General features: G+C 59.2%; 111 protein-coding genes and 6 pseudogenes (2 of these 117 running past the window's edge). 64 read left to right on the forward strand and 53 right to left on the reverse strand.

Annotated elements, in window-relative coordinates; all coding sequences use genetic code 11:
* Positions 1–1,620 carry the 5' portion of a diguanylate cyclase domain-containing protein gene (locus QTL95_RS17670; RefSeq protein ID WP_289721225.1) on the reverse strand. 249 nt of this gene lie to the left of the window's left edge, so 1,620 of the gene's 1,869 nt are visible here — the first part of the coding sequence; its start codon is at positions 1,618–1,620; the stop codon falls past the left edge of the window.
* 340 nt (positions 1,621–1,960) lie between these two features.
* Here QTL95_RS17670 and QTL95_RS17675 point away from each other — a divergent pair, with 340 nt between their 5' ends.
* The 13 genes from QTL95_RS17675 (at position 1,961) to QTL95_RS17740 (ending at position 14,212) form a co-directional block, all read left to right on the forward strand.
* Entirely contained in the window at positions 1,961–2,866 is a 906-nt protein-coding gene (locus QTL95_RS17675) for a PhnA-like protein (protein ID WP_289721226.1), read from the forward strand.
* Between the two features lie 21 nt (positions 2,867–2,887).
* Entirely contained in the window at positions 2,888–3,406 is a 519-nt protein-coding gene (locus QTL95_RS17680) for a DUF3597 domain-containing protein (RefSeq protein ID WP_289721227.1), read from the forward strand.
* A 38-nt stretch (positions 3,407–3,444) separates the two neighbouring features.
* Positions 3,445–3,948: a YciE/YciF ferroxidase family protein gene (locus QTL95_RS17685; protein WP_289721228.1), complete on the forward strand. Its 504-nt coding sequence runs from the start codon at positions 3,445–3,447 to the stop codon at positions 3,946–3,948.
* A gap of 69 nt (positions 3,949–4,017) precedes the next feature.
* A complete protein-coding gene (gene catE / locus QTL95_RS17690; RefSeq protein ID WP_289721229.1) occupies positions 4,018–6,168 on the forward strand; it encodes a catalase C in 2,151 nt (716 codons plus the stop codon).
* Positions 6,169–6,280: 112 nt separating this feature from the next.
* On the forward strand, positions 6,281–7,204 hold the full coding sequence (ypfJ, locus tag QTL95_RS17695) for a KPN_02809 family neutral zinc metallopeptidase (RefSeq protein WP_289721230.1): 924 nt from the start codon (positions 6,281–6,283) through the stop codon (positions 7,202–7,204).
* Positions 7,204–7,719 (forward strand): hypothetical protein, encoded by a 516-nt coding sequence (locus QTL95_RS17700; protein WP_289721231.1) that lies wholly within the window; start codon positions 7,204–7,206, stop codon positions 7,717–7,719. The genes ypfJ and QTL95_RS17700 overlap by 1 nt, the downstream gene beginning before the upstream one ends.
* 8 nt (positions 7,720–7,727) lie before the next feature.
* Complete coding sequence (locus QTL95_RS17705) at positions 7,728–8,174, forward strand: DUF421 domain-containing protein (protein WP_289721232.1); 447 nt, start codon at positions 7,728–7,730, stop codon at positions 8,172–8,174.
* Positions 8,175–8,360: 186 nt separating this feature from the next.
* A complete protein-coding gene (locus QTL95_RS17710; RefSeq protein WP_289721233.1) occupies positions 8,361–8,690 on the forward strand; it encodes a hypothetical protein in 330 nt (109 codons plus the stop codon).
* A gap of 111 nt (positions 8,691–8,801) precedes the next feature.
* Positions 8,802–9,047 (forward strand): DUF6894 family protein, encoded by a 246-nt coding sequence (locus tag QTL95_RS17715; protein WP_289721234.1) that lies wholly within the window; start codon positions 8,802–8,804, stop codon positions 9,045–9,047.
* A 410-nt stretch (positions 9,048–9,457) separates the two neighbouring features.
* Positions 9,458–10,957: a sensor histidine kinase gene (locus QTL95_RS17720; protein WP_289721235.1), complete on the forward strand. Its 1,500-nt coding sequence runs from the start codon at positions 9,458–9,460 to the stop codon at positions 10,955–10,957.
* Positions 10,958–11,574: 617 nt separating this feature from the next.
* Entirely contained in the window at positions 11,575–12,828 is a 1,254-nt protein-coding gene (locus QTL95_RS17730; protein WP_289721236.1) for a cation:proton antiporter, read from the forward strand.
* Between the two features lie 10 nt (positions 12,829–12,838).
* Positions 12,839–13,111 carry a SemiSWEET family sugar transporter gene (locus tag QTL95_RS17735; RefSeq protein WP_289721237.1) on the forward strand — a complete coding sequence of 91 codons (273 nt, stop codon included), beginning with the start codon at positions 12,839–12,841 and terminating at the stop codon, positions 13,109–13,111.
* A complete protein-coding gene (locus QTL95_RS17740; protein WP_289721238.1) occupies positions 13,112–14,212 on the forward strand; it encodes a sialidase family protein in 1,101 nt (366 codons plus the stop codon).
* A 174-nt stretch (positions 14,213–14,386) separates the two neighbouring features.
* Here QTL95_RS17740 and QTL95_RS17745 read toward each other — a convergent pair whose 3' ends face one another.
* Positions 14,387–14,806 (reverse strand): DoxX family protein, encoded by a 420-nt coding sequence (locus tag QTL95_RS17745; protein WP_289721239.1) that lies wholly within the window; start codon positions 14,804–14,806, stop codon positions 14,387–14,389.
* Between the two features lie 149 nt (positions 14,807–14,955).
* Between QTL95_RS17745 and QTL95_RS17750 the strand changes: the two genes are divergently transcribed.
* On the forward strand, positions 14,956–15,090 hold the full coding sequence (locus tag QTL95_RS17750; protein WP_289721240.1) for a hypothetical protein: 135 nt from the start codon (positions 14,956–14,958) through the stop codon (positions 15,088–15,090).
* A 45-nt stretch (positions 15,091–15,135) separates the two neighbouring features.
* Here the strand turns inward: QTL95_RS17750 and QTL95_RS17755 are convergent, their stop codons facing one another.
* The gene (locus tag QTL95_RS17755) at positions 15,136–16,002 is read right to left on the reverse strand and encodes a hypothetical protein (protein WP_289721241.1); all 867 of its coding nucleotides are present in this window, start codon (positions 16,000–16,002) and stop codon (positions 15,136–15,138) included.
* A 76-nt stretch (positions 16,003–16,078) separates the two neighbouring features.
* Positions 16,079–16,675 carry an alpha/beta hydrolase gene (locus QTL95_RS17760; RefSeq protein ID WP_289721242.1) on the reverse strand — a complete coding sequence of 199 codons (597 nt, stop codon included), beginning with the start codon at positions 16,673–16,675 and terminating at the stop codon, positions 16,079–16,081.
* Between the two features lie 274 nt (positions 16,676–16,949).
* Here QTL95_RS17760 and QTL95_RS17765 point away from each other — a divergent pair, with 274 nt between their 5' ends.
* Complete coding sequence (locus tag QTL95_RS17765) at positions 16,950–17,117, forward strand: hypothetical protein (protein WP_289721243.1); 168 nt, start codon at positions 16,950–16,952, stop codon at positions 17,115–17,117.
* Positions 17,118–17,398: 281 nt separating this feature from the next.
* Positions 17,399–17,626, forward strand: coding sequence for a DUF6894 family protein (locus QTL95_RS17770; RefSeq protein WP_289721244.1), 228 nt, complete (start codon positions 17,399–17,401; stop codon positions 17,624–17,626).
* A gap of 29 nt (positions 17,627–17,655) precedes the next feature.
* Here the strand turns inward: QTL95_RS17770 and QTL95_RS17775 are convergent, their stop codons facing one another.
* Positions 17,656–18,336, reverse strand: a complete 681-nt coding sequence (locus tag QTL95_RS17775; protein ID WP_289721245.1) for a transposase — start codon at positions 18,334–18,336, stop codon at positions 17,656–17,658.
* A gap of 587 nt (positions 18,337–18,923) precedes the next feature.
* Between QTL95_RS17775 and QTL95_RS17780 the strand changes: the two genes are divergently transcribed.
* Positions 18,924–19,055, forward strand: coding sequence for a hypothetical protein (locus QTL95_RS17780; protein WP_289721246.1), 132 nt, complete (start codon positions 18,924–18,926; stop codon positions 19,053–19,055).
* Positions 19,056–19,459: 404 nt separating this feature from the next.
* Entirely contained in the window at positions 19,460–19,855 is a 396-nt protein-coding gene (gene rnk, locus QTL95_RS17785) for a nucleoside diphosphate kinase regulator (protein ID WP_289721247.1), read from the forward strand.
* A 401-nt stretch (positions 19,856–20,256) separates the two neighbouring features.
* Here rnk and QTL95_RS17790 read toward each other — a convergent pair whose 3' ends face one another.
* Positions 20,257–21,345, reverse strand: a complete 1,089-nt coding sequence (locus QTL95_RS17790) for a sensor histidine kinase (RefSeq protein ID WP_289721248.1) — start codon at positions 21,343–21,345, stop codon at positions 20,257–20,259.
* 71 nt (positions 21,346–21,416) lie between these two features.
* Entirely contained in the window at positions 21,417–21,776 is a 360-nt protein-coding gene (locus tag QTL95_RS17795; protein ID WP_289721249.1) for a response regulator, read from the reverse strand.
* A gap of 311 nt (positions 21,777–22,087) precedes the next feature.
* Between QTL95_RS17795 and QTL95_RS17800 the strand changes: the two genes are divergently transcribed.
* Genes QTL95_RS17800 through QTL95_RS17820 form a run of 5 tightly spaced genes read left to right on the forward strand, consistent with a single transcriptional unit; the run spans position 22,088 to position 27,498 of the window.
* Positions 22,088–22,612, forward strand: coding sequence for a (2Fe-2S)-binding protein (locus QTL95_RS17800; protein ID WP_289721250.1), 525 nt, complete (start codon positions 22,088–22,090; stop codon positions 22,610–22,612).
* Entirely contained in the window at positions 22,609–23,625 is a 1,017-nt protein-coding gene (locus QTL95_RS17805; RefSeq protein WP_289721251.1) for an FAD binding domain-containing protein, read from the forward strand. The genes QTL95_RS17800 and QTL95_RS17805 overlap by 4 nt, the downstream gene beginning before the upstream one ends.
* A gap of 16 nt (positions 23,626–23,641) precedes the next feature.
* Positions 23,642–25,897 carry a xanthine dehydrogenase family protein molybdopterin-binding subunit gene (locus QTL95_RS17810; RefSeq protein ID WP_289721252.1) on the forward strand — a complete coding sequence of 752 codons (2,256 nt, stop codon included), beginning with the start codon at positions 23,642–23,644 and terminating at the stop codon, positions 25,895–25,897.
* Positions 25,894–27,006: a catalase family protein gene (locus QTL95_RS17815; RefSeq protein ID WP_289721253.1), complete on the forward strand. Its 1,113-nt coding sequence runs from the start codon at positions 25,894–25,896 to the stop codon at positions 27,004–27,006. Before QTL95_RS17810 ends, QTL95_RS17815 begins: the two co-directional genes overlap by 4 nt.
* Before the next feature lie 48 nt (positions 27,007–27,054).
* A complete protein-coding gene (locus QTL95_RS17820; RefSeq protein WP_289721254.1) occupies positions 27,055–27,498 on the forward strand; it encodes a PPC domain-containing DNA-binding protein in 444 nt (147 codons plus the stop codon).
* Positions 27,499–27,773: 275 nt separating this feature from the next.
* Here QTL95_RS17820 and QTL95_RS17825 read toward each other — a convergent pair whose 3' ends face one another.
* The gene (locus QTL95_RS17825; RefSeq protein WP_289721255.1) at positions 27,774–27,983 is read right to left on the reverse strand and encodes a hypothetical protein; all 210 of its coding nucleotides are present in this window, start codon (positions 27,981–27,983) and stop codon (positions 27,774–27,776) included.
* Between the two features lie 1,102 nt (positions 27,984–29,085).
* Between QTL95_RS17825 and QTL95_RS17830 the strand changes: the two genes are divergently transcribed.
* The 3 genes from QTL95_RS17830 to QTL95_RS17840 all read left to right on the forward strand — a co-directional run bounded on the left by QTL95_RS17830 (position 29,086) and on the right by QTL95_RS17840 (position 34,294).
* Positions 29,086–30,741, forward strand: a complete 1,656-nt coding sequence (locus QTL95_RS17830) for a glycoside hydrolase family 13 protein (protein WP_289721256.1) — start codon at positions 29,086–29,088, stop codon at positions 30,739–30,741.
* Positions 30,742–30,826: 85 nt separating this feature from the next.
* Entirely contained in the window at positions 30,827–32,806 is a 1,980-nt protein-coding gene (gene treZ, locus QTL95_RS17835; RefSeq protein WP_289721257.1) for a malto-oligosyltrehalose trehalohydrolase, read from the forward strand.
* A gap of 492 nt (positions 32,807–33,298) precedes the next feature.
* Positions 33,299–34,294, forward strand: a complete 996-nt coding sequence (locus QTL95_RS17840) for a helix-turn-helix domain-containing protein (protein ID WP_289721258.1) — start codon at positions 33,299–33,301, stop codon at positions 34,292–34,294.
* A gap of 311 nt (positions 34,295–34,605) precedes the next feature.
* Here the strand turns inward: QTL95_RS17840 and QTL95_RS17845 are convergent, their stop codons facing one another.
* The gene (locus tag QTL95_RS17845) at positions 34,606–35,172 is read right to left on the reverse strand and encodes an NUDIX hydrolase (RefSeq protein WP_289721259.1); all 567 of its coding nucleotides are present in this window, start codon (positions 35,170–35,172) and stop codon (positions 34,606–34,608) included.
* Positions 35,173–35,345: 173 nt separating this feature from the next.
* Between QTL95_RS17845 and QTL95_RS17850 the strand changes: the two are divergent.
* From QTL95_RS17850 to QTL95_RS17865, 4 genes and pseudogenes are all read left to right on the forward strand, one after another.
* Positions 35,346–35,875 (forward strand): annotated as a pseudogene (locus tag QTL95_RS17850) (DUF4142 domain-containing protein).
* Between the two features lie 59 nt (positions 35,876–35,934).
* Positions 35,935–36,231, forward strand: coding sequence for a PRC-barrel domain-containing protein (locus QTL95_RS17855; RefSeq protein WP_289721260.1), 297 nt, complete (start codon positions 35,935–35,937; stop codon positions 36,229–36,231).
* Between the two features lie 353 nt (positions 36,232–36,584).
* The gene (locus QTL95_RS17860; RefSeq protein ID WP_289721261.1) at positions 36,585–36,926 is read left to right on the forward strand and encodes an alpha/beta fold hydrolase; all 342 of its coding nucleotides are present in this window, start codon (positions 36,585–36,587) and stop codon (positions 36,924–36,926) included.
* A gap of 41 nt (positions 36,927–36,967) precedes the next feature.
* A pseudogene (locus tag QTL95_RS17865) lies at positions 36,968–38,067 on the forward strand (flavodoxin family protein).
* 76 nt (positions 38,068–38,143) lie between these two features.
* Here QTL95_RS17865 and QTL95_RS17870 read toward each other — a convergent pair.
* The 3 genes and pseudogenes from QTL95_RS17870 to QTL95_RS17880 all read right to left on the reverse strand — a co-directional run.
* Positions 38,144–39,040 (reverse strand): alpha/beta fold hydrolase, encoded by an 897-nt coding sequence (locus QTL95_RS17870; RefSeq protein ID WP_289721262.1) that lies wholly within the window; start codon positions 39,038–39,040, stop codon positions 38,144–38,146.
* The gene (locus tag QTL95_RS17875; protein ID WP_289721263.1) at positions 39,040–39,225 is read right to left on the reverse strand and encodes a DUF3008 family protein; all 186 of its coding nucleotides are present in this window, start codon (positions 39,223–39,225) and stop codon (positions 39,040–39,042) included. The genes QTL95_RS17870 and QTL95_RS17875 overlap by 1 nt, the downstream gene beginning before the upstream one ends.
* A gap of 67 nt (positions 39,226–39,292) precedes the next feature.
* Positions 39,293–39,659 (reverse strand): annotated as a pseudogene (locus tag QTL95_RS17880) (NADPH-dependent oxidoreductase); the annotation flags it as partial.
* Positions 39,660–39,814: 155 nt separating this feature from the next.
* On the opposite strand from QTL95_RS17880, the gene QTL95_RS17885 reads away from it, so the two are divergent.
* Both QTL95_RS17885 and QTL95_RS17890 read left to right on the forward strand, forming a co-directional pair.
* Positions 39,815–40,075 (forward strand): hypothetical protein, encoded by a 261-nt coding sequence (locus QTL95_RS17885; protein WP_289721264.1) that lies wholly within the window; start codon positions 39,815–39,817, stop codon positions 40,073–40,075.
* Complete coding sequence (locus QTL95_RS17890; RefSeq protein ID WP_289721265.1) at positions 40,072–40,446, forward strand: GFA family protein; 375 nt, start codon at positions 40,072–40,074, stop codon at positions 40,444–40,446. The genes QTL95_RS17885 and QTL95_RS17890 overlap by 4 nt, the downstream gene beginning before the upstream one ends.
* A 91-nt stretch (positions 40,447–40,537) precedes the next feature.
* Here the strand turns inward: QTL95_RS17890 and QTL95_RS17895 are convergent, their stop codons facing one another.
* Positions 40,538–40,840, reverse strand: a complete 303-nt coding sequence (locus QTL95_RS17895; RefSeq protein WP_289721266.1) for a hypothetical protein — start codon at positions 40,838–40,840, stop codon at positions 40,538–40,540.
* 140 nt (positions 40,841–40,980) lie between these two features.
* Between QTL95_RS17895 and QTL95_RS17900 the strand changes: the two genes are divergently transcribed.
* From QTL95_RS17900 to QTL95_RS17915, 4 genes are read left to right on the forward strand one after another with little or no spacing between them, the layout of a single operon-like run.
* On the forward strand, positions 40,981–41,211 hold the full coding sequence (locus QTL95_RS17900; protein WP_289721267.1) for a hypothetical protein: 231 nt from the start codon (positions 40,981–40,983) through the stop codon (positions 41,209–41,211).
* 5 nt (positions 41,212–41,216) lie between these two features.
* Positions 41,217–41,387: a hypothetical protein gene (locus QTL95_RS17905; RefSeq protein WP_289721268.1), complete on the forward strand. Its 171-nt coding sequence runs from the start codon at positions 41,217–41,219 to the stop codon at positions 41,385–41,387.
* Between the two features lie 58 nt (positions 41,388–41,445).
* Positions 41,446–41,685, forward strand: a complete 240-nt coding sequence (locus QTL95_RS17910; RefSeq protein ID WP_289721269.1) for a hypothetical protein — start codon at positions 41,446–41,448, stop codon at positions 41,683–41,685.
* Positions 41,686–41,696: 11 nt separating this feature from the next.
* The gene (locus tag QTL95_RS17915) at positions 41,697–42,257 is read left to right on the forward strand and encodes a transcriptional regulator (protein WP_289721270.1); all 561 of its coding nucleotides are present in this window, start codon (positions 41,697–41,699) and stop codon (positions 42,255–42,257) included.
* Positions 42,258–42,308: 51 nt separating this feature from the next.
* Here the strand turns inward: QTL95_RS17915 and QTL95_RS17920 are convergent, their stop codons facing one another.
* The 6 genes from QTL95_RS17920 to QTL95_RS17950 form a co-directional block, all read right to left on the reverse strand.
* The gene (locus tag QTL95_RS17920; RefSeq protein ID WP_289721271.1) at positions 42,309–42,593 is read right to left on the reverse strand and encodes a hypothetical protein; all 285 of its coding nucleotides are present in this window, start codon (positions 42,591–42,593) and stop codon (positions 42,309–42,311) included.
* Positions 42,594–43,455: 862 nt separating this feature from the next.
* Positions 43,456–44,091 (reverse strand): glutathione S-transferase family protein, encoded by a 636-nt coding sequence (locus tag QTL95_RS17930; protein WP_289721272.1) that lies wholly within the window; start codon positions 44,089–44,091, stop codon positions 43,456–43,458.
* 89 nt (positions 44,092–44,180) lie between these two features.
* A complete protein-coding gene (locus tag QTL95_RS17935) occupies positions 44,181–45,344 on the reverse strand; it encodes a zinc-dependent alcohol dehydrogenase (protein ID WP_289721273.1) in 1,164 nt (387 codons plus the stop codon).
* 45 nt (positions 45,345–45,389) lie between these two features.
* On the reverse strand, positions 45,390–46,265 hold the full coding sequence (locus tag QTL95_RS17940; RefSeq protein ID WP_289721274.1) for an SDR family oxidoreductase: 876 nt from the start codon (positions 46,263–46,265) through the stop codon (positions 45,390–45,392).
* Between the two features lie 168 nt (positions 46,266–46,433).
* The gene (locus QTL95_RS17945; protein ID WP_289721275.1) at positions 46,434–46,961 is read right to left on the reverse strand and encodes a DUF4142 domain-containing protein; all 528 of its coding nucleotides are present in this window, start codon (positions 46,959–46,961) and stop codon (positions 46,434–46,436) included.
* Positions 46,962–46,971: 10 nt separating this feature from the next.
* Positions 46,972–48,021, reverse strand: coding sequence for an alpha/beta hydrolase (locus tag QTL95_RS17950; RefSeq protein ID WP_289721276.1), 1,050 nt, complete (start codon positions 48,019–48,021; stop codon positions 46,972–46,974).
* 199 nt (positions 48,022–48,220) lie between these two features.
* Here QTL95_RS17950 and QTL95_RS17955 point away from each other — a divergent pair, with 199 nt between their 5' ends.
* The 3 genes from QTL95_RS17955 (at position 48,221) to QTL95_RS17965 (ending at position 52,040) form a co-directional block, all read left to right on the forward strand.
* Positions 48,221–49,294, forward strand: coding sequence for a catalase family protein (locus QTL95_RS17955; RefSeq protein ID WP_289721277.1), 1,074 nt, complete (start codon positions 48,221–48,223; stop codon positions 49,292–49,294).
* Between the two features lie 76 nt (positions 49,295–49,370).
* On the forward strand, positions 49,371–51,671 hold the full coding sequence (locus QTL95_RS17960) for an FdhF/YdeP family oxidoreductase (RefSeq protein ID WP_289721278.1): 2,301 nt from the start codon (positions 49,371–49,373) through the stop codon (positions 51,669–51,671).
* Between the two features lie 135 nt (positions 51,672–51,806).
* Complete coding sequence (locus tag QTL95_RS17965) at positions 51,807–52,040, forward strand: hypothetical protein (protein WP_289721279.1); 234 nt, start codon at positions 51,807–51,809, stop codon at positions 52,038–52,040.
* 627 nt (positions 52,041–52,667) lie between these two features.
* On the opposite strand, the gene QTL95_RS17970 is transcribed toward QTL95_RS17965, so the two are convergent.
* The 5 genes from QTL95_RS17970 to QTL95_RS17990 all read right to left on the reverse strand — a co-directional run bounded on the left by QTL95_RS17970 (position 52,668) and on the right by QTL95_RS17990 (position 55,550).
* Positions 52,668–53,030: a hypothetical protein gene (locus QTL95_RS17970; protein WP_289721280.1), complete on the reverse strand. Its 363-nt coding sequence runs from the start codon at positions 53,028–53,030 to the stop codon at positions 52,668–52,670.
* Positions 53,031–53,115: 85 nt separating this feature from the next.
* Positions 53,116–54,072, reverse strand: coding sequence for an SDR family oxidoreductase (locus QTL95_RS17975; RefSeq protein WP_289721281.1), 957 nt, complete (start codon positions 54,070–54,072; stop codon positions 53,116–53,118).
* Between the two features lie 116 nt (positions 54,073–54,188).
* Positions 54,189–54,803, reverse strand: coding sequence for a general stress protein (locus QTL95_RS17980; protein ID WP_289721282.1), 615 nt, complete (start codon positions 54,801–54,803; stop codon positions 54,189–54,191).
* Positions 54,804–54,825: 22 nt separating this feature from the next.
* Positions 54,826–55,137: a PepSY domain-containing protein gene (locus QTL95_RS17985; RefSeq protein ID WP_289721283.1), complete on the reverse strand. Its 312-nt coding sequence runs from the start codon at positions 55,135–55,137 to the stop codon at positions 54,826–54,828.
* Between the two features lie 200 nt (positions 55,138–55,337).
* Positions 55,338–55,550, reverse strand: a complete 213-nt coding sequence (locus QTL95_RS17990; RefSeq protein WP_289721516.1) for a hypothetical protein — start codon at positions 55,548–55,550, stop codon at positions 55,338–55,340.
* Positions 55,551–55,876: 326 nt separating this feature from the next.
* Between QTL95_RS17990 and QTL95_RS17995 the strand changes: the two genes are divergently transcribed.
* Positions 55,877–57,316, forward strand: coding sequence for a DNA cytosine methyltransferase (locus tag QTL95_RS17995; protein WP_289721284.1), 1,440 nt, complete (start codon positions 55,877–55,879; stop codon positions 57,314–57,316).
* Positions 57,317–57,727: 411 nt separating this feature from the next.
* Here QTL95_RS17995 and QTL95_RS18000 read toward each other — a convergent pair whose 3' ends face one another.
* The 5 genes from QTL95_RS18000 to QTL95_RS18015 form a co-directional block, all read right to left on the reverse strand.
* On the reverse strand, positions 57,728–59,587 hold the full coding sequence (locus tag QTL95_RS18000; RefSeq protein ID WP_289721285.1) for an AAA family ATPase: 1,860 nt from the start codon (positions 59,585–59,587) through the stop codon (positions 57,728–57,730).
* Between the two features lie 9 nt (positions 59,588–59,596).
* The gene (locus QTL95_RS18005) at positions 59,597–60,202 is read right to left on the reverse strand and encodes a hypothetical protein (protein WP_289721286.1); all 606 of its coding nucleotides are present in this window, start codon (positions 60,200–60,202) and stop codon (positions 59,597–59,599) included.
* A gap of 462 nt (positions 60,203–60,664) precedes the next feature.
* On the reverse strand, positions 60,665–61,147 hold the full coding sequence (locus QTL95_RS28935; protein WP_442981311.1) for an IclR family transcriptional regulator domain-containing protein: 483 nt from the start codon (positions 61,145–61,147) through the stop codon (positions 60,665–60,667).
* Between the two features lie 282 nt (positions 61,148–61,429).
* Complete coding sequence (locus tag QTL95_RS18010; RefSeq protein ID WP_289721287.1) at positions 61,430–63,064, reverse strand: Na+/H+ antiporter; 1,635 nt, start codon at positions 63,062–63,064, stop codon at positions 61,430–61,432.
* A 140-nt stretch (positions 63,065–63,204) separates the two neighbouring features.
* Positions 63,205–63,909 (reverse strand): CBS domain-containing protein, encoded by a 705-nt coding sequence (locus QTL95_RS18015; protein WP_289721288.1) that lies wholly within the window; start codon positions 63,907–63,909, stop codon positions 63,205–63,207.
* A 556-nt stretch (positions 63,910–64,465) separates the two neighbouring features.
* On the opposite strand from QTL95_RS18015, the gene QTL95_RS18020 reads away from it, so the two are divergent.
* From QTL95_RS18020 to QTL95_RS18095, 16 genes are all read left to right on the forward strand, one after another.
* On the forward strand, positions 64,466–64,615 hold the full coding sequence (locus QTL95_RS18020; RefSeq protein ID WP_289721289.1) for a hypothetical protein: 150 nt from the start codon (positions 64,466–64,468) through the stop codon (positions 64,613–64,615).
* Entirely contained in the window at positions 64,615–66,015 is a 1,401-nt protein-coding gene (locus QTL95_RS18025) for an adenylate/guanylate cyclase domain-containing protein (RefSeq protein WP_289721290.1), read from the forward strand. The genes QTL95_RS18020 and QTL95_RS18025 overlap by 1 nt, the downstream gene beginning before the upstream one ends.
* An 88-nt stretch (positions 66,016–66,103) precedes the next feature.
* On the forward strand, positions 66,104–67,084 hold the full coding sequence (locus tag QTL95_RS18030; RefSeq protein WP_336622290.1) for an HlyD family secretion protein: 981 nt from the start codon (positions 66,104–66,106) through the stop codon (positions 67,082–67,084).
* 1 nt (position 67,085) lies between these two features.
* Positions 67,086–68,303, forward strand: coding sequence for an ABC transporter permease (locus tag QTL95_RS18035; protein ID WP_289721292.1), 1,218 nt, complete (start codon positions 67,086–67,088; stop codon positions 68,301–68,303).
* Positions 68,300–69,457: an ABC transporter permease gene (locus QTL95_RS18040; RefSeq protein ID WP_289721293.1), complete on the forward strand. Its 1,158-nt coding sequence runs from the start codon at positions 68,300–68,302 to the stop codon at positions 69,455–69,457. Before QTL95_RS18035 ends, QTL95_RS18040 begins: the two co-directional genes overlap by 4 nt.
* Before the next feature lie 123 nt (positions 69,458–69,580).
* Positions 69,581–69,883: a putative quinol monooxygenase gene (locus QTL95_RS18045; protein WP_289721294.1), complete on the forward strand. Its 303-nt coding sequence runs from the start codon at positions 69,581–69,583 to the stop codon at positions 69,881–69,883.
* 119 nt (positions 69,884–70,002) lie between these two features.
* A complete protein-coding gene (locus QTL95_RS18050) occupies positions 70,003–70,335 on the forward strand; it encodes a BufA1 family periplasmic bufferin-type metallophore (RefSeq protein ID WP_289721295.1) in 333 nt (110 codons plus the stop codon).
* A gap of 60 nt (positions 70,336–70,395) precedes the next feature.
* Positions 70,396–71,283 (forward strand): MNIO family bufferin maturase, encoded by an 888-nt coding sequence (bufB, locus tag QTL95_RS18055; RefSeq protein ID WP_289721296.1) that lies wholly within the window; start codon positions 70,396–70,398, stop codon positions 71,281–71,283.
* 32 nt (positions 71,284–71,315) lie between these two features.
* Entirely contained in the window at positions 71,316–72,293 is a 978-nt protein-coding gene (locus QTL95_RS18060) for a hypothetical protein (RefSeq protein WP_289721297.1), read from the forward strand.
* Positions 72,293–73,102 carry an HvfC/BufC N-terminal domain-containing protein gene (locus QTL95_RS18065; RefSeq protein ID WP_289721298.1) on the forward strand — a complete coding sequence of 270 codons (810 nt, stop codon included), beginning with the start codon at positions 72,293–72,295 and terminating at the stop codon, positions 73,100–73,102. The genes QTL95_RS18060 and QTL95_RS18065 overlap by 1 nt, the downstream gene beginning before the upstream one ends.
* An 8-nt stretch (positions 73,103–73,110) precedes the next feature.
* Positions 73,111–73,608 carry a DoxX family protein gene (locus tag QTL95_RS18070; protein ID WP_442981317.1) on the forward strand — a complete coding sequence of 166 codons (498 nt, stop codon included), beginning with the start codon at positions 73,111–73,113 and terminating at the stop codon, positions 73,606–73,608.
* Complete coding sequence (locus QTL95_RS18075; RefSeq protein ID WP_289721300.1) at positions 73,605–74,222, forward strand: RNA polymerase sigma factor; 618 nt, start codon at positions 73,605–73,607, stop codon at positions 74,220–74,222. The genes QTL95_RS18070 and QTL95_RS18075 overlap by 4 nt, the downstream gene beginning before the upstream one ends.
* On the forward strand, positions 74,222–74,875 hold the full coding sequence (locus QTL95_RS18080; RefSeq protein WP_289721301.1) for an NrsF family protein: 654 nt from the start codon (positions 74,222–74,224) through the stop codon (positions 74,873–74,875). The genes QTL95_RS18075 and QTL95_RS18080 overlap by 1 nt, the downstream gene beginning before the upstream one ends.
* 54 nt (positions 74,876–74,929) lie before the next feature.
* Positions 74,930–76,561: a Na+/H+ antiporter gene (locus tag QTL95_RS18085; protein WP_289721302.1), complete on the forward strand. Its 1,632-nt coding sequence runs from the start codon at positions 74,930–74,932 to the stop codon at positions 76,559–76,561.
* A 47-nt stretch (positions 76,562–76,608) separates the two neighbouring features.
* Entirely contained in the window at positions 76,609–78,939 is a 2,331-nt protein-coding gene (locus tag QTL95_RS18090; protein WP_289721517.1) for an FdhF/YdeP family oxidoreductase, read from the forward strand.
* A 157-nt stretch (positions 78,940–79,096) separates the two neighbouring features.
* Entirely contained in the window at positions 79,097–80,089 is a 993-nt protein-coding gene (locus tag QTL95_RS18095) for an AraC family transcriptional regulator (protein ID WP_289721303.1), read from the forward strand.
* A gap of 120 nt (positions 80,090–80,209) precedes the next feature.
* Here the strand turns inward: QTL95_RS18095 and cyoD are convergent, their stop codons facing one another.
* The 18 genes and pseudogenes from cyoD to QTL95_RS18185 all read right to left on the reverse strand — a co-directional run bounded on the left by cyoD (position 80,210) and on the right by QTL95_RS18185 (position 100,635).
* A complete protein-coding gene (cyoD, locus tag QTL95_RS18100) occupies positions 80,210–80,590 on the reverse strand; it encodes a cytochrome o ubiquinol oxidase subunit IV (protein WP_289721304.1) in 381 nt (126 codons plus the stop codon).
* Positions 80,587–81,273, reverse strand: coding sequence for a cytochrome o ubiquinol oxidase subunit III (gene cyoC / locus QTL95_RS18105; protein WP_289721518.1), 687 nt, complete (start codon positions 81,271–81,273; stop codon positions 80,587–80,589). The genes cyoD and cyoC overlap by 4 nt, the downstream gene beginning before the upstream one ends.
* Before the next feature lie 9 nt (positions 81,274–81,282).
* Positions 81,283–83,262, reverse strand: a pseudogene (cyoB, locus tag QTL95_RS18110) (cytochrome o ubiquinol oxidase subunit I); the annotation flags it as partial.
* A 5-nt stretch (positions 83,263–83,267) separates the two neighbouring features.
* On the reverse strand, positions 83,268–84,272 hold the full coding sequence (cyoA, locus tag QTL95_RS18115; RefSeq protein ID WP_289721305.1) for a ubiquinol oxidase subunit II: 1,005 nt from the start codon (positions 84,270–84,272) through the stop codon (positions 83,268–83,270).
* Between the two features lie 402 nt (positions 84,273–84,674).
* Positions 84,675–86,327, reverse strand: a complete 1,653-nt coding sequence (locus QTL95_RS18120; RefSeq protein ID WP_289721306.1) for a fatty acid--CoA ligase — start codon at positions 86,325–86,327, stop codon at positions 84,675–84,677.
* A 124-nt stretch (positions 86,328–86,451) separates the two neighbouring features.
* Positions 86,452–87,402, reverse strand: coding sequence for a 3-hydroxyacyl-CoA dehydrogenase NAD-binding domain-containing protein (locus QTL95_RS18125; RefSeq protein WP_289721307.1), 951 nt, complete (start codon positions 87,400–87,402; stop codon positions 86,452–86,454).
* Positions 87,403–87,404: 2 nt separating this feature from the next.
* Positions 87,405–88,337 carry a 3-hydroxyacyl-CoA dehydrogenase gene (locus QTL95_RS18130; protein WP_289721308.1) on the reverse strand — a complete coding sequence of 311 codons (933 nt, stop codon included), beginning with the start codon at positions 88,335–88,337 and terminating at the stop codon, positions 87,405–87,407.
* A 78-nt stretch (positions 88,338–88,415) separates the two neighbouring features.
* Positions 88,416–89,219: an enoyl-CoA hydratase gene (locus QTL95_RS18135; protein ID WP_336622285.1), complete on the reverse strand. Its 804-nt coding sequence runs from the start codon at positions 89,217–89,219 to the stop codon at positions 88,416–88,418.
* Between the two features lie 26 nt (positions 89,220–89,245).
* Complete coding sequence (locus QTL95_RS18140) at positions 89,246–90,472, reverse strand: CaiB/BaiF CoA transferase family protein (protein ID WP_289721309.1); 1,227 nt, start codon at positions 90,470–90,472, stop codon at positions 89,246–89,248.
* Between the two features lie 36 nt (positions 90,473–90,508).
* The gene (locus QTL95_RS18145; protein ID WP_289721310.1) at positions 90,509–91,312 is read right to left on the reverse strand and encodes an enoyl-CoA hydratase-related protein; all 804 of its coding nucleotides are present in this window, start codon (positions 91,310–91,312) and stop codon (positions 90,509–90,511) included.
* A 63-nt stretch (positions 91,313–91,375) separates the two neighbouring features.
* Positions 91,376–92,590: an acyl-CoA dehydrogenase family protein gene (locus QTL95_RS18150; protein ID WP_289721311.1), complete on the reverse strand. Its 1,215-nt coding sequence runs from the start codon at positions 92,588–92,590 to the stop codon at positions 91,376–91,378.
* Between the two features lie 417 nt (positions 92,591–93,007).
* Positions 93,008–93,451, reverse strand: coding sequence for a DoxX family protein (locus QTL95_RS18155; RefSeq protein WP_289721312.1), 444 nt, complete (start codon positions 93,449–93,451; stop codon positions 93,008–93,010).
* Positions 93,452–93,465: 14 nt separating this feature from the next.
* Positions 93,466–94,938 (reverse strand): mechanosensitive ion channel family protein, encoded by a 1,473-nt coding sequence (locus QTL95_RS18160; protein WP_289721313.1) that lies wholly within the window; start codon positions 94,936–94,938, stop codon positions 93,466–93,468.
* Positions 94,939–95,163: 225 nt separating this feature from the next.
* A pseudogene (locus QTL95_RS18165) lies at positions 95,164–96,399 on the reverse strand (NAD(P)/FAD-dependent oxidoreductase); the annotation flags it as partial.
* Positions 96,386–97,546, reverse strand: a complete 1,161-nt coding sequence (locus QTL95_RS18170; protein ID WP_289721315.1) for an ABC transporter permease — start codon at positions 97,544–97,546, stop codon at positions 96,386–96,388. The pseudogene QTL95_RS18165 and the gene QTL95_RS18170, both read right to left, overlap by 14 nt.
* The gene (locus QTL95_RS18175) at positions 97,543–98,757 is read right to left on the reverse strand and encodes an ABC transporter permease (RefSeq protein WP_289721316.1); all 1,215 of its coding nucleotides are present in this window, start codon (positions 98,755–98,757) and stop codon (positions 97,543–97,545) included. The genes QTL95_RS18170 and QTL95_RS18175 overlap by 4 nt, the downstream gene beginning before the upstream one ends.
* A gap of 1 nt (position 98,758) precedes the next feature.
* Entirely contained in the window at positions 98,759–99,739 is a 981-nt protein-coding gene (locus QTL95_RS18180; protein WP_289721317.1) for an HlyD family secretion protein, read from the reverse strand.
* Positions 99,740–99,753: 14 nt separating this feature from the next.
* Positions 99,754–100,635, reverse strand: a complete 882-nt coding sequence (locus QTL95_RS18185) for an SDR family NAD(P)-dependent oxidoreductase (RefSeq protein ID WP_289721318.1) — start codon at positions 100,633–100,635, stop codon at positions 99,754–99,756.
* Positions 100,636–100,833: 198 nt separating this feature from the next.
* On the opposite strand from QTL95_RS18185, the gene QTL95_RS18190 reads away from it, so the two are divergent.
* The 7 genes from QTL95_RS18190 to QTL95_RS18220 all read left to right on the forward strand — a co-directional run bounded on the left by QTL95_RS18190 (position 100,834) and on the right by QTL95_RS18220 (position 106,847).
* Entirely contained in the window at positions 100,834–102,585 is a 1,752-nt protein-coding gene (locus QTL95_RS18190) for a hypothetical protein (protein WP_289721319.1), read from the forward strand.
* 104 nt (positions 102,586–102,689) lie between these two features.
* On the forward strand, positions 102,690–103,649 hold the full coding sequence (locus QTL95_RS18195; RefSeq protein ID WP_289721320.1) for a catalase: 960 nt from the start codon (positions 102,690–102,692) through the stop codon (positions 103,647–103,649).
* 4 nt (positions 103,650–103,653) lie between these two features.
* On the forward strand, positions 103,654–104,070 hold the full coding sequence (locus tag QTL95_RS18200) for an ester cyclase (RefSeq protein WP_289721321.1): 417 nt from the start codon (positions 103,654–103,656) through the stop codon (positions 104,068–104,070).
* On the forward strand, positions 104,070–104,588 hold the full coding sequence (locus QTL95_RS18205; protein WP_289721322.1) for a hypothetical protein: 519 nt from the start codon (positions 104,070–104,072) through the stop codon (positions 104,586–104,588). The genes QTL95_RS18200 and QTL95_RS18205 overlap by 1 nt, the downstream gene beginning before the upstream one ends.
* On the forward strand, positions 104,585–105,916 hold the full coding sequence (locus QTL95_RS18210; RefSeq protein ID WP_289721323.1) for a Dyp-type peroxidase: 1,332 nt from the start codon (positions 104,585–104,587) through the stop codon (positions 105,914–105,916). The genes QTL95_RS18205 and QTL95_RS18210 overlap by 4 nt, the downstream gene beginning before the upstream one ends.
* Positions 105,917–105,935: 19 nt before the next feature.
* On the forward strand, positions 105,936–106,400 hold the full coding sequence (locus QTL95_RS18215; protein ID WP_289721324.1) for a DUF4126 family protein: 465 nt from the start codon (positions 105,936–105,938) through the stop codon (positions 106,398–106,400).
* 108 nt (positions 106,401–106,508) lie between these two features.
* Complete coding sequence (locus QTL95_RS18220; RefSeq protein WP_289721325.1) at positions 106,509–106,847, forward strand: hypothetical protein; 339 nt, start codon at positions 106,509–106,511, stop codon at positions 106,845–106,847.
* A 414-nt stretch (positions 106,848–107,261) separates the two neighbouring features.
* Here the strand turns inward: QTL95_RS18220 and QTL95_RS18225 are convergent, their stop codons facing one another.
* Both QTL95_RS18225 and QTL95_RS18230 read right to left on the reverse strand, forming a co-directional pair.
* Positions 107,262–109,685: a membrane-bound PQQ-dependent dehydrogenase, glucose/quinate/shikimate family gene (locus QTL95_RS18225; RefSeq protein WP_289721326.1), complete on the reverse strand. Its 2,424-nt coding sequence runs from the start codon at positions 109,683–109,685 to the stop codon at positions 107,262–107,264.
* Between the two features lie 252 nt (positions 109,686–109,937).
* A pseudogene (locus tag QTL95_RS18230) lies at positions 109,938–110,237 on the reverse strand (MgtC/SapB family protein); the annotation flags it as partial.
* A gap of 236 nt (positions 110,238–110,473) precedes the next feature.
* Here QTL95_RS18230 and QTL95_RS18235 point away from each other — a divergent pair.
* Complete coding sequence (locus tag QTL95_RS18235; protein ID WP_289721327.1) at positions 110,474–111,229, forward strand: exodeoxyribonuclease III; 756 nt, start codon at positions 110,474–110,476, stop codon at positions 111,227–111,229.
* A gap of 50 nt (positions 111,230–111,279) precedes the next feature.
* Here QTL95_RS18235 and QTL95_RS18240 read toward each other — a convergent pair whose 3' ends face one another.
* The 4 genes from QTL95_RS18240 to QTL95_RS18255 form a co-directional block, all read right to left on the reverse strand.
* Complete coding sequence (locus tag QTL95_RS18240; protein ID WP_289721328.1) at positions 111,280–111,534, reverse strand: CopG family ribbon-helix-helix protein; 255 nt, start codon at positions 111,532–111,534, stop codon at positions 111,280–111,282.
* 118 nt (positions 111,535–111,652) lie between these two features.
* On the reverse strand, positions 111,653–112,129 hold the full coding sequence (locus tag QTL95_RS18245) for a hypothetical protein (RefSeq protein WP_289721329.1): 477 nt from the start codon (positions 112,127–112,129) through the stop codon (positions 111,653–111,655).
* 72 nt (positions 112,130–112,201) lie between these two features.
* Positions 112,202–112,486: a hypothetical protein gene (locus QTL95_RS18250; RefSeq protein ID WP_289721330.1), complete on the reverse strand. Its 285-nt coding sequence runs from the start codon at positions 112,484–112,486 to the stop codon at positions 112,202–112,204.
* Positions 112,483–112,997: the final stretch of an AAA family ATPase gene (locus QTL95_RS18255; RefSeq protein WP_289721331.1), read on the reverse strand. It continues 1,369 nt past the right edge of the window; 515 of the gene's 1,884 nt are visible here — the last part of the coding sequence; the start codon falls outside the window, past its right edge — the gene reads right to left on this strand; its stop codon occupies positions 112,483–112,485. The genes QTL95_RS18250 and QTL95_RS18255 overlap by 4 nt, the downstream gene beginning before the upstream one ends.

Below are 112,997 nucleotides of genomic sequence, written 5' to 3' on the forward strand. Positions count from 1 at the left end.
GAGCAATACCGTGAATTCTTCGCCGCCATATCGGGCCACTACCGATCCCCGGACCGGGGCGAAAGTGTTGGCCAATCGTTCGGCCACCCTTCGGAGGCATTCGTCACCCTCGAGATGACCGTAGCCGTCGTTATAGGCCTTAAAACGATCGACGTCGATCATGAGGAGCGAAAGCCCGCGACCGGCAATGACAGCTTGGCGCAGCGCCTCATCAAACGCGCGTCTATTAGTCAGGCCGGTGAGACTGTCGGTTGCGGCCAGCGCCGACAACTTTTCGTTCAGTTCGCGAAGGCGTTCTTCACTCTCTCGATGTATGGTAACGTCGCTAAATGCGATCATTGAGCCGCCATCGCTTGTATTCGTCGTTCTCGCTTGGATCGTCCGGCCGTCCAACAGACGGAGCGAGCGCTCACCTGCCTTCAAAAGAACGTCCGCCGTGCGTTCGACAACGTCATCGAAATCGGTCTCCGGTGGCGCTTGCTCGCCTCGCTCGAGGGATGCGCGGACGATGGTCCGCATGCAGTTGCCTGGAATACGAACATCGGCAGTGGCAGGAAATAGCTCTTGAAATCGTCTGTTGTGGAAAGCTAGCAGACCTTCGTCATCGAACATGGCAAGACCGTCTCCCATGCTTTCTATCGCATCGTCCAGCCGCTTTCTGCTAGCCTGGAGATCCTGCTCCAGCTTTTTTCTCTCCGTGATTTCACGGTTGTGTGTCACCACGCCCACCAAGATGCCGTCGTCCCCATACAGGGGCGCCTTCAACGTGGACAGCCACGTTTCCTTTCCGTCATTGCGAAGGAAGCGCTGCTCGACGGTCACCGCCTCGCCCGTCGACAGCACAACCAGCTCCGGCTTACGGAAAAGTTCGGCGGCTTCTCGTCCGTAGAAATGGGCGTCCGTCTTGCCGATCAGGTTCGCGACGTCGCCTCCCATGAGGGCGGCGGTCGCAGGATTCGCGACGATGAACCGCCCCTCCCGATCCTTGGCGTTGAGGCAGTCGGGAAGGGCTTCGATTACCGCGCGGTAGATTCTGTTTTCTTGCGTGGCGGCGTGTCGCTTGATCTCCTGGACGATAGCCAGGCCGCACAGAAGCGTCGCGCCAAAGAGCATCACCGCCATCGGAATAATTGTTGTGACCGTGAGCTGATACCAGTTGGTCGCTGGAAGACGGATATAGAAACCCGCGGTTCCGCAGATCGTAACAACACACGCCAGCGCGACGACCGGCGCGAAGGCATCTGTCCTCTTCGCGAAAGTCTTGCGAACTAGCAATCCACCTACGACCGCCGCGAAGATCTGCGGCACTCCAGTCCAGAGTCCCTCGCCTCCGATGTACGCCCTGCGCGCGACGGCCGCCATGAGAGGGAGGATCACCCCTAGCGGGCCACCGAAGTAGGCTGCGATTCCGAGGAGGCTGTACCGGACATCCAACAAGACGCCAGGGCTGAATTCAAACGGTATCGCCATGGTTCCTAGAACACCGAGCGTCATGGCGAGGCCGAAGATTAGATTACCTAATTGTTCGCCGGCTCGGATAGCGTAGCGACGGTTGAGCGTCCACATAGAGGTCGCGATTGCGACAATGGCGAGATTGGGCAGCAGTTCCCGTATCAGCATCCGAGCAAGCCTTCTCCATTATCCCTCTGAATTCACTTTATGAGCTATTGATGAAGAAGCTGAAAACGGGTCGAGCGAGAGAACGGCACAATAAAAGTGATGCCCGTGTGACGAGTGCCGTGCGGCTAACTTATGTCCAGAACGGCGACCACCGCACAGAGAGCCTGGCGCCGCATGATTGCCACCGCACGAGATTTTGATGGTTGATGAAAGCGCCAAAGTTGCTGGCAGTAGCCCTGCCCTACTCTTCTTTTTGTCGGTAGGTTTAGGGGGCTGGAACAAAACAACGACGCAAAGGTTATCCGCTCATTCACGAACCCGTGATCAAGGAGGGATAACAATGACCGAGCCAGTTTCCACAGTCGCCCATGTCCACACGCGTGACGACAACCCGTACCTTAACACGGCCTTGAACAAGGTGTCGTGGGGCGCAATCTTCGCGGGTGTCGCGGTCGCGCTCGTCGTGCAGCTTCTTCTGAATCTGCTTGGCGCCGGCATTGGCGCAGCAGTCATCGATCCGGCTTCGAGTGACAATCCTTCGGCCACGACGCTGTCGGTCAGCACGGCCGTCTGGTTCGTCGTGAGTGGCCTTGTTGCCTCGTTTGTTGGCGGCTACATCGCAAGCCGGCTGTCTGGCCGCCCGGTCCGATCGACTGGCGCGCTCCACGGCGTGGCTTCCTGGGCTGTCACAACGCTTGTCGTCATCTACCTGTTGACGACATCGGTTGGCGCGCTTGTCGGTGGCGTGTTCTCTGGTCTGGGGGGCATCGTGTCCAGTGCGGGCTCTACGGTTGCAACTGCGGCTACGACTGCAGCCCCTGCCCTGGCTACCGCCACAGATCCGATGGCGAGCATCGAGCGCAATGTTCGTGATGCCAGCGGCGGAAACGATCCGGCGGCCCTGCGCGATGCAGCGGTAGCGTCGGTGCGCGCTGCTCTTACAGGCGACGAAGCCAAGGCCGAAGAAGCCCGCAACCGCGCCGCTGATGCTATCGCCAAGGCACAGAACATTCCTGTGGACCAGGCCAAGCAGCAGGTGGCTCAATATGAACAGCAGTACAAGGACGCCATCGCACAGGCGAAGCAGCAGGCGACGGAAGCCGCCCAGGTGGCAGCGACGGCATTCTCAGCGGGCGCGATCCTCGCCTTTATCGCGCTAGCCGTTGGAGGCATTGCAGCCTGGATCGGCGGCGCCGTCGGAACCACGCACGTCGTTCGCGATCAGGACATCTACGTCACCCGCTAAACATCTGAAGGAGAGTTTTTGATGAGCATTTTCGACCGCATCAAGCACGCAATCTTTGGCGAGGCACATGCTGCCAGCGTCCAGCAGTCATCGGCCGGTGGTCAGGCCCAATCGACCGGTGGCGCTACATCGCCCGCGCAGTCGGCACCTTCCTCGCCTGCAGCAAGCCCCGCACCGACTTCCGCGCCATCTGGGAGCACTGCACCCTCGGCCGGACAAATGGGCTCGCCCACTCCGTCGGAGGACGCCACAACCGCAGCGCTTGAACCCGCATCGCAGTCGAGCGTCGACATCGAGCCGATCCTCAACGATGCGGTTAAGAAATCGGGGCAGAAGCTCGACTGGCGGCATTCGATCGTCGACCTCATGAAGGCGCTCGGCATGGACGCAAGTCTTGAGGAGCGTAAGGAACTTGCCCAGGAGCTCGGGTATGCGGGCGACGCCCACGACAGCGCCAAGATGAACATCTTCCTGCACAAGGCCTTGATGAAGAAGCTTTCGGAAAACGGGGGCAAGGTGCCCGCCGATCTGATCGATTGATCGACATTCATAAGCGTAAATCCAAAGGAGACCTAGCAATGGCTAGCATCAAAACTCTCAACGACCTCTTCCTCGATACCCTCAAAGACATCTACTTCGCGGAGAAGCAGATCCTCAAGGCTCTTCCTAAAATGGCGCGGGCGGCCCAGTCGGAGGAAGGCAAGGCAGGGTTCCTGCAACACCGCGACGAGACCCAGGTCCAGATCGAACGTCTGGAGCAGGTCTTCGAAATCCTCGGCAAGTCAGCCCGCGGCAAGACCTGCGAAGCCATCCAGGGCATCATTGCTGAAGGCGAGGAGATCATGGAAGAATTCAAGGGTTCCCAGGCTCTCGACGCAGGTCTCATTTCGTCGGCGCAAGCAGTCGAGCACTACGAGATTGCTCGATATGGCACGTTGATCGCATGGGCTGAACAGCTTGGCCTGAAGGACGCTGTTCCTCTGCTCCAGGCGACCCTTGCAGAGGAGGAAGCGACCGACAAGAAGCTGACCCAGCTCGCGAAAGCCCAAGCCAACGCCAAGGGCGCAGGCAAAGCGGCCTGACTTTAATCAACTCGACCGAAGGCCGTCCTTGGAGGCGGCCTTCTTTCATTTAAGCGAAGGGGAAGGTCAATGGCCAAGCGTAGCACGAAAAGTTCATCCGCCAGCTCGGATGCGAGCAGCGTAACTATCCACGATCAACAGCTTCACCGCGGCGCCGGCGGCGAACTCCATCAGTTCGCGGAGGACGGGCACGAAGTGCTGACCACAGCGCAAGGCGGCCCCGTCAGCGACGACCAAAACATGCTGCGCGTTGGAGCGCACGGCCCGGCGTTGATCGATGACTTCCATTTCCGCGAAAAGATCTTCCACTTCGATCACGAGCGAATTCCCGAGCGCGTCGTCCACGCTCGCGGTTACGGCGCGCACGGCTTCTTCGAGACCTACGAATCCTTGTCCGACATCACCCGCGCGGACGTCTTCCAGCGCGCTGGCGAAAAAACTCCGGTCTTTGTGCGCTTCTCGACGGTCGCCGGCAGCAAGGGATCCTTCGATCTTGCCCGCGACGTCCGCGGTTTCGCCGTTAAGATGTACACCAAGGAAGGCAACTGGGACTTGGTGGGGAACAACATCCCCGTGTTCTTCATCCAGGACGCCATCCGCTTTCCGGACATGGTCCACGCCGTCAAGCCGGAGCCTGACCGCGGCTTCCCCCAAGCTCAATCTGCACACGACAATTTTTGGGACTTCATTACCCTGACTCCCGAAAGCATGCACATGATCATGTGGATCATGTCCGACCGGGCGATCCCGCGTTCGTTCCGCTTTATGGAAGGTTTCGGCGTTCATACCTTCCGGTTTGTCAATGCCGAAGACCGATCGACATTCGTCAAGTTTCACTGGAAGCCGAAGCTCGGGCTGCAGTCCGTAGCGTGGAACGAGGCCGTGAAGATCAATGGCGCGGATCCAGATTACCACCGCCGCGACCTGTGGCAGTCGATCCAGGCGGGCGACTTTCCGGAATGGGAGCTTGCAGTCCAGCTCTTCGACCAAGACTTCGCAGATAGCTTTGATTTTGACGTTCTCGATCCGACAAAGATCATTCCCGAGGAGATCCTTCCCGTGCGTCCTATCGGACGGTTGGTCCTTGACCGGATGCCGGACAACTTCTTCGCGGAGACAGAGCAGGTCGCGTTCATGACTCAGAACGTGCCTCCCGGCATCGACTTCAGCAACGATCCGCTGCTGCAGGGCCGTAACTTCTCGTACCTTGACACTCAGCTCAAGCGACTGGGCGGACCGAACTTCACCCACCTGCCAATCAACGCACCGAAGTGTCCCTTCCACCATTTCCAGCAGGACGGACACATGGCGATGCGCAATCCTGTTGGGCGTGTCAACTATCAGCCCAACTCCTTCGGGGTCGGGCCGAGAGAGTCGCCGTCTGCCGGCTATCGCCACTTCCCGGCTGAGGAGCAGGGTACGAAGGTTCGGCTACGTCCGGAGAGCTTCGCAGATCACTATAGCCAGGCGCGGCAATTTTACATCAGCCAAACGGGTGCGGAGCAACGGCACATTGCCATGGCCCTGACGTTCGAGCTCAGCAAAGTCGAAACTTCGGCGATCCGCGAACGGATGATCTCGCACCTTTTGAACATCGATGAAACGCTCGCGACGACAGTCGCGCAGAAACTCGGTTTCCAATCGATGCCAAAGCCCGCCGATGCGGCCATGCCGACGCGCCAAGACCTCGAAGCATCGCCGGCCCTGAGCATCGTCGAGCGCGGTCCTAAGCGCTTCGAAGGGCGCAAGCTCGGAATTCTCGTCACCGACGGGGTCGACGCCAAGCTGTTGAAGGCCGTGGGCGCGGCAATCACAAAAGCGAAGGCGTCGTTCGAGATCGTCGCTCCCAAAGTTGGCGGCGTCACCGCTGATGATGGAAGCTGGATCGAAGCTCACCACATGATCGACGGAGGGCCATCGGTCCTGTTTGACGCGGTTGTGCTAATGACGTCTCAACAGTCCGTCGAAGATCTGGTGAAGGAGGCGACGGCTCGCGACTTCGTGGCAGACGCCTTTCAGCACTGCAAGTTCATCGGATATGATCAGTCGGCGCTCCCCCTCCTTGACAAGGCAGGAATATCTGCCGCCCTGGACGAGGGCACGATCCCCCTCTCTAGCGCGAAGGATATCAACGCGTTTGTCGAGGAAATTGGGAAGCTCAGGGTCTGGGGACGCGAGCCGTCTGTGAAGCTCGGCAAAGCGTCGTCGCCCATCCAATAAAGAGTTAGGGCGCCGAGTGATCCGCGCTCAACCATATGCAGGGACCGCGACCCTCGCTGGAATAAGCGATGTCGTGTTTCGCCCTGCCTGAAAAGATGCAATGGAGCGCAGTATGGAATGGCAAGGAAGAAGGCAGTCGCAAAACGTCGAGGATCGCCAAAATGAACGCGGCGGGTTAGGCGGTGGTACATTCGGTCGGAGCGGCGGGTTCGGTCTTCCGAAAGGTCGTCGAGGCGGCGGGATGAGCATCGGCACGATCGTCTTGCTGGTAGTGCTCTATCTGGTGTTCAAGGCGATGGGCATCGACCTGATGCAGGTCCTGGACAGCGGAACAAGCGACGGCTCCGGCTACGAACAGAGTGAACAGCATACCTTGCCCAGGAGCCAAAGCGGATCTAGCAACGAGATGACGGCCTTCGTGAAGACCGTGCTCGCGGAGACCGAGGATACTTGGCAGGGCATCTTCCAATCGCAAGGCCGCGCATACAATGATCCGACGCTTGTACTGTTCCGTGGGCAGACGAGATCCGCGTGCGGTGCAGCCTCGGCAGCGTCAGGACCGTTCTACTGCCCAGAAGACCAGAAAGTCTACCTCGATACCGCGTTCTTTGACGAGCTAAGCAATCGGTTCGGCGCAAGCGGTGATTTCGCCGAGGCTTACGTCGTCGCGCACGAGGTCGGACACCATGTCCAGAACCAGCTTGGCATCCTCCCGAAATTCAACGAGGCCAGGCAGCATATGGGTCAGGCGGAGGCGAACAGAATGTCTATCCGCGTCGAACTTCAGGCAGATTGCTTCGCCGGCATCTGGGGAAAGTTCACACAGCAGAAGGGCATCCTCGACGCAGGTGATCTGGAGGAAGCATTGAACGCCGCCCAGCAGATCGGCGACGACACGCTGCAAAAGCGAACTCAGGGATATGTCGTTCCGGACAGCTTCAACCATGGGACGTCAGCGCAGCGAGTGAAATGGTTCAAGCAAGGATTCGATAGTGGTCAACTCTCGGCCTGCGACACATTTTCCGGGCCTGTCTGATGCCATCCGACAAGCGGCGGAGAACGGGCACGCAGCCGGCACTACCAGAGGGAGTCGAGGACCACGGGTCGTTTCAACGGCGGTTCTGGATTGCACAACGTGTCGCTTGGATCGCATTCGCGTTGATACTCGGCGCCTGCCTGCTCGGTCTGCTCGGTCGAGGGGGCGTGTTTTCGAGCAAGACCGTCGGATTTTCGGGCGGGTCTATCGAGCTGCCGGCCATCTCGCGCTGGAACGCTCCGGATGAGATGCGCGTAAGTCTTTCGGCCAGCGACGAAGATCGGGCGGTATTTGTCGACGCGCGGTTTTTTGAGGTGTTTTCTATCGATGGAGTTGACCCGCCCCAGAAGGCAACGACCCGGAAGGGCGGTCGCATCGGATACATCTTCGGAGCAGATCCAACCGCTTCTGTGACGGTCGTCTTCCGGCTGCAGACCCAGCAGCCGGGACGTCAACGTTTTTTCATCGGGATCGACGATGACGTTATCGAGCAATCGACCCTAATTTTGCCTTAGGAGAAACGATGGACGCCGTCATTCGCGGGCTAGCAATCTACTTCACCCTCCTCGTCATAATACGGCTTTCCGGTCGTCGGACGCTCGCACAGATGACACCTTTCGATCTGGTGATTGTGCTTGTGATCTCGGAGACGACGCAGCAAGCGATGCTAGGCGACGACTTCTCGATTACAAACGCGGTACTGCTCATCCTGACTTTGTTCACTACCGATATCGCGCTTTCCTACCTGAAACGATGGTGGCCTCGAGCGGCTCATGTGATCGACGGCGTCCCGACCATTCTCGTCATTGATGGCGTCTACGACATCAGCGCGCTTCGAGGCTGCAGGCTTGACCGGGAGGACGTGATGGAAGCGGCGCGAAGCCAGGAAGGGATCGAGTCCGTGAAGGACATCAAGTTCGCCATCCTGGAAGTGAGCGGAGCGATCAGCATCGTCAAGAAAATTGGATGATCTGCCCTGCGTCGGTCTTTTCATACCTGGGCGACGCCCCTGACCGAGAAGCACGCGATGCCTGCCCGCTCGTTTGCTATGTGTCGACGGACGTCCATTTCGCGAAAGGGCGGCGAAAGGACTGGAACAAGGTAGCTACTTCCAAGTTGGTCCAGGCGACGAAAAGGTACATCGAGGAGATATAAAATGCGCATGAAAATGATCGCTGCATCCGTGCTCGCCATCGCGATGGCAAGTTCCGCCTACGCCCAATCTAACCCGGCTCCCGCTGGGTCGACAATGGATAAAAATCAAACCGATACCGGTGGAGGTGCCAACGCCGATGCCACGAAGCCCATGGCGAAGGACATGAAAAAGCCCATGGCGAAAAACACGTCCACCAAGGCCAAAGGTGCCATGGATAAAGAGAAGTGCAAGGATCCGGCAAGCAGCGCCGGAACCGGCAAGCTTCAGACCCAGGGCGGCAAGAGCAATGCTACGCCCGAAGACGAAGCCTGTGCGGCACACAATAACTGATCGCTCAGCGATAGAGGCTCTGATAGCTCGTTGCTATCAGGGCCTCTTCTCTAATGTCTGCTGCACACGCAACCTGGTACTCTCGACTGCCGTCTTTTTGGGGAGGACTCAGTGCTCGGCCCGACGCTCAGGCGGTTCTACTTAAATGTCCGACAGGGCGACGAAGTTATCGCCGATCGAGAGGGGATGCTGTTGGAAGACGTCGGAGACGCCATCACCGAAGCGTTGGTTTGCGCGCAGATGGACCGGGCGGCACGCAATGGCAGCGAGGCAAACGGGAGGATCTTCGAAATTCGAGATAACGAGGGCAAATCTGGGCGACCGTTCCGATTCAGATTAAAAAAAACGGCTATTTAGGTGGCAACCGGCCTGACCGCCTAGGATCGCCCCGATCATATTTTGGTCAGAATCAATATTTTCCACTTCGGAACGAGCAGATGATGAGATGTGCGTCACCTGTCTGCCCTTGGCGTTCTTGAAGCCGCTTATGTCGGGCCTGACAGAGAAAAGCTTTGCGCCGGCTGCTGGTGTTTCCCTCAACAAAGCATCATCGCTAGAGAAAAGGGCCGCGTAGAGATTGGACCGTTGGCCGGAGGATGGCTGTTCAGGCTAATGCGGGAGGGCGGCCCATATCCTCGCGATCCCTTGCTGAGCGTTCCTCTGACAAAACATTGCAGATCCATCGAGCGAAGCACCTTTGCCGTATTAAGAGGCGCTCTCAGGCCGTTGCTCAAAAGCCAAGTTGAGTGATATGGTCCGAAGCTATTTTGAACGGCCCTCGGGTCAATGGGCCACGCTTTATGAATGATAACGTAAATGCACGAGAGCTTCGCCGTCTGCAGGCTCTCGAGGATTATGCGGTTCTCGACACCCCGCGCGAAAAGGATTTCGACGAAATCGCGCAGCTTGCGTCAGACATCTGCGGCACGCCTATCGCTGTCGTGAACCTGATTGGAGATCGTCGACAGTTCTTCAAGGCCGAAGTCGGTCTAGGCGTCCGCGAAACACCGTTCGACAGTTCTTTTTGCGCAAAAGCGATCCTGGAGAACGATTTCCTGATGGTCCCTGACGCGACGAAGGACAAGCGTTTCGACTGCAACCCTCTCGTAACGGGAGAGCCGCATCTAAGGTTTTACGCAGGCGCCATTCTTAAGACCTCGTCAGGACTCCCGCTCGGGACGGTCTGCGTGCTGGATTACGAATCGCGGGAACTGAACGAGCTCCAGCAAAGGACCCTCCGCGTTCTTGCTTCGCAGGTAATGACACAGCTCGAACTGCGGCGCGTCGCGGCCTCCGAAGCTGCCGCGCGGAGGTCGGAAGCAGACGAAAAGGCCCGCTATAAGGCGGTTTTCGACAGCGCGACCGACTACGCGATCATCGTCATGGACCGCGCCGGCCTGATCACCGATTGGAACGAGGGCGCGACGCGCGTTCTCGGTTGGGAGCGATCCGAAGCTGAGGGAAAGGAAGTTTCTTTCTTCTTTACTCCCGAGGATCGAGAAGCAAGGATACCGGAGTTGGAAATTCGGTCGGTGCTCTCCAATGGCCGCGGCATGGACGAGCGATGGCATCTGCGAAAGAACGGCGAGCGGTTCTGGGCAAACGGAGAGCTAATGCCACTAACGGCCGAAGACGGGTCGTTGCAGGGCTATGTAAAGATTCTTCGTGATCAGACAGGTAAGCGACTTCAGGAGGAGCAGAAGCAACTTCTTCTTGAAGAGATGGCGCACCGGGTCAAGAACAGCTTCGCGGTGGTACAAGCGATCGCGTCCCAGTCTCTCCGCGGAGTCGATCGCGAGGTTGCATCCACTTTTCAGGAGCGCATCATCGCGTTAGGACGAGCGCACGACGTCTTGCTTCAGGCGAGCTGGCAGTCGACGCACCTTCACGCTTTACTAGAGGCCGTCCTCCTCACCCAAACTTTTCCCGGTCGCTTCGACATCGAAGGGCCCGACGTCGTCGTCGGATCTAAGACTTCGATGTCGCTGTCTCTTCTCATTCATGAGATGGCCACCAACGCTTTGAAGTACGGCGCTCTCTCCGTGCCGAACGGGGCGGTTGTGATGCGATGGACCCTTGAAGAGGAAGTCTTCGAATTCACTTGGCGGGAGACCGGCGGCCCGGCGGCTACATCGCCCTTGCGCAAAGGGTTCGGCTCGAAACTCATTGCGATGGGAATCAACGGTGCTCGCGACGTGACCCTCGACTTCGGTAGCGGCGGGCTGGAGGCAAGCTTCCGAGCGCCGGCAACGACGCTGTCGACTTAACCCGGTTGCGGTCTCCGCTCATCCTGTGCGACCGACAGCGCCTCGCACGTCAATGAACACTTCCGGATGCCGGCGCGTTGATACGCGTCGCCAATCCTCCGACGTAAACGCCGATGAGCAACGTCGAGATGTCGACCGAAGACCGATAGCCGTCGTTGAAAAAACCGATTGCGGCGGCGCAGAGAGTTTCGGAAACCTTCTCGTCGGGCCAGACCTGGTAGTAGCGCTACCAAGTCTGGACCGCCTCCGAAATCGTGCGGATGTCCCCCTGTTCGTACAGATCAGCCTCTATGACAGTTCCTCCACAACACCGGAGGTAGGGTCGGTCGCCGGCTCGCCAATCGAGGCAGCACCCCGCGAACCCGCCCGCCGTGGCGTTCGTAAATCATCCGACAAACACGGGGATGCGATCTTTCTGTTTCAGGTGGGCGGATCGACGATTCGACGGGGCGATCCGTGCAGCTTGGAGCGCTGCGGCCGGCCTCCCATCGTCGCGCCAATAGACTTGCCGGTCATAAGTCGGCGGCGCAAGTTATCATCGGTATACTAAAAGGAACTCAAAACCTGGCAGAACGTTGAAACGCTGCATGCAGTTCGCTTCTGCCAAGGAGGGATGGTTGAACACCTATGTCGTCACTCTCTTCATTTTTGGCGCTATCGTTCTGCTGACGACGTGGCTGCCCCTTGCCCTAAGGCGCATGCCACTCTCACTTCCGATTTGCTGCATCGTGATAGGCATGCTTTTGGCCTCGTCGCCGTTTACACCTCTGCCACGCTTCAATCCTTTGGAAAACACGGTTTGGGCTGAACATTTGACCGAACTTGTGGTCATCGTCGCTCTAATGGGTGCAGGGCTGAAGATTGACCGGCCACTCGGTTGGAAACGCTGGATGATTACCTGGCGGCTGCTCGGCATCGCCATGCCGCTGTCGATAACCGGCATTGGACTCTTGGGGTGGGCGATCCTCGGCCTGCAGCCTGCCCCCGCCCTGCTCCTTGGCGCAGCACTCGCGCCCACTGACCCAGTCCTCGCCGCAGATGTGCAGGTCGGACCGCCTCAGACCGGAGAGGAGGACGATATCCGCTTCGCCTTGACATCCGAGGCAGGTCTCAACGACGGCCTGAGCTTTCCTTTCGTTCTTGCGTCGCTCGCCATTGCGACGAGCACCGATTGGAATTGGATCGGCCATTGGTTCGCCTTCGACGTCGTATGGAAACTCGCGGCAGGTGTCGGCGTCGGTTGGCTCGTCGGGCGGCTTCTTGGCTATCTAACTTTCAAGCTGCCAGAAACCGGCCGGATAGCGAAGACGGGTGATGGTCTTGCCGCTCTGGGGTTCACGTGCCTGTCTTATGGAGCGACAGAGCTTGTCCATGGCTACGGCTTCGTGGCGGTTTTCGTCACGGCGCTCACAATTCGTCAGGCCGAGCGTCGTAGCAACTTCCACAAAGAGCTTCACGACTTCGGTGAACAGATCGAGCGGGTGCTGATGATGGTACTCCTCGTCTGCTTCGGATCGATCGTAGCGGAAGGAACGCTTCTCGAACTGGTGGACTGGCGCGTTGCAACTGTCGCGACGGCGACGCTCGTCTTCATTCGCCCGCTCGCCGGCTGGCTCAGCCTGACGGGATGCGCTCATCCAACGGTCGAGAAGGTAATCGTCTCGATCTTTGGTATTCGCGGGCTGGGATCGATCTACTATCTTGCCTACGCATCCGGCAAAGCAGAGTTCCCAGGGATCGAGACCGTTTGGGCGACCGTCCTGATCATCATTTTGGCTTCGATCTTCCTGCACGGAATAGCGGTCACCCCGGTCATGCGGTGGATCGACCGAAAGCGAGGAGTGGATGCAATGAAGCCCATCAAGACGTAGGAGCAACAAAATGGACATAGCTGTGCTCGTGGGCTACGGCGCTTCGATCTGCTCGGTGGCTAGCTTTGTTCCGCAGGCGGCGAAGGTCATTCGAAGCCGCCAGACCAAAGCAATATCTGCCAAAATGTACATCCTCACCGTGACGGGCTTCGCCCTCTGGACGGCCTTCGGCGTCCTCAAGTCGGAGCTTCCCATCATATTGACGAATGCGATCTGCTTCTGCCTGTCAGCGCTAATCCTGGCGATCAAGGTTATGGCTCGCAGGAAGGCTCAGGAGCGTTGAATGGCTGCGGAGAAAGTACTCGTTGAATATGCCGAGGTATATCGGGCAAAAAAGCACTTCGCTGCGTGGCCGGCAAACTACGGGCTCTGGACTTGGGGGGGCGAGGCTCTCGTTGTCTTCGCCGATGGAAGACTCGGTTCTCAAGGCGACCTTCACGCCCGAGACCGCAGCCGCAACTTTCCGCCAAGACAGGCCCGCAGCAAGGATGGCGGGCGATCGTGGAGCGTGGAAGATTTCCAGGGGTGTATCCCTGGCGGGGAAAATCTTTCCGCGGATGAGCACGTTGTGAAGCATCTCCAATCTGGGCCTAGACTTCGTGGGCGCCGTTTCAAACAACTTATGTCGCCGATCGAGTTTCTTGACCCAGAGAGCATTTTTCTGGAGGCGAGGACCGGGCTTGGGAAGGATGCGCGGAGCTGGTTTTATGTCAGCCGGAGCCGTGGCGCGTCTTGGGATGGGCCATTTGACTTTAACGGCCTCGAACTCGATGGCCTCGCGACCCGGACGGATATCGTTCCTGTTTCCTCAGACCACGCGCTGTTCATGATGACCTGCTCAAAGCCCGATGGTGAAGAAGGGAGAATAGTATGCGTGGAGACCGTCGATGGCGGACGATCCTTTCATGCAAAATGCTGGCTTCCCTATGAGTCCGACAGCTACTCGATAATGCCATCGAGTATTCAACTGAAAGATGGTTCGATTTTTACAGTCGTCCGCCGAGGTCGGGGCACTAACGAAAACGGATGGCTGGAAGCATTCAAGTCGGACGACCTCGGGGCGTCATGGCACCCGATGGGGCGGCCGGTTCACAACACCGGCAGAGGCGGGAATCCACCAAGTCTTTCGCTCCTCCCGGACGGGCGCGTTGTGCTCGTCTACGGCGCCCGCATCGAACCTTACGGGATTCGGATGAAGCTTAGCCATGATGCCGGAGAGAGCTGGTCCGAGGAGGTAATCGTCGGAATTGAAGCTCCGCTTCCAGACCTGGGCTACCCTCGATCGGCTTTGCTGAGGGATGGTTCGCTCCTGATAGTTTACTATACGAACCAAGGCGCGGAGCGTTTCATCGCCTCCGCGGTCGTCAGGTGGCCCTCGGGCTGATCCGTAAGGGGTGATTCGCTTCGCCGCGGGAGGACATCGCCCAAGTTCGAGTTGCTCCCTCCCGGCTAACGGCCGCGCCCATTCCGAGGCCGCCAGCGGTCTCGAACTGCACGCTTCCGGGAAAAAACTCACCCGGTGGCGCGTAGCAAGCGCCTTACGTCATGCCATGCCCCGTCATCTTTCGAACGTCCGTCGCAAGAATGGCCAAGAAATCACCTCGCCTGCGAAGAGCGCAAGCCAGACGACCATCGGCTGAAGAGGAAGGCGGGTCAAATGATAGGCCCACTGCAACGCCGAAGGCGATGGCCCTCCCAAACTGTCGATCGCATGTTTGATGTTTACCGGAAACACGCACGCGGCGTAGAGCGCGATCCCGATCCCGGCGTAATGTCGTGTCGATGGCCACAGCAGACCGACCGCTCCCGCAAGTTCGCAAATGCCCGTAAGAAGTATGACCATGGAAGCATCGGGAACCCAGCCGGGCGTTATCTTCAGGAATTGATTAGGGAGTACCAAATGGGCCACACCTGCAACAAGGTAGAGGACTGCGAGGCCGGCGCGGACGCGACGACGATGGATTTCGATCAATTTCATGGAAGCCCATACGTCGAACGAGCTCTTTTGGTTTCACGAGCGTTATATACTTGAACCGCTCCATTTGAGACGTCACTCGCCTACCCGATGGAGCCAGCGGAACTTCTCGACCGATCGGCCATTACCTTGAGGCACACCGGAGAAATCGCATGTTTGCCCTCTTGACCATCCTGACCGTCCTCATCGCCGCCATGTTTGTCGGACTGTTCGCCTCGACCTTGCGAGAATTGCGGCACGAGGCCGTCGACATCGATCCGACCGTGGTAGGAAGAAACAGTCGCTGACTCCTTCGAGCTTTGACGCCCGTGGAGGCCGGAAACGCCCCTGTATCATGGGGAAGTCTTTCGGGGCTGCTCTCGGCTGACGGCTTCACGTTTGCGACTTCGCCGCTCCCGCGACTTGGCGGCCGTCCTCGCGGCGCGTAGTTCGTCAAGCGTCGGCTGCCACCATCCACGGAGCCGCTCGTACTCGCCTGGTCGTGCTCGCGCGGGCCACGTATGAACAAGTTCTTCCAGCGTCGCCAGCCGCCATCCCGCCCATACGTATTCATCGTCGGTATCTGAGTGATGCTCGGCGGATTCCTCCGGGTCGACGCTTTCACCGGTGATTTCGGAGACAACGACAATCCCGAAAGCGGTCGTTGCCACAGGCCGACCCAACGGCGGGAGATCGCCTCTCGGCACCGGCAGCCGCCTCTTCCTACGCTCGGATGTTCTGCGCTTCGCCTTCGCCTCCTCTTCGGTGCCCTTGCGGGCCTCGGCGCGTTTCCGCCGCTCTTCGGGTTCGGCCGACATGGCGGCTTTCTCGATTGCCTCCCACCGGTGCTGCAGATCGTCATAGGAGGCGTACGGAACCTCCCAAGCCGTGTCGTCGCCGTTCCATCGGGCGAAAGGGATCTGACGGAGTTCGTCGACGACCGTTCTGGAATACGGCGTCTTGATGCGAAAACCGCGGTCGATGACCTGAAGATATGGGCTGAGGATCGGCTCGAATTGGTAAGCGTCTCGGCCGCGTTCCTCTTCGTAGGGAGTCCTGCGGTCGGCTTCAGAAGCGAGCCACCGGTCAATGCGCCTTCGCGCCATCTTGCCAGGCACCGTCCAGGCCTGAAGTGCCTCCGACCATCTGGCCATCGGGAATGTCTCGCGGAACCTGGCGACCGTCATCCGGTCGAATGCGAAGGAGACCTTCTCCTGCATCGGTTAGACTACGTCGCTTTCTTCGTGGATCTCGTCTGCCATGAAAGGAAAACGGCCGGAAGTCCGTGGGGTTGCGCTACAGGAAGGATTTCTTCAGGAAGGATAGCGCTTTTTGACCACCGGCGCTGGATACCGTGTGTCCGACGGCCGGCTCGACATCCAACTCCACATTGAAACCTGCCGTTCTAAGCTGTGCAGCGGCGAGTGTCGATGCGGCTGCTGGGATTGTGGTATCGGCCTGCCCGTGGACAAGAAGGATTGGCGTGCCCACGCTGGCTGCCGAAATCGGCTGCGGCGCGAGAAGTCCAGCAAATGAAACGAGCGCTCCGATCTTCCATCGACCGGAAGCAACCGCGTCGAGGGCTACAATGGCACCCTGCGAGACTCCAACAAAGGCAATCCTGTCGAGGGCATCGGCGAACCCTTCGCGGCGGACGACGTCATTCATCAGTCCATCGAATGCCCGACGTGCGCGGAGAATCTTTGCCGGGTCGAGCGGGTTTCCCTCTATTGAAAACCACTGGTGGCCGTAACGGTGATGCATCGGAGCATCTGGGGCGACGAAACGCGTGTTTGGCAAGCCGGAGCGCCAAGATGATGCCAGCGGCATGAGCTGGGCGCCGGAGGCTCCGACGCCATGCAAAAATATGATCAGGTGATCGTAAAATGGCATGACGATCCTAGCAGGTTCACAATTGGCCCGACGGCGCTCGACCTCGAGAGAGGGAGCGGCCGTCTCACCCCGTGCGCAAACCTCTCGCAGACGCCGGCGGATGCCGCTGCGAAGGCTTACCTAATAGTGGGGTGGCTCACCTTAGATGGGGTGACGAAAGTGGCTCCGCAAGGAGGCCAGGTCGGCGGTACGCTAGGGGACAGGAGTCCTTCAACCTGTTGAACCGGCTTTGCAAACTTCCCATACATGAGAAAACTCTCAAGGATGGATTGTGATGGTAAGCAGGCTCAGGAGGACCCTGACCGTGCAACAGCGCGCGTCGGCCTTCGAACACACTAACAAGGTTGCGATCGACGTTTCGGAGGAAGAGCGTCGGCTCCTTGAAGAAAAGAGCGAGCGCCTCCGCAAGCTGCGGCTGGCGGCGTCGAGCCCAGGAGAATGAACCAACCGCGAATTAGGTTCGTATCAGGCGCGTTCATCGCGTCGCAGTTTGGAGAACACATGGATCACATCGATATTGGAAACTCGTCGGCGCGCCGACTTAATCAGCGTGGCGCACGGCTACGCGACGCACGCATCGCGAAAGGTTCCAGCCTAGAAGACCTTGCGATCGCAACCGGCCTTACCGAGACTGATCGCTGCGGTCGAGGAGGGTTTCAGCGCTGCCGATAACCACGTCGAGCGCATCGGGCATGTTCTAGGCTAGTCAGAGGAGGCCCGCGAATGCGCTTTTACTTCGATATCAAGTCCGAGGACGGAACGGATCGGGACCTTGATGGAATCGAGCTCCCGTCGTTGGAGGCCGCGAGACACGAGGCGAGGAAGGCAGCACGCGAAATGATCGCGGAAATGGTGCTCGAGAACCAGCGGATCGATGGGATGCGGTTCGAGATATTGAATGAGTGCGGTCAGGTCCTCGCGACGATCGAGTTTAGAGAACTGATCCATTAGTGCTCCGTCTGTCCGATCCTATTGCTTGGCTATGCCGCAAATAAGGTTGAAGACAGCTCTTCGTTCTCATTTGCAACTTCGCCTCTTGGAGGTTGGTAGACCTCTTGAAGCGATAACCTCGCCTCGATCGTCTGCCCCGCAAAATACGGATTCGACTTTCTTGGGTCGGACGGGGCGCCACGCTCCCGTGAATATCGCTCGACATGCTGGCTCACCAGCGTGTCGAGGATCCGTTGGCGAAAGCCAGGCGTCGGAGAACCAAAGAACCGGAAACGTTCCGATCCGACATTCCTCGACGCATTGACGTCCGCGTGCATTCTGTTGCCGCAAAAGCGGCATTGGAATTTCTGGGCCGACCTGTTGCGCTTGTCGGTGTAGCCGCAGCACGAACAGGTCTGACTGGTGTAGGCAGAAGCAACCTTGGTCGCCTCGATGCCGAATTCTTGGCTGATGGCCGCGAGCTTCGTCCTCAGGACGGAGCGACCGCAGTTCTGGATCAGCCTGTTCATCCGCGCCGACATGCCGGGCGCCTGGAAGTTCAGCTTCTCCAGATAGAGCTTCGAAGGGCGGCGGACCTCGATGAGCCGGTTGATGACGCGATTGATCTCGGTGGTGATAAACCCACGGACCTTCGCGACCCACACACAGTAACGCTTCGACGAACGAGACTTCTGCCCCGACCGCTGCACGTGTCTGGCGATTGCCGTCAACGTTCGGTCCATCGCCTGGAGTGCTCGCTGGCCGCGCGCCGTTGGGCTGCTGTCATTCCAATCCTGCCCTTCTTTTCCACTTCAGTCATCGAAGCATACTCCCAGAACAAAAAACGCGGGAACGAGCGGATCGATCGGTACGTCAGCGTACAGAGCCCGTAACTCACTTTGACGGCCGCGCGATAAGTCCCCGCTTGAAGCTAACCTCCTGGCCTCCTACCGGGGCTTCCTGTACTCGCTCATAGAAAATCGCCAGCTCTTTAGGAGTGGTTGCTAGAAGGAGCTGCTGCTTGTCCGCTTGAACATGTGACATCAAGACTTTCCTTCGCAAATATCGTCAACCCACAGTGAAAAAAATCGATCGTCCGCTCTTGTAGAGTCACCGGCCAGCAGCGAGGATGACACTTTCGTGCAGGGCTACAGTGGAAATCTAAGGCGGTGGCCTAGCAAACTGCAGGTGCAAAGCAGTGAATCGGACCACGATCTGTCGCCAGCAGGAGTACACATCTCGATTACCTGAGTGATCAACCAGATAACCAGGCACTCAAGTCTCGTCAAAATCGCGGTAAAAAGCCGAAGGGTAAAAGATGAACGACAAAAATACGGCATGGGCCGATGAGAGTGTCGAATTTTTGGCTGTCAGTTTTGGTTTGGTAGTTGCTGTTCTCACAATGCTCGCTGCGATCCTCTGGACAGCATTGACTTGGCTCTTGTTTTAATTGCCGTTTCCGCCCTCGGATGCCGCTTCAGTCACGCGACCCAGGGGTTGGTCGCTTGCCAGGAATAGCTCCTGGACCACAAGTCGTCATCATGGTCTAAGTTACGTTTGAGCCATTCGTGAAGAATACCCTTTGCAAGAAGGCAAACTTCTTCTGCCGAGCAGATTACAACCGGACCGCCTTCTACGTTCTTGACTGGAGCTCTGGGTGGAGGCAATCTGGCGTCATGCTGGCCTCCTACCATTTTGCGTTGGGAAAGCGTAATCCTATAGCGGGAACCTAGCCCCGGCCCGGTCACGTCGCGCCCGCCGAGGGCGACGTTCGACGATCAGCATCCGAGCCATCCGTAGCGACATCTATTGCCGGCTGGCCGAAATTGGGCCGCTCACGGCAGGAGGAGCGACATGGCGTCTAAGAAATCACGCAAGCCCGCGATCGCGACCGCGCGTTCAGATCACGATCGCCTGACAAAGCTCGCCGAGTCACTCTCGAGCCAAATCCCGGAGTTGTCCGATGAGCTACTGGCAGAACTCGAGCGGGCGCGCGTAGTCGACGATGCAAAGCTCCCGCAAACCGTCGTCCGGATGGGATCGTCACTTCGATACACCAGCGACCTCGGCGAAGATCGTTCGGTGACGCTCGTCTATCCGGGTGAAGCCGATATTGCCAAAGGCAGGATTTCGATCCTGACACCGATCGGCGCTGCGCTCATAGGTTTGTCGGCTGGCCAGTCCATCGATTGGAAGGCCCGCGACGGGCGCGCTCATCGGCTAACCGTTCGGGAGGTTTGGCGCGGATAGCTGTTTTTCGGCTATCCGGATATTGATGTGGAAACGCGCTTTGTCGACACATCCCCACGTTGAACTGCCAAAATCCGAACTGCTTAGTCCGGCCTCGCCGGCGCCGAGCGGAACACAATTCCCGGCCTGCGGCGTCGAGGAAGGCGGACGACCGAATGCCCATAAGACGCAAGCGCCCCGTGGACATCGGAATCGCGACTGCCTTGCGGCACGTCGGGATGCGGGCGGCGTCAGCCAAAGCTTGTCCATGCTGAGCTTGACCAGCGCGTGCTCCAGCAGGCTCGAGTCCTTCAGCGACGAAGGATTCGACGCGTTCTCGACAGCGGCAAGTCCGATCAAATTGGGATTCAAGTCGATGCCGAGCGCTCGGCCCTTCAAAGCACGGACCGGCGCTCGGCCCTTCAAAGCACGGACCGGCGTTCGTCGCTGGTCGCATTTTCTCGCTTAAAGATAATTGTGACGGCAACGCCCTCCCCCGGCGCTGTTTGAACGTCTATCTCGGCCTTTGCATTCTGCCGCACAGACTGGACGATCATCGCGCTGAGCTTGCCCCGTCGCGGCCAGTCATCTTTATTCGAGAGGCCGACACCATTGTCGGAGACCAAAACCCTGCAACCTTCGTCATCAACTGTGCAGCGGACTTTTATGTCACCGCCCTCTCGGCCGACGAAAGCGTATTTCAGGGCGTTGGTAAGCAGTTCATTTATGACAAGCCCGACCGGCATCGCAACATTAACTGAGACGGGCCAAGTGTCGACCTTCATATCGAGCCGGATACCTTCTTCTGCGTGCGCGGCCATGACAGAGGAGGCGATCTGGCTGACATAGGTCCCGAGGTCGACGGTCTCCGTTTCGCTGCCATAGAGTGAACGGTAGAGAATTGAAAGAGCTTCGATACGGCCGGCAAGCCTGTTGAACCGCTCGCGCTCTTCAACGTGCTGGGCGTTGCGGGCTTCCATCCGGATCAATGCCGTGATCATTTGCAGATTGTTTTTTACCCGATGCTGCAGTTCCTTCAGCAACGTGTCCTTTTCCGTCAACGCGTCAGACAGGGAAGCTCCATCACCGACCCCGCTGCGGACGGACATGGCCAGTAGGCGAAAGAGCGGTTGACCGCTGTCATCGACGATGGTGTTCGACCAGGCGTCGACGACGTGGCTTCCGTTGTCAGAAACGACCGTGAACACTCCGAGATATTCTTCACTCTCCAGCAAAGCGTCGGCAAGTTGCAACCCGTCCGAAATGGGCGTCGCGGTGGGTAATACGGACCACGGTTTTCCCTGCAGTTGCTCGCCCAAGATCCCCGTCAGGCGCTCAAATTCTATGTTGCCGTAGACGAGATGCTCGTCCTCCCCGAGTTCAGCCACTGCGACCGCGAAAGGAACGTGGTCGAGAAACTGCCGAAACCGGTCGTCGTCCAGCGCCTGCGCCAGATGAGGAAGGTCGGATACGGTCGCTGGCGTGGGATTCGGTTCTTCTGGATTGGACATCTGCTTCAACCTTCATGGCGATAAGGGTCCTTACCATGGCAGTCAAAGCATCCGCCAGAAGTTTCGCGCGGCTACGAGGTCAGGCGCGTCAGGGCCTCGATAAGCGGTTGGTGCGCGTAAGGTTTGGGAAAAAACACGGCGCGCTCGGGCATTTCCCCGACATCCACGCGTCGCTGGCCCGAGGTGATCACGATTTCGACCGGCGGCCATCGATCCCTCACGATCCACGCCAGCTTCAACCCATCAAGAGAACCGGGCATGTCTATATCGGTGAAAATCGCCCGGACCGTGGAATCGGTCTCGAGCAATCGGAGTGCTTCCTCGGCGTTGCCGGCTTCAATAACACGCAAGTCGCTGTCGCGCAGGTCGTCCGAAACCGTCATTCTGATCAACGGTTCATCTTCGATAACGAGAACAGTCGTCTGTGGCATTCCGGCACCGATCTTTTACGCTCGGCCGAAAAACTCCGAATTTATCAAGTCGTTCCGCCTCGCAAAAGCAAAACACTTCCAGTCATCATTCGACCTGGTCTACCGCCGAAAGACCTAGCCTCACTATCACCGCGACTTGATTGATCCGCGGCCCGGCGGCGCGATTGGCTCGGGGAAGAGCGCAGTGGTGACGACCACTCGCCACTTGCACAGGTTATCCGCGCGGACAGATAGGTCCTACGTCGCTCGTCTAAGGAACCTATCCCGTCAACGTTCGTTCAACGCCTATCTCCTTTGAAAGGCGCAAAACGATGGACGACGGCTCCCCACACACTGGCCAGGCTCACCGCGACGTCTCATTGACGATCAATGGGAAAAGACAAGTCGTCCCGATCCCGCCCTGGACCACCCTTCTTGATCTTTTGAGAGGTCCTCTCAAGCTGACCGGCACGAAGAAGGGGTGCGATCACGGCCAGTGCGGAGCTTGTACTGTTCTCATCGACGGCGAGCGCATCAACAGTTGCCTGAAGTTTGCCGTCACGCTCAAGGGCAGCGAGATCACGACAATCGAAGGCATCGGAAGCCAGGACCATCTTCATCCCATGCAGGCGGCCTTCGTCGAGCACGACGCCTTTCAATGCGGCTATTGCACGCCAGGCCAAATCTGTTCCGCCATCGGCCTTTTGACCGAAGGGCATGCGCATAGCCGCGAGGATATCCGCGAACTTATGAGCGGCAACCTCTGTCGATGCGGCGCCTACACGAATATCGCCGATGCCATCGAGGAGGCACAGCAGGGCTCGGCGTCAGTCTCGTACAAGGAGGCTGCCGAATGAGAGGATTCGATTACGTTCGGGCAGAGACCGTCGGCGACGCGGTAAGGGCGCTTGCGGCCAACCCCACCGCCCAACTTCTGGCCGGGGGCACCAACCTTGTCGATCTGATGAAGTACGATGTCGCGCGACCGTCGGCCCTCATCGACATCAACCGGCTGCCGCTCAGGTCAATAGAAGAAGCGGACGGCGGCGGCCTGAGGATCGGCGCCCTCGTAAGCAATTCGGCCATGGCCTATGACGACAGAATTCGGGATCGGTTTCCACTGCTCTCCAGCGCGATTTTAGCGGGAGCTTCGCCGCAGTTGCGCAACGCGGCGACTGCGGGCGGAAATCTGGGGCAACGTACGAGATGCTACTATTTCTATGATCCTTCAACGCCTTGCAACAAGCGCGAGCCGGGCAGCGGCTGTGCTGCGATCGGCGGCGTAAACCGGATACACGCGATTCTCGGAGCGAGCTCGTCCTGCATCGCCGTCCATCCCTCCGACATGTGCGTCGCGCTGAGTGCCCTTGGCGCGGTTGTCGAAGTCGAGGGTCCGGATGGCGCACGCGACGTCGCGTTTACCGACTTCCATCGCCTGCCGGGCGATAGTCCGGAAAGGGATAACACGCTTCTTCCCGGAGAGATCGTCACGGCAATCCGCCTTTCCAGCAATCACTTTTCGGATACCAGCAGCTACCTCAAGCTCCGCGACAGGATGTCGTACGCCTTTGCGCTAGTCTCGGTCGCGGCCGCGGTCGAGGTCAGCGATGGCGTGATCGTAGACGTCCGAGTCGCGCTCGGCGGCGTCGCTCACAAGCCTTGGCGCGACGAACTCGCAGAGAACGAATTCGCCGGCGAGCCCGCCTCGAAGGACGGATTCGGAAGGCTTGCGGATCGCCTGCTAGTCGGCGCGACCGGACAAGGCGACAACGACTTCAAGATCCCGTTGGCCCGCCGTGCGATCGTTCGCGCGCTGATGCAGGCGGCGGCAGGAAAGCCACAGGTGCAGTCGATCAAGGCTATCCAATAAACAAGGGGGCGATAAGATGAACACCCTTTCCAGAAGCGTCGGCAGCCCTGTCTCGCGCGTAGACGGGCCGCTCAAGGTCAGCGGTCAGGCGAAGTACGCCGCGGAGCATTTCGAACCAGGCATGCTTCATGGATACGTTGTGCTTTCGACGGTCGCGAAAGGCAAGATCGCGACCATCGATGTCACCGCCGCAGAAGGCTGTCCCGGTGTCGTGCGCGTCTACACCCATCTGAACCGACCGAAAGCAGCTTCACGCGACGGCAAATGGCAGGACTCGGTCGCCCCGCCAGGCAGCCCGTTCCGACCGCTTGAGAGCGACGAGATCCAATTCGACGGCCAGCCGATCGCGCTCGTCGTAGCCGACACCTTCGAAAATGCGCGCGACGCAGCCGCCCTCGTCGTCGCAACTTACGAAAGCCTCGAAGCACGCACCGATCTCGCTCAAGAATACCGAAACAGTTACGTCCCGCCCAAGAAACGTTCCGGCATCCCTGCCGCTCCGAAACCTCGTGGAGACGCCGAAAAGGCATATTCGGAGGCCGCCTACAAAGTTTCGGCCGATTTCCGGATGGATGGCGAACACCACAACGCGATGGAGCTGTTCGCTTCAACTGTTTTCTGGGAAGCCAATGGTCAACTGACCATTCATGACAAGACGCAGGGGCCACAAGCCTCGCGGGACTACATTTGCAACGTCTTCGGCCTCGATGCTGACGACGTCACCGTGAAGAACGCCTTCGTCGGCGGCGCCTTCGGCTCCGCGTTGCGCCCGAAATACCAGCTTTTCCTGGCCGTGATGGCGAGCATCGACCTGAAGCGATCGATCAAGGTCGAAATGACGCGACGGGAGATGTTCTACCTGACCTGGAGGCCGTCGACCATCCAGACAGTTTCGCTTGCCGCCGACGAGCATGGCATTCTCCAGGCGGTCATGCACCATGCCGTTCAGGCGACGTCGACATACGAAGATTATCAGGAAGTCGTCGTGAACTGGTCTGGCCTCGCCTACAAGTGCGACAATGCCAAACTGACCTACGAGCTCGCCAAACTCGATCTGTCTACACCGGGCGACATGCGCGCGCCGGGGGCTGCGACCGGAGTTGCCGCACTTGAAGTGGCTATGGACGAGCTTGCCTACGAGGTCGGTATCGATCCTCTGGAACTGCGGATCCGAAACTTCGTGCACCGCGATCAAGACAACGACAAGCAGCTCACCTCTAAAGCGTTGCACTCCTGCTACCGGGAAGGCGCCGACGCCTTCGGATGGTCGAAGCGCGACCCGGCACCGCGCTCGATGCGCGAGGGCAACGACCTGGTGGGCTGGGGAATGGCTACCGGATTCTGGGATGCGATGCTCATGGCGGCCGAAGCGGAGGTTCGTTATTCGGCGGATGGAAAGGTCACGGTTTCGGCGGCCGCTTCAGATATCGGAACTGGCACCTACACTATCCTCGCACAGGTCGCGGCCGACGAGTTCGACGTGCCAGTTGACGATGTAACCGTCCTCATCGGGGATTCCACGCTTCCGACGACCGGCGTCGCGGGTGGATCGTGGACTGCCGCGTCCTCGGGATCCGCGGTAGACGCCGCGTGCAAGGCCGTTCGCAAGACCCTTCTTTCACAGGCCCAGGAAATCGAGAGCTCGCCACTCGCCAAGGCTTCGGTAGAAGAGGTCCGAATCCGTGACGGCCGGCTGGTGCTTGATACGAACAGCCAAATTGGCGTGTCTCTCGCCGATATTCTGGCATCGAAGCAAATGTCTTCCATCAGCGAGGCCGGCAAGGTTGGACCCGATCTAGTGCAGATGATGTCCTTCAAGAGCTATACCCACTCTGCCGTCTTCGTTGAGGTGAAAATTGACGAGGAACTGGGCGTCCTCCGCGTGACACGCGTCGTGAGCGCAATCGCTGCCGGGAAGATCCTCAATCCGAAGACCGCCCGCAGCCAGATTTTAGGCGGCGTGGTGATGGCCTTGGGAATGGCCCTTCATGAAGAGGGAATGATCGACCATCGCACTGGCCGGATCATCAATCACAACCTGGCAGAATACCACATTCCCGCTCATGCCGACATTGAGCGGATCGACGTGATTTTCGTCGACGAGCACGACGACAAGGTCAGCCCCATCGGCGTGAAAGGGCTGGGAGAAATCGGTGTGGTAGGTGTCGCTGCTGCCGTTTCCAATGCCGTCTTCCACGCGACCGGCAAGCGCATTCGCGACTTCCCTATCACCATCGACAAGATCATCATCGATAAGGACGCACTGCAATGAGATCGGAAATTCCTGCGACTCCGCAGCGCTATCATCCCGACGTCGAAACGATCGAAAAGGATGAACCGGAAACCGCCCGCAAGCTCGCGGAGACGATGCTTTCCATTAGCCAGAAAACTTACGACGACAGCGGTCACGCAACACGTGCGGTGCATGCCAAAAGCCACGGGATGCTGGGAGCGCGCGTCGAAGTACTAGACGGTCTCCCGCCGGTCCTGGCTCAGGGGCTTTTCGCCAAGCCCGCGGCCTACGATGCCGTAATTCGGTTCTCCACTACGCCCGGAGACTTTCTGCATGACAGCGTTTCGACGCCGCGCGGCATGGCGCTGAAGATCATCGGTGTCGAAGGTGAAAGGCTTCCAGGCTCGGAGGGTTCGCGCTCGCAGGATTTCGTCATGGTGAATGGAAAAGAGTTCAATTCGCCGAGCGCCAAGGCGTTTCTCGTAAACCTCAAAGGGCTGGCGCTGACGACCGACCGCATGGAGGGCGTCAAGGAAGTAGTGGCGAAGGCCGCGCGCGGCGCCGAAGCCGCGCTTGAGGCTGTCGGCACAGAAAGCGCCTTGCTCAAGTCACTCGGTGGAAACCCAAAGACCCACATTCTTGGTGACAGCTTTTTCGGACAGCTTCCGCTCCGGTACGGCGACTATATAGCCAAGGTCGCGATCGTACCTGTGTCCGATAACTTGAGGGCGCTGGCAGATAAGACATTAGATACGTCAGATGATGAGGATGTGATCCGTCATGCGGTTCAGTCCCATTTCGGATATCAGGGTGGCGTGTGGCATCTCAAGGTGCAACTCTGTTCCGACATCGCTGACATGCCGGTCGAAGGCGTGTCGCCCTGGGACGAGGGAAAAAGCTCCTTCGTGACCGTGGCAGTGATCACGGCGGACCCGCAGCCCACGTGGGATGAAAACCGCTCGCGCATGGTTGACGACGGAATGTCTTTCCGTCCTTGGAACGGTCTTCTGGCGCATCAGCCGCTCGGCAGCATCATGCGCATGCGTAAACTCGCCTACGAGCGGTCCGCGATGTTCAGGTCCGAACGAAATCAGACTCCCGTCAGGGATCCGATCGGCTGCCCCTTTGGCCGGCAAGCGGCCGAGTAGTTTTGCCGGTCGTCGACGTACCGGAATAGGCGATGAAAGGAAATGGGGATGAAAAGCAAGGAACTAGGAGAGACCGATCCGTGGCGAGAACGCAACTTTGTCGTTGTGCTAGAGGATGGCGATGAAGCCTTCGGAGCCATTACCAGGTTCGCGGAGAAGCAAAAGCTCGTCGGCGCATCGCTGACAGCGATCGGTGCGTTCCGCAGCGCTACGCTGGGATTTTTCGACTTCAAGACCAAGAGTTACAAAGAAATTCCCGTCGACTACCAGACCGAAGTGCTGAGCGCCATCGGGGACGTCGCAGTTGGCGACGATGGGAAGGTCAGTCTCCATATGCATGTCGTCCTTGGAATGGAGGATGGTTCGACTAAGGGCGGCCATTTCATCAAGGGCACCGTGCACCCGACGCTCGAGATCATGGTACGCGAGAGCAGTGTGGGCTTTCGACGCAGGAAGCGTGAGGAGCTCGGGATCGCGCTCATAGACGTCTGAGCGCCCCAATAGGCTGAGAAATAGCAAAGCTTAACGCCTTCCCCGGTTTGGAGAGCGCGGGGCCTCCATCGTGGGGCATGGCTCTGAACGTCTCCCGGTGCGGATTAAATGTGAGGAGTGCACGTTCGGTGCAGGCAGGACCCGTGATGGCCGCCGCACAATCAGGGGCGGAGATCCCTACTTGTCCCTAAGAGCGAACGCGACCACCTGATCGCCATTGCGCGACTGCAAGCCGCCGTGCCCCCTGCCGCGATTACAACAAATTGCCGCCCGTCCTATCCGAGATAGGTAAGCGGGGTCGCATTGCGGCCGGCGCTCAGATGGAATTCCCACAACTTCTTTCCGGTCTCGCCATCGAGTGCACGGATATACGTGTCGGTGGTCGCTCCTACAAACACAAGTCCACTCCCGGTCGCGATGCCCTTTCCCATGCTGAAAATCCCCGTGGGTAGGCCGACAGGCATGTGCAGACCGGATGGTCCCATGTCGCGAGACGTGCCTATCCGAATGACCTGTTAGCGACCTGTTTAGCCTGTCACAGGCAGACGGCATACGAAGTCCGAAACGCTGTTTCAGAACTGAACTGCCCCAAGCTTCAACCACACGGTCTCTTAATCCTGACGATCGCCGAAACTTGCCCGACAGCTCGGCTGTTCTACTGTTAATTCAATTGGCTTTTGGAGGAAATTTTACCGTGGACAAAGCGAAGATCTATCATTCAAAACCCTATCGGTCGGAATGGCGACTAGTGTCGTCTTCGAAGGTTATCTCCTATCATCCGACCAAGGCGAGCGCTTATCTCGCTGCGCTGCGCGCAGGTCGAGCAGTTGAACGGGATGGCGGAATTGCCGCTGCTGTTTTGCATGGGGCAAATGGCGACGTCGAACGGAAGAGGAATTTTGGGCTGCGCGGAAGCTCGCTCCTCCGTTGATTGCTTACGTGCCCTTCCAGAGGATGCGTTTTCGAAGTTTGCAGACCATTCCGTGATGGTGGCCCTGGAGGCTCGCAACAAGGCTCCAAGAAGCAGGGGCATTCAGCTTCTGGTTTTCCATTTTGTAGGGGCATTGAATTGGTCGCTACCGGCGGGTCGTGATGAACAGCAGACGTGCACTGCCTCGTGCAAAATCCAATGTCTCGGCTTGTAAATCCGAAAGCGGAGATCCGAATGTACGCAGAACCGTTCTGCCATCCATGGCTCCACGCCGCATTGTGCACCGCACTCTGTCCGCCTCCCCTTGTCAGTGGATCCTGGAGGAAGGCACTTAATCGGCGAAGGCGGTCGTATCAATCGCGAAGCCGCACTCGGATCTTCGCGACGCGATCGCGCGGAAAACGCGGGTCTGAAATCCGTTGACCCCAGCGATTGACTTTTGGTTCCGCCCCTCCTGGTTGCTTATCGAGAAATTGCTCGCCGTTTGGCCTCCGCGCACGCGCAACTCTGCCTGACCTTGATCGCAGACGACAGTTTTTCGAGCGCTGGCCGCACAGGGATCAGGGTCAAATAGCCGGTAGTGATTGTGGAACAATGACACCCGCAGTGGGCTTTTGAAGAAAAACCACCTCTTCGAAGAATTTTTGGAGGTCTTAATGACGGAAGCGACACTGCACCCACAATGGTGGCACCGGTCAACGATCTACCAGATCTATCCGCGCAGCTTTGCCGATAGCAACGGCGACGGAATCGGTGACATTCCAGGAATTATCTCCAAGCTCGAGTACCTAAGGACACTCGGAATCGAGGTCATCTGGTTATCGCCGATCTATGCCTCACCGATGGACGACAACGGTTATGACATCTCCAACTATCAGGACATTGCCCCAGAGTTCGGCACGCTTGCAGATTTCGACCGCCTCGTGGCCGAAGCAAATAGTCGTGGCATAGGGATTGTCCTCGACCTGGTCGTCAACCACACATCGGACGAGCATCCCTGGTTCATTGAGGCCCATAAGTCTGTCGACAATCCCTACCGCGACTTTTACATCTGGCGGAAACCGGCCGAGGATGGAGGACCCCCGAACGGCTTGGCGTCGTCTTTTGGGGGGCCGGCATGGTCGCTGGATCCCGAAAGTGGCGAATATTACCTGCACCTTTTCTCCCGCCGCCAGCCGGACTTGAACTGGGAGAACCCGAAGGTCCGGGCAGAAATCTATAAGATGATGAATTGGTGGCTGAAACGCGGCATTTCCGGTTTCCGGATGGACGTCATCGACTACATTGGCAAGCAGATCGACCAATCTGTCATCACGGACGGTGCCCACCTACACGACTATCTGCAGGAGATGAATCGCGAGACCTTCGGCAGCCGCAATGTTCTGACTGTGGGCGAGACTTGGAGCGCGACACCCGGCTCCGCCCTGCTCTACTCGGGTCGAGACCGAGGCGAACTTTCAATGGTCTTCCAGTTCGAACATGTGACGCAGCAATGGGATGAAGTCTACGGCAAATGGCGATCGAGGCCATTTGATCTCGTCAAGCTAAAGTCTGTCCTCAGCAAGTGGCAGTACGCTCTCTCCGACGACGGTTGGAATTCGCTCTTTTGGGGCAACCACGACCTGCCCAGAGCCGTCTCCAAGTACGGTGACGTCAAGGGTTTTCCGGTTGAATCCGCCAAGATGCTTGCCACCATTCTCCACCTGTTAAAGGGGACGCCTTTCATCTATCAAGGAGAGGAGATCGGCATGACGAATGCACCGTTCAGCAAGATCGAGCAGTACAGAGATATCGAAACGCTGAACATGCACCGCCTCCACTTGGAGGCGGGTCTTGCGCCCGAAGAGTTCATCAAGGGCGCCAACGAGAACGGCCGCGACAATGCCCGGACCCCGATGCAATGGACGTCGGAGGCGAATGCCGGCTTTACCGCTGGCATCCCGTGGATTGAGGTCAATGACAATTATACCACCATCAATGCCGAGCGAGCCATCACCGACGAGCATTCCATCTGGAACCACTATCGTCGGCTGATCGCACTCAGGAAGGAGCATTCGGTCATCGTATACGGCCGCTATCAGTCCTACTTGGATCAACACCCGGACGTCTTCGCCTACACGCGTACGCTTGATGACAAGCGCCTCGTTGTCCTCGCGAACTTTTCAGCAAGGTCGATCTCTGTCGATCTGCCGAACGAACTGCAGGTAACGGGGCGTTGTCTGATCAACCACTACGGACCCGTCGATCAACTGCAGGGATGCATCGAACTGAGGCCATACGAGGCATTTGCTGTTTTAGCTGACGCCGATTGAAGCAGCGGAACTAATCCTCTGGACGAAAGTTTGGCAAGAATCCGTGCGTCGTTATGCTCGTGGCCCTCTGACCGCAGGACAACCCATGAGCATGATCGGTTACACGCCGCCTCTCCAAATCAATTCATCGAAGGCCGTTCGGCGCTACCCGGTAGGGGCGGAGCTCATCGGGAATACCGTGTCGTTCCGCGTGTGGGCACCTTCGCAAACTAGTGTTTCGCTTCTGCTCGAAAGTGGACCCGCATACCCGATGAACCGGGAAAATCACGGCTATTTCCGCCTCGACATGGACGGAATTGAAGCTGGCGCCCGTTACCGGTTTCGGCTGGAAGACATTTCCGATTCCTTGGCGGACCCCGCGTCACGCTTCCAGCCGCAAGGACCATCGGGATTTTCAATGGTGATCGACCCAACTCGGTTCGAATGGAGCGATGGGGATTGGCCGGGCATCACACGCGATGGCCAGGTACTTTACGAGATCCACATCGGGACATTCACACCCGAGGGAACCTACCGGTTAGCGGCGGAAAAGCTGCCCTTGCTCAAGGAGATCGGAATTAACTGCCTTGAGGTGATGCCTGTAAACGAGTTCTGCGGCAGCTTCGGCTGGGGATACGACGGCGTCCTGCCCTATGCGCCGACACGGTTATACGGCGAGCCAGATGATCTGCGGTACTTCATTGACACAGCCCATCAACTTGGGATCGGCGTCATCCTCGACGTGGTCTACAACCATTTCGGCGTAGGCGATCGGTTCCGCGACTTTGCGCCGGACTACTTTACTGATCGCTATTGGAACGAATGGGGTAGTTCGATCAATTTCGATGGCGACAATAGCGCCGCTGTGCGCGAATTCTTCGCGAAAAATGCCGCCTACTGGATCGACGAATACCATTTCGACGGACTGCGACTTGACGCCACTCAGGCGCTTTTCGACAAAAGTGACGAACACATTATCGCTGAAATCGCGAGAGAGGCGCGCACCGCGGCGGGCGAAAGGTCGATTTTGCTTGTCGCAGAGAACGAGCCTCAGGAAACACGTCTCGTACGCGGCTTCGACCAATCCGGTTTTGGCCTCGATGCACTTTGGAACGACGATTTCCACCACTCGGCAATGGTCGCTCTGACCGGCAGGAACGAGGCATACTATCATGACCATCTGGGTCCGGCGCAGGAGTTTGTGTCGTCGGCAAAATACGGATATCTGTTTCAGGGCCAGCGTTACGACTGGCAGGACGCTCCGCGTGGCCAGCCGGGCTTCGACCTTACGCCATGCAATTTCGTCCACTTTCTCCAGAACCACGATCAAATCGCCAATTCAGGAACGGGTGTCCGCATGGACAAGCTCGCGTCGCCCGCTCGTGTGCGGGCGCTGACGGCACTGCTCTTGCTAGGGCCGCAAACACCGATGTTATTCCAAGGCCAGGAGTTCGGCGCGTCCAGTCCATTCTATTACTTCGCGGATCAGTCGGGCGACTTGGTTGAGATCGTCCGCAATGGTCGGATCGACTTCTTGAAGCAGTTTCCCAGCCTGAAGAACAAGGACTTCGCCGCATGGATGCCTACCCCTGCTGAGCGCACGACCTTCGAGCGCTCAAAGATCGACTGGTCGGAGCGGGACCTAAATTCTCATGTCGTGGCATTGCATAAAGATCTGCTGGCCCTGCGTTCAGGCATCAAACCGGTCGCCTCCGACGGCAGATCAGTGCATCGCGGGCTGGACGGCAGCGTGTTCAACGGTTCGGCCTTCCTCCTCCGCTTTTTTGCAGATCAACCACACGGTGAGAGGCTGTTGTTAGTCAACCTTGGCGCAGATCTTCCAGTAACCAGCCTTGCAGAGCCTTTGCTATCACCGCCTGCCGGCTGTCAATGGTCGGCTTTGTGGTCGAGCGAAGACATTGTTTATGGCGGCAGTGGCAGACGGCCGACAGATCTTCAAAAACGCTGGACGCTCAGCGCTGATACCAGCCTGCTTCTGGCTCCGCTCCCAGCCGATCGTCACGTAATTCCCGAGTGGGACAGCCTGCATGCGTGGCAGAACGCAATTTCACACAACGACGCGTGATCGATAGCTAGCTTTGGCTAACGTCGCATTGCTCAAATGCTTGGCGAAACATAGGTTGACGAAATGGGTTTTTTTAAATGCGCGGCCGACTGACCTCGGCTCCAACTACTGTAAAACCTCATTGCGAGCCTAAAGCGGAACAATCAACGATGACAATTGTTAAATAGCATCGTGGCGGATGCAGTCCGAGTTCTTCCGTAACGCTAGGCGGAGGGCCATGCTCTCCAAGCTTCCCGCCTTCCGCCGCCCGCCAATATAGCGACCGATGTCTCGAGCGGTCGCAGGAAGATTCGCATCTTCCGGTGCCACCTTCAGTACGAACGTCCTGCTTTTCTGCCGCTTCTACCTGCCAGGAAAGGGCCGCTGTCCGCGGCAAACGCGTTTGTCGTGAATGTCCATCTTGATTGCTATCGAACATTCAATAATGTTTTCAAACGCCACACGCGTAGCCTGTCTAACAATCATCGGCGCTCCAAAAGAAGCAGGTAGACCATGCGTAACAACAAGAGCGATCACGACGAATGCATAGCGCCGCTCAAATGCGTTATAGACATCGACACCTTGTCCGCGCCGCCCGCGGACCAATTTGATCTTTATCGCTCATGGAATGCCAATCTCGGGGATGTCACGCTGCTCCGGGAAAAGTTTAGTTCCTTCCGCGCGCGCCAGCAGATCTGGCGGCTCGGAAGCCTTGCGTTGATGGCCCTGGACTACCGTGGCACCGGTTATCGTCGTCGATGGTCCAACAAGAAAAATCCCCTTTTCGACCACTGGATCCTCAGCGTCCCGCTTACGAAGCCAGCCAATGGCGGTCCGAGTATCTGCGGAAAATTACACTGGCATTGTCTTGCCGCGGCTTACGAGGCAGAATTCGAAGACGATGGCGCCCTTGCACTTCTTCTCCCCCGCGATTTCGCTCTCTCGCAACCTGCCGACCTTGCCATTCGCCCTGAAATGTCGGCCCTGATCGTGGACTACCTCCAGCTTCTGCATCGATCGCTTCCTAATAGAATGGAGCGAGATGCACAACATATTGCTGTGGCGACGACCACATTGCTAGCCGCCTGCCTTGCTCCGTCGCGAGATCACCTCGTTGAGGCCGAAGCACCGATCAACGGTGTGATCATGGCGCGCGCGAAGAAGCTCATCGCGGTGCAGCTCGCCAAGCGCGATCTAACGCCAGAAACGCTATGTCGCGACCTGAACATCTCGCGAACCAGGCTTTATCGGATTTTTGAGTCGAGCGGCGGCATTGCCACATATATCCGCCGGCAGCGCCTGTTGCGCACCAAGGAAATACTCAGCGACAACAGGGACAGGCGCTGCATCTCGCTAATTGCCGAAGAATGGGGCTTTATGGACCCATCGACGTACAGTCGAACCTTCCGTCGCGAATTCGGGATGACGCCGAAGGAAGCTCGCGAGGCCGGGTGGCTTCGGATCAACAGGGGTCGACGCTTCCCGCAAGGAATGTTGCCGAGGGCCTAGCGTGGAACGCTCTGTTGGAGGGATGTATATCACAAAGGGAGATGCGTCGTCTTTAGCGGTACGGCCTACGTGAAAGCGAAGGGACGGACACGGTGTTTCGAGGAAGCAACAGGATCTGCGCGACTTGGTGAAGGGCCGGTTCACCGGTGGGGTCGTGGATGCCTGAACCCTTCACTGCGCGACGCTATGCACGTCGATCCTTTAAAGGTCAAAGATTGGCAGCCTTGCTCAGGCGCCGCGATCGAGAAGAACAACTCGAGAGAGGCGCTAGACTCGAGAAGTCGTCAACGCCGGCGAAGCTATTGAGCACGTTACGGCGAGGCTCTCCGGGACATGTTTTGAAGCTGTCGAAGGATTCGCTGTAATTCGAATTCCGCGATCAGGCGAGCGGCCTCGGCAGGAGGAAGCCATAAGAGCGTCCTCTCATTCCATTCGGGAAACCGTCGTCTACAGCGCCCGACGTCGAGAACGTGAACCTCGACTAGTGCAGGCGTCAGCGCGCCGCCAGCAAGCCGTTTCGTGTAGGTGAAACTGCCAAACGCACGTTTCTTCGCACGGCCGATCACGCCGGCCTCTTCCCAAGCTTCTTGCTCCGCGACTTTGTGAGGCTCCAATCCTTTGATCGGCCAGCCCTTCGGGATCGTCCATCTCTTCGTTTGGCGCGTGGTGATCAGAAGGACTTCGAGTGTGCCGACCGACGTAGCGCGGACGCAGAGAGCACCATATTGCTTGATCTTGTCGCCGTGTTGTACGCCTCGGTGGACTAAGGCACGCATCGATGATTTCTGACTCATCGCAATGAAGTAAGGCGGTATGCGATGGTCGGCAATGAACTTTCCGCATGAAAATTGCGTCTGCACAGTAAGGGGTCGGCGCATGATCTGAAACCTAGCGCCTGCTGCCGATAAGGTTAGGGCGTCGAGCAATTCGACGAGATCAACGCAGATTAACGGAACGGCGCTTTCGATTTCCGACTAAGGAGGGAATCGGCCGGAACAAATCCATCCGACCGAGGTTTAGAGGGTCCCCACGCGCCCATAGGAGCACTTCAATGAAATCGTTCATCGCCCTCGCCGGCCTCGTCGTCTTTCTAGCCTCGCCGGTCCTAGCTCAATCAGCAGCGGAGAAGACCGGTGTCAACTCGGTCATGGGCGTCGCGCCGAAGACCGAGGACTTCGTCACCGAAGTTGCCAGTTCGGATATGTTCGAGATCGCATCCAGCAAGCTTGCCCTCGAAAAATCCGACGACGCGACCAAGACCTTTGCCCAGCAGATGATCACCGATCACACGAAGACTCCGACGAACTCAAGGCGATGGTTTCCTCCGGCAAGGTGAAGGCCATCATCCCCGCCGCGATGAGTTCTTCCCAACAGAGCATGCTCGACAATTTGAACAAACTGCAGGGGGACGATTTCACCAAACAGTACCATTCCGACCAGTAGGACGTACATGAAGATGCCGTCGATCTCTTCAAGCGCTACGGCGACGGCGGTGACAATACCGATCTGAAAGCATGGGCCGCGACGACCAGACCAGCGCTCGAGCATCACCTAATGATGGCCAAGGACTTGAACAAGTAGCACACCCGCCATCTGCCCGCATTCAGACTATCGCTTCATCGAAAGAGGAGAATAGAACCATGGATCACACGAACCACGTTCGCCTTACCGCATCCGAACTGACCCCGGCCGTGCTTGAGGGCGCGACTATTTACGGCGCCGACGACCACAAAGTCGGCACGATCGACCACATTCATGGCGCAGGCGCCGGCGGCTCGGCCGTCATCGACGTCGGTGGCTTCCTGGGTATCGGTGCAAAGCCGGTCGCGGTACCGATTACCGATCTCGAGTTCATGCGCGACGAGGATGGCGACGTCCATGCCGTAACGAGCTGGACGAAGGACGAACTGAAAAAGATGCCGGAGCATCACGACTGAGAAAAGTCAGGCGGCCAACAGGCCGCCTCATCGCTTCCGATGGTCATTCCATTAGAAGCGAGTCACGCACTCCCCCGAATGTCGTGCCTCACCGACTCGGACCTTACGTAAAGTTCCAGCATCCCTCTCAAAGTCCTCGTCGGTCATCTCCGGAAGCCGGAAGAGCATGTCCGACCTCGATCCCGGCGCAATTGGCGATCATGGACAGCGGCAAGTACGTATCGGGCTTGCTTTCGAGCTTGACCCAGTGTCCAGAACGCCGAACCCGTTCGGCTCGCTGAACCACACGGTAGCTTCCCCGGTGGGCGCCTCAGCCGCCGATCCCAGTGTCCGTCTTGTGCAGCGAGTTCGACATGCGCCGTGTCGAAATTTTCAACACTCTGAACTGGGAGGCGGTTACGCTGCACAGCTCGAAGGTGCGCTGGGGCGAAGCAGAACCCGATCCCAAAAGTGTCTGGCTGGAAGATCGTATCGAGGAAACGCACTACCTCTCGCTCCCCACGGTCTACTTCCAAGGCCTCGAAGACGGCGTCAATCCGCGCGATCTGTCGGAAGATCTGCATCGGAAGTTTTCAGGCCCCTTCGAAAGGATCGCTCTTCAGAACGTCGGACATTTTCAGCAGCGGGAAGATGCGGATACGGTGACGCGGGAACTTGCTCCGTTCCTCGAGGCGGCGCCGAAACGGAACAGGTGATCGCTACCGTCGTTCTCGCTGCTCCGTCCAGCGGAGCCGTCTTGCCCAATCCCACCCCATCCGACGACGATCTCGAACCGCGCAAGGGAAGTCCCAGCCCTCGTCTGCCCGAAGAGGAGTTAAAGCGCCGCTTCATGAACCAGTTCAAAGACTCGGCCTACGAGCCCTTGTCGGCCGAGCGGGTAAAAGTCACGGCAGCCGCGTGGGACGCCTACGGGCACTCTCGTAAGAGCCCGAAGACCCCCGAAAGGCCGGGCGGAGTTCGAGGAACCGGACTACGACCTCTCGGTCGACTGGCTAGCCGCACGCGGCGCAAACCAAGCCACTCAACACCGACACGACGATCCGGATGGTCCTATCCGGTTCCTGCTTATCAATGGATCGTCACGGAGCAAGCATACCTGTCCTGTTGAGATCGCCAAAAGCTATCGCATGGTCGAGATGGCGAAGGCCGTAATTGAGGAGGACCCACAGGCCAAGCTGGAAATCCTCGATCTCAGCCGGATCTCCTCGGAATTGGGTCGCCAGATCCATCCGTGCAAAGCTTGCTTTTCGACGCCGGCCGCGCTCTGTCACTGGCCGTGTTCCTGCTACCCGAACTATTCGTGGGGCAGATCCACGACTGGATGAACGGCATTTATCCGTGGTGGGTCGAGGCGCACGCAATCATGATTGCGACGCCGGTAAACTGGTACCAGACATCGTCACCGCTGAAGCTGATGATCGATCGCCTCGTCTGCGCCGACGGTGGCAATTCAGATCCCACGGCCACGCATGGAAAGCGCGCCAAAGAAGCCAAGGAGATCGAGATGAAGGGGTGGGACTACCTGCGTCACCTTAAGGTCGTCTGTTTTCGGTGATCGTCCATGGCGACACAGAAGGCGCGGAAAACAATCGGCGCTCGGTATCGGACTGGCTGAAGTCGATGGATCTCGTCCCGGCCGGGGCGCTGGCGAAAGTCGACCGCTACATCGGGTACTGGGAGCCCTACGCCACGAACCATGTTGCATACGAGAAGGATGAGGGGTTTCAGGGCGAAGTGAAGGTCGCCGCCCCTACCCTCTATAAAGCCGCGGTCGCAACGCGAAACGGCAGGCAGGTCGCGGCAGGTTTCTACCTCAAACCCGCAAGGGAGAAGTGACCGCATTGAAGCCGGCTTAAACGCGCCGGGAAAACGGCGGCGGACCAAGCCGGATCGATCGTGCACGTTCACTGAACTATGAGCGTGAAAGGAAGTCGAGTATAGCCTTGCCGAGAGCTTCCGGATTCTCCTCGGCGATGTGGTGACCGCTTTCAATGCCAAAGCCGCGAACGCTCGTTGCCCAGTTGCGCCAGATCGCGATAGGATCGCCGTAGATTTTTTCCAAATCGTCCCGCGTAGACCACAGGCAGAGCATCGGGCATTCGACCCGCCTCCCACTTTCCCGGTCAGCCAGGTCGTGTAGATGATCGATGCGGATGCCAGCACGGTAGTCCTCCATCATGCCGTGGATCGCGTCGGGACTATGGATGACATCAAGCATGTCGTCGTAAGCCGCTGCGCCCATGAGACGGGGAGACAATGCTGAATACCACCCGCACGGATCTGCAAGGATCGCCCGTTCCGGTTTTTCCGGCTGAGCGAAAAAGAACCAATGGTACCAGTCCCTCGCGAATTTCCAGTCGGCGCGCTCGAGATGTTCAAGGACCGGAATGCCGTCAACGGTGATCAGCCGCGTTATCTTGTCGGGGCAGTCCATCGCCATCCGGAAGGCTGTGAGACTTCCACGGTCGTGCCCCACGACTGCGAATTCTCGGTGCCCGAGGTATTCCATCAACTCGATAAGAACCGCCGCTTTTGCGCGTTTTGAGGAATGCCTGCTGTCTGGCGCGTCGACGGGGATATATGAGCGTCCGAAGCCCGGAAGGTCGGGACAGACGACGGTGAAGGACGTCGAAAGGAGATCGGCGACGCGTCCCCAGGTCATATGGGTTCGTGGATGGCCGTGAAGAAGTAGAATCGGTAGCCCGCGGCCACCGTGACGAACTCGAAGCTGCCCGGCCGCAACCTCGATTAGGTCAACAGTGAAAGCGGAAAAGCCATGCCCATTTGTCGGGCTGACAATGACGTCCATCAGTGTGAAACGTGCTTCGGCTTGCCCTTGCTTTTCGTCGAAGCCATCTCGTCAAGTTCTTTTTCGGTCATGGAATCGACCATCTGCTTCGACGCACCCCTTAGCTTGCTCTTGGGTGTGTCGCCGCGCTTCGCCGACAGCGCCGCGCCGGCTGCCTTCTGTTGTGCTTTGGATTTCGCTGGCATGGGAGTTCTCCTTCCGACAAAAGAACCCTCAATCTCGATCTAAGTTCCGCTCCGAACGATAGGCGGGCTATTTCTGACCCGGAAACGGCCTACTCTTAATGAGCTTGGCGAGATGCACCGTGCTCCGCGCAAGCATATCTACTGTCTTCAAAACGGCCTCCGGCACCTCGGGAATATCCACGAAGTTGGTGCTCCCATCGCCTCACCCACCCAGTATGCGACGCGTTCGGGGCAAGCGTGAAGCCGACGTCGTTCAGCCCCTGATAGAGCTCGGCGGACACATGATGTGCACCGTCCTCATTTCCGACGACCGCTAACGCTGCAACCGTCCCGTAGGAGACTATCCGACCCTCCTCGTCCGTTTCCTCGAGGAAGGCGTCCATCCGTTCCAAGCCATTGTTCAGGCTTGGCGGGAATCCGAGCTTCATATGGGTAGGTTGGCGCGGAACTTACTATCGACTTATGCACGGCGGATCTCCATCCGTTTTCCCTTTCGACAAAGCATACTCAACCGGAGTTTCTTCATTGCAGCGAACTGGAAGGTGCATGCCCTCGCCCTAGCTACTTCGGTTCAAGGGAGGAAACGGTGATGACGAAACTTACTTATCATGTCGGCGCGCACGAAGGCGGTTACGGCTACAGGCTGGGAGACGTGTGGTCGGAGACATTCACGGATCACGATGCTGCCCTATCGGCGGCGAAGTCCGCGGCCCAGCGACAACACCTAGAGGGCAGCAACGCCGAGATATCGTATCAGCTCCCGGACGGTCGCTGGCAGAGCGAGCTTGTCGACGGCGGCGATCGACCGGATACCGAAGTCGTGGACGACGGTACGGGGGCTCCGAAATGACGACGCTGACCGGTGCTTGCAAGTGCGGAAGCGTGAGGATTGCCGTTCGCGGCTCCCCGGTCAGGATTGGTATCTGTCACTGTACCGATTGCCGACAAGAGAGTGGATCCGCATTCACGTTTTTTGCAGTCTGGCCCGCAGCCGGATTCGAGTTCAAGGGGGAGACCGGCGAGTTCGAGGGGCGGAGGTTTTGTCCGAACTGCGGTTCCAGGATGTTCTCGGCGAACGCTGACGAGGCGGAGATCAAGCTAGGTATTCTCACCGAGGCGCCTACGTCTCTCGCTCCGACTTACGAACTTTGGGTTAAGCGCCGGGAGAAATGGCTGGCGCCCATCGAGGGCGCCCAACAGTTCGACGAAGACCGGACCTGACGCCGCTCGCCCAAACCAGCGCCTCGAAATGACGGTCATCGGAAAATGCAACACGAGGGATGACTAGGGTTTCCCCTCGTCAAGGCCTCCCTTACTGGCCAAGCCACTGGTACTCGGCAATCGACGCCTGGCCGGACTTCTTGTCGTACAGGCAGATCAGGTTCACGAGCTTTTTCGACTTCGCACTCTTTTCGCGCAGAAGGATAGCGATCTTGCCCGTTGCATCGTCGAAGACGACAGGCGCGGTCGCTTCCGGTGACACCATTCGCGATTGACCGATGCAAGTGCCGTTGGCCTTCGCAGACAGCGCGCTCCACGCGCTGTCGCTGGACGCGCTGGCAAACTGGCTGAGCGAGAGCAAGGCAACAGTGCTGGCAAACGTAGTCTTCAACACTTCGAAACTCCTTATGTCATTGAGAACCACGCCAAGGCGTGATGCCTTGTTGATCGCGAGAAACGATGGCAGCATCACAACGAACGATTGCGGGAACCGCGCCGTCATCTGCGAGTTCTTCCCTAATAAGGAGGATCACTATGACGACGAATTCTATTCCAAGCTCAGCAAAGCTTCCGCCCAAGTCCCTGAATAAAGACACGCAAGACGACGAGCTTCCCGAAACCAATCTTGACGACCGCCGCGCGCCGCCCGTCAACATGGGCAATAGCAGGGAAGCCGGCGAAGGCGTGACCGATGCCGATCCCAAGACAGGCAGGGCCGACGCCAGAGACCATAATCCGGCTCCTCAGACAGCGAACAGGAAGTGACCTCGATGGATGATCGCAAGGGATACACAAACACCGACGAACTGCAGGCCGACGATCAGATATCGCCAACACCCTCGCCCGACGACAAAGAAGCCCGCTCTCCACGCTCAAGCGACGCCAAATCGGATGGAGCGGACGATGACGAGCGCATTCCGATACCGGCGACGTCCGAATGATGGATAGCACGTGCAGTAGCTTCCATGACCTCACCACGCCGCAACACTGTAGAAACTGATGCCCGGCACGTTCACCTCCATCAGCATTTTCGCCTACGACCTCTACGAGCGCGGCGATGCAGTCCAAGCATGGGAAACAGTCGCCGGGACTGAAGCGGATGCCATCGAAGAGGCGAAGGGTGCGGCCGCCCGCCACGCGGGGGTCTTGGTCGTGCGCCGGGAAGGAAAGCCTTCTGTCGGAGAGGAAGGCGACCCGATTGTCGTGTTCCGTGTTGGGAAAACGGGCGACTTCGATTAGAATCCGCAGCCATGAACGCTTTCCTCGACTTCGAAGCCTCCTCGCTCGGCAGGCACGGTTACCCTATCGAGATAGCCTGGGTCTTCGAGGACGATCGCTCTCGATCCCTTTTGATAAAGCCGGAACCGACGTGGACGGACTGGTCCGAAGACGCGCAAGCGATTCATGGGATTTCTCGTCAACAGCTAGATCAGGAAGGCACGCCAGTCATATTAGTCGTCACGGAAATGATGGCGGAGCTGGCTGGGCACGATCTGTATGCCAGTTCACCCTCATGGGACGGAAAGTGGCTCAGCGTACTTCTCAGAGGCGGTGGCGTTCCAAGACACATGCTCCGTGTTCGCAAGTCGGACGATCTCTTCCAGGACATCGCGTCACAAATCATTGGCGCGTCGCCAAACTTCAGCCGAGGCGGCGTCGGAGCTGTGCACGTCGACATTTCCGCGCTCGTTGCCGAGGTGATCGCTCGATCGGAGCCCGATTCACTCGCCCATCGCGCTCTGCCGGATGCGCAGCTCGAACTCGAACGCCTACGGCTCGTGCGGGAAGCTGCCCAGAGGCGGCTCGTGTAAATCGGACGGAAGCGGCCAACTGCGCAAGCGCCCGTGGACCAAACCGAATGCCTAAAGCTGACTTTCCAGAAGGCTTTTCAGCTTGCTTAGATCTCTCTCTACCATCCCGGCATCCCGGTCGAAATCTTCGTCGCTCATTTCCGGAAGACGAAACAACACGAGTTCGATCTCAGTTTGCTTTCCGTTGGCGATCATGCGCAAGGCTGCCTTTCCTTCCAGCTTCACACAGTGGTCGAGGACGCCGAAGTCATTCGCATCGCTGAACCGGACGATTGCTTCGCCCGCCGGGGTTGCGGCCACCCAGACACTGGCCGTCTGGTGTGGCGAGCTTGACATCCCTGCCGCCCACTTCGGGAAATTTTGGCGCCGATGTGCGAAGGCATAGGCGTGGGCGACTGGGACGCTCGCTGTTATGTGCAGAATGCGGGTTCCGTCACACTGCTCGTATCAGGGCCTAGTTCGCTACCGTGTCGAATTCGGTGAAGCACTGCGGCGGTGGGATGTTCGCCTTCCCCGCCCTTCTGTCAGCGACGTACTGTATCGCTTCTACGAGCTCAAGGTCGAGAACTGGCTTCTGGATCACTCCCAAGGAACCATCGACCCCACCTCGTATGGCACCGGGGTCGCTCGTCATAACAGGACCGAACGTTTGCCTCCGCCAAGCTGCGACCGATGATCGGACCCGTTGGCCCGTCCTCGAGGTTGACGTCGACGAAGGCTATGTCAGCGTCCCTCGAGAGCAAGAGCGCCTGATACATATTGCTAGCGATGCCGATGGTATTGTGACCGAGTTCCTCCACAGTGTCCTGGAGGTTAAGAGCGACCAAAGGCTGGTCTTCGACAATCAAGACGTTTGTCTTCTCCGTGGTTGTCCTTCGTTAGACTAAACCCCTGTAGGCAGTAGCGGTTCCCGTAGAATAGCCATCGTGAAGACGACGCGTGATAACGCTTGAAACTTTCTCACCGGGCGTGCCGGGTCCTTTGTCGCGATCGAAAGATCGTGGCCGTTGCCACCCGATCCGCTCTCCTGACGGAACGCAGCGGCCAGCCTATGACAAGGACGCCGCTTTTCAGGGCGAGGTGCGAAACGCCGCGCTGACGCACAGGGAAACGGTCCTGGCAAGGCGCGCCGGCAAGCACGTGGCTGCGGGATCCGACCTGGAGCTGCCGCGCGAAAAGCAATAGCTAGCTAGCGCGATTACTTAGCAAATGAGTAGTGGCCACCCTTTTCCAAGGCCTTTCTGTATGCGAGGCGGGCGTGGATCCGATCGAGCCACGCTATTGTCGCAGGACGGTTCTCTCCGAGACCGGATTGCGCCTTTGCCGCCTCGAGCGGGAAGCTCATCATGACGTCGGCGGCGCTTATTTCGTCTCCCGCAAACCATGGCCGTGACGCAAGCTCGGACTCAATAAAGTCGAGATGCACGTCGATCATAGATCTGACTTTTCGTGCCGCGAACGCGCCGAGTAACGGCACTTTCGACACGACCAGGGCCGCGAACAGCACGGGCATCACCGATCCCTCCGCGTAGTGAACGAATTGCCGGTAGAGTGGTCGGCCCGTCGAACCCGTCGGACCCATTCTCCCGCCTGCCTTGTCGACTAGATACTCGCAAATTGCGCCCGTCTCGACGAGGACAATGCGACCGCCGGTTTCATCCTGATCTTCCAGAATCGGCGACTTCCCGAGAGGATGGATCCGCCGCATCTCCGCGGGCGCGGACATGTCCGCATTGCGCTTGTAGAAACGGATATCATATTCGAAACCCAGTTCTTCCAGCATCCAAAGTATGCGTTGCGAGCGACTGTTGTTCAGGTGATGCACGATGATCACGGACGGTTGGTTCCTTGCTTGAAATTAAGACGTCTGGAGGCCGCCAACGAGCGGCAGCCTCCCATGGTTGTTCAGGGGAGTTGGGCAATCTAGCCATTCGGATGGATGACTACCTTGATGCAACCGTCTTCCTTGTCACGAAAGGTCTTGTAAGCGTCCGGGCCGTCTTCCAGCCCAATACGATGGGTGATCAGGAAGGAAGGATCGATCTTGCCTTCAACGATCAGCTTCATGAGAGGTTCGAGGTAGCGTTGAACGTGGGTCTGGCCGGTCTTCAGCGTCAGGCCCTTGCCGACGAAAGCTCCGAGCGGTGCGGGCACCGCCGGTCCGACGAAGACACCTGGCAGCGACACCGTACCGCCTGGGCGGCAGGCGAGAATGGCCTGGCTTAACGCATAAGGTCGCTCCGTCGACGTCAACTTCGTCTGCAGGCTTTCCATCACGCCGCCGGCGCCGTGGCTCTCCATCCCGACTGCCTCGATGACGGCATCGGGCCCCTGCCCTTGCGTCGTCTCGACGATCTTCTTCTGGAGATCCTCGTCGGTATAGTCGAGGGTCTCGGCGCCTGCCTGGCGTGCCAGTGCCAGGCGTTCCGGTACCGTGTCGATCGCGATGACGCGTTCTGCGCCGAGAAGGAAAGCGGACTTGATCGCAAACAAACCGACGGGACCACATCCGAATACGGCGACTGTTTGCCCCTGCTTGATGTCGCAGTTTTCCGCGGCCATGTAGCCGGTCGGGAAGATGTCAGAAAGAAACAGGACCTCCTCGTCGCTCAGGCCATCCGGCACCTTGATCGGGCCGACGTCGGCGAAGGGGACGCGGAGGTACTGCGCCTGGCCGCCAGGGAACTGGCCGTACATGTCGGAATAGCCGAACAGCCCGGCCGTTGGATAACCGATCTGCTCGGCCTGTTTTGCGCCCGAAGGGTTCGAGCGCTGGCATAGCGAAAACAGGCTGCGCTGGCACATCGAGCACTCGCCGCAAGAGATGGTGAACGGCACGACGACCCGGTCGCCGATCTTGAGATTGGAGACGCCACGCCCCAGTTCAACGACCTCGCCCATCGTCTCGTGGCCCATCACGTCGCCCGCATGCATGCCGGGAACGAAGCCGCCATAGAGGTGCAGGTCTGATCCGCAGATCGCGCAGCTCGTCACCTTGATGATCGCATCGCGATCGTTCTGGATGATCGGATCGTCGACCTCTTCGCAACGGATGTCGCCGCTACCGTGCCAGGTGAGTGCTTTCATGTCGGTCTCCTCGTGGGGTGTGTTGGGTTGTCGAAATTGCGCTCGTTACGGCTGACCGCCGCCGCCAGCGGCGCCGTAAACCTGCCCGGTCGAGTAGCTCGCACCGTTATCGGCGAGCTGGACGTAGATGGACGCCAGTTCGGCCGGTTGACCCGGCCGACCCATCGGCGTGTCGCCGCCGAACGTCTCCAGCTTCTCCATCGTCGCGCCGCCGCTGACCTGAAGCGGCGTCCAGATCGGACCGGGCGCGACGCCGTTGACGCGAATGCCTTTCGGGCCGAGCTGCTTGGCCATGGACTTGGTGAAACTCATCGCCGCCGCTTTGGTGATCGCGTAATCGACGAGATTTTCTGACGGATCGTAGGCCTGTTCCGACGTCGTCTGGATGATGCTGGAGCCTGGCTTCATATGCTTGAGTGCAGCCTTGGTCAGAAGGAACATCGCGTAGATGTTGGTCTTCATCGTCGCATCAAAAGCCTCGTAGGTGATATCGTCGATGGACTGCGCCTGCTGCTGGCGTCCGGCGTTGTTGACGAGGATGTCGAGACCGCCAAGGGCCTTGACCGCGTCCTCTACAAGTGTCTCGCAGAAGGCCTGATCACGAAGGTCGCCGGGCAATGCCACGCCTTTGCGTCCTTCTTTTTCGATCAGCGCGATCACCTCCTTGGCGTCGGGCTCCTCGTCGGGAAGATAGTTGATGGCGACATCCGCGCCCTCGCGTGCATATGCGATCGCAGCCGCCCGGCCCATGCCGGAATCGCCGCCGGTTATCAGCGCTTTGCGACCCGCGAGCCTGCCGGAGCCTTTATAGCTTGTCTCGCCGTGATCGGGTTTTGGGTCCATCTTGCCGGCGAGGCCCGGAAACGGCTGTGACTGTCGCTCGAAAGGCGGTTTCGGATACTTCATGGTCGGGTCTTCCATGGATACTGGTTCCTTCGACTGGGTTTGCGAAAGCGCTGGAAAGGCGATTGTGGCAAAGCTTGCCGTTGTCGCCGCGAGAGCTGACCGGCGTGTCAAATGGAGAGCGCTCTTCATTGTTTTCCCCATACAGACCTCGGACGACGGGTTGCCGCCCGCGGTCTGGAAAGTTTAGTGCGCGGCCACGAGCTTCATGACGTGCATCTTGTGCATTTCAAGCTTCGGCAGCGTTTCTGCCGCGAACGCCTTGACGGCTGCATCATCTCCGCCCTTCGCGTAGGTCGCAAACAGCGTCACCGCCTCCATGTGCGCCACGGTCTGCATTTCGATGTAAAGCGCCTGGAAGTCCTGTTCCGATGCGCCCTTCAGGGTTTCGAGCATTGCCGCATGTTTCGGCGCGAGCATCGGCGGCTCGTCCCCGAGCTTGGCGGCCTTTTTTAGGCCTTCGGCCGCCTTGGTATGATCGGCGACCATGTGCTTGGCAAACTCCTTGACGTCAGCATCCTTTGCCTTCTTCTCGGCGAGCTTGCTGGATTCGATTTCGAAGGCGTTGGCGCTGGTGACGACCTTGACGAACGAAGCCTTGTCAACGCTGATCGGGGCGGCTGCCGTATCGGCACTTTTCGGCATCGCGGCCATTGTCGCCGCCGGCGTCAGCAATGAGATCGACACGAGCGTTGCGGAAATCAGTCTGTTCATGTCGATATCCTTACTTGGCTTTGCTGAACGCGGCGGTCAGATCCGATACCGCAAGATCGAGAGCTTCCTTGGCTTGCGGGACGACCTTGCCCATGCCGAAGAACTCGTGTGTTACGCCGTCGTAGGTCTTCAGATCGACAGTGACCCCGGCGTCTTTAAGCTTGGCAGCGTACGTCTCGCCGTCCGACCGCAGCGGATCGATCTGTGCCAGGATGACGGTCGCCGGCGCGACGCCGGCAAGGTCCGAACGCCCGTTGAGGTTGATGCGCGGATCCTTGGCATCATCCATCGATGAGACGGTGTTCTTGACGAACCACTCCATGTCGGCCTTCCCGAGCGGCTTGGCATCGGCGTTTTCCTTGTAGGACGCCGTGTTCATGTCGTTGCCCGCAACCGGATAGACGAGAAGCTGGTGGACCGGCTGCTTGGCCTTCATCTCCTTCGCCATCAGCGCGACGTTGGCAGCGAGGTTGCCGCCAGCACTTTCGCCGGCGACGGCGATCTTGTCGGCGTTGCCGTTCAGTTCATGAATATTCTCGACGACCCATTTGTAGGCGGTCCAGGCGTCGTCATGCGCGGCCGGAAACTTGTGTTCGGGAGCATGGCGATATTCCACTGAGACGACGATCGCGTTTGCGCCCAGCGAAAGCGCACGGGGCGCGCCGTCATAGACGTTGACGTCGGCGACGACCCATCCGCCACCGTGGTAATAAACCACCACCGGGAACGGTCCTTCCCCGCCTGGAACGTAGACGCGAGCGGCAAGGCCACCGTCCTTCGACGGGATCGCGATGTCCTTGGTGGTCACCTGCGCTTCGGGATTGGAGGAAATGCGCTTGTCCCATTGGACGGCGTGCGCGGCGTCGGCGGGGGTCGCCTGCGTACGCGCATCCGGGACGGTCAGCGTCGAGAACGGCTTGGAGCCAAGGGCAGCCAGCTTGTCGAGCACCTCTTGCATTTCGGGAGCAGGTTTCGGTGCGTCCTGAGCATAAAGAGGAACGGAAACCGTTAGGAGCGCGCTGGATAGTAGCGCCGCCTTGGCGAAGTTTTGGAGGGTCATAGGACATTTCCCGTTGGAAGACGCAGAGCAAACCTGCACCGATGCTCGTTGTTCCCGCTGAATTCAAACAAAGACAGGCTGCGGCCTCGTCCCATTACCCGCTCCATAGCGCTGCTCGTTCTCAAACGACGAAAGGGGGTTGTTGGAACTTCGACTGCTTTTGGACCTTTAGTTGTCTCCTACCAGTAAGGAGCGCCGCATGTTGAACCCGCCAATCCTCTATACCCCGCAGGTCGAATGCTTCGAAGACAATGAGCAGAAGACCGTCGCCGAACTCAACGACACGTTTGACGTCATCCTGAAGAAGACAGCGGAAGACTATGGCCACGCGGTGCGCTCGGTCCACGCCAAGGCCCACGGAGTCCTTGAAGGAACCTTGACCGTGAACGGCGGCCTATCGCCGGAACTCGCGCAGGGCCTCTTCGCGCAGCCCGGCGACTACAAGACCTACATGCGCATTTCGACGAATGCCGGCGACATCCTTCCGGACGCGATCTCGCTCCCGCGCGGGCTGGCGATCAAGGTTGTCGGCGTGGATGGCGAGCGGCTGCCTGACGCATCCGGCGACACGCAAGATTTTGTCATGGTCAACGGACCAGTGTTTCAGGCGAAGACCTCGAAAAAGTTTCTCGGTAGCCTGAAAATGCTGGCAAAGACGACCGACCGAATGGAAGACACGAAGGAAGTGCTGTCCGACGTTCTTCAAGGCGTCAACACCGCGTTGCAGGCGGTCGGGATTTCCAGCTCGACGGTACAGTCGCTGGGTGGCGCGCCGGATTCCGATCCTCTGGGTGAGACCTATTACAGCGTGACCCCATTTCGCTATGGCGACTACATCGCCAAGTTCAGCGTCCGGCCGGTTTCGAAAGACCTTACGGAGCTGACCGGCAAGGCGATCGACACCAAGGATCAACCGGATGCGATCCGCGAAACCGTCCAGGCCGAGATGCGACACCTGACCGGCGAGTGGGAATTCTGCGTCCAGCTCTGTCGCGATCTGGAAAAGCAACCAGTCGAGGATCCCACCACGCAATGGGACGAAGAGGACGCGCCATTCGTGCCGGTGGCCATCCTGCGCGCGGCACCTCAGGATAGCTGGTCTGCGGACAAGGTCCAGAAAGTCGACGAAGAAATGCGCTTCAGCGTGTGGACGGGCATCGCCGCCCACGAGCCCCTCGGCAATATCAATCGCGCCCGTAAGGCGACCTATGAGCACTCCGCCAGATTCCGCGAGAGCTTCAACCGCTGTCCGATCCACGAACCGACATCGTGAAAATCGAAACCGTTCTGAGGGCGGCGCGCACGCAGGCGCTGCTTTTCTGATTCCAGTTCTATCAAGGACCAATGCGATGACTGATGCCATTCCAAACCCTGACGCAGAGGGTCCCTCCGGTGGCTGGGGATCGCTGAAGGGCATTGCCAGTGTCTACGGCGAGAGCTGGCCGACGCCGGCAGCACTTGACACTCTCGCCCACCAGAACAAGCCGGGCGGATTTATGTGCGTCTCCTGCGCCTGGCCGAAGCCGGTCAACTATCACCCCTTTGAGTTCTGCGAGAACGGCGCGAAAGCAACCTTGTGGGAATTGACGTCGCATCGCTGCACACCGGATTTCTGGAACGAGCACACGGTATCGGAACTTCGCGACTGGAAAGATCACGATCTTGAAATGACCGGAAGACTGACCCACCCGCTCTGCTATGACGCGGGCACTGACCGCTACGTCGAGGTCACGTGGGACGAAGCCTTCGCAGGTATCGCGAAGATTCTACAACGGCTGGAGAAGGAAAGCGTCGTCTTCTATTCGTCGGGCCACGCAGGGCTTGAAGCCTCCTATCTCTACGCTCTCCTCGCCCGGCTCTATGGAAACAACAATCTCCCGCAAAGCTCGAATATGTGCCACGAGACGACCTCGGTCGGCCTCATGAAGGTCATCGGTTCGCCGGTGGGCACTGTCATTTGGAAAGATCTGGAAAAGGCCGACGCGTTTTTCTTTTTTGGCCAGAACCCAGGCTCCAACAGCCCGCGTTTCCTGCATCCCCTTCAAGAGGCCAAGAAGCGCGGCGCTCGGATCGTCACGTTCAACCCGATCCTCGAGCAGGGGTTGATCTCCTTCGTCAACCCCCAGAGCCCGGTGGACATGCTTACGGGTCACGAGACGCAGATTTCCGACCAGTACCATCAGGTGAAGGCGGGCGGCGACATCGCCGCCATCCTCGGCATCTGCAAGCATGTCGTCGAGGCCGACGATCTGGCTATCGCCGCTGATCGCGAACGCGTTCTCGACGTCGCCTTCATCGCCGAGCACACAGTAGGATTCGACGCCTTCGTCGACATGGTTCGAGCCACGCCGTGGACCGACATTGAACGGGAGAGCGGGCTGAAGGAGGCCGACCTGCGTCTCTCCGGCGATCTCTATATCGGCGCGAAAAATGTCATCGGCGTCTACGGCATGGGCCTCACCCAGCACAGCCAGGGCGCTCTCAACGTCGCCATGGTCGTCAACCTCCTCATGTTGCGCGGAAACATCGGGCGCGAAGGCGCCGGCTGCTGTCCGGTTCGCGGTCACTCCAACGTACAGGGACAACGCACCGTCGGTATCGCCGAGAAGACCAAGCTTATTCCGATGGACAAGCTGAAGGAACTCTTCGATTTCGACCCACCGACCAAGGACGGCACGACGATCGTCGACGCGGTCAAAGGACTGATGAACGGAAGCATCAAAGCGTTCATCAGCCTTGGCGGCAATCTAGTCCGCGCGGTGCCCGATCAGAAGGAGATGGAACGCGTCTGGGCCGAGCAAGAGCTTGCGGTGATGGTGTCTACCAAGCTCAACAGAAGCCACCTGTTTCCAGCGAAGGTCTCATATATTTTGCCCTGCCTGTCGAGAACCGAGATCGACACGCAGGCGACCGGCAACCAGGCTGTTACCACCGAAGACAGCTTCTCTCACATCAGCGGATCTGTCGGCAAGCGCACGCCGGCATCGAAGACATTGAAGAGCGAATTGGCGATCGTGGCGGGTATCGCTAAGGCAACTCTTGCCCCGAACCCGAAGCTGAAGTGGGACGATTGGACCGGTGACTATAGTCTTGTCCGTGAGCTGATCGAGTACAGCTATCCAAAGGACTTCAAGGACTACAATTCCCGCATGTTCCAGCCGGGCGGCTTCTATCGCGGCAACGGCGCGCACGAGCGCGAGTGGAAGACACCCGAGAAGAAGGCATTGTTCTCGACCCCCGGCCAGCTCAACGCCCTGTCCTTTGCGGACGCGGACGGCCGATTCCGGCTTATCACCATTCGCTCCAACGATCAGTTCAACACAACCATTTATGGCTACTCCGATCGTTTTCGCGGAATCGAAGGCACTCGCGACGTCGTGTTGATGTGCGAGGACGACATCCGAGCGGCAGGATTGATACAGGGGCAAAGCGTGGCGCTGGTCAGCGACTTCGAAGACGGCAAGCGGCGGCAGCTCGCCGGTTTGAGGGTATGCAAGCACGACCTCCCTCGAGGTACGATTGCTGCCTACTACCCCGAGTGTAACGTCCTGAACGCGATCGACCACCACGACGAGCTGTCCAAGACGCCAGCATCGAAGGCAATTCCCGTTCGTGTAGAGGCCGGGGCGGATATGAGCTTGGCGGATTGAGAGGCAGGAGAACAAGGAACTCGTTTGCGCGTTCAGCCTTTCTTGGCAGACACAACGCCTCTCGGTTGGGGAACACGGAGTTCATAAAGCGTGCGAACTTGTGCCCATAGGATGAGCCAGAGCAAGGATTGTACAATGGACAGCCGAGCTAAACAGATTGCCGACGAGTACAGAAATCTCGCCGGATGCCGCTTGGCGGCATTTGATGACAACAAAGCGTCGACAAGGTCTTGGGACAAGGACACGCCGGAAGCTGAAGCGTTGTGGCAAACGAATATTGCTTCGCTACCCGCGAGAGAACGCGCAGAGATTCAGTCATTCCTTCCATCGATTGTCGAGGAAGGCGACGAGCCTCGAGTGAAGCTGTGAGTTCCACGCCGGGAACGAACTGTCGCGGATCGCCGGCTAGAAAAGCGCCAGCAGCCTGTCGTTCAATCCACGGCGACGGTTGACGGCGGCCTGTGGGCCGCGGACGTCTTCTTTTGACCTTCGTCGTTGAATAGTGGGCCGAAGGACGACAACCAGCGTTCGGCTCGGCGCTACGAAGGCATCCGACGCGAAGGGGCAGGCAGAGCTGATCGCCCCGGCGGTAGATGCCGGATGGGAAGAGGGCGAGTTCGGCTTTGCGATTGCTAATGCAACGAAAGACCGCACCGACGACGAAGTTTTTTCTTACTCCTACACTGAGTGCGGTCGTTTTCAACCTGATGGGTCCCGATAGCAACCCTGAAACCGAGTTCCGGGCGTCTGTATGGCGCGCGATCCGAATTGCGTTGGTTGATTTCTCAACGGATGTGCAGTTACCCCCTGAAATCTCGTGCCATCGGTGAAAGTGGGACTGGAAAAGAGACGGGGCCTGTCGAGTACGTCCAGGAACTCGGTAAGCTTCGCGTCTGGGCGGCGTACCGTCAGCCACGCTCCGCAAGGCGTTGGCCGACAGCGAGAAGGGCGCGCACAGATACGCGCCCCTCTCGCTCTTGCCGGGAAAATCTTTCCTTACTCAGTTTTCTCGGTCCCCGAGGGTGTCGTGACCTGCGTCGGACCACTGCCACTGCCGCTAGGGGTGGGAGAGCGGTCCGTAGCTTGAGGCGGAGGACTGCTGCCATCGGCTGCGTTATTGTCGAACGTACCTTCGCCGGAAGGCTGAGCGTTGATGGGATCGGCTTTCGTGGAAGCCGATGGTTTAGCGTCCCGATCGATGCTCTCCCCCCACATTTCGACACCACCCCACGCGAGCAGCGCTAGTAGCAGACCGCAGATAAGGACCATGAGTACGGGCTTCCCGTAACTGCCCTGGCGTGCCTCGGTAGCGGTCTCCGTGACTTTTTGCGATCCGGTGTCGTTGATCTTCGTAACCATGATCGGTCTCCCCAAAATACAGATTTACGTTACGCCCGTGAGTCATTTCGAAATCATCGCTGACGAATCCGGTCTTCCGGACTTGTCAGTAGCCGCCCACGATCGGAAGGATTTCGCCGGTGATGTAGCTCGACATTTGGGGCGACGCGAGAAAGACATAGGCGGGCGCGATCTCCTCGGGCTGGGCGGCCCGTTTCATTGGGGTCTTGCTGCCGAACTTTGCAACGTCCTCCGCTTGCTTGTCCGAGGGATTCAACGGCGTCCAGACCGGACCGGGCGCGACGGCGTTGACGCGGATGCCCTTTGGAACGAGCTGGCTGGACAGAGCCTTTGTGAATGCATGGATGCCACCCTTCGTCATCGAGTAGTCGAGAAGCTCTTTGGAGCCTTCCAACCCAGTCACTGAACCGGTGTTGATGATCGCCGACCCGTTGGATAAGTGAGGAATCGCCGCCTTGGCCATGTAGAAATAGCCGTAGAGATTGGTCTTCACCGTTTCGTCAAAATGCTCGTCGGTCATTTCCTGGATATCAGCAGTATGAACCTGGAAGGCGGCATTGTTGACCAGAATGTCGAGACGAGAGAATTGCTCGGCGGTCTTGGCGACAGCCTCACGGCAGAAGTTGGGGTCTTTGACATCACCCTTGATAACCAGGCAGTCGCGGCCTTCCTTTTCTATCGCCGCTTTAGTGTCGGCAGCATCCCGATCTTCATCGAGGTGAACGATCGCGACGTCGGCTCCCTCGCGTGCGAATAGGATGGCCACTGATCGACCAATACCGGAATCTCCACCGGTGATGAGTGCGACCTTATCTTTGAGCTTCTCCGACCCCTTATAAAATGGCGCGTCGTACATCGGAGTAAGCGGAAGATCAGGCTCGGAGCCGGGCTTATCCTGATGAACTTTGGGAAATGGCGGTTCGGGATAGTTCCGTGCCCCGGCCTGCATCGCGCCACTTGGCTTCGATTTCGACTTGGCGTCGGCACGCGCGACCTGACATTGAATATCGCGTTGCTTCGCGACGGTGGATTTCGCTGACATTGGAGTCTCCTCTCGACGTTGAATAGACAACGCTAGACGGGGCAAAAGGTGCCCACGAACCAATCAAAAAAGCCCCGCAGCTACTGCGGGGCTTTCTTACGATTTGCTAGACCGGATTACAGACGATTGACGCGATATCGGTCGCGTTCCGCCGCGATCTGTTCCGACGTGTAGGGGTCTGCAGTTTCGTCGAAACGGGTCCAACCTTGCTCGGTGTAGCTTGCACGACGAGCGGCGACGTCAACACGTGGCGAATTGTTCAGGATCGCTTCAGCAGACGCGCGGCGGTCGTCTTCTACACGCGCGGTCACGACGGAACCGCCGCGACGAACGCTCTCCGCGTAGAAATTAGCGTCTTCCTCCGGCACGCCGGACTCGATCATCGCCCCGACGATACCGCCCACTGCGCCGCCAGCAACAGCACCGGCAACCGCTCCGGCCGCCGCCGCCGCGAGCCAGCCGGCCGCGACGACAGGACCCACTCCGGGGATAGCTAGCATTCCAAGGCCGGTCAGAAGGCCACCTGCGCCGCCCGCAACCGCGCCGATACCAGCACCTGCGCCGGCACCCTCACCAGCCTTGTTGCCTTGCCCTTCGACATCGGTGTCGCCGTTGGCCTTATTCGTAACGATACTGATATCGCCCGACGATACGCCTGCATCTTCCAGCGCCTTCACCGCCGCCTTTGCGTCGTGGTAACTGTCGTAGAGTCCTGTGATTGTGGTTTTCATGGGAATTCCTCCGTTATCGTATTTATTTTGCGGGCGTCACGTTGCCTTGGAAGTCCAGCGAGACGTTTGCAGACTTGCCATCCTTGGAAGCGGTCGCCCGCCATACGCCCTGGTCATCAAGCTTCAGACCGACCACGTCCTTGTAACCGGCTTCTTCGATGCGGGACTTCGCTTGGTCCTCGGTAAAGCTGTTCTTGCCTGCGACCGGCGCCCCTGCATTGTGTTCGGTGTTGACAGCCGGCGTGGTCTGCGAGGTGCTCGGCGTTTCGCTCTGTGCGAATGCGCCAGTGGCAACGAGGAGCAAACTGGCGGCGGCAAACGTGATTTTCTTCATAGGTCGTTCCTCCTGTTGGACAGATAGTAAACACACGTAAAAGCTATAAGTTCCAATGATTTATTTGCGGTCCCTCGCGTTGCCACTCCTCCTCGTTGGATTTCGCCTACAAAAAAGCCGACTGCAGAAAGTAGAGCGCCTTTTGCGCCCCGGCGGTCAAAATCGTGTGTCCAACTCCAGGTTCGACTTTCAGCTCCACATTAAAGCCGGCCGCCCCAAGCTGGGGCCGCGGCCAAGGTCGACGCAGCGGCAGGATAGTCGTGTCCGTGAAGCAGGAGAACTGGCGTGTCTTCACTTTCCGATGATACAGTCCGGGGAGGGAGAAGTCCCGCAGATGAAACGAGTGGGCCGACCTTCCAGCGTCCTGACGCGACTGCATCCAGCGCGACGATTGCGTCCTGCGAGACGCCCACAAATGCGATCCTCTCATGGGAATTGGTGAAACCCTCGCGCCGAACGATGTCGTGATGCTTGCACAATGATTGGAGTGGCTCACCTTAGATGGTGTGGAGGCGCGGGCTCTGTAATGATGTCCGCGCTTCTTTGACATTAGGACAACGTGTCGGCAGTAGTGCTCATCCAAGCCTGATGTCGTTCTTCATCCTGGTGTGCCTTCATGAAAAAGCCTTCGTTTCGGGAATTGCATCCTCATGCCGCGATGCTCGCTCGTAGGCTGTGACGGTGTCGTCTTCGTTCCTCTTCATGGCTTTGACTGGATCTGGACGCGACACCGAAACGCGTGGAGCGCGTCGCCCGCGAACGGGAACTTTCGGCCGAGTGCAGAACACTCCTCGTTAAATTCGACAGACTCTTCGGAAGCGATCAACCAGGTCCGGAGAAATGGGAAAGCCTAGATCACGATGATCCTGCCCGACGTCTCGGCCAAGCTCGGGAGGCGTTAGTCCGCATTTCCAATGGTCATTTTGGCCGGGGTCGCGGCTGGACGCTCGACAATGGAAGGGAAAGAGACTCGTTTGGACTGTTCAAGGCGCTCTTCGTTCTTTCCGGTCACGTCAGCCGATCGTCGATGTCGCGGCCCCTCCCCAAGAGGACGGACCTGGCGACGATGGTGCCCCGTCGCTTGACTGCGGTCGAGTTGTGCGCGGGTGCCGGCGGCATGCTGATCGGAATGCACGCGGCCGGTTTCGAACATCTGGCCGCCATCGAAGTCGATCCGAAGGCTGCGGCCACTCTTCGCCGAAACGTTCCCGGTCTCAATGTTATTGAGGCCGACATCCGGAAAGTAGATTTCTCGCCATATCAGGGCGTTGATGTTGTAGTTGGAGGTCTTCCCTGCCAGCCGTACAGCATTCATGGAAGCCGAAAAGGTAAGGACGACGACCGTGAACTCTTCCTAGCTGGTGTGCGCGCTGTCCAGCGGATGAAGCCCAGAGCCTTCGCGTTCGAGAACGTGTCCGGGTTCGCACAGGTGACGCACACGAGGTATCGCAACGTCCTGATCAGGCTGTTCCGAAGAGTTGGTTACGACGTCCAACTCGTACAGATCGATGCCCAGGACTGGGGTGTGCCGCAGAGGCGCGTGCGAGTGATCATCGTCGGCATCCGCAAGGATCAGACCTCACGGCTCTTCGCCCTTCCCCGCGCGCCGGAAAACTTCCGCCTCGACATCGGCAGCGCACTGCAGGATCTCTTGCAGGAGAACGGTTGGGACGGGGCCGTCCAGTGGGCGGATCGTCGTCGGCATACACACACCCTACGAGGCGACAAGATCGATCGCGGCGCAGTGACCCCTACCTTGGTTGGATACAGCGGAACGGCTCCTCGCAATTCTGCCGCCGCTTGGGAAGATGTGGAGATCAACATTAGCCGAAGGCCCGCGCGCGCTCCCACCTCGAAAGAGGCGACGGTGCCGGGCTTCATGCCTGCGCTCACGGAGAGGATGCGTGCAAGGATTCAGGGTTTTCCCGATAGTTGGCTTTTCGAAGGCGGATTGAGCCATCGTGATCAGCAGATTGCGAATGGATTCCCGCCAAATGCAGCGAGAGCCGTCGGACTCGGTCTCTTCACTGCTCTCGAAGGTCTGGAGTTCGACGTCGACGCTGTGATGCGGACGCCGCTGCTCGACCATGACATCGTGAAGCCGAGAAGGAAGATTGTGCCCGCGCCTCCATTGGCACCTGGAAGCGATCTTGCGAAACCGAATATTCAGGTCGCCTAGAGCATGTTTCGTTCATCAAGAAGGGAAGCTTCCGGTTCGATGAGGCCGAGGAGATATCGGGTAGTGCATTGGATGTCAAAGTGCTTGCGCTCCTCCCGATCCCAGGTCACGCTTGTTCAATCAGAGAGGAGATCGCCTATGCGAATGATGGATTGTATTTATCTAGTTGACGAAGATACGGACAGGATCATTCCCGTTGAGGCTGGGCGGTATCGTGTCCTCCGTAACAATGATGAGTTGACTCGCACTGTTCTCGAGCAAGGTCGATGGCACATGCGTAAGCCGAAGCTTCTGGCTACCGACAGTGGCTCGATCGACTTAGGATACGTTGATCTAGGCTAGGCAATCCGCGATCGCGGTCCACAGGAGAAAAACCGCTCGATAGGAGTTACCTCGGCAACCTCATTCGGTTCAAGAACTCAACAACTGCCGCACCTTCTCACCGGATAGAAGCTCCCTCTCCATCACTGCCTCCGCGATCCGCTCGACATCGTCACGCCTGTTTCGCACTATTTCCTTCGCCCGCTCGAGTTCCGCGTTCAGAAGCTTCTCCACGCGTATGCGCAGGACCGGGTCTGACAGACGCAGCTTCTCAAGATCCTCCGATGTTCTTGCGTAGCAGTAGGAAAGCCCGTGCCCCATGCCCAATGTCGCCTCCATAATCGTTGCGATATCAGCAGCGAGATGAAGATCTGAGCCATTAACACCCCCCGAACCGTCAGTCACAAATCCGAGGACGACTTCTTCGGCCGCCCTGCCCCCGAGAAGCGTGGCGATGTCGTTCGCGTAGATATCACGTGTTCTCTGCAGCATCTTGGGACGCCGCCAGAGAACGTAGCCGGCGCCATCGTCGCAGGGCGACAATTCGCGCACGACCGTGATCAGTTCGATCTCACCGTATGCCAACTCCGTTCCCACAACTGCATGTCCGGCCTCGTGCACACACGCCACGTGTCGCGCGGCTGAATCGAGAGGACTCAATGGAGGCGTGACCGCCCGGACGTCGTCGGCGGTGACCGATCGCCGAGCGCGTCTCGCCTGCTTCCGCGCATCCCGGGCGAGCTGGGCAAGAGCTGCGCCGGAGTATCCCCTGGTAGCGCGTGCGGCATGGGCGAGCACATCGGCAGCAACTTCCGTTCCCAGATGCAGTGTCAGGATATCCTTCCGTGCGTCATCGTCGGGAAGCTCAACCTTGATGTGCCTGTCGAGACGACCGGGCCTCCGCAGTGCGGGATCAATCGCATCCGGGTGATTGGTCGCAGCGATAACAACGACGCCGTCACGGCGGGGCGAGCCATCGAGGGCCTCGAGAATGCCGTTTACAACCTGGACACAATAATTTGCATTGTCGCCCCTGAATTTCGCTCGATCTCCGACTGCGTCGAATTCGTCTAGGAAGAGGATGCAGGGCGCTTTCTCTGCTGCTTCGCTAAACGTCTTTCTCATGGCGGCCAAGAAATCTCCGAGGTGACCTTTGGCCTGCCACTTCGCACAGGATGCACTAACGAAAGCCGCGGCGCAGGTCTTTGCAACGGCCTCCGCGAACATCGTCTTGCCGGTACCTGGCGGTCCGCTTAGCAGAAGCCCGCAGTCGATATCGCTCCAAGCCAGCGATCCGCGTGTCCAATCGCGAAGATCCTCGGCGAGGCCCAAGGCCCATTCCTTCGCTTGCCCGAAACCCGGGAGCTCTTCGACGCCGAAGCCCAAAGCGCCTAGCGGCGGCCTCTCCGCCTTTGCTTCTGCCGCCCCCGAGAGCCGCGCGAGAGCCTGCCGAACGCTTCTGCCCGGTCGGAGTGCCTGGAACATCAAGTCCAGGGGATACGATAGCAGCGTCCTGGCTTCGCCAACGGTGGCCTGTTCTCCGCGCGAGAACTTGATTGCTGCTACCAGATGGGCGGGACTGATTGGTTCGACTTGCATGACTTCATCCAGAGAGACCCTTATTTCGGGAGGAATGGTGACGCCATGAGGTATGAGTAGCACGACGCCAGGCTTCGCCTTCAGGATGTCGGCGGCCTCAAACCAGTTGGCGTTACCACGGTGGGAGACTTCAACGGTGCACTGCGTGTAAACCTCAGCACGGTTGGTGGACCGCAGGACGCTCCTGAGCGCATCGGCATATTTGGTAACGTCTCTGTCCCGGGGGATGATGAGCCCGATGGATGCTTCCTTCCGCATAAAGGCACCCGCCTTGCGCAGGGCTTTGCGAACGGAATAGGAGCATGCGGTCACCTCGAGAGTCGCCGCGCGTTCGGAAAAATTCATGTTCATGGCAGCTTCCTAGCGCTCGCCGCGTCGGACGACGGTGTCGGGATTGATCAGTTCTTCATCGAGATCGACCGTTAGAATTCGTTGGAGGACAAGCGAGGCCAGGCCTGCCATCGGCGAGATCTCACGAAAGATGCCAAGCCCTTCGGCCACCGAGAATGAACCAACTTCATCGAGCGCAGCTATCACGCGGATGCGGTCGCCCAGCGGGCAACGATAGTTACCGTAGCGCAGGAGATCGCGGGCGTTACGGAGCCGCCAGCCGCCCTCTCTCTCTTCCCGGGTGACGAAGCGGTGCGGATACCCCATGGAAGCCGCAGCGTCACTGATCGCGAAGTCGCCGCCTGTCTCGCATGCGTCGAGCAGGCACCTCCGTGTCGACGAGTAAGTCACGAGGAAATCAGGGATGTGGATTCGATCCAGCACCTTCAACTCAAAAGGCTGGCACGCCCAGGACTCGACCTCCGGATCGACATCAAGGAGACAGCCCAGGTCCCGCGCAGCGTGCGATCGGAACAGGCGATCGCCGACGCATTTGATGGTTGCCTTTGGAGGAAAGAAGATACGCTGAACGCGCGCACTGTCGCGGCCGCGGGTATGGAAACTCTCGGAACTCATGACGATACCCAAACACGATTGAAGGAATGCCGCCCGGCGGCGGTTCGATCAGCGTTGGTATTGTCGTTGTTGGAGCTTCATGAAAGGAACACATAGGGAACAAAAAGCATAACGTCAATTGGAATTTTCGGTCGGCCTTTTAGCAGCGCAACTTCATCAAGAACTCCCAGAAGTAGAATCCTGCCGCGTCCGGTGGCGTCATCCCAGACGCCGAATGCGTCGCTGGTGTCCGTGTAGACGAGCAGCTTCCCGGCAGGAGGGCCGAGAGAATGCCCTTATGCGGCCATGAAACGGTGGCATAGGCACGAGAAGAAGCTCGCCCTGCGGGTAGCAGTGGAAATCTCCGCCTATCGGCCCTCTTTGCCCCGCGCAGGGGTCTTCCTCAACGAATTGGGCATGCTCGATCGTCTGGGCCGATCGGATCGAATTTGCGGATCACATTACTCTCGTGCTTCCCGAAACTCAGCTCGGAGATCGAGCCCGGATCTCCTCTGCTGCTCGCCGCAGGGGCAGAAGCATTCGCTGCAGCGCGTCCGCCTCGCTCATCGAACCCGCAATCATGTTCACCCTGATCGCAGCAACAATGTTGCGCGACGCATCACGAACCGGGACTGAAAGGCCGCAGATAGCCGGATCGAGCTCCGACTCGACCCATGCAAAGCCCTGATTGCGGACCCTGGATCGCTTCCCAACGCCCGATGAAAAGGCACTGCAAGTGCGCAACCCTGCAGTGCCTCGGAAGTCGAGGGAGGTGTTCGACCAGCCATTTTCAAGCCGGGTTGAACAGCTTGTGGTGTCAAACCGCCGCTGGGACGGTACCCGCCTATCCGACCTGAACCCGAATAGCCCTCCTTCATCGGTATCGTCGATGGTGACATCCAGGATCTTGGATCGGGGGTTGAAGTCGGCCGGGAACGAGAGCTTGGCGAACTCGTCCGAGTTCATGAGGATGAGATACTGGATGCCGAGATCATCGGCGGTTCACCCGATCTCGCAATGCGCTGGATTGGAGGTGCTCGGCTGCCTCGACTTCGAGCCACCTACCTAACCCTTGTGCGCTCTTGAGCTTCCAGTTGAATCTCTCACCTCATCGTGGGGAGTTTGTCCAAGGTGCCAGGGATAGCAATGGCTTTTCCAAGTTCGCACCAAAGTAGTGCTTGCTGATCGGCAATGTGCCGAGGCACTGGCTTCTCCCACCTCCTTGAGACAAACCGGATTGAGCATCGTTCATTTCCGCGACACAAGCCTGGCTTCAGCAAGGTCGACTTCCCGGACGAGTGCCATCGCGGTCTCCTCTGACAACCTTCCGACCCTCAGCAGCCGTAGGATCTCGCCGCGCTCGGCGTGCGCGGCAGCAAGGCGAAGCTCTATCTCCATGGCTTCTGCCCGCCGCCATTCTCCCACTTCTTCGGGAGGTGCGCTCAGTGCGCCCGCCCGTCGTCGATACAGGACCATGATGCGCGCAGATATCTCCGAATAGAGTTCGTCGTCGCTGGCGCTTCGGCTGGGTAAGTGTTCCTTTTCTTCGATTGCCGCAATGGCAGCTTCTGCCGCCCGGGCGCGCGCCATTTCCTCCTCCGCGTCCCGGCGTGGGTCAAGCGATGGCGGACTCCCTGCAAGCAGAAGCGGAAGAACAACTGAGGCAAAGACGAGGCTCATGACGATGACCCCACTCGCAAGGAACACGGCGACGTCTCGACCAGGCAACAGGGATCCGTCCGGAAGGAAGGTTGGCAGCCCCAGGACTGCGGCGAGCGTGATCGCCCCTCGCACGCCCGACACGGTAGCGACGGACACTAGCCTCCATCTGAGCCCGCGCCAGTTCCCCGCCTGCTCGGATGAACGGAACACGGTCACGCGAAGGGACAGCCAGACCCAGCAGAAGCGTAGAACCGCCAATGCGGCCAAAACGACGCCAAGATAGAAAAGCAGGTGTACGGATTCTGGCATCGGCCGGCCGCCGAAAGTGGTCGCGACCATCCGTGGGAGTTGTTCCCCGAGCAGGACGAAAATCGCCCCGTTTGCCGTGAATTGTATGCTGTCCCAGACAACTGCCCGCCTTATTCGGGTCACCGCGTGCGCCTGCCCGCTCTGCTCCAGCCTGTTCATGACGATCCCGGCCGAAACTGCCGCCAGGATCCCGGAGGCGTGAAGATGCTCAGCCACGAGATAGGCTCCGAAGGGGATCAGCAAACTTGCCAGGATCTGAGACGCCGACTGTTCCCCGAACCTTCCTGAAATGAAATTCTTCAGTCGGACGATGACGATCGTTGTCGCAACTCCGACCACGATGCCCATCGTCACCAGCCACACGAACGACAGTCCCGCATCCGTGAAGGAGATCGCGCCAGTGGCGGTAGCGGCTATCCCGAACTTCATGCACACTAGGCTGGAAGCGTCGTTGAAGAGAGATTCCCCCTCCAACACATGCATCAGCCGCTTCGACATCGGATTCCTCGCCGTGATTGCGGAAAGCGCGATGGGGTCAGTCGGAGCGAGTATTGCCGCAATGGTGAACGCGACGGACAAAGGAATATCAGGAATGACGGTGAAGATCAGAAGTCCGAGCCCCACGACCGTGAACAGCACGAGCCCGAATGCCAGGGACACGATGGTCACGGCATCCCTGCGGAGGGCCTGCGACGGAATGCGCCATCCGTCAAGGAAAAGCAGCGGAGGCAGAAAGAGGAGGAAGAAGACTTCGGGGTCGAGAGTGACAGGTATATTGACGAGGAGTGCGAACAGTATTCCGACACCTATCTGCACCAACGGAATAGGAATGAAATGCAGCGCCACTCTGCCGAGCACAGCGCTCAGCACTATTGCAAAGAGAACAAGCAATATCGCACTAGACACTTCCATCGCAGGGCCGTCGAACTCCTGTTATCCTTGCGGACGGGCGACACCTCGTCGCGATGCCGCACGAGGTCCATGCGGTGAGCGCCTGACGCTGCAGAACACGAGATTTCCAAGCTTGGCAGACTTCAGCATCGAGCGCCCATCTATTTGTTCGATTGTTCGATATATCCGGAGACTGGGTCTACCCAGACCATTCGATCCACGACGTCCTTCGAACCCGAAACACTCCGGGCGGCCGCGACAACCGCCTTCCGGTGATCCTCGTTGAATACGCCGCCCTCGAGCGCGACCTTGCCGTTTTCTACGGAGACATGGACCGAACTCTCTCTGCTCCACGGATGGCGGCTCAGCTCTGCGACTACCGCATCGCGGACTTCGAGGTCCGACCTCGGCTCGACATCCGCGGCCAGTACCTTCAGCAACGCCCTGACCACATCGGCGCGTGCGATCACGCCGACGATTGCCTGCTCCCGTTGAACGAAGAGCCGGGTGACGCCGTTTTCAGTCATGGTCGACACCGCGTCCGAGACCGTATAATCCGCGTGGATCGTCATAGCGGGCGAGGACATCACTTCGCCGACAGACTTACCCGCCTCATGCACGAATTCCATCGCGAGCTTTCGATTGCTCGTCATGATCGCGGAAATCCATGAGCGATGGGTTTGGGATTCGAGCTCGACCCGCCGAAGAAGGTCGCTTTCATCCAGGATACCAACCAGCCGATTTTGCGAATCGACAACCGGCAGCGCACTGATACGGCGATCCAGCATGATGCGTGCGGCCGCTTCGATGGAAGCAGAGATGCTTACTGTAATCACGGGAGATGACATGATGTCTTTGACGAACAACTTCGTGCTCCGAAACGCGCGGATCGGGATAGCGAGCCCCGGAATATTTTGGCAGCGATGCCGAACCCCAGGCCCTGATAGGTAGCCGCGATAGCTAGTCGTCGTCAGTGCGTCAACGTTTGGAGCACCCAGCCAACAGTGCTCTACGTGAGCGATCGAGGGCGATTTTCAGAGACTTGGTCAGGCAGACCGCTCTGCGGCCAAGTCCCCAAAGTGTCCGGGTGCAGCAACGGGAGTGGCTGCCGCTCGCGACACGGATCGTGATGTCTTTGGAAACGCGCGGTTTATCGAACGAGGAGTGCCCAAAAGAAGGCAGTCTAACAGCGACTAACGTAGCATTTCAAAAAATTGGTTCTTGCCGGGACTCGGCGCGCTCTAGGGAAGAGACCTAGTCCGGGCTTCGTTGCCACGCCGAGCATAACGCGTCGCGAGCAACAACATTCAACGAAAGGCAATATGCTCCAAGCCTCCAGTGCTTCCGATACCTAGAGTGCGTCGGGTTTCCCGCCGTGCTGGCGTGATGAACCGCGAAGACATGAAGTTCTAGGAGAATTCGATGGAGGCCTCGGAACTGGTTCTCAACGGCTTCGCCCGGCCCGAACGCGCTTGCGCGGCCCGTGGCGTATCCCAAAGGCCACAGCGGCTCGACCAGCAGACCGATGGCAGCCCCATCGATATTGAACGCACTTGCTGGTGGGACGATTGATGGCAGGTACATTCGATTTCTCCGTCTTGCTCCAGTCCGCTGATCCGAATGTCCTCGCCGCGTTTGAGCAGGCAATCCAGTTGGCGCCCGATATTCGGCTGAATCGTATAAATCCACTCAGGTTTGCTGCCGAACACGAGCTTGACCCAGCAAAGACCATTGCGGGATTTCTGTACGCCACGCAGCAAGGAATATTCGAGCTTTCCTGGAACGTCGTCTGCCCAACCTGCGGCGGCGTCCTACATGCAGCAGTTTCGCTGACCGACATTAATCAAGGGCGCTACACGTGCGCTCTTTGCGCCTCGGATTGCGAACCTTCGCTTGACGAAACGGTCGAAGTGACGTTCACCGTGGATCCCAGAGTCAGGACGATACAGGCTCACGAGCCGGAAGCCCTTCCGCTATGGCAATACATGCGGCAGTGCTTCTGGAGTTCGGGCAGCGACCTCCCTGATGATCTTGAACCATTCGTCAGTGACGCCGTTCTGGAGGTCTTCGAGATCGGTCCAGGTGCGTCGGTCGAGCGTAGCGTGCGCCTGGAAAGCGGTGCTGCGGTCTTATTCGATCCCGTGACCCACCGCGCGCGCTTCCTGCAGATAGATGGGTCCGCATCGGCCGGATCCCAGAGGATCGAGATCAAAATTGAGGACACCGGCCCGGCGGAGCCCTTAAGCGCGTCCTCTGGAGTCGTCGATCTGTCGGTTACCAACAGAACGCAGCACCGCGTGCTGCCAATCCTTTGGACTGTGGGGCCTGCTCTGAAGCAAATCGTTTCCGGACGTGTCCCTGTCCTGACCGCCAGCCGGCTGATGTCCAGCCAGTCTTTTCGCGACCTCTTCGGGTCCAAAGTTCTTGACGTAAACCAGCGCTTCAAGATCACGCGTCTGAGTTTTCTCTTCATCGATCTTAAAGAGTCGACGCAACTTTATGAGGATGTTGGTGATCTGGCCGCCTACGACTTCGTACGCGCCTACTTTCTTCTAGTCCAGGAAATCGTCACCCTCCAGGGAGGCGCCGTAGTCAAGACCATCGGCGACGCCGTCATGGCTACTTTCCTTAGCCCCGTCCAGTGCGTCACCGCGGCATTAGCGATGAAGAATGGGCTCCGAGACTTGAACGCGCAACGCGGAGGTCGCCCCCAAGCCGTGAGGATTGGCGTTCATTCCGGGCCATGTCTGGCCGTCCTGATGAACGACCGTCAGGACTATTTCGGCCAGACGGTGAACATAGCCTCCCGGCTTCAGGGCGTTTCATCCGATCGGATACTGATGACACGAGCCGTAGCGGACGACGACGATGTCCGCGCATACCTGAAGCGTTGCTCGCTCGAGTTGGAAGGCTTCAGGGAGAGGCTGCGTGGCATCGACGCCGAGTTTCCACTTTTCGCCATACGGACTTGATCGGCAAGAGGTTCCGTACGGTGCAAGATCCATCATATCCAGCAACGCGCCTAACAGTGAGGCAGCCAGAAGAAGGCATGCAACTTCTATGAAAAAGATACTCCAAGCACTGGTCGGAATTTGTCTCCTTGCGGGATTGGGCGTGCTTCTCTGGTTCGCCACCAAAGCGCCTCCGCTGGTCGTCCAGGGCGAGGTTTCAACCAACCGCGTAGATATCAGTCCGCGCGTGGGCGGACGTGTGGCGAAACTGAATGTCGACGTCGGTGATATAGTCAAGCAGGCGGACGTCATCGCGATCCTCGAAAGCCCGCAGTTGACGGCTTCGATGCATATGGCGGACGCCGCCCTCGCCGTCTCCGAGGCCGATCTGGTCAGGGTGAACAGCACGCGTCCGGAGAGAATTGACGCGGCCAAGGCGGAACTCGCCGCTGCGAATGCGGATGTCGTTCTCTATCAGGAAGAAGCCGCCCGGCAGGCGAGGCTCATCAGCACCGGAGCCTCGACGCAGTCGCAGGTCGACCAGACAAATAGAAACCTCGACGCCGCAATCCGGAAGCGAGAGTCTGCGGACGCCAACCTGCGGCTCGCGGTCGCCGGTTCGAGCAAGGAGGAGAAGGCGCTCGCTGCCACGCAGGTCGAGCAGGCGCGTGCGTCGCTGAATCAACAACAGGTCGATGTCGCGGAGTTGACGATACATGCCTCGATATCGGGGCAGATTACGACGCGTGTGGCTGAACTCGGGGAAAACTTTGCTGCTGGAGCGCCCCTATTTTCCATCGTGGACATCGAGCATCCTTGGTTCACGTTCAACCTTCGCGAGGATCTGCTCAAGGGTCTCAAGATCGGCGACCGCTTCCATGTCACGGTTCCCGCGCTCGGGGCCGAAAAGGTCGAAGTCAAGGTAACCGTGCTGAATGCCCAGGGCCAGTACGCCACCTGGAGGGCGACGAGGGCGACCGGCGACTTCGACCTTCGTACCTTTGAAGTACGGGCTGAACCCGTCGATCCTCCTGCGGGGCTCCGCCCCGGCATGAGTGTTCTTGCATCATGGCCCTTCGAGGATCTTTGAAATGGCGCCTCGGAGAGATCTTCGTCCCGGCTTCCTTTTGTCCTTCAGAAGGGAGCTCGACCGCTTCTACCGGACGCCGTTTCTGATTTTCCTGACCATCGGTCTGCCCCTGCTTTTGATGGGGCTGCTGGCCGTGGTCTTCAGCGCCGGGCTGGCGACAAGGCTACCCATAGCCGTCCTCGATCTCGATGGCAGCGACCTGTCGCGCACGATCGTCCGGACGGTGGACGGGACGCCCGATGCCGGGGTTGCGTTCAGGGTTGCAGACCTATCGGAGGGCCGCAGGCTCATCCTTGCCGGGAAGGTGCATGGCCTTCTCTATCTGCCCGAGCATCTCGAGCGCGACGTATTCGCTGGACGGCGCCCTGAGGTGGTATTCTTCTACAATACGCAGACGCTGACCACCGGCAACTTGACCCTCAGGGGCGTGAGCGCGGCCATTCCTTCCGTCGAGGCAGGCATCCGCCTCCAGTTGCGTACTGCAGAGGGCCAGCCGTTAGACCTGGCTCTCGCCGACCTTGCGCCAGTGTCAGTACAGGTAAACCCATTGTTCAATCCGACACTAAACTATGCTCACTTTCTTCTCGCGGCACTGCTTCCATCAGTCCTGCAGGTCATCATCGTGACGACCATGACCTACACAGTCGGACGCGACGCTGCGACACCTCATCGATTTCACGTCATGCGAAGGCTCGGCGGCGGGCTTTGGCCGGCGATTGCGGGAAAAATTCTGCCCTACACCGTGCTCTTCCTTGCCGTCCTGGGCATTTCCGACGCAGTCCTTTTCGGACTTCTGGAAATGCCGTTGCGGGGGGAGCGATTCATACTGCTACTTGCAGCGACACTCTTCATCCTGGCCACGCAGTTGATTGGAACGCTGCTGGCTCTCCTAATAAGGCCAACCGCCACCGCAATCAGCGTCGCAACGCTGATCTTCGCGCCGTCCTTCGGCTACATGGGGATCGGCTTTCCCCGTCTCGGCATGAACACCTTCGCCTATCACTGGGGTGAGCTCATCCCGGGGACCTGGTATCTCATGGCGCGCATCGACCAAACGCTGCGAGGCACGCCGGTCGACCTCTCCTGGCGGCCGATAGCCTCCCTCGCTATTTTCGTGGTGGTGCTCGGCGGTCTGACGGCAATCAAACTGAACGCAATGGGAGCGAGGCCGAGAGCCGCACGAGGGCCGGACGGTGAGCTTGAGGAGGCCGCAACATGAGAGGCCTATTCGCGGTGTTGAGAACGGAGCTATATCGCATATTGACGACGAGGCCCGCACTGGCGGCGCTCGTCATCGGCCCGCTGATCTACGCGCTTTACTATCCTCAGCCATATCGCAACGAAGCCTTGCGCGACGTCCCGATCGCTCTGGTGGATCTGGACGGGACCGACAGCAGCAGACAGTTCGCCCGTCGGCTCGACGCATCGAGCGACGTGGCGATCGCGGCCGTCCTCCCAGACGAAAAGAGCGCCGAGCGCGAAGTGTACGCCCGCGACCTCTATGGCATGCTGGTCATCCCGCAGCACTTCGAGCGCGACGTCCTTCATGGTCGCCAATCGCCAGTCGCCTTGTACGGCGACGCCAGCTATTTCCTCGTCTACCAGAGGATTTCAGGCGCAGTAGCGGCGGTGGCGCGAGCGTTCGGCGCGGAAGTGGAGAGCGCGCGACTGATCGCGATGGGGGTCGATCCGGCGATCGCCGCCGCCGCGTCCGACCCGATGCCGCTGACCGCCGTGGCGCTTTTCAATCCTCAGGGCGGATACGCGACTTACATCCTGCCCGCAGCCTTGGTCCTGATCTTGCAGCAGACCATGCTGATGGGCATCGGATTGCTTGGAGCGATCGAAGACGATCGAACCAGCTCGGATCCGATGGCGGCATCTGCGGGACCCGTATCCCTTGTGCTCGGAAAGATGCTCGCATATCTCACGGTGGAAGCGGTAATCTTTCCCTTCTATCTCATTGTACTTCCTTACCTCTATGATATCCCCCGGCTTGGATCGTTCGAAACGATCGCCATATTCTCGATTCCATTCGTGCTCTCCGCCTCGGCACTAGGGCTTATAATTGCGCGCCTGTTTCGACGGCCCGTGGTGGTGCAGCTCGTCGGCGCTGCGCTCGGTCTCCCCTTCATCTTTCTTGCAGGTTTCACCTGGCCGATTGAAGCCGTCCCAGAGCCGCTAAGAACGATCGCGCTCGTGTTGCCAAGCTCGACGGCCATTGCCGGCATAGTGGAGGTTTCTCAGCTTGGAGCGTCACTCTCCGACGTGGGCCATGCATTCCTGACGTTATGGGTGTTGGCCGTCGTCTATGCGCTTGTTGCGATGCAGCTCGAAAAGTTTCACCTCAGATCCGCGGCTGCGGCGCCGTGACAGCGAATCCCCTATCGCGCGCAACAATGAGCCAAAGGTGGCAACACCGTACAATACGTTGCTCATACCCTTTCCTAACCTCCAGTCCACTTCGAACTTCAGAAAATCAGAAGGAGGCTGGAAATGAGCAAGGTGGGGGGCGTGATCCCTTTCAAGGCCAAGCCCGGACAAGGCGGTGAAGTCGCGAGGCTGATATCGAGCGCGCTCCCACATGTCGAGAGAGAACCCGGCACGTTGACATGGCTTGTCCTGCGCTCGGATGCCGACCCGGATCTCGTGTTCCTCGTCGATCTGTTCGCCGACGATGAAAGCCGAACCGTCCACATGCACGGCGAGGCAGCAAAGCAAATCTTCGCGACAGTCCCGCCGCTTCTGGCCGAGCCGCCGTCAGTCCACCCGGCAACGGTTGCTGCTGCGAAAGGCTAGCATCAAAAAAAGTGTCTGCACGGCGGCGTAACCTTCTTCGTCGGTGCAGCGAACCACCAAGTCGGCGCTCTCGCCACTCCCGGCACCTGTCCGGGTCAAAACCAAAATGGAGAAAAGCAATGTCCAATCGCATGCTCTCGACGCTCGTCATCGGTGCCTTCGCAAGCGCCATGGGAACGATCGCCACCTCTCCTGCCAGCGCGGAAGAATTCACGGCCGCCCAGAAGAAGATCCAGGCGGAACACACCGCTCTTGTGAAGTCAGGCAAGGTCGAACCGTGCTTCGGGACGGCAATGAAGGGTCAGAACGATTGCTATGCAGGCGCTGGCACGACATGCGCGGGCACCAGCACGGTCGACTACCAGGGCAACGCCTTCAAGCTCGTGCCCAAGGGCACCTGCACGACGATCTCCACCCCCAACGGTGCAGGCAGCCTCGCTCCCAAGGCGTAATGTGAAGACCGGTCCCGCAACTGCGGGGCCGGCCGCCCGGTTACAATAGGGGTGAGATCCATGAGTTCGATTGAGGGCCGTTTCCCGGCGAAAGCGATGCTCGGGCGCGCGGGCGTAGGCCTCAAGGCCGAGCATTATCAGCATGTCCTACAGTCGGCGCCAGACATCGGCTTCTTCGAAGTGCATGCCGAAAACTATATGGGCGACGGAGGTCCGCCGCATCGATATCTTGCCGCAATCCGCGAGCGCTATCCCCTCTCGCTCCATGGTGTCGGCCTGTCGATCGGCGCGGCCCGTCCTCTGGACAGAGGCCACTTGAAGCGACTGAAACACCTGATAGACCGCTATGAGCCTTCGTTATTTTCGGAGCATCTCGCCTGGTCGAGCCACGACGCCGGTTTCTTTAACGACCTGCTGCCCCTACCCTACACCAGCGAGACCCTGCAACGGGTCGTCGAACACATCCTCGAAGTGCAGGACACGCTCGGCAGACAGATGCTGCTCGAAAACCCGTCGACGTACCTTGCGTTCTTGGAAAGTACGTACTCGGAGATCGATTTCATCGCCGAAATCGTTCGACGGACGGGCTGCGGACTCCTGCTGGACGTAAACAACGTCCATGTGGCATCGACGAACCAGCTCTGGGATCCCTTCACTTACATCGACGCCTATCCTCTCGCTCACGTGGCCGAATTTCATCTGGCCGGCCACGCCACAGAGAAGGACGAGGGCGACCGGCCGCTTCTCATCGATACGCACGACCGCCCGGTCGATGACCTAGTGTGGAAGCTCTATGCACACGCGTTGGAGCGCGTCGGTCCCGTGCCGACGCTGATCGAGTGGGATGCCAACGTTCCGCCATGGCCCGTCCTCGAGGCGGAGGCGAAGCGGGCGGAAAACCTCATGAATTCGATTGGCACCTCCAGAACCCGGTCGGCAGCAGAATGACCGGTCAGAGCGGATGACGGAGAGGACAAGTCATGGTTAACCATGAAGTTGCAATCTATTACGCCTGGGACAGAGCAAGCGAAGTCGAAGCTCCGCTCGGGGTCATCGAAAACCGATTTCCGTCGCTGTTTGAAACCCGGCGGATTCTCTTTCCTCACTACGAGGAACTTGCAGACCCCGAGACATTTGACCAGGGCATTGCCGGCTTTCTCGATCAAATTCTGAAGAAGAACTTTGCCGATTTCGTAGCACTGGCAGCCGAGGTTACCGGCCGGCAAGTCGCGCAGATAGAGCGCGGCGACGCTGTGAGTGGTCCGCATAAGCTTGACGACCTCGATCTCGAAAAGGTCGATACCCTGATTATCATCAGCTTCGATTCGATGCGAAGCCGACAACACGCCGACGCCGCGGAGGTTGCCGCCGCCCGCTCGTTTCTTGACAAACCCGGCAACCTCATGTTCGTCTGCCCGCATCACGACATAGGTGACGTCGACGACGCGGCTTCCGTCGATTGGACCGGAATCCAGACGGCAGAGTTCCTGCATCACGGCGACCGGACAATCCCTCCGCAGCAAAGATTTGGCGGGTTTGCGCGCAGCCTGCTTGCCGGACTGGGCACGCCGATCGAAAACCGATTTGGGCTTCATCCAGCAATGCTACCCGACGGCACCCCGGCGCCCATCGCCGCCGAACATCAGATCGATCGACTCGGGCTGCTTTCGGGCGTCGAGACCTTCAATCTCCACCCGCACCTTCCGCATCTGGAAAGGCTCGGAGAGGCGATCGACAAGATGAACGTGCTTGCTCGCCAGCCAATCGATCCCAAAGCTCCTTCCCATTCATTCACACGCGAAGGTCGATTTGCCTTCGACGCCCTTCTGCAGTCGAAGCGCGGTGTCTTCAGAGGCGATCTGCTGGTCGGCGACGCCACGCTTTGGAGCTCGACAGCAGGCGGCCTGGAAAGCCTCCGGCGGCTCTGGACGAACGTGGTATCGCGAGGAGCGAACTGATGCACGCCGCGGAAGCACTTGATATCAGATTGCAGGACTTCGCCCTGGCGCTGGTCGATCCGCGGAGGCCAGTTCCGGAAGGTCTCGTCGGCCCCGACGGCGTCCCGAGCGAGAGACGGTTCAACGTTTACCGCAACAACGTTGTCGCAGGACTGACATCGACTATACGGGACGCCTATCCCGCCGTCGCCAGGATCGTCGGCGATGAATTCTTCTCCGCGATGGCGAGGATCTACGTATCGGCTCATCCGCCGCGCGGCCCAATCATGTTGGACTACGGTTCGACATTTCCGGACTTCATCGAGTCCTTCGAGCCTGCAATATCGGTTCCCTATCTGGCCGACGTCGCCAGAATCGAGAGGGCATGGGTCGAGGCGTACCACTCCCCCGATATCGAACCGCTCCATCCGACTGTCTTCACACGGATCCCCTCCCAGGAGCTTCCGAACGTCCGTGTCTTTCTGCATCCCTCATGGAGGCTGGTGCGCTCCGCCTTTCCCGCCGTGAGCATTTGGCAGATGAACGTCGGAGACGGACCAGTCGGAGAACTAAGTCTCGAGCGGGGCGGCGAAAATGCATTCGTCATACGCTCGGGTGCGGACGTCGAGGTGCGGCCGCTGCGGTCGAGCGCTGCCCAGTTCGTACAGAGCCTCGCGGACGGCGCTCCGATCCTCGAAGCAATGAAGGCCGCGATGGACATGGACTACTCGTTCGATCTGTCGAGCTGCCTCTCGGCGCTCATGACGGCAAAGGCATTCATCAAATACGACCTGTCGCCGGTCGGCAGACAATCTTTCGAGGACGTTTAATGACCGTCATGCAGCATAAGAGCTACAACTTGGAAACATTGATCGAAGTCGTCTCGGCCATGGTCGGCGCCGTCGGCCAGGCGGTAGCTCCCATAGTTCTCAGAGTGGCACTGGGACTTCCCTTTCTCCGTTCGGGGCTCACTCGCTGGGACGGGTTCCTTTCAATCTCGCCGGGAACGCAATTCCTGTTCGAGGAGCAGTTCAAGCTTCACCTCCTCGGAGGCGAATATCCGTTCCCAGCGCCCGATGTGATCGCATTCATGGTGGGGGTGGCGGAGATCTTGCTGCCCATACTTCTGTTCGCAGGACTCGCCACGAGATTGACGGCAGCGGCGCTCCTCGTGATGACCGGAGTGATCCAGCTAACTTTCCCCGACGGCTGGGCGAACTTTCATCTCTATTGGGCAGCCATTGCCCTTGCGATCATGGCGCTGGGTGCCGGTCCGATCTCGCTGGATCGCCTAATCTCCATACTCTGGCGTCGGGCTGGCGGCGCTATCACATGACTGAAGACCGAGGCGATCGACTGACTCTGGTTTCAGCCGGGTCGGCGGCGGACGCCGAACGAGCACGACACACCGATCTTGACTGGGCGATCCTCATGGGACGAGCTCAGAACGGAGATTCAGCGGCCTATTTCCGTCTGCTGCAGGAGGTAACCCCTTATCTTCGCTCGATAGCCATCCGGTACCATCGGGACCAACGGGACGTCGAGGATACCGTGCAGGATATTCTTCTTACGGTTCATTCGATCCGCGAGACGTACGATCCCACCCGACCCTTCGGACCATGGCTGCTCGGAATTGCCAACAGGCGCGCGATCGATCGACTTCGGCGGCAGGGGCGCCAGCGCGCCCGAGAATATCCGTTGTCGCGCGAGCATGATGCGGTTACAACGCCCGAAAACATCGAGGAAGTTGCGAACAAGATTCAACTTCACGGGGCGATCGACAGTCTGCCTCCCTCACAGCGGCAAGCAATCGAGATGCTCAAGTTGAAGGAGATGTCACTCAAAGACGCATCCGAGGAAACCGGGATCTCGATCAGCTCGCTGAAAGTTGCGACGCACCGCGCCCTTCGAAGCCTTCGCCGAATTCTCCTGGATCGTGGTGGCCGCTGATGGAAACCGCTGATCTAATCCGGTCTCTCGCAGACAATGTAAAACCAGTGAAGCGGCTACGGCCGCCGCTCATCCGCTCGATCGCGTGGGTGCTGATGGCACTCGGGTTGCTGATGGTGCTGACGGCATTACATGGTCCGCGTCCCCAGTTTGGCGAACGGCTCAGGGATGGGATGTTCTTGGCAGGCATGCTCTCCTCGCTAGGCACTGGCGTCCTTGCAGCAATCGCGACCTTCCTCATCAGCCTGCCGGACCGATCGCGATTGTGGATGCTGCTCCCCGCCCCCACCCTCGTCGTCTGGATGTCTACCATTGGCTACCAATGTTTCGCGGGATGGGTCGATCTTCCACCTGGCGCGGTTACCGTCGAGGCGGCGTCAAGCTGCCTGCTTACGCTCGTCGTGACCAGTGTCCCGTTGTCGCTCATGATGATCGCAATGCTTCGCTACGCTGCTCTTCTCCGGCCGGTCAGCGTGACGCTGCTTGGAAGTCTGGCGGTATCCGGAGTCACATGTTCAGCCCTGGCGATGTTTCATCCACTGGACGCGACGATCATGGTGCTCGGATGGAATCTCGGAACCGCCGTACTGCTCGCAAGTCTAGCCTCCCTGCTGAGCCGCGGGATGTCAGGATTTCGTGGACGCATTGATTGAATGATCGCGACGCGGTCAGATTGCAATGAAGAATAGAAAGAAAGGCCGAGACACTTGGAAGCCATTGCTGTCAGCCTCATTCTGATCGCCCTTGTCGTCGCCAGCAGCATCCTCGCAAAGATGTCGCCGGTCGCACTGCCGATTCCCTTTGTTCAGATTTTTCTCGGCGCCGCTGCCGCGTTCGCTTTCGACTTTCGCGTGCAGCTCGACCCACCCACATTTCTGCTGTTACTAGCCCCTCTGCTGTTTCTCGACGGCTGGCGCACGCCGAAAGAAGGTCTCCTTCACGACAAGGGAACGATCGCCGCACTCGCTTTCGGTCTGGTATTCTTCACGGTCCTAGGAGCAGGCTATTTCATTCACTGGATGATCCCGACCATGCCGCTCGCGGTCGCCTTCGCCCTTGCTTCCGCCATATCGCCTACGGATGCAGTGGCCGTGTCAGCGATCGTCAGTCGGGTGCCCGTTGCAAAGCGTCTGATCCACATTCTCGAAGGGGAGTCGCTTCTAAATGACGCGTCCGGGCTCGTTTGCATGCGCTTCGCGATCGCCGCTGCCGCAACCGGCACGTTCTCAATATTGGAAGCGTCGATCACATTCATCTGGATCGCCACCATCGGAGTTTTCGTCGGCGTTGCGGTGGCTCTTCTGGCGACGACGGCAAAGGACTGGGTTTCGCGACGCTTCGGCGAGGAAACCGGATCGCAGATTCTCATCAGTTTGCTGATCCCTTTCGCCGCGTACATGCTGGCGGAGCGTGCAGACGCCTCTGGAATCCTTGCGGCAGTCGCCGCAGGCGTGGTGATGGGCTGGGAGGAGCGGTCAGGCCGGGCGCTGCCGATCACTCGGCTGCAGCGGGCCGCTGTATGGGACGCCCTTCAGTTCGCCGGCAACGGCGCCATCTTCGTTGTTCTGGGTCAGCAACTGCCAGCTATCGTCACCGGCGCTTCCGAGGCAGTGCAAGAGACTGGCCATTTCGGCACCTTCTGGCTCGCGGTGTACGTGGTAGCCGTATCGCTTGCCCTGCTGTTCTTGAGGGCCGCCTGGGCATGGGTGACATTGAGAATCCTACTCTTCCGGGAAAAAACGGCCGACTCCGATTTTGCGGCGCCGAACTGGCGCCTGGTCGCCGCGACATCACTCGCAGGCGTTCGCGGCGCTGTGACGCTTGCTGGCGCGTTCGCATTGCCGATCACGCTTGACGACGGTTCCCCGTTTCCGTCTCGCGATCTCGTCATCTTTCTCGCGGCCGGCGTCATCGTTCTTTCCCTCGTCTTGGCCAATGTCGGCCTTCCTCGTGTGATGAACGTCGTGACGCTTTCGCCCAGGCCACTGCTTGACCAGGACGAGGTGCGCGCCCGCGCTGCAGCCACGCAGGCGGCCATTTCTGCCGTGGAACAGAGACTGAGCGAGCTGTCCAAGAATCCCGGCAGCGCAGAACGGCACGCCGACGCCGCCGCGCGGGTGCTGGCCCTGTATCGTCAGCGCCTTGGTTCGCGGACGGATGCGGCCGACGTTGCCGACCCCGACATCCGCGAAATCGAACGCGAACTCCATCTGGCCGCCATACGCGCCGAGCGCGCTGAAATATACAACGCCGCCCGGTCGAAGCGGCTCCCGGAAGAGCTTGCCTCTCGGCTGATCCGCGAAGCGGACCTCATCGAGTCCCGTTTCAGTCTTTCTTGAACTCGGACGCAGACGTCGGAACTGCCTCCCCAATCGTGAGTAAAGCAATGAAGAAGAAACGTCCTGAAGGCATTAGAGCCTATAACGAGCCAGCCGGTGGCTGGGGCGCTCTGCTTGCGGTAGCGAAAACTCTGAAGCACCAGCAAGTTGTCGCAGACGGCACGGCGATGCTTCTTAAGGCGAACCAGCCGGAAGGATTCGATTGCCCCGGCTGTGCCTGGCCCGATCCCAAGCATACGTCTTCGTTCGAGTTCTGCGAGAATGGCGCCAAGGCCATCACATGGGAATCCACAGCCCGGCGCGTGACGCCCGAATTCTTCGAGGAGCATGCGGTATCGGAGCTGTGGGAATGGTCGGACTACAGGCTGGAAGACCAAGGGCGACTGACCGATCCAATGATCTACGACGCCGAAACGGACCGCTATCGACAAATCGGATGGGATGAGGCGTTCGTGCTCATCGGCGATGCGCTCCAAACCCTTCCGGACCCTAACATGGCCGAATTCTATACGTCCGGCAGGGCTTCCAACGAAGCTGCCTTTCTTTATCAGCTCTTCGTCCGCGCGTATGGGACAAACAACTTTCCGGACTGCTCGAACATGTGTCACGAGGCGACCAGCGTCGGATTGCCGGAGTCCATCGGCGTTGGAAAGGGAACGGTGACGCTGGAGGACTTCGATCATGCCGACGCGATCTTCAGCTTCGGCCATAACCCCGGCACCAACCATCCCCGAATGATGACCACGCTTCATGACGCAGCTCGGCGGGGGACGCCGATCGTCGTTTTCAATCCACTAAAGGAGCGTGCGCTCGAGCGGTTCGCAGCACCCCAGAACCCTATTGAAATGGCGACTTTCTCATCCACCAACATAGCATCGGCATACCATCAGGTCAGGGCTGGCGGCGATCTCGCAGTGCTCAAGGGAATGATGAAGCTGATCCTCGAACGCGACGCCGCCGACATCGACGCGGGCGGCGAAGGGTTTCTCGATCGCGCGTTCATCGCAGAGCATACGTCCGGTTTCGACGATCTGCGGCGCGATATCGAGGCATCCGAATGGGAAACCATCCTGACGGTATCCGGGCTGGCAAAGTCAGCAATTGAAAGCGCAGTGGATGTCTATCTCGCGGCGTCCAATGTCATTGCTTGCTATGGCATGGGCCTGACGCAGCATCGCAATGGGACCGGCAACGTCCAACAGCTTGCAAACCTGCTCCTGTTGAGGGGCAACATGGGACGACAAGGCGCGGGAATTGCGCCGATCCGTGGACATTCGAATGTCCAGGGGGACAGGACGGTCGGCATTACGGAGGTACCGAACCAGGCGCTCCTTGATGGAATTGAGCGGGCTTTCGGCTTCCGACCGCCAAGCGCCAGAGGCCACAACGCCGTCGAGACGATGGAGGCAATCATAGACGGGCGCTCGAAGGCATTGATGTGTCTCGGAGGAAACTTCGCGGTTGCGATGGCAGATCCGGACGCCACCTATCCCGCAATCAGGAAGCTGGATCTTTCCGTTCATCTCGCGACCAAGCTCAATCGTACACATTTGCTCACGGCGAAGAAGACGATCGTACTCCCTGTACTCGGCAGAACTGACGTCGATATCCAAGCCTCAGGGCAGCAGTCGATTACCGTCGAGGATTCCATGTCGATGGTCCACGCTTCGCGGGGCTTCCTGAGGCCCCCTAGTCCGCAGCTTCGTTCAGAGCCGTCGATCATCGCTGGGATAGCCAAGGCCACCTTGGGAGATCGCTATGGCATCGATTGGGACGGGATGGTTGGAAACTACGACCTGATACGTGAAAAGATCGAGGTCGTGTTTCCGGACTTCAAGGATTTCAATCAGCGCGTCCGCGCCAGAGGCGGCTTCAGGCTGACCGTCGCAGCGTCGGAACGCCGATGGAACACCGCAAACGGCAGGGCAAACTTCCTTGTTTCTACCGGCTTGGACGAGGACCCTGCTCTCCGGGATCCCGAAGCATTGATGCTCATGACTATCCGCAGCCACGACCAATACAACACGACGGTCTACAGCGTCGACGACCGCTACCGAGGCGTGTTCGGGCGGCGCGACATCATTTTCATGAATCGCCGGGACCTTGAAAGCAGAGGCTTGGAGGAAGGCGACAAGATCGACGTCATTGCCGCGGGTGATACCGACGACTGGGATGGGATCGAACGTGTCGCGCGATCGTTCACTGCCGTGGAATACGACATACCGGTAGGCGCCATCGCCGGGTACTATCCCGAACTCAATGTTGTCGTGGCCCTGAGCCAGCACGACAGAAAGTCGGGTACACCCGCCTACAAGGGCGTCCACGTCAATGTCCGCAGGACCGCCGATCAGTCGCAGCAGCTCTTCGCGGATGAGTGACAGCGCAGACGAATTCCTGGCCCGGTTGGCCTGCCCTGATTCAGCATATTAGAACTTCAAAATGGTGTATACTTCGGCCAGCATGAGCGAAGACTGCGCCTCGACCGGGAGAGGCGCAGCTCCTGACCGGGGTGTTGAACGCGTAGGGGGCGCTTGAATGAACTTTAGCGTGCGCAAAGACAACGTTGAGCTTGACGTCGGCGCCGGATTGGTGGTGCCGCCGTTCGAACAACCTCGCTCACTGATAACTATCGACGAGATTTTGCATCGCCGTCCCCAGCAGCCTGTCGCGACATCCCGCGACCGCGGATGGGGCGGCGTGACCGTTGATCTTCACCGTCCCTATTTCGATGTCGCTGAAAGCTATCCCGGCCTCGATCATCATCTCATCTGTTTCTGCCCCTCCGGATCGTCCAAGCTGACACAGATCCGAAACGGGTCGGTTCATCGCGCAACCATCTCAATGGGAATGTCGTACTTGATGCCGGCTGGTTATGAATCGAGCTGGGAGGGCGACTCCGGCCTCTCAGCCCGTATTAGAGTGCCTGTCGCGCTCATCGCCAGGGCAGCGGACGAATGCGATTGGCAGCGGCATTCCGCCGTTGAGCTGCGGAACATCTTCGAGACGCGCGACGCAACGATCGGCCACCTGACGCTGATGCTTCTGTCCGAGCTGCAGCAGAGCCAGCATCCCGCCCAGAGGCTGATGGCCGACGCGCTCTCGGCTGCGCTGGCCGTCCATCTCCTGAAGAAGTACAATGCATTCGAAGCCGTGGAACGCGAAACCGAAATCTGTCTCGGCAAGCAAGAGATCGCACGTTTGACGGACTATATCGAAAGCAATCTTGACCGGTCCATCGGACTCGCCGAACTCGCCGGAGTGGTCAATGTCAGTCGATTTCACTTCATTCGTCTCTTCAAGCGCAGCACCGGGACGACGCCGATAGATTTCGTCGAGCAGAGCAGGATCAGTCGTGCCCAGTCGCTGATCGTGGAGACCGATATCCCGCTTGCGGAAATTGCCCTCATAACCGGGTTCGCCGACCAGAGCCACTTCACCAGGCGGTTTCGCAACCGAGTAGGATGCACGCCCGCTGCCTATTCTCGGAATCACGGTCGTCGGCGGACCACCAGGAAGAGTGGCTACTGAACTGCGCGGGCCTCGCCGCCACCGTCTCAATTTCCTTCCCGGCGATGAGAAAAGTCTTTCGTCGCTTCCCATTGGCAAGGATTGGCGGGGCCGCACAGCGCGGCCATCTCGCCTGTCTGGCTAAGGCTGCACCATGTGATCCATCGGAATCATGTTGACGTTCAAGTTGGACATGATCCAGAGCGAGCCGGCCATTATCAGGAAGACGATCAGAATGCCGAACGCCAGGGCAAGGACGTTGTTGGTGCTGTCCGGGCCTGTGCCTATGTGCAGAAAGAACACGAGATGAACACCGATCTGCGCGATCGCCAGCACGGCCAATCCGACCGGAATGCCGGAAGGCCAGAGGACGTCGCTTCGAGCTACCCAGAACGATAGGGCAGTCAGTAGAAGTGCGAGTAGCAGTCCGACGATGTTCGTTGTCAATCCAGCGATAAAGCTACCATGTTCGTCGCCAGGCGCCAGATCGTTGGAGGGCGAGGTATTGTCATGGTTGGTCATGGTAGCACTCCATAAAGATACACAAGGGTGAACACCGCAACCCAGATGATGTCGAGGGCATGCCAGAACAGACTGAAGCACATCAGGCGGCGGCTGATCTCGGGCCGGAAGCCTCGCGCCCGGATCTGCATCAGCATGGTAGCGAGCCAGATCAGGCCCGCCAGCACGTGAAGCCCGTGGCACCCGACGAGAGCGAAGAAAGCGGACAGGAAGGCGGAACGGTCGGGACCGGCGCCCACAGAAATGAGATGCGCAAACTCTCGGATTTCAAGGACGAGAAACAACGAACCGAGAATCCCGGTGGCAACCAGAAACGCCTGGGCGACCGTCGACGATTTATGTTTCGCCGCCAGCAACGCTATTCCGCAGGTGAAGCTCGAAAGCACCAGGACGATCGTCTCGATCGCGACGTTACGGATATCGAGCAACTGCAAGGCCGACGGTCCGCCGGCCGTCGCATGCGCGAGCACGGCATAGGTCGCGAACAATGCCGAAAACATGATGATATCCGACAGGAGAAACAGCCAGAAGCCGAAAGTCGCGACGATGTGCTTGCTCGCAGGTCCAAATGCCGACGGCGATGTCAGGGCAGCATTACCGTCGGCACTCCCCTTATGCCCGAGACGATGCGGATCGTGAGCGTTGCTGAGAAAGCTGGCCTGTGCTACCCGCTGCGCGGGCATCTCTGCGAGTGCTACTGAAAGCGCCGCTCTGCGTTCGCGATCGACCCATGCCACGTTGGAGGCCGGGATTATGGTCTCGTTGTCACGGCGCCACCCGAACGTAATAAATGCAGCTAGCATCCCCGCAGTGGCGAGGATCGCTACCCACCATATGTGCCAGATCAACGCGAAGCCTGCAAAGCTGCCAAAGAAAGCCATGGCAAAGCCGAGCGATGTGTTGCGCGGCAGCTCTACATCTTCATAGACTGGCTCCTCCGTCAGTCTCTGCTGCGCGATGGCGCGTTGTTTCATCCCCCAATATGCTTCCTCACCCGTGACATTCGGCAGGACGGCGAAATTGAACGACGGTGGTGGCGACGCCGTGGCCCATTCGAGCGACCTGCCGTCCCATGGATCGCCAAGCGTATCCTTGAGACTCCGACGCTGAAGGATGGAAACGATCAATTGCATCGCCTGACAGATCACGCCCAGCAGGATGCAGATTGCGCCAAGGAACGCCACGACCATGTATGGCTGCCATCCGAGATCGTCGTAGTGCTGGATACGCCGCGTCGCGCCCATAAGACCAAGGATATAGAGGGGCATGAACGCGAGGTAGAACCCGATGATCCAGAACCAGAATGCTGCCTTGCCCCACCCATCGTGGAGCTTGAATCCGAAGGCTTTTGGAAACCAGTAGGTGTACCCGGCAAAGATTCCAAATACGACTCCGCCGATGATCACGTTGTGGAAGTGAGCAACCAGGAAAAGCGAGTTGTGAAGTTGGAAATCGACCGGTGGAACGGCAAGTAGAACCCCCGTCATCCCGCCGATCACAAATGTGATCATGAAGCCAATCGACCAAAGCATCGGTACAGTAAGGCGAACGCGACCGCCATACATCGTGAAGAGCCAGTTGAAGATTTTCGCTCCGGTCGGGACCGCGATAATCATGGTCATGACCCCGAAGAAGCCATTGACGTCGGCGCTGGCACCCATCGTGAAAAAATGATGCAGCCACACCATGCAGGACAGCACACAAATCGCCATCGTCGCGATGACCATCGTGCGATAGCCGAACAGGGGTTTGCTGGAGAAAGTCGAGACGACTTCCGAGTAGATGCCGAAGCACGGCAATACCAGGATGTAGACCTCCGGATGCCCCCAGATCCAGATGAGGTTCACAAACATCATGGCGTTCCCGCCGGCGTCGTTTGTGAAGAAGTGGAATCCGAGATAGCGGTCAAGCGTCAGCATCGCGAGCGTTGCAGTCAGCACCGGAAAGGCAGCTAGAATGGAAAGATTCGCTGCCAGAGCCGTCCAGCAGAACACCGTCATTCTGCCGTAGGTCATGCCGGGAGCGCGGAGCTTCAGTATCGTGGTCACAAGATTGACGGCGGAAAGTACGGTACCTATCCCGGATATCTGGATAGCCCAGAGATAGTAGTCCACACCGACGTCGGGCGAGAACTGAAGCTCGCTCAGAGGCGGATATACCAGCCACCCTGTTCGTGCGAAATTGCCGACAAATAGGCTCAGATTGATCAACAGCACCCCCGACGCTGTCAGCCAGAAGCTCACCGAGTTAAGCGTCGGGAACGCGACGTCCCTCACTCCCAACTGGAGCGGCACGATAAAGTTCATCAGGCCGATCACCAGCGGCATCGCGACGAAGAAGATCATTATTGCGCCGTGAGCGGAGAATATCTGATTGTAGTGATCGGGAGGGAGATACCCTTGTCCGCTGCCTGCGGCGAACGCGAGATGTGAACGCATCAGGATTGCGTCGGAAAAGCCGCGAAGGAGCATGACAAGTCCCAGGAGACAGTACATGACGCCGATACGCTTGTGGTCCACAGACGTGATCCACTCTTTCCACAGGTACGGCCATAGGCCTTTCAATGTGATCGTACCGAGGATCGCGACGATGCCGAGGATTATGACCAACGACGTGATCAAAGGAATTGGTTCGTTAAAAGGGATGGCGTCCCACGTGAGCCTTCCGAGCAGCATTCTTAAAACCTCTTATTGGAAATCGGGCCACTGCCCCTGCAAAGATCCAGGAAGGCATCCTGCTGCATCGCCGCCGTCGTCGTGTTCACGATGCTTTCGAACAGGTTGGCTTCCACCGTCGCGAACGCCATCGGTGCGACGTACTGGCTCGGCTTCGCCAATTCCTGATAGCTCGCCGTGTCGAGGAGGCCGCCTCCCGCCCGGACCACTGACACCCAGCCGTCGAATTCGGCCGGTTCGACAGAATCGACATTGAACCGCATTCCCGAGAATCCATCGCCGCTGAACTGCGAGGACAGACCCTTGAATTGCCCCTGATGCTCGGCGAGCAAGTGAAGGCTAGTCGTCATGCCCGACATTGCGTAGATCTGCCCCGCGAGCTGCGGCACGAAGAAGCTGTTCATCACGCTTGCGGAGGTCAGCCTGAGCGAGACGGGGCGGCCGGCCGGGATCACAAGGCGGTTGACGCTGGCTAAACCCTGATCCGGATAGATGAAAAGCCACTTCCAATCGAGGGCGACCACTTCGACCTTGAGGGGCTGCTCGGCGGACGGGATCGGCCGTGCAGGATCCAGTTCATGGCTCCCTATCCAAGCGATGCCACCCAGAAGAATGATGACCATCGCGGGAATACCCCATACGACGAGTTCGACCTTCCCAGAATAGGTCCAATCGGGAAGGTATCGAGCCTGGCGGTTCGTTTCCCGAAACCACCACGCAACCAGCAGCGTCGCCGCAATTACGGGAATGATGATGCAGAGCATTATTGCTACGGAGTTGAGCAGGATCTCGCGCTGAGCCGCTGCGATGGGCCCGCGCGGATCCATAACTCCTCCCGAACAGCCGGTGAGGATTTGAAGCACGACGGTGGCAAGACCCGTTTTCCTGATCGATCTCGCAACGGCTGCAACGCGATAAGGCTTGCGCTGCCGTTGCTTACGGATTGCGTGTGATGCGTCGGGCGTCGCAAAAGGCTGAGAGACTGGTGTTTCGGACAACTGGATCACTCCAATGCGAACTGCGTCGGGAGCGCGATGCGGACGTCCCGGCCGATCGCAATCGTGGCGCAAATCATTCGAACTTCTGAGGAATTCGTACGAAGCTATTAGCCAGAACGATAGCAGCCTATTGCCTCGATTTGTCTTCGCTTGCTATATGGCTGCGCTAGCAACCAAACCGTCGGGCTGAGTCGGTTGCAAAGATTCTGAGAGAGTGGCGGAAGGCGACGCAACTGTCGCTGTGATGAGCCGAACGTCCTCAGAAATCAGGAGTTCAGAGCCCTCGGGCCACAGGTATTTCCGCCGCATACGGGTGATCGGTTTTATCAGATTAGGCCGCTGAGCGAGCGGCAATTTTTAGCGGTGTTGGTCCACTTGTACCCAAGCTGCTGACACTGGCTGATGGATCGGCTATCGGTTGTCGTATTTTTCCCGTAATTCCTTCTTGTTGACCTTTCCTACGCTCGTCTTGGGGAGTTGTTCGACAAATAGGATTTTGTCCGGAATCGCGTATTTCGAAATTACGCCGGCGTCAGCGAAACCTTTGAGATGCATTTTCAGTTTGGTGTCCGTAAGATCGACGCCTGTCCGGGCGTCTTTTACCACGAACGCCAGTGGCCGCTCGCCCCATTGCTTGTCGTTGACGCCGATAACCGCTGCGTCCGACACACCGTCGCACCGCGACAGCAAGTCTTCTATCTCCAACGACGACACCCATTCGCCCCCGGTCTTGATTACATCCTTGATCCGATCAACGACGCGAAGATAGCCATTTGGCTCGATCACACCGATGTCGCCAGTGTGCATATATCCGCCCGACCAAAGTTCTTCGGATGCTTTCGGATTATCTATATATCCTTGCGCGAGCCAGGGCGCGCGCAAGACGATTTCGCCGCGTGTCTTTCCGTCTGCGGCCACCTCGTTCCCACCCGCATCTATTAGGCGCAAGTCCACGAGCGGTGCAGCGAGGCCGGCTTTCGTCCGGATGGCTGCCTCCTTTTCCGTATCACCGGAAAGGTCCGCAGACTGGATTTGTGCCATACACAGCAGTGGCGCACTTTCGGACATGCCGTAACCGGCGAAGACGTCGACTCCGAGCGCGAGCGCCTGCTTCGCGAGACCGTTTGATAGCTCTGAGCCTCCAATCACCATCTTCAGGCCCGCGAGATCGGTCTTTGCGGCGGTCGCTGCATCCAGAAGCCTTTGCAGCAGGGTTGGCACGCAATGGGTGAACGTCACGCCTTCGGTCTTGATCAGCTTGAGCAGGAAGCCGGGATCGTAGCGACCCGGATACACCTGTTTTACACCGGACAGCGTCGCCGTCCACGGCAGCCCCCAGGCATGCGCGTGAAACATCGGCGTCATCGGCATATAGACATCATCTCGGCAGAATCGCCCCTGTTTTGCGGCAGTCCCCAGAAAAGCCATTTCAGCGAGTGAATGCAGAACCAGTTGCCGATGGCTGAAAACCACACCCTTTGGCTGCCCTGATGTTCCTGTTGTGTAAAAGGTGGTGGCCGGTACATTTTCATCAAAGTCCGGGAAGTCGTAACCGGGCTCTGGGTTGCGCAACAAGCTCTCGTAGGCGCCTGCAAACGGCAGCCCGCCAGTTTGCGGCACGACCCGATCCGACATTGACACCAGCGTCTTCACTTGGGTCAGGTGCTGCCTTATGCCCTCCAGCATCGGCGCGAAGTCGTCGTTAACGAGGAGCACCGACGCGCCCGCATGATTGATCGTATAAGCGATCTGGTCCGGCGACAGGCGGACATTCACCGTCTGCAACACCGCGCCCATCATTGGAACCGCGAAATAGGCTTCCAGGTAGCGGTGGCTATCCCAGTCGAGTATGCCGACGACGTCCCCGGCGGCGACCCCCAGCCCTGCGAGGCTGGAGGCAAGCCGTCCGATGCGTTCACGCAGCTCGCGATAGGTGAAGCGCGCACAGTCGCGATAGACGATCACCTGATCGGGTGCCTGTTGCAGGGGCGCGTGCCAGAGTTGCTTGACGAGAAGTGGATATTGATATGCAGAACTGGAAGCCTGCGTGAATTTCCCGGTCATCGCGTTTTCCTAAAGCACCTCGCCAAAGCGTGTCGCGATCTATGAAGTTCGCTCTTCACGCTTTAGCTCCTTATTTTTCGCCCATAATGAGTCCGAAGCCAGTTCCCGCTTTCCGGAGACTTGTTTACGTGTTCGCTTCGGCCTTGGCGCGCAGTTCCAGAAGTCCGAGCAGGACCTCGTCGCGTTCCGCCGCCAGATCGTCGATCGACCGGGCGCCGACTTCGGCATGAATGCCAGCGATCAGCTTTTGCTGCAGTTCCGGCGTCATTTCCGGCGAGCCGAGCACCTTCCACCAGGCGGTCATCGGCCCGATGAATTGATGCAGGAAGTGCTCCATGCCACCCTGGCCACCGCCGAGATGGTTCAGCATAACCTGGCCCATGATACCCCAGCGCAGCCCCGGTCCCCAAGAAAGCGCCGTGTCGACGTCGGCGACGCTGACGACGCCGTCGTCAACCAGATGATAGACCTCGCGAGCGAGTGCGGCCTGCAGCCGGTTGGCAACATGCCCCGGCACTTCCTTGTGCAGGCGCACGGTTCGCTTGCCGATCGCCGTATAGAATTCTGAAGCGCGGCGAATTGTATCCTCTGAAGTCTTCGTTCCACCAACGATCTCCACCAGCGGCACCAGATGCGGCGGATTGAACGGGTGGGCAATGACACAGCGCTCGGGATGCAGGGCGCATGCCGACTGGATCTCGCTCATTGTCAGCCCGGACGAACTCGAGGCGATAATCACATCGGGAGGCAGCAATTCGTCGAGCTGAGCGTAGAGCTTCTTCTTGAAATCGATCCGTTCAGGTCCGTTTTCCTGGACCAGGTCGGCCCCCGTCACGGCTTCTTCCATGTTCGGCGTGAACACCAGCCGCCTCGGCGAGGCGCCAGCGACGATCCCCAACCTTTCCAGCGCCGGCCATGCCACCTGCACGAAGTGCCTCAACGCCTCTTCTGCACCAGGGGCGATATCCGTTGCTACGACGTCAAGGCCCTTCGCTAAAAATAGTGCCGCCCAGCTTGCGCCGATGACACCGGTGCCAATGATTGCGACGTTAGAGATCTGCTTGTCGTCAGCCATGATTATTTCTCCTTCAGCGGGATGTCAGCGTACGCGATGCCCGTAAGATTGCCTTGGGCGAAGAGAAAGGGCCGCTTCCCAGAGCCGTCGAGCCTTGCGGTATAGACCGAACCGGCGAGGTCGGTGATGAACATCCGGTCGCCCGCAACATCGAGGGCGATGCCTATGCCTTCCATGAGGTCGTTGACGATGATGTCCGCCCGATCTCCGTTCGGCGCGTCGACTGATGCACGGTTGACGGTATTGCCGAGCGGCGGATTGCCGCGATCGGTCCAGTAAAGAACGTGGTTCTCCAGATCGAGTTCAAGGTCGATCGGCTCCGGCAGCTTGTCGAACAGGAGCTCGACATCCGACCGACCGGCGGGATCCTCGCCCTCCGGGATTTCCATGGCCGCGCGAAAGATCCGGCCCACGCTGGCGTTGTCCGGCCCTTTTTGCGTCCAATATATCTGCCCACGATCAGGATCGACCGTGATTCCGACGCACCATTTCGTGGCGTCACGCCGGTCGTCATCGCCGTCGCCGGTCTTGACCAGTGTCTCGATGTTCGTGCCGTCGAGATTGGCCCGCATCACCCGCATGCCCTCTCGATCGCACCAATAGAGCTTGCCGCTGCGCTTCTCCAGATGGATCTGCTTTGGCGTGAACGTGCCGCCGGCCGCAATGACGATTGTACGATTGCCGCCATCGAGGTCGGCGCGTTCGATGGTGCCGTCGTTACGGTCGGGGACGCCCATATTGGTCCAGTAGATATGGCCTGCCTGGACGTCAACGACGATGCCGTCGGGGATTTTGCATTCTGAAACAATGACCCTGCTGTCGGAGCCGTCTGCATTCATTGCATGAATGCGCCCGCCGCTCGCTTCGAGAACAAACAGCCGCCCGATCGTGCACTTTTGATCCGAATGCGACTTCGTCGCTGAATCCTGCCCCATAGCTTTTCCTTTCACATCACGTTTTCCATGCGCCTGTGGCCTTGCGGCGCGCGCCACGCTTGGTCTGTCGGCAGCGCCTTACGTCGCCACGGCCGCCTTTCCGATCTTGCTGAAATCCGCTGGCCGCTTTTCCAGGAAGGCTGTCAGCGCTTCCTTCGATTCCGGCGAGTGGACCTGTAGGCTGAATGCCTCATTCTCGGCCTTCATGGCCGCCCTGGTCTGCTCGACAAAGGGGTGCTTCATCAAGCGCTTGGAGGCTTGCAGGGCACCAGCAGGCTGGGCTGCGAGGTGCTTTGCCGTTTCGGTGGCGATGTTGAGCAGGGCTTGGTAATCGGGCACTACTTGCGTGACCAGGCCCAATTCGACCGCGCGCCCGACATCGAACGGCGATCCCAGCAGGATCACGTCGCTGGCGCGGATATGCCCGATCGACAACGGCAACAGGTACGAGGATCCGAATTCCGGCACTACGGCGAGGTTGACGAAGGGTGTCTGGAACCTGGTTTTCTCCGCCGCATAGACGAAGTCGCAATGCAGCAGCATGGTTGTCCCGCCTCCGATCGCGACGCCATGCACGGCAGCAACCAAAGGCTTGTCGAAATCGAGCAAGGCGTCCATCAGCCTTGCCTGCGGAGATACGCCCGGTCCGGGAGGATGCTCCAGAAAATCCTTGAGATCGTTACCGGCGCAGAAGGCATCACCCGCACCGTGCCAGAGAACGGCGCGGATGCGGTCATCGCTGGCAGCGCTATAGAAGACATCCGCGAGCTTCAGGTACATGCCCGACGTCATCGCGTTCAATTTCTCAGGGCGGTTCAATTCGATGCGAAGCACGCCGTCGGAATATTCAGAAATAATTTCGTCAACCACTGTCTTCTCCATCCAAATAATGCCGCGCTGAAATTCGCTTAAGCGACATGTACGCCAGCAGTTGGAACGGCACCGTTCGCCTGCAGTCCCTCGATATCCTCAGGTCCGAAGCCAAGTTCACGCAGGATTTCCGCATTGTGCTCGCCGAGTCCGGGAGCCCGTCGGGCCGGCACTTTGGCAACGCCGTGCACGTTGAGAGGGCTGCTGACGGTGAAGTCGAGATGTTCGCCGGCGCCTTCTAGCGGAACGACAATATCGTTTGTCCGAAGCTGCGGGTCCTTGACCACCTCGGAGGGTGAATGCACCACGCCGAAAGTCAGATGAGCCTGCGCGAAGATGTCATGCCAATACGCCATCGGCTGCGCGGCGAATGTCTCGTCCAGGATCGATGTCAGTTGGGCGGAGTTTGCCGCCTGCTTGGCCGGATCGGCAAAGCGCGGATCGATGAGCAGGTCGGCCCGACCGATACCGTTGGCAAACAAGGGCCATTTGTCGGGCGTCAGTACGATGACGAACCAGATATTGTCCGACGCGCGGTAGACGTTGAAGGTGGCGTTTGGCGGGTTGGCACGATCGTGCAGCGGATAGAAAGCCGCGTCCGCGAGCGCCGCCTGATTGGACACCGCGCAGGCCCAGACACCACATGCCAGGAGCGACGTAGTTACATAAGAACCCTTGCCGGTGCGCTCCCGCCGATAAAGCGCTGTGACGATCGCTGAGTAGAGACTGACAGCGGTGGCGTGATCGCCACTGCCCGAAACCGGCAGCGTCGGTGGCGCGCCGGCATCGCGTGTCAGAGATAACAGGCCGCTGCGCGCCCAATAGGCGGTGATATCGAATCCGGGAAGCTGCGCATCGGGTCCGCTATCACCATAGCCGGTGACGTCGGCATAGATGAGCCGCGGATTCCAGGCTGCGACGTCGTCGTAGCCGAGTTGCAGTTTTTCGCGGGCCGGATGCGGCGTGTTGACGATCAGCACGTCCGCCCATTCGACCAAGCGCTGGAGGACGCCCCGGGCCTCGGGCGATTTGAGATTGAGCGTCAGGCCACGCTTATTGCGATTGTTGAGATGCCAGGGATAATTATCCTCGGCGCGCGGCTGCGGCGGCACCTTGTAGCCGATCCTCCAGGTATCGCCGGTCGGCGGTTCGACCTTGATGACATCAGCGCCGAAGTCGGAGAGGATCACGGCGGCACCCGGACCGGCGATGAAGCTGGCGAAATCCACCACCTTCAGACCCGAAAAAATGTTATCGCTTGCCATGGCTTGTCCTTGTCGAATTGTCTCTTTGGCGAGATTTTAGCGACCGCGGAATTGCGGCGCGCGCTTCTCCAGGAAGGCGGTCGTGCCCTCCTTCTTGTCGTCGGTGGCGGCGCACAGGCCGAAATAGGATGCCTCAAGCAGCAGGCCGTCGTCCTGGCTCATCTCCATCCCCTTGTTGGCTGCTTCGAGCGCGAGCTTGACGGCGATGGGTGCGTTGGCAGCGATCTTCGCGATGATCGCCTCGGCGCGCGAAATCAGCTCGGCCGCGGGAACTATCTCGTTGATCAGGCCGATGCGATAGGCTTCCTCGGCAGTGATCATTTCGCCGGAAAGGATCAAATGAAGCGCCCTGCCCTTGCCGACCAGCCGCGGCAGGCGTTGCGTTCCTCCACCGCCCGGCACTAACCCGAGCTTGACTTCCGGTTGGCCAAACCTGGCCGAACCCACTGCTATCCGGATCGTGCAGGCCATGGCCGTCTCACAGCCGCCGCCCAGTGCAAACCCGTTCACGGCGGCAACCACAGGCTTGCCCAGGTCCTCGATGAGGTCGAGAACCTTCTGCCCAAAACGGCTGGACTGCTCGGCCTCGAAAGCCGTCACTTGCGCGAGTTCGCTGATATCGGCGCCGGCGATAAACGCCTTGTCGCCGGCACCCGTCAAGATGACGCCCCTGATCGCCACATCGTCCCGGGCGTCCTCGAAGACCGCCCGCAGGTCCGACCATGTCGACGTGTTGAGCGCGTTGAGCACTGCGGGACGATTGACGGTGACATAGGCAATGCTGCCCTTCTTTTCATAAAGGACGTTTGCGAGCGCAAGGCCCGCGTTTTCTGCAGACATGATGATAACTCTCCGACGAAAAGGGAGGCGCGCCACGCGGGAGGAACGTTGGCTCGCCGTTGCTCAGACGAATGCGCCGATGCCGGTAATCGCTTTGCCGACGATCAGATTCTGCATCTGATAAGTACCTTCGTACGAGTACAGCGCTTCGGCGTCGGCAAAGAAGCGTCCGACGTTGTAGTCGGCAACGATCCCGTTGCCCCCCAGAAGTTCACGGCCCCATGCGACCGTTTCACGCGATTTCGAAGTGCAGAAGGCCTTCGCAAGCGAGGCGTGATGGTCGGCGAGCTTGCCTTCGTCGTCCATCTGCGCGAGGCGCAACATCAAGCATTGGCAGGCCGTGACGTTGGCCAGCATCTTGGCGAGGATGTCCTGCACCATCTGGAAGGATGCAATCGGCTTGCCGAATTGCAGCCGCTCCTGCGTATACTTCAGGGTCGCCTCGAACGCACCCATCTGCACGCCCGTCGATGCCCAGCCGACCATGTAGCGCGTCATCCTGAGGACGCGCGCGGTGTCGCGGAACGAATTGCCGCCCTGGAGGCGGTTTTCTTCCGGCACGGACACATTCTTCAGCGTGATCTGACCGTTTTGGACCACCTTGAGCGCGATCTTGTTCTCGATCTTCTCGACGCTGAAGCCCGGCGTGCTTTTGTTTTCGACGATGAAACCCTTGACCTGGTTGTCGGCGACGTCGCGCGCCCAGATGATCGAGATGTCACACCAAGTAGCGTTGCCGATCCAACGCTTCTGGCCGTTGAGCAACCAAGTGTCGCCCTCGCGCTTAGCCGTCGTTGTCAGCCCACCGCTGGCACCAGAACCGACCGTCGGCTCCGTCAGCCCGAAGCAGCCGATCTTTTCGAAGCGCGCCATTTGCGGCAGCCATTTCTGCCTCTGCTCTTCGGAGCCATCGAGAAAGATCGAGCCCATCGCCAGGCCGCTATGGACGCCGAAGAAGGTGCAGAACGAAGCATCGACGCGGGCCAATTCCATGGCGACGAAGCCGAACAGCTTCTGGCTGCCGCCAGCGCAGCCATAGCCTTCGTAGCCGAGGCCGCCGATACCCAGCTCCTTGAACGACGCCAGCAGTTCGAAAGGAAAGGCATCCCGGGACCAGTACTTGTTGATGATCGGCTGGACCTCGGTTTCCATGTAGGCCCGCACCTTCTTTACCAGCGCGGCTTCGTCGGCGTTCAGGAGGTCAACGAGTTGATAGAAGTCGCTATTTGGCGCAGGCAACGCCTTCGATAGTGTATTCTCGACGGATGCAAATTCCATTTCCTCTCCTGCTCAAAATCCGACCTACGTTCAGAGGCACGCGGCATGATAGCGTCGAGCTGCATTGGTATATTGGAGAGAGTTGCGATGGATGGAATCTTATTGCTTAACATTCGCCGCGCCGCAGCATTCGCGGGGCACGCCACAAATTTAAGCAGCTAGTTTCACTGTATAATAGATAAATCACGATAGATCCGGCAGGAAGAACTGACGGTTGGAAATCGAAGCCGGGCAAGCACTTTTCCGGCAGTATGGCTCGCGCATGAAGGTTTCGCAGGAAGGTTTTAACTACAAAGATACGGGCTTCAGATCGCACCGCATGACAGATGCCGGGCAAGCATCATTGGAGGCTCACCAGCACCGAGATTAATATCTCATTCCGCAAAGCAAGACGTCGACCGACTTCAGAGCCGAAACTCACTCCCAGTCGTCACGACCCCGGTTGCGGTATTTGTGCAGGGCATACCAGGCAACCAGGAGAAAGCCTCCGGCGAGTGCGATGTGCTCGACGAATGCCTGAAGGCCAGCGAAAAACCGGGCGGATGTCGTATGCCAGAAGGGATCTGCTACGAGAGATGCTGCGATGGTGAAGGCAGCCAGCCCCAGTGCCCCGAGCCATCGGCAAAACCCGGTTATCACAAGGATCGAGAACAGGATCTGAATGACGATCGTGACGGCGGCGTAAGGAGCGGACGGGGTTAGTCCATAGTTGGCCATTTCGGCAATTCCGGCGTCGAAATCGACGAGCTTGTGGACGCCGCTTGTAAGGTATGGGGCGCATAGCAGGATCAATGCAATACGTCTCGCAGGATGGCTGGTCACGGTCTTGCATAGAATATTGACGACGGACGGAAGCCTCATTTCGTTTCTCCCAATTATCTGTTCGGCAGATTGAAGAGTTCCCGAATTCTGTGTGCCAGCGTAAGAGCCGGCTTGTGTGCGCTGTCAGGCGCGAGCAGCTTCCGTTCCGTATCAAGCCGCTTCGCCAATACCGCGCTGAGTTCGTCTGCGATCGAAGGCCGTTCTGTCAGGATAGAGGCGATGTGCGACTGAGCGATCTCAAAGGCCACGACCGGCGTGAGCGCCGTGCTGGTGCCTGTCTCGGCCAGTCCGGTCAGCAGTCCGCCCTCGCCGAACCAGTCTCCGGGTGACAGCGTCAATAGTTCCGTTCCGTCATGGTCGATGGTGACGATCCCGGAGCGCAGGATGAGGATTGAGCTCAGAACCTCTCCCTGGCGGGCAATGACCTCTCCTTTCCTGAAGGCGCGGCGCACCATGGCTTCACTCAAGACTTCCTTCTCATCGTCGGTAAGAGATTCCAGAAGCGGGAGCGCGTTCAGAAGACGCCATGCTGTGCCAGGATGGGGCGCTTGTGGATCTGCAGTCCGTTCGGCGCGTGCCGGAGCGCCCGGCGCGTCCGCGAGCGTTACCCCCGCCGCCTTGGCATGCCTGTACGCGAGGTCGAACACCTCGTTCTGCGCCGAGGTCGAGGCGTCAAGGGTTGACAGGCGGTACTTGAGCTCGAGCTCGATCCCCTGGGCGTCGATGGAGGCCACCTTCACAGACGGAGACGGAAACCGGAGTATGTTGTTTGCACCCCTGAGGGCTGTCTCCATAAGCTCGACAGCCGCGCCCGGCGTAGTGGTGAGCGCGAGCCTCACCTTCACCGATGCGGCATGTGATGTGTCCGGCTTGCTGCGATTGACGAGCTTCGATTTCGCCAGGGAGCTGTTCGGTATCGTCACCAAATCGTTGTCACCGTTGAGTAGATGCGTTGCGCGCCAATTGGTTTCCACCACCCTGCCCTCACCTCCATCTTCGAGCGCGATCCAGTCTCCCACGGTATAGGGGCGGCCGAGATTGAGCGCGATCCCGGAGAAGACGTCGCTGAGCGTGTTCTGGAGCGCCAGGCCGAGGATGATCGCGAAGACGCCCGACGTTGCCACCAGGGTGCCGACAGGGACGCTGAAGACGTAGGAAATGATCGAAAGGAAGGCGCCGACATAGATGACCGCCACCACGAGATCCTGAAGGAGCCGCGCCTCTCGCGGCTGCCGCTCGAATATCAGGAAAATTCTGACGAAACCGACCAGGCAGGCCGACCCTACAAGCCACCACGCCGCCTTGGCGATCGAAAGAGAGATGCCATCGACCTTGTCAGAGCCGATTGCCGCCGGAGTGAATGGCGCGTCGTTGTTCACATACAGGAGGGCGCTCAGCAGGACGAAAAGTGCAATCCTGTTCAGCAGGCGAAGATTGCGGCTGTTCCGAAAGACAACCCAGTTTGTCAAACCGAAGACAATTGCCAGTAGGAGAAGTTGGATGGCGGCGTTGCTTGCGAGATCCATGGTCGAAACCTCCGACGATTTGAAGCTGAGCAAGCCGTTCCTGCACCCGGCCTCCCTCTTTAAAAGTGCATCAGCCGCAGAAATCCGGGCCGCCGTCCATTGCTGCAGACCTGTTCAAACGTGGCGCTGGTCGCTCGGGTCACTCGGCAAGAGCTGAGGCAATCCGGCCCTCAAATTCGACTGGTGAGACATCGGAGTTGCAGATTCCCAGGCGGGAGACATCAACGTAATCAATCTAGCGTTTCGCTGGCCCCTCACGTGGACCCACAGCCAGCCCCAGGCGACTGAAAATCGGCTTCGCGACCCGATGAGAAACAGGATGTGCACTGCGCCCCACATCCACCAGGCAAGCCATCCCGTCATCGTGATCCAGACGAAGTCTATCACGGCCGCGCGTTTGCCGATCGTCGCCAGGCTTCCCTGGTCCCTATAGACAAAGGGCTTTGACTCCGGCTTTCCGGCAAGCCTGTCGCGGATCAGCCGAGCGACGAATTTTCCCTGTTGTTTCGCCGCGGGTGCCACTCCGGGCACCGGACGGCCATCCGCTCGCTTGCACGTCGTTGTGTCGCCGATCGCAAACACACCGGGCCATCCCGGCACTTCCAGTTTGTCGCTGACGGCAATCCTGCCCGCCTTGTCGGCCGGGGCGCCCAGCCATTCGGCGGCCTTCGAAGCCTTCACGCCGGCAGCCCACAGCACGGTGCAACATGGGATGATCCGCTTGCCGACGGCGATGCGATCGGTCTCGCATCCTGTCACCGGCTCTCCAGTCAACACTTCTACACCGCGATGATCGAGGGCTCTTCTCGCATAGTTGCTAAGGGATTCGCGGAAGGTTCCGAGTAGCCGTGCCCCGGCTTCGAGCAACAGCACCCTGGCATTCCTGATGTCGATGTTTCGGAACTCCCGCGCAATCGGGCCGTTTCTGATCTCGGCGATCATGCCTGCAAGTTCGACGCCCGTCGGGCCGCCACCGATCACTGCGAACGTCATGAGCGCCTTGCGCCGATCGGGGTCTCGTTCGATCTCCGCCTGCTCGAAGGCAGAGAGGATACGTCTCCGGATATTGACCGCGTCCTCCACGGTCTTCAATCCCGGAGCGTTGCCAGCCCAGTCGTCGTGACCGAAATAGGCATGCGTCGCCCCGGTCGCGATCACTAGCATGTCATACGGAACGCTGTCGCCCCCCGCCATCAGAACGGTTTTTGCGATCTTGTCCAATCCGACGACCTCGCCCATGACCGTCGTCACGTCGCTCCGATCACGAAACAACCGACGAATAGGCCAGGCTATGTCGGCAGGCGAGAGGATGGCGGTCGCGACTTGATAGAGCAGCGGCTGGAACAGGTGATGGTTGCGACGATCGATTAGCGTTATCTCAGCACCCGTACCTCTGAGCGAATTCACGAGTGTTGTGCCGCCAAAGCCTGCCCCGACAACGACGATCCTATGGGCGGTCATCTGGTGCTCTCCTGTTCCAAGTTGCAAGTGCCTCGAGGGCGATCGCGAGCATGACATAGGTGGTCGCAAGAACCCCCAGGCTCAGAACTTGCGACCGTACGTCCGTTAGCTCGGCGCCAAGCTGTCCGACATTGACGAGCGCGTTGATCGCGCTGGTGCTCGGAACGACAAGCGCAATCGATCTGAGCGGTTCAGGAATGGCATCGCCCGGCCAGGAAAACCCCGAGAGAAACAGAAACGGCATCCCGATCGCTGCCGAGACGAGCTGCACCACGATTGGGCTGCGAAAAAGCCGGGCGACGACCATTCCAAGTCCAGCCACCGCCAGGACGAACGGAAGCGCCACCAGGAAGATGGCGCCCGGAGGGCCGAGCCGCGGAATGCCGTAGAGATAAGGAAGGATGATCAGGTAGTAGGAAAAGACCAGTGATTCCAATACAAGGTAGGCGACCAGCCTGCCGCCGACCCTGACCATGGCGCCAGCCCTTGCGACAAGCTGGCCCTGATCCGGGTCGGGATATGTTCCGAGCAGGCCGACGCCGATCAGCAGCGTCTGCTGGAGGATGAGGACGAATGCGGCGGGCAGGATATAGGTGGCGTAGCCGCCTTGCGGATTGAACAGTGGGATCGCCGTCGTCGGCATCGGATCGGGCGCGGCGGCCGCGATCGCCGGATCGACGGAGGCGGCAATCAGCCTGCCGGTCTCGACTTCCGCCCCCACCGTCTTTGCCAGCGCATTTACAGCACCGGGAACGCGGGAATTGATCAGGAAGTAGCTCGCATCGCCATAGAGCGCGACCGGAGCGGCTCTTCCATGAAGCAGATCGCGCTCGAAGTACTGGGGAATGACCAGAATACCGTAGACGTTTCGGGCAAAGACTTCTCTTTCCGCCGAGGCCTGATCCGGAAGGACTGCGCCGATCGACACGTCCGCGCTTGCATCCAGCCGCCGGGCGAACTGGCGGCTCATGTCGGTGCCATCCAGATCGACCACTGCGATCGGCACGTCCCGGAGCGCTTCCGTGCGGTAGGGCTGCGGGTAGAAGACCGAATAGAGGACAATCGCCAGCACCATGACCGAGAACACGGGCCGTAGCGTGAAGATGCGCCGGAGCTCGTGGCGGAAGACGTAGAGCAACCCACTCATGCGATCGCCTCCGTAGGTACGGCGACACGCTTTGCGCGATCGGCACGCCTGCCGATTGTCTCCAGACGCAGGGCCGTCATCGACGCAAAGAAGATCGCCATGAAGAGCAGGACCGCGATCGGACGGACGGAGAGATCAAGCGGCGTGCCCCGAACCGTTTGGTCGATGCGCGCCATCAAATACCAAGTGCCCGGCAGGATTTGCCCCCAATGATAGGCGAAGGCGTTCATGCCGATCCGTGGAAAGCCGATGCCCATGAATCCGAAGGCGGGTGCAGTGATGAGAGTCGCTATGCTGACCGCGCTCTGCATGGGCTTGAGGACAAGCCCGATTAGCGCGCCGAAGAACTGGTTGGCGAGAATGAACAATATCCCCGCAGCAAGCAGAAGGAGCCGGTCGCCGCGAAGGGGTAGCCCGAAGTGGACCAAGAGCAGAGCGTCGGCGACGCCCAGGACGAAGAGAAACACCAGGGTGTAAGGAAGCATCTTGGCAATCATCGCCGGCCACAGGCCGCCACCGAGACGTCGCAGTACGCGAAGGCGATGACGTGTCTCCGCGTCCCGTCCGATCGAGTAGGCCATGGTCGTCACGACGACCGTCTGCAGGATTGCCGGAAGCAGTGCCGTCAGGAGAAAGTGGGTGTAGTTCAGGGTTGGATTGAACAGCGGATTGATCTGGACGGGAATCGGCGCGAGCGACGACTGCGCGATGTCGGCAGGTTGTCCGCGCGCCGTTCTGAGCGACAAGCGAATGCCCGCCTCGACACCGGCAAGCGCCGCATTTACGCCCCGCAACGTCAGATTGCCGGCCGTCATCCGCTGTGTGTTGTAGAAGAAGACCACCTCCGGCCTACGGCCCGCAAAGACGTCGCGTTCAAGGTCTTTCGGTATCATCAGCAGGCCGTGAACCTTTCCCGACAGGATCAACCGACGGCCTTCGCCGAGGTCACTCACCTGCATCACCACAGCGGCGTCCGGGGTCGCATCGACCGTGCGGATGATGGTGCGCGACAGGTCGCTTCCGTCGAGATTCAGGACAGCGATGGGTAGCCGCGTTGCCAGCCCTTGGCTGAAGACGATCGACAGTACGCCCATCAGCATCAGCGGCAGAAGCACCGTCAGGAACGGCAGAAAGGGCCGCTTGCGAAATTGCGCGGCCTCTCTCAGGAAAACGAGGGAAAAACCCGGCCTGATGCCGCGAGCGCCGGGCATCTCAACGGCCTCCCTTCTTCCATGAGGCGATGGCACTCATTCCGGGACGCAATCCTTCGACGGGCGCTACCGGCTCGGCGCGAACCTCGAATGTCCGGAGGTCGAAGTCTCCGGTGGCGCGTGTCGCGCGCCACGTCGCGTATTGTCCCTGGGCGTTGATGACGGTCACTTTCACATCGACAAGCATATTGCCAAGCGCCGGGACGGTGACCGCAAACGTGTCGCCGATCTTCAGCCCTTCGAGGAGATCTTCACGCAGATTGAAGGTGAACCACGGATGCGCGATGTCGATTAGTGAAAACAGCGGCGCTCCCGGGCTGAAGTTCTCGCCAAGCTCGGCGACACGGGTCGTGACCTGTCCGTCGATCGGCGCGCGTATCGTCAGCTCTGCGATGTCGGTCTTCTGCTGGTCTAGCGTCGCCCGGGCCTGATCGACCTTGGAGGCGGCAAGTGCCTTTTCCTCCTTGCTGGCACCCGACACGGCAAGCTCGAGGTTGGCCTGGGCAGCCTCGCGCTTGCGGATCGCGGCCTCCAGATTGCGCCTGGATTCGTCGACGGTCGCCTGCGCTGCGGCCGCCGAACTGAAGAGCCGCTCCTGTCGCTGCTGGTTGGTCTGATAGAGGACGACGTCGGCCTGCGCAGCGTCGACTTCGGCCTGGCGGGCCGCGATGGTCTCCGGCCGGGTGCTATTGACCCTCACCAGATCAGCCTGCGCAACACCAAGAGCCGCTTCTGTAGAGTGCATGGCGGAAACGAGCTGCGGACTTTCGAGCTCGGCGATCGTCTCGTCCTTCTTGACGGTGTCACCCACATCGGCATTTAAGACACGGATACGGCCCGAGACGCGCGGGCTGATATCGACGCGATCTGTCGAAACTTCACCCTGGACAACCAGCGGCGGCGGAAGGGTCGCGAACCAGAGCAGCACGCCGAGCGCGCCGAGGCATGCAAGCGCGATCAGCAGTCGAAGAACACGTCCCATAGTTCCGCCCTCGATCACGCGTCGCCAGAGTTGACGAAATCGACCCCGGTGACAGCGCTCGACGACTTGGCGACATCGGGATCGACGCTGGCATGGCTAGGATTGCTCTGCGTTACCATCTCCTCGGCCCGCGCCCGGATGTAAGGTTCCATGTGCGCGGCATGCGTAAGGATCCAGAACTGCTTTGCGGCGATCGCCGCAAAGACCTGATCGGCAACCTCGGATGGCTCCATGGCGTGCGAGGACTTCATGGCATCGGCATCCTCGGACTTGCCAGCAGTCTCGGACTTCATGATGTTTGTTTTCACCAGAGCGGGGCAAAGGACGGAGACCCCCACTCCTGAACGGCTCGCAACGAGTTCGCGGTAGAGCGTCTCCGAAAGCCCGACGACGGCGTGCTTGCTTGCCACATAGGCGGAAGCCGCAGAAATGGTGACCAGTCCGGCCGCCGATGCGGTATTGATGATGTGACCGGACTTCCTCTGTCGAAGACCAGGAAGAAAGGCGAGCAAGCCGTTGACCACGCCGCCGACATTGATGTCGAACATTCGCTTCCAGTCCGCCTCGCTGTGATCCCAGGTGAGCGAGAGCTTGGTGATGCCAGCATTGTTGGCCACCAGCCAGGGATCTCCCAACACCTCCACCGTCCGGTCGTGCAGTCTCTGAACATCGGCGAGCTTGCTGACATCGGTGGCGACAGTGATTGTCTCCGCGCCTGCCGCCTCGACCGCCTTGCGGGCTTCTGCGAGCCGCTCCTCGCTGAGGTCGGCCAGCGCCACCTTCATGCCTTGCCGTGCAGCCTCAAGCGCGATCGCAAGACCGATACCGCTTGCGCCACCGGTAATGACTGCTACCTTGCCAGCAAGGTCTTCGCCGTGATCCTGCGCCATTTTCATTCACCCTGTCCTTTTCGATGCGAGGGAGGGTAAGACTTGTAGACAGCGATGGAAGTTAGCGGATTGTGAGATGGCCACGGCTAACAGCGGGCTCGGCGTTAGTTGGCCTCCGCCACTCTCGAACGGCATGGCGAAAACGTTTATTGACGCCCTTCGCTTCACGATGAGAAAATCCGCGGAACACGCGGAGGGATGTTAATGGACTTGAAATCCGAACCTGCACCTTCTTTGATCCGCCGCCAGATGGAGGTGCTGCGCAACAGCCGGGCGTTCACGGGATCCGACCGTCTGTTTGCGCTTCTTGAATTCGTCGTCGAGGAGACACTTGCCGGACGCGGCCATGGCCTTAGGGAAGCGGTGATCGGAAACGCCGTGTACCAGCGGGATCCACCCTACGATCCGCGTGTCGATTCGACGGTGCGCGTGGAGATACGGCGTCTGCGAAAAAAGCTCGAAGAGTACTTCTGCGACGACGGGGGCAGCGATCCCGTGGTGATCACCATCCCGGTCGGCTCATATATCCCTGCATTTGGGACGGAGGTTCAGTCCTCCGACGCGGGACAAGCCCGCAGGATATTCAAGCCGGGGCCGGGCACCATCATCGTTGTGCTGCCGATCAGGTCACTTGCTGCCAGCGACGAACTGCGTGAGTGTGCAGATCATCTTACCGAAGAACTGATCTATGCGCTGGGATCCGAACCGGGAATCAGCGTGCCATCAAGAACAACCACCTACACATTCGCAGGTGACACCAAGACGCTTACGGAACTTGCGGCCGACTTCGGGGCGGACGCCGTCGTGCAGGGAACCCTTTCCGAACACGTTGGTGCAATTCGCGTGACACTGGAGATTTCCGACGGCCGAGGCATTGTTGTCTCCTCAGATCGCTTCGAAGGCGATATTGAGGCGCGCACGACGCTCCCGGAACGGATTGCGACCACCCTGGTGAGCCGGATCCGCTTCGACAGCACGAAGATGCGCATGCGCCAGATCAGTCCCGGTCCCTCCGCCGTGGACAGCCACTCGAAGATCTATCGTGCTCGCCAGCTACTGGACAAGCAGACCGCCGAGCATTTGCGCGAGGCGCTGGCGCTCTTCACCCAGGTCGCCGACGCTGCGCCTGACTATGCGCGCGGACATTCGGGGATGGCTGATTGCTATTGTGATCTGTTTCGGCTTGGCATCATCGACAACGACACGGCCCACACCAATGCACGAAACGCCGTGACGCATGCCCTGGAGATCGACCCGGAATCCGTTGAGGCATATACCGCGCTTGCGACCATTCAGGCATGGCTTGAACGGGATAGAAAGGCGGCCGAAGAGAGCTTTCAGGCAGCGCTCGCGTTGGGGCGAAGCGCGAGAGCGGCTTGTCTCTACGGAACCTACCTGACGATTATCGGATTTCCGGACGAAGCTGAGCGGATGTTTCGCGAAGCCCGTCGCATCGAGCCTTTCTCCCAGCAGCAGGACATTGCCGAAGCAGTCAGCCGTTTCCAGTCCCGACGGTTCGATCTGCTTTCCGCAGGCGAGTCCCTGATCGACAGGCGCAACAAACCCCCGGAGGCCGCCTTCTATCTGGCGCTCGGCAATCACTTTGGCGGCAATGCGGAAGGAGCCCGGCAATATGCCGGACCACTCAACCATCTGCTCGCCACCAATCCGCAGATCGTATTCGCCGATGCCGAGATCGAAGCCTGGCTCGGCGAACCAGAGCGTGCTCTGCGCCTTCTCACGACTGGAAACCCCAAGGCAAGCCATTTTGCGCACGCGTCACTTGCGTCGGCAGTCGGCGATGCTGGGCTTGTGCACAGGCATCTCAATCTTGCTCTCGATCGACGGGAGCTGCCGACGGTCTGGCTGCGCACCGACATCCGTTTCGACGCCTTCCGCCCAACCAGCGAGTTCAAGGAGATTCTCGCACGGCTCGAGGCCTTGAGACTGTCGTGATCTGCACGACTAACGAAGCTCACGTTCAAGGGTGAACACGTCTCACTTCCGGCTCCACGACCACCATTCTATCGTCCCCGCCCAGATCAACGGAGGCACGGGACGTGAGCCAGAACAGTCAATACCGCAATGCGGATCTCATCGTCGACCGTATCCACGGTGTGCTGGGACATTATCCCGGATACCGCACACTTCATGCGGACGGTCGTCTCTATAAGGGGACGTTTCGGGCATACGAAGTCGCGCGGCGCTTCACCCGCGCGGCCCACCTTCAGGGGCAGGAACTTCCGGTCACCGTCCGGTTTTCAAAGGGCGGCGGCAATCCCTATGCCCCCTTCAATGCCACCGTTGGGATGGCAACGCGTTTCTATCTTGAAGACGGCCGGGTCACAAATCTCGTGATGCTGAGTCAGAAGCTCTTTTTCGCCAACACGATCGAGCAGTTCGTCGAACTGGTGAACGCGATGCAGCCGACCTCTCCAGGTGGAGGGGTCAATAAGGCGGGACTTGACGCCTTCCTGGCGAAGAACCCGAATGTCATGAACGTCTTCAAGATGCGCGCCGCTTCCCTTGCCCCGTTGAGCTTCGCCAATACGGAGTTCCATGCCGTCCACGTGTTCCGATATATCAACGCAGCCGACGAAGCGAGCCATGTCCGCTGTCACTGGATTCCCCTCGATGGTGTCAAAGGCCAGGATCCGGACGTCTTGACGCACGAGAGTGTCGACGTCCTGTTTGGCGAGATTGGAACCCGGCTGAATGCCGGACCCGTCGAGTTCGAGCTCGAGCTCGAGCTAGGACAGCCAGGTGACCCCCTCAACGACGCAACCGCGCTGTGGCCGGACAATCGAGAGCGCATTCGCATCGGCCGCCTGACAGTCGATGCGGCGACGAGCGAGGAAGAGATCGGCGACCGGCTGATGAACCATGATCCGACGATGCTCGTCGACGGCATAGAGGCGACCGACGACCCGATCCTCCAGATCAGGCGCGGCGTCTACGAAGCCTCCGCCGCGCAGCGCAGCGGTGGTTGGCATGGAGTGCAATCCAGATCCGGAGACTGAGTCCATGGGCCGACGAAATCTCGAATACCTTCGCTCGATCGACGCAGCATGGAATCGTCGGCAGTGGGATGACTACGCGGGTCTCCTGGACGACGATCTGGTCGCCTGGATGTCCGGAGATCAGGAGCCCCATGGAAAGGCCGAGCATGTGCTGAGGGCACAACGCTTCTGTGCGATGTTTCCAGACAGCCACGTCGAGGAAGAATACCTCGATCTGATCCTCAGCCTCGACGGTCACAAGACTTGCAGCGTGGCGGTGATGACCGGTTCCGGCCCAGAAAGCGGCGCGCGCTTTCGCATCACCTTCGCGCTGATCTGCAAATGGCGTGAAGGCCGCGTTGTCGAGCAGCGCGAATATATCGACCGGGAGCTTTTCGAAAAGCAGCTCGGTCATCCAACCCTAGAAAGTGGAGAACACTGATGAGCGATTCCATCGCACCCGTTGAAGAACGCATCGCAATGGCCCAGCCGATGATCGAGCAGCCTGACGGCCTGGGCAAGCGCATCGGCAAGCGCGGCGAGTTGACGATCATCGGCAATGTCGTACCCGGCGGCGCAAAGCTCTTCCGTGAGCGCCTGCCCCAGTTCCAGGCCGAGGCCGGTTACTGGGAGAGCCGGGTCGGCACCGTGCAGGAGTTTCGTGGGTTCCTCTTCGACAATGACACCCGCTACATGCTGACGGTCGTCTACGACGGCGACTTCAAGCCATACCTCTCCGACATCGCCAGCCAGGCCCATCCGTGGCTCGACGCGCTGGCGACAGGCGTGCTCGAAGACTATCCGGGCATCAACACTCCCGAAACCGCGAAGTGGGTCGAGGACCGTCTGGTAGCCGCCGACTTCTTTTACGTCAGCAATCCCGATGTGACCGCCCGCGACATTACTAAGATGAAGAAGCTCTCGAAGGCCGTGAGCGACCTTCTCGACGCGGCTGGATGATCATGACTTTGGCGCTGGAGCTTCACGACATCCAGGGGACGGTTCTTCGCAACCGTCCAATGCCCTACTTCGGCAGCTATCTGATGTTCACGATCCATGATCCCGACCAGGCCCGCGAGCTTCTGAGGCGGCTCGTGCCGCGTATTGCTTCGGCCGCCGCCTGGGACAATCCGCCGGAGGATGCGTGGATCAACGTCGTCTTCTCCCATTCCGGCCTTGGCAAGATGGTGCGCGACGCCAGCACGATCGCGGGCTTTCCGCTGGAATTCCGCCAGGGAATGGCCGCTCGCAGCGGTTACCTCGGCGATGTCGGAAACGCATCGCCCGATCACTGGGATCTTCCCCACGGCGGTAACGGCTTCGACGTCGGCCTGCTGGTGATGGCCGGCAGCATCGAACTCAAGGACGAGAAGCTCTCGATCGGCCACGCTGCCGTCGAGGGCCTTGAGGGAGTCGAACTCGTGGCACGGCTGGACGTCGCCGTTCCATCGACACTGCGCGAGCATTTCGGCTATGCGGACGGTATCAGCCGCCCCTTCATCGAAGGACAAGGCGGCGATCCCCTCCCTGGGCAGGACATCGTCAAGCCCGGGGAATTCGTGCTCGGATACGAGAACGAGTTAGGCGTCCGTGCCTCTCTCGATGCCCCGGAAGAGCTCTGGCGGAATGGCACCTTCATAGCCATCCGGAAGCTGCGGCAGGACGTTGCGGCGTTCCGGCGTTTCCTGATGGATTCGGCTCCGGATGCGATGGGACAGGAACTCCTCGCCGCCAAGATGATGGGCCGCTGGCGCAGCGGGGCGCCGCTAGCTCTCTCTCCGGACAGCGATGACGTGAAGCTTGCAAAGGATCCGCTTCGCAACAACGACTTCCGCTACGCAGACGACGATCCAGATGGCCGGCACACACCCGCCGGAAGCCACATCCGAAGAATCAATCCTCGCGACGCCCTCAGGGATTCGTTGACCCAGACCCGGCTTCACCGGGTCATGAGGCGCGGCTTTTCCTACGGCCCCGAGCTGGAGGAAGGTTCGACGGAAGACGACGGTGTCGACCGTGGCATCGTTCTGGCGATCATCAACGCCGATCCGGGCCGTCAGTTCGAGTTCGTTCAGGCGCAGTGGATCAATGACGGCGACTTCATCTCGCAGGGTGACCGTTCGGATCCAATCATCGGCAGACGTGATCACGCCAACGATTATCAATACCCGGCCTGTCCGGTCAGAAAACGTGTCGGGGGACTGAAGGAATTCACCGTGACACGCGGCGGCGAGCACGTCTTTCTGCCCGGCCTTGGCGGCTTGCGCTGGCTATTGGACCGACAGTAAATCTAATCCGGGAGTGGTCATGACGATCCTGATATTTTCGCTTTGCCTCGGCATCACTTGCGGTCTCCGTGCGATGACGCCACCTGCGGCGGTCGCGTGGGCAGCACATATAGGATGGCTCGATCTGTCGGACACTTGGCTTGCATTCGTCGGCTCGATGTGGACGCTGGCTCTGTTGACACTCCTTGCTATGACCGAACTGGTGACGGATCAGCTTCCTTCTACGCCAAGCCGCAAGGTACCACAGCAGTTCGGCGCGCGGCTTTTTACAGGCGGGTTTGTCGGAGCCGCGTTGGCATTGCCGCATGTGCCGTGGATTGTGGGGGCCGCTGTGGGCGCGATTGGCGCGGTAATCGGGACATACGGCGGGGCGGCCCTTCGAGCAAAGCTCGCCAGTGCGTTTGGGAAAGATCTTCCTGCGGCTCTGCTGGAAGACGCGGTTGCCGTCTGCACTGCGGGGCTGATCGTGGCAGCTCTGCCATAGGCAATTCTGTCAAACGCGAATCTTGCGCGGCAGGAGCCTCCAGCGGTGCGGCATGCCGTTCAGAACTTTCAGGCTCGACAACTACACAGGCAGACACACCAGATCATCATGAAAAAATACCGCCCAGAACCGATATCGCACCCGCTGATTTATGGATCTTTCTGCCTGATCGCGTTCTTGATCCTGGTCGCACAGGCAGTCGAATTCCTGCAGACCGGTATATGGAAGACGATGTCACTCCTCACCTTTTTTGAGATGATTACCGAGGATGACGAATTCGCCGGCACGGCATACCCATCGATGATAGGTGCAGCACTTGGATCGGTGCCAGCTTCGCTCTGCTTCTTCGGCGGCAGCATTCTGCTTTTAATAGCGGATCGGCGACGAAAAGATTGCGTTGTCGAAAGCGACGGTGTGGAGTCCGAAACGCGCTCCATTGACGACTAGCCGCGTGGTGTTCGCCGGTCGCCAGAAAAACAGTGATACATTGAACGCTGCGGACGCTATCGTCACCACGACCTTGCTGTCGTCCATCGAGTATAATGGAGCCAATCCCATAACCGCCCCGTTCGCCAAATTGCCTCCCGGGCAGCAGGTTCTCGTCAGGGACGTCGCAGCGATACCTTGCTCCCTTAAACCAGCCGCCACTCTATATTTGACAGACTTCAAGGGTCAGCGCGATGAGAATAGGACATCACTAACGCAAGGTCAGATCCTCCTTCGCAGCTCCGGCGACGACAGTCTAGCTCGGACCCAGGGCATATCGGGACGCAGCTACGCAGCTCCCCGCAAGCAGGCGATGGCGTAATATTGTAGCCTGCGAGCGGAGAGCCAACTCCCTCGCAGGCTGCCGCTACCTTATCAGTTGTCCGATAATGCGTAGGCAATCAGTTCATCGCTAGGCGGGGTCATCATGAAATGGTGCCCGCCCGCCATGATGAGAAGATACTCCTTGCCATTCTGCTGGTAGACGATCGGAGAAGCCTGTCCGCCGCCCGGCAGCACGTCGCTCCAGACTGTCTTTCCACTCTTGATGTCTATGGCCCGAATGAGATTGTCTGTCGCAGCAGCGACGAACACCAGACCTGACGCTGTAACGGCGGCTCCGCCGTTGTTCGGTGTTCCGATTTCAAACGGAAGCATCGACGGGATGCCGAAGGGGCCATTGCGCCTCGCCGTCCCGAATGGCCGATCCCACAGCGTCTTCCCGGTCGCAAGCTCTATTGCCCGGATTCCGCCATAGGGTGGCTGCGTGCAGAGCACCCCGGTCGGCATCACCCAGCCGGCATTGACGAGGATGGCAAGAGGCGTTCCAGCCATCGCGCCCGCACCTTCCGCGCTGGATGAACTCTTCGCCGCCCGGGGGTCGCCCGCGGGAAACAGTCCCATCTGGTCGGCCTGCTCGCGCTTCACAAGCATGTTCAGGTTGGCGGTATTGTTGTAGTTCGCGACGATAACCCCTCGGCGCGGATCGATCGCCACGCTTCCCCAGTCCGAGCCGCCATTGTAGCCGGGCCACTGGATATTGTAGCGGTCAACGTCGGGTGGCGTGTATATGCCCTCGTACCGCGCCCGCTTGAAGTTGATGCGGCACATCATCTGGTCGATCGGCGAAAGGCCCCACATGTCCTTCTCGGTCAAGTCGGCCTGACGCAGCGTGTGATAGAGCGAAAACGGCTGCGTGGGAGAACGCTGATCCGGTTCCGCGCCTCCCTGCGGGACAGGACGCTCCTCAACGCCGTGAAGCGGTTTTCCAGTCGCACGGTCGAGAACGTAGATGTCGCCCTGCTTTGTTGGAACGAGCAGCGCCGGGACTGACGCTCCGGCGGCGGGGAATTCGACAAGACTCGGCTGCGATCCGATGTCGTAGTCCCAGACGTCCGCGTGGACGGTCTGGAAAACCCATCGCGGCTTGCCCGTATGGACGTCGAGTGCGACGATGGAGGAGTTGAATTTCTTCTCCTCGTCGGAACGCAGTGTCGTGTAATAGTCGCCGGCTGAATTGCCCATCGGGATATAGGCCAGCCCGAGCTTTTCGTCTCCTATGGCAGCGGTCCAACTGTTTGGGGTACCGAAAGAATAATAGCCTCCTGCTGGCGGCTCCTTCGTGACTTGCGGCTGATTGATATCCCAGGCGAACGTCAGTTTGCCTGTCACTGCATCATATCCACGGATCACGCCCGATGCCGCCCAGCGACGCTGTCCATCCAGCACCTGGTGACCAGTGACAATAATTCCCTGCACGACGACCGGAGGTGCCGTGATCGCGGCCGTCCCTGGAATGAGCGGCGTTATCTCTGACGTGTCTGCGTCCTTTTGGGCAAGTCCAGCCTTCAGGTCAGCCGCCCCGTCAGTACCAAATCCCTGGCACGGCTCACCTGTCGTAGCGTCGACCGCAATCAGGCGCATGTCGAGGGTTCCCTCGATGATCCGCTCTGCGCAAGCCTCACCCGCAGCGGCAGACGGATTCTTGAAGTATACGACGCCACGGCAGGCTGCCGTGTAGGGGACCCATTCCTGCGGGACCTTGGGATCGAAGGACCAGAGCTGCTTGCCCGTTGCCGCATCCAGCGCAAAGAGCGCGTTCATCGGCGAGCAACCGTAGATCCGGTCACCGATTTTCAGTGGCGTCAGTTCCGAACCATATTTGGCGGGGATCGCCCCAGTATGGAAACTCCAGGCCCTTTTTAGATTCTTGACGTTGGCGGGTGTGATCTGCGTTTGGTCGGAGTAGCGCTGCGCGCTCTTTCCAGCCCCGTAGGCTGACCATTCTCCCGTCGACGCCATGTTGTCGGCGTCATCATAAATGGCGTTGGCTTCCTGCTGCGGAAGATCCGTCACCGGCCCCCCACGATTTGCGGATGCGACCGCCACGCAAAGTAGGATCACGAAGGAGAACAGGCCGACGCCGCCAAAGTTCCGGAGTCTTCGCGCGCTCGACGTGTTGGTCAGTGGAACCACGAGCAGCGCAAGAAACATCAATACGAATGGCCCGGCGAGGCGCGGCGTCAGCGCCCAGAGAGATAGTCCCACTTCCCATAGGGCCCACAGGACCGTTCCCACAAAGGCAACCGTGTAGACATAGAATCCGCTCGAACGTCCTAAAGCAAACAGCAGACCCGATGCTGCCAGGAGTATACCAGCGGCCAGATAGTAAAGGCTGCCTCCAAGCGCCGCCAGCCACAGGCCGCCCCCGCCCAGGATCAATCCAATTATTGCGAGCACCGCGCCGAATAGGACCCTCAGATATTTCCCTATCGTTGGTGGGTAGGTGGATGTAGTCATGCAGGCCCCTTTCCGTGCGACTATCTAGTGCTCGCGGCATTGGCGGTAGCGAGCGATTGAAATGCGTCGAACGATAGGACAATTGAACCCGGCGGTGCAGTGAGCGCTCGTGAGCTTACAGGGATCTAACGCCGCCCGCCTCAGCCCGCTTGACCAAAGTGGCGTTTTGGGGCGCCTACTGATGTTAAGCGCTGGTGATCATCTGTCGCGAAATTGTGTGCCCCCAGAAACTGCTATGAGACGCCGGCTGAATCCGCGAATGCTCGCCTTGCCGACCAGGATTGCACCGCCACCTATGAATCCGACGCCGTTGATCAAACCCTCGACGATCCGTGCCGTTGCCTCGGCGTTTTCGCGCGTGATCGTCTCTGCCGCCTGAATGAACCCGCACGCAGCGATGGCGACGAGCGGAAAGGTCCGAAGGCCGGCGCTCCGTTCGTTCCGTTCACGGTCCCAGGCGATCGGAAGTGCCAGGACATAGGCGACGAGCAATACAGCCAGATCCTGGAATATATCAACGTGAACACCGAGACTGCTTAGCCATTCCACCACTGCTTCCTCCATCATTTTTGTTTCGAGGAACATGGAGGCGGTTGCAGGTCCGGCAAGGCCGGCGTGCCCTTGGAACATTTACCCGCCATGGACATTGATTTTCCGAGCGCGAGCCGTGTCAACGGGACGTGACAGGGATGGTGAACGCAGCGGTTTTTCCCGTTTCCCACTGCGGCCAACGAATTGGCAGACGAGCACCCGACCTGTCCGGCATCGCCTCACCTGGTGGGGGATTTGTGAAGATAGCCACGTATAACGTCAACGGCGTCTTAGGCCGATTGCCAGTCCTGCTTAAATGGCTGAAGGAGGACAAGCCCGACGTCGTGTGCCTGCAAGAGCTCAAGACGACCGACGACAAGTTTCCGCTCAAGGAACTCGAGAAGGCAGGTTACGGTGCGGTCTGGCAGGGGGAGAAAAGCTGGAATGGCGTCGCGATCTTGACACGAGGTCAGGAGCCGCACCTCACGAGAAAGGGTCTGCCCGGCGATCCGGACGACACCCACAGTCGCTATATCGAAGCGGCCGTGGACGGCGTCCTAATTGGAGGCCTTTATCTGCCAAACGGGAACCCGGCCCCAGGTCCGAAGTGGGATTACAAGCTCGATTGGTTCCGACGTCTTAAGAAATACGCCGCAGAGCTTCTCGAACTGGAGGTGCCCGTCGTGCTGGCCGGAGACTACAACGTCATGCCCACGGACATCGACGTCTACAAGCCGGAGCGGTGGGTGGATGACGCGCTGTTTAGGCCGGAAGTCCGCCGGGCCTACGCTGATCTCATAGCACAGGGTGGACCGACGCCGTCAGGCATCTGTATCCGGACGAACGCATCTATACGTTCTGGAAATATTGGAGGAGCTCGTTTGAGCGCGACGCGGGGTTGCGCATCGACCACTTCCTGCTCAGCCCGGCCATCGCCTCGTCGCTTAGATCGGCAAGCGTTCGCAGGAAGCCGCGGAGTTGGGAGCATACAAGCGATCACGCACCCGTCGTGATCGAACTCGACTTGACGGAAGCGGCGGGCGACTAATGTCGACGCTGGCGATCATGCATCCTTCCCAGCGATGATCCGATCCATGTCGGAAATGACATCATCGATGTCTTGGTACTCCCCGGCCGCGATCTGTTCGTGTCCCCTGATGGACGCGAAGATGTTGGCCCCCTCGTTCAACAGATACGCCTTGAGAGCCCGGACGATTATATAGCTTCGAGATCGGTCGGTCGCTTCCGCGATCGCTTCGATGTCGGCGAGCACTTCGGCGGGAATGCTAAGCGTCACGGTTTCAGACGTGTTACTCATGGGAACCTCCTCCACGGAGTGCGTAAGAGATTGTAAGACATCTGACCCTTTGTGCAAATCGAGACGGTGGATACGGCGAAGATCGGCATCGACTTGCTACGCCGATCATTCGGTCTCTTCACCGCACTTGGTCACTCGTGGAGCCCCCAGTTCCGTTCCTCGTCGTTGCGTCGGTTGAACGCCTCGGATGGAAGGCCCGAACCGGAGCTTCGTGCAACGCCATCGCTGCTCGTCCAGGTGAAGGAAGACCGGTATCCGGTCGTCTTCCGCTGTTGCTCGGGAACGACCGGATATCCTTGTGAACCACGATCCCGGCCAAGGTCAGGCGTCCCGGTCCCGGCCCGGCGTTTTTGAAGAAGATCCGGTTCATCAGGTGGTGGTCGTGGAAATCGCTCTCGCGCACGAGGCTGACATCGTCGACGCACTCCTTTTTACGCCGGCGTTCGCGGATCTCCTCCCATAGAGGTTCGTCGTTGCGAACATAGGCTTCGGCATCCGGAGCGTCTTTCACGGTCTTCCCGCGCTGCATCGGTAGCAGGCCGTCCTTGTACGCTTGAAGGATCGCCGCTGCAGCGTCCGGGCCGATGACGGTCACGAGATCGAACAGGCGATCGAACCAAAAGATGGATTACCCGAAACCTTGCTATAAGAGCAAGTAGCCGAGAATTCAGCGCGTCCGCCGCATGACTTCGGCGAGCGTCGGAGGCGGGTCCATCACGATCTCGACCAGGTCGTCGAGAGCGATGAGACACGCGAGGCCGTCCTCGCCTTCGATAATCACCGGCTTGCCGCCCGTCGCGCGTGTCGTGAGGATGAACAGCCGACGGCGAGCCTCCCGCAGCTTGAGCGGAACACCGCCCTCTTCCAGGATGGTCTGCTCGATCCGCGCGCGGGCCTGCGGAGGGGGGTGCGACTTGAAGCTCCTCACCACCAGTTTCCACGTGCTGTTCATTTCGCCGCCTCCTCACCCGCCCACATCATCCCCACGACGACTTTTCCTGACAGCGCTCCTTCCTGAACGATCAGCCTTGCTACCGCATCGACAACCGCCATCCGTTCTCGAATGATGGCCTCCGCTCGATCGAGCTGCTCGGACAGCAGCGACGCGACCTCCATCTCGATCTCGCGATGCTGGATCCGAAGCTGCCGGCGCTCCTCGAAGCCGGGGGTGTGCAGATGACGAAGCGCGCCTCCCATGCCGAACTCGGAGACCATCCGCGTCGCCATGTCGGAAGCGACCGCGATATCGCTCGCGACGCCTGCTCCGGCTCCATCGGTCACGCTGCCGGTGAACACCCGCTCGGCGGCGATGCCGCCCAGCCGCAGGCAGATTTCGTCCAGGTACGACTGCCTCGAACGCACGATCTTCGGAGCGGATTGGAAATGCGCTCCTCCCGCACTGGTTTGTGTCGCACGAACCTCGGCGACGATCCCGACCGACTGAAGATCGCCGAGCTCCAGCG

The organism is Rhizobium sp. S152, from assembly GCF_030380735.1.
In the GTDB taxonomy this organism is placed as follows: Bacteria; Pseudomonadota; Alphaproteobacteria; order Rhizobiales; family Rhizobiaceae; genus Rhizobium.

Bases quoted from the DNA above. Each gene is read 5' to 3' on its own strand.
- QTL95_RS18045 (WP_289721294.1), top strand. From the start codon at position 69,581: ATGAGCAAGGTGGGGGGCGTGATCCCTTTCAAGGCCAAGCCCGGACAA.
- QTL95_RS17765 (WP_289721243.1), top strand. From the start codon at position 16,950: ATGGTAAGCAGGCTCAGGAGGACCCTGACCGTGCAACAGCGCGCGTCG.
- QTL95_RS17740 (WP_289721238.1), top strand. From the start codon at position 13,112: ATGGCTGCGGAGAAAGTACTCGTTGAATATGCCGAGGTATATCGGGCA.
- QTL95_RS17745 (WP_289721239.1), bottom strand. From the start codon at position 14,806: ATGAAATTGATCGAAATCCATCGTCGTCGCGTCCGCGCCGGCCTCGCA.
- QTL95_RS17805 (WP_289721251.1), top strand. From the start codon at position 22,609: ATGAGAGGATTCGATTACGTTCGGGCAGAGACCGTCGGCGACGCGGTA.
- QTL95_RS17855 (WP_289721260.1), top strand. From the start codon at position 35,935: ATGGATCACACGAACCACGTTCGCCTTACCGCATCCGAACTGACCCCG.
- QTL95_RS17815 (WP_289721253.1), top strand. From the start codon at position 25,894: ATGAGATCGGAAATTCCTGCGACTCCGCAGCGCTATCATCCCGACGTC.
- QTL95_RS17920 (WP_289721271.1), bottom strand. From the start codon at position 42,593: ATGTCAAGCTCGCCACACCAGACGGCCAGTGTCTGGGTGGCCGCAACC.
- rnk (WP_289721247.1), top strand. From the start codon at position 19,460: ATGGCGTCTAAGAAATCACGCAAGCCCGCGATCGCGACCGCGCGTTCA.
- QTL95_RS17770 (WP_289721244.1), top strand. From the start codon at position 17,399: ATGCGCTTTTACTTCGATATCAAGTCCGAGGACGGAACGGATCGGGAC.
- QTL95_RS18080 (WP_289721301.1), top strand. From the start codon at position 74,222: ATGGAAACCGCTGATCTAATCCGGTCTCTCGCAGACAATGTAAAACCA.
- QTL95_RS17705 (WP_289721232.1), top strand. From the start codon at position 7,728: ATGGACGCCGTCATTCGCGGGCTAGCAATCTACTTCACCCTCCTCGTC.
- QTL95_RS17735 (WP_289721237.1), top strand. From the start codon at position 12,839: ATGGACATAGCTGTGCTCGTGGGCTACGGCGCTTCGATCTGCTCGGTG.
- cyoC (WP_289721518.1), bottom strand. From the start codon at position 81,273: ATGCCCGCGCAGCGGGTAGCACAGGCCAGCTTTCTCAGCAACGCTCAC.
- QTL95_RS18060 (WP_289721297.1), top strand. From the start codon at position 71,316: ATGGTTAACCATGAAGTTGCAATCTATTACGCCTGGGACAGAGCAAGC.
- QTL95_RS17875 (WP_289721263.1), bottom strand. From the start codon at position 39,225: ATGCCAGCGAAATCCAAAGCACAACAGAAGGCAGCCGGCGCGGCGCTG.
- QTL95_RS18180 (WP_289721317.1), bottom strand. From the start codon at position 99,739: ATGGGACGTGTTCTTCGACTGCTGATCGCGCTTGCATGCCTCGGCGCG.
- QTL95_RS17945 (WP_289721275.1), bottom strand. From the start codon at position 46,961: ATGAACAGACTGATTTCCGCAACGCTCGTGTCGATCTCATTGCTGACG.
- QTL95_RS17985 (WP_289721283.1), bottom strand. From the start codon at position 55,137: ATGAAGAAAATCACGTTTGCCGCCGCCAGTTTGCTCCTCGTTGCCACT.
- QTL95_RS17780 (WP_289721246.1), top strand. From the start codon at position 18,924: ATGAACGACAAAAATACGGCATGGGCCGATGAGAGTGTCGAATTTTTG.
- QTL95_RS17910 (WP_289721269.1), top strand. From the start codon at position 41,446: ATGCCCGGCACGTTCACCTCCATCAGCATTTTCGCCTACGACCTCTAC.
- QTL95_RS17760 (WP_289721242.1), bottom strand. From the start codon at position 16,675: ATGCCATTTTACGATCACCTGATCATATTTTTGCATGGCGTCGGAGCC.
- cyoD (WP_289721304.1), bottom strand. From the start codon at position 80,590: ATGACCAACCATGACAATACCTCGCCCTCCAACGATCTGGCGCCTGGC.
- QTL95_RS18035 (WP_289721292.1), top strand. From the start codon at position 67,086: ATGGCGCCTCGGAGAGATCTTCGTCCCGGCTTCCTTTTGTCCTTCAGA.
- QTL95_RS17975 (WP_289721281.1), bottom strand. From the start codon at position 54,072: ATGTCAGCGAAATCCACCGTCGCGAAGCAACGCGATATTCAATGTCAG.
- QTL95_RS18190 (WP_289721319.1), top strand. From the start codon at position 100,834: ATGGACTTGAAATCCGAACCTGCACCTTCTTTGATCCGCCGCCAGATG.
- QTL95_RS17810 (WP_289721252.1), top strand. From the start codon at position 23,642: ATGAACACCCTTTCCAGAAGCGTCGGCAGCCCTGTCTCGCGCGTAGAC.
- QTL95_RS17700 (WP_289721231.1), top strand. From the start codon at position 7,204: ATGCCATCCGACAAGCGGCGGAGAACGGGCACGCAGCCGGCACTACCA.
- QTL95_RS18005 (WP_289721286.1), bottom strand. From the start codon at position 60,202: ATGAGTTCCGAGAGTTTCCATACCCGCGGCCGCGACAGTGCGCGCGTT.
- QTL95_RS18030 (WP_336622290.1), top strand. From the start codon at position 66,104: ATGAAAAAGATACTCCAAGCACTGGTCGGAATTTGTCTCCTTGCGGGA.
- QTL95_RS18135 (WP_336622285.1), bottom strand. From the start codon at position 89,219: ATGGAGAAGACAGTGGTTGACGAAATTATTTCTGAATATTCCGACGGC.
- QTL95_RS17900 (WP_289721267.1), top strand. From the start codon at position 40,981: ATGACGACGAATTCTATTCCAAGCTCAGCAAAGCTTCCGCCCAAGTCC.
- QTL95_RS18000 (WP_289721285.1), bottom strand. From the start codon at position 59,587: ATGAACATGAATTTTTCCGAACGCGCGGCGACTCTCGAGGTGACCGCA.
- QTL95_RS17845 (WP_289721259.1), bottom strand. From the start codon at position 35,172: ATGCGCCGACCCCTTACTGTGCAGACGCAATTTTCATGCGGAAAGTTC.
- QTL95_RS18075 (WP_289721300.1), top strand. From the start codon at position 73,605: ATGACTGAAGACCGAGGCGATCGACTGACTCTGGTTTCAGCCGGGTCG.
- bufB (WP_289721296.1), top strand. From the start codon at position 70,396: ATGAGTTCGATTGAGGGCCGTTTCCCGGCGAAAGCGATGCTCGGGCGC.
- QTL95_RS28935 (WP_442981311.1), bottom strand. From the start codon at position 61,147: ATGAACTCGGACGAGTTCGCCAAGCTCTCGTTCCCGGCCGACTTCAAC.
- QTL95_RS18140 (WP_289721309.1), bottom strand. From the start codon at position 90,472: ATGGCAAGCGATAACATTTTTTCGGGTCTGAAGGTGGTGGATTTCGCC.
- QTL95_RS18250 (WP_289721330.1), bottom strand. From the start codon at position 112,486: ATGAACAGCACGTGGAAACTGGTGGTGAGGAGCTTCAAGTCGCACCCC.
- QTL95_RS17710 (WP_289721233.1), top strand. From the start codon at position 8,361: ATGCGCATGAAAATGATCGCTGCATCCGTGCTCGCCATCGCGATGGCA.
- QTL95_RS17825 (WP_289721255.1), bottom strand. From the start codon at position 27,983: ATGGGACCATCCGGTCTGCACATGCCTGTCGGCCTACCCACGGGGATT.
- QTL95_RS17795 (WP_289721249.1), bottom strand. From the start codon at position 21,776: ATGCCACAGACGACTGTTCTCGTTATCGAAGATGAACCGTTGATCAGA.
- QTL95_RS17675 (WP_289721226.1), top strand. From the start codon at position 1,961: ATGACCGAGCCAGTTTCCACAGTCGCCCATGTCCACACGCGTGACGAC.
- QTL95_RS17680 (WP_289721227.1), top strand. From the start codon at position 2,888: ATGAGCATTTTCGACCGCATCAAGCACGCAATCTTTGGCGAGGCACAT.
- QTL95_RS18225 (WP_289721326.1), bottom strand. From the start codon at position 109,685: ATGACTACATCCACCTACCCACCAACGATAGGGAAATATCTGAGGGTC.
- QTL95_RS18150 (WP_289721311.1), bottom strand. From the start codon at position 92,590: ATGGAATTTGCATCCGTCGAGAATACACTATCGAAGGCGTTGCCTGCG.
- QTL95_RS17820 (WP_289721254.1), top strand. From the start codon at position 27,055: ATGAAAAGCAAGGAACTAGGAGAGACCGATCCGTGGCGAGAACGCAAC.
- QTL95_RS17960 (WP_289721278.1), top strand. From the start codon at position 49,371: ATGACTGATGCCATTCCAAACCCTGACGCAGAGGGTCCCTCCGGTGGC.
- QTL95_RS18170 (WP_289721315.1), bottom strand. From the start codon at position 97,546: ATGAGTGGGTTGCTCTACGTCTTCCGCCACGAGCTCCGGCGCATCTTC.
- QTL95_RS18025 (WP_289721290.1), top strand. From the start codon at position 64,615: ATGGCAGGTACATTCGATTTCTCCGTCTTGCTCCAGTCCGCTGATCCG.
- QTL95_RS18090 (WP_289721517.1), top strand. From the start codon at position 76,609: ATGAAGAAGAAACGTCCTGAAGGCATTAGAGCCTATAACGAGCCAGCC.
- QTL95_RS17685 (WP_289721228.1), top strand. From the start codon at position 3,445: ATGGCTAGCATCAAAACTCTCAACGACCTCTTCCTCGATACCCTCAAA.
- QTL95_RS18145 (WP_289721310.1), bottom strand. From the start codon at position 91,312: ATGTCTGCAGAAAACGCGGGCCTTGCGCTCGCAAACGTCCTTTATGAA.
- QTL95_RS18175 (WP_289721316.1), bottom strand. From the start codon at position 98,757: ATGCCCGGCGCTCGCGGCATCAGGCCGGGTTTTTCCCTCGTTTTCCTG.
- ypfJ (WP_289721230.1), top strand. From the start codon at position 6,281: ATGGAATGGCAAGGAAGAAGGCAGTCGCAAAACGTCGAGGATCGCCAA.
- QTL95_RS18155 (WP_289721312.1), bottom strand. From the start codon at position 93,451: ATGAGGCTTCCGTCCGTCGTCAATATTCTATGCAAGACCGTGACCAGC.
- QTL95_RS18210 (WP_289721323.1), top strand. From the start codon at position 104,585: ATGATCATGACTTTGGCGCTGGAGCTTCACGACATCCAGGGGACGGTT.
- QTL95_RS18095 (WP_289721303.1), top strand. From the start codon at position 79,097: ATGAACTTTAGCGTGCGCAAAGACAACGTTGAGCTTGACGTCGGCGCC.
- QTL95_RS18020 (WP_289721289.1), top strand. From the start codon at position 64,466: ATGGAGGCCTCGGAACTGGTTCTCAACGGCTTCGCCCGGCCCGAACGC.
- QTL95_RS17970 (WP_289721280.1), bottom strand. From the start codon at position 53,030: ATGGTTACGAAGATCAACGACACCGGATCGCAAAAAGTCACGGAGACC.
- QTL95_RS17830 (WP_289721256.1), top strand. From the start codon at position 29,086: ATGACGGAAGCGACACTGCACCCACAATGGTGGCACCGGTCAACGATC.
- QTL95_RS17965 (WP_289721279.1), top strand. From the start codon at position 51,807: ATGGACAGCCGAGCTAAACAGATTGCCGACGAGTACAGAAATCTCGCC.
- QTL95_RS18205 (WP_289721322.1), top strand. From the start codon at position 104,070: ATGAGCGATTCCATCGCACCCGTTGAAGAACGCATCGCAATGGCCCAG.
- QTL95_RS17980 (WP_289721282.1), bottom strand. From the start codon at position 54,803: ATGAAAACCACAATCACAGGACTCTACGACAGTTACCACGACGCAAAG.
- QTL95_RS18040 (WP_289721293.1), top strand. From the start codon at position 68,300: ATGAGAGGCCTATTCGCGGTGTTGAGAACGGAGCTATATCGCATATTG.
- QTL95_RS18200 (WP_289721321.1), top strand. From the start codon at position 103,654: ATGGGCCGACGAAATCTCGAATACCTTCGCTCGATCGACGCAGCATGG.
- QTL95_RS17870 (WP_289721262.1), bottom strand. From the start codon at position 39,040: ATGGACGTCATTGTCAGCCCGACAAATGGGCATGGCTTTTCCGCTTTC.
- QTL95_RS17940 (WP_289721274.1), bottom strand. From the start codon at position 46,265: ATGGAAGACCCGACCATGAAGTATCCGAAACCGCCTTTCGAGCGACAG.
- QTL95_RS17950 (WP_289721276.1), bottom strand. From the start codon at position 48,021: ATGACCCTCCAAAACTTCGCCAAGGCGGCGCTACTATCCAGCGCGCTC.
- QTL95_RS17890 (WP_289721265.1), top strand. From the start codon at position 40,072: ATGACGACGCTGACCGGTGCTTGCAAGTGCGGAAGCGTGAGGATTGCC.
- treZ (WP_289721257.1), top strand. From the start codon at position 30,827: ATGAGCATGATCGGTTACACGCCGCCTCTCCAAATCAATTCATCGAAG.
- QTL95_RS18065 (WP_289721298.1), top strand. From the start codon at position 72,293: ATGCACGCCGCGGAAGCACTTGATATCAGATTGCAGGACTTCGCCCTG.
- QTL95_RS18215 (WP_289721324.1), top strand. From the start codon at position 105,936: ATGACGATCCTGATATTTTCGCTTTGCCTCGGCATCACTTGCGGTCTC.
- catE (WP_289721229.1), top strand. From the start codon at position 4,018: ATGGCCAAGCGTAGCACGAAAAGTTCATCCGCCAGCTCGGATGCGAGC.
- QTL95_RS18010 (WP_289721287.1), bottom strand. From the start codon at position 63,064: ATGGAAGTGTCTAGTGCGATATTGCTTGTTCTCTTTGCAATAGTGCTG.
- QTL95_RS18120 (WP_289721306.1), bottom strand. From the start codon at position 86,327: ATGACCGGGAAATTCACGCAGGCTTCCAGTTCTGCATATCAATATCCA.
- QTL95_RS18160 (WP_289721313.1), bottom strand. From the start codon at position 94,938: ATGGATCTCGCAAGCAACGCCGCCATCCAACTTCTCCTACTGGCAATT.
- QTL95_RS18130 (WP_289721308.1), bottom strand. From the start codon at position 88,337: ATGGGGCAGGATTCAGCGACGAAGTCGCATTCGGATCAAAAGTGCACG.
- QTL95_RS17860 (WP_289721261.1), top strand. From the start codon at position 36,585: ATGCGCCGTGTCGAAATTTTCAACACTCTGAACTGGGAGGCGGTTACG.
- QTL95_RS17755 (WP_289721241.1), bottom strand. From the start codon at position 16,002: ATGCAGGAGAAGGTCTCCTTCGCATTCGACCGGATGACGGTCGCCAGG.
- QTL95_RS17885 (WP_289721264.1), top strand. From the start codon at position 39,815: ATGACGAAACTTACTTATCATGTCGGCGCGCACGAAGGCGGTTACGGC.
- QTL95_RS18070 (WP_442981317.1), top strand. From the start codon at position 73,111: ATGCAGCATAAGAGCTACAACTTGGAAACATTGATCGAAGTCGTCTCG.
- QTL95_RS18220 (WP_289721325.1), top strand. From the start codon at position 106,509: ATGAAAAAATACCGCCCAGAACCGATATCGCACCCGCTGATTTATGGA.
- QTL95_RS17915 (WP_289721270.1), top strand. From the start codon at position 41,697: ATGAACGCTTTCCTCGACTTCGAAGCCTCCTCGCTCGGCAGGCACGGT.
- QTL95_RS18240 (WP_289721328.1), bottom strand. From the start codon at position 111,534: ATGAGTAACACGTCTGAAACCGTGACGCTTAGCATTCCCGCCGAAGTG.
- QTL95_RS17955 (WP_289721277.1), top strand. From the start codon at position 48,221: ATGTTGAACCCGCCAATCCTCTATACCCCGCAGGTCGAATGCTTCGAA.
- QTL95_RS17935 (WP_289721273.1), bottom strand. From the start codon at position 45,344: ATGAAAGCACTCACCTGGCACGGTAGCGGCGACATCCGTTGCGAAGAG.
- QTL95_RS17840 (WP_289721258.1), top strand. From the start codon at position 33,299: ATGCGTAACAACAAGAGCGATCACGACGAATGCATAGCGCCGCTCAAA.
- QTL95_RS18125 (WP_289721307.1), bottom strand. From the start codon at position 87,402: ATGGCTGACGACAAGCAGATCTCTAACGTCGCAATCATTGGCACCGGT.
- QTL95_RS17790 (WP_289721248.1), bottom strand. From the start codon at position 21,345: ATGTCCAATCCAGAAGAACCGAATCCCACGCCAGCGACCGTATCCGAC.
- QTL95_RS17750 (WP_289721240.1), top strand. From the start codon at position 14,956: ATGTTTGCCCTCTTGACCATCCTGACCGTCCTCATCGCCGCCATGTTT.
- QTL95_RS17800 (WP_289721250.1), top strand. From the start codon at position 22,088: ATGGACGACGGCTCCCCACACACTGGCCAGGCTCACCGCGACGTCTCA.
- QTL95_RS18050 (WP_289721295.1), top strand. From the start codon at position 70,003: ATGTCCAATCGCATGCTCTCGACGCTCGTCATCGGTGCCTTCGCAAGC.
- QTL95_RS17905 (WP_289721268.1), top strand. From the start codon at position 41,217: ATGGATGATCGCAAGGGATACACAAACACCGACGAACTGCAGGCCGAC.
- QTL95_RS18185 (WP_289721318.1), bottom strand. From the start codon at position 100,635: ATGAAAATGGCGCAGGATCACGGCGAAGACCTTGCTGGCAAGGTAGCA.